This is a genomic window from Enterococcus sp. AZ191 (assembly GCF_051713845.1).
In the GTDB taxonomy this organism is placed as follows: Bacteria; Bacillota; Bacilli; order Lactobacillales; family Enterococcaceae; genus Enterococcus_B; species Enterococcus_B durans.
In genome coordinates, this window is sequence record NZ_JBIOQS010000001.1 from 1,824,215 (window position 1) to 1,939,557 (window position 115,343).

At 38.1% G+C, this 115,343-nt stretch carries 92 protein-coding genes, 4 pseudogenes and 1 other annotated feature (1 of these 97 cut by a window edge); of the genes and pseudogenes, 14 read left to right on the plus strand and 82 right to left on the minus strand.

The window, feature by feature from the left end; genetic code table 11:
- Nucleotides 1-1,237 carry the 3' portion of an ABC transporter ATP-binding protein gene (locus tag IGI47_RS08825; RefSeq protein WP_438783967.1) on the plus strand. It extends 554 nt beyond the left edge of the window, so the window shows 1,237 of its 1,791 coding nt (coding positions 555-1,791); its start codon lies beyond the left edge, outside the window; its stop codon occupies nt 1,235-1,237.
- A gap of 150 nt (nt 1,238-1,387) precedes the next feature.
- Here IGI47_RS08825 and IGI47_RS08830 read toward each other — a convergent pair whose 3' ends face one another.
- Genes IGI47_RS08830 through IGI47_RS08840 form a run of 3 tightly spaced genes read right to left on the minus strand, consistent with a single transcriptional unit; the run spans nt 1,388 to nt 2,901 of the window.
- On the minus strand, nt 1,388-2,113 hold the full coding sequence (locus tag IGI47_RS08830; protein WP_438783968.1) for a WD40/YVTN/BNR-like repeat-containing protein: 726 nt from the start codon (nt 2,111-2,113) through the stop codon (nt 1,388-1,390).
- A gap of 29 nt (nt 2,114-2,142) precedes the next feature.
- Nucleotides 2,143-2,382: a hypothetical protein gene (locus IGI47_RS08835; RefSeq protein ID WP_311930994.1), complete on the minus strand. Its 240-nt coding sequence runs from the start codon at nt 2,380-2,382 to the stop codon at nt 2,143-2,145.
- Between the two features lie 12 nt (nt 2,383-2,394).
- On the minus strand, nt 2,395-2,901 hold the full coding sequence (locus tag IGI47_RS08840) for a hypothetical protein (protein WP_438783970.1): 507 nt from the start codon (nt 2,899-2,901) through the stop codon (nt 2,395-2,397).
- Nucleotides 2,902-2,933: 32 nt separating this feature from the next.
- On the opposite strand from IGI47_RS08840, the pseudogene IGI47_RS08845 reads away from it, so the two are divergent.
- Nucleotides 2,934-3,056 (plus strand): annotated as a pseudogene (locus tag IGI47_RS08845) (DUF3788 family protein); the annotation flags it as partial.
- Nucleotides 3,057-3,115: 59 nt separating this feature from the next.
- On the opposite strand, the gene IGI47_RS08850 reads toward IGI47_RS08845, so the two are convergent.
- Complete coding sequence (locus IGI47_RS08850; protein WP_438783971.1) at nt 3,116-5,926, minus strand: bacterial Ig-like domain-containing protein; 2,811 nt, start codon at nt 5,924-5,926, stop codon at nt 3,116-3,118.
- A gap of 184 nt (nt 5,927-6,110) precedes the next feature.
- Here IGI47_RS08850 and IGI47_RS08855 point away from each other — a divergent pair, with 184 nt between their 5' ends.
- Complete coding sequence (locus tag IGI47_RS08855) at nt 6,111-7,541, plus strand: helix-turn-helix domain-containing protein (RefSeq protein WP_438783972.1); 1,431 nt, start codon at nt 6,111-6,113, stop codon at nt 7,539-7,541.
- 371 nt (nt 7,542-7,912) lie between these two features.
- Here IGI47_RS08855 and IGI47_RS08860 read toward each other — a convergent pair whose 3' ends face one another.
- Nucleotides 7,913-8,182, minus strand: coding sequence for a hypothetical protein (locus IGI47_RS08860; RefSeq protein ID WP_311930990.1), 270 nt, complete (start codon nt 8,180-8,182; stop codon nt 7,913-7,915).
- A 231-nt stretch (nt 8,183-8,413) separates the two neighbouring features.
- On the opposite strand from IGI47_RS08860, the gene IGI47_RS08865 reads away from it, so the two are divergent.
- The gene (locus IGI47_RS08865; protein ID WP_438783973.1) at nt 8,414-9,142 is read left to right on the plus strand and encodes a hypothetical protein; all 729 of its coding nucleotides are present in this window, start codon (nt 8,414-8,416) and stop codon (nt 9,140-9,142) included.
- Nucleotides 9,143-9,164: 22 nt separating this feature from the next.
- Here the strand turns inward: IGI47_RS08865 and IGI47_RS08870 are convergent, their stop codons facing one another.
- The 21 genes from IGI47_RS08870 to pcrA all read right to left on the minus strand — a co-directional run bounded on the left by IGI47_RS08870 (nt 9,165) and on the right by pcrA (nt 36,758).
- Nucleotides 9,165-9,995 carry a helix-turn-helix domain-containing protein gene (locus IGI47_RS08870; RefSeq protein ID WP_438783974.1) on the minus strand — a complete coding sequence of 277 codons (831 nt, stop codon included), beginning with the start codon at nt 9,993-9,995 and terminating at the stop codon, nt 9,165-9,167.
- A 1,150-nt stretch (nt 9,996-11,145) separates the two neighbouring features.
- Entirely contained in the window at nt 11,146-11,274 is a 129-nt protein-coding gene (locus IGI47_RS08875) for a hypothetical protein (RefSeq protein ID WP_005879939.1), read from the minus strand.
- Between the two features lie 216 nt (nt 11,275-11,490).
- Nucleotides 11,491-12,144 carry a CBS and ACT domain-containing protein gene (locus IGI47_RS08880; RefSeq protein ID WP_311930987.1) on the minus strand — a complete coding sequence of 218 codons (654 nt, stop codon included), beginning with the start codon at nt 12,142-12,144 and terminating at the stop codon, nt 11,491-11,493.
- 3 nt (nt 12,145-12,147) lie between these two features.
- The gene (locus tag IGI47_RS08885) at nt 12,148-12,852 is read right to left on the minus strand and encodes an ABC transporter ATP-binding protein (RefSeq protein WP_438783975.1); all 705 of its coding nucleotides are present in this window, start codon (nt 12,850-12,852) and stop codon (nt 12,148-12,150) included.
- Nucleotides 12,852-13,628: an ABC transporter ATP-binding protein gene (locus tag IGI47_RS08890; RefSeq protein ID WP_081134526.1), complete on the minus strand. Its 777-nt coding sequence runs from the start codon at nt 13,626-13,628 to the stop codon at nt 12,852-12,854. Before IGI47_RS08890 ends, IGI47_RS08885 begins: the two co-directional genes overlap by 1 nt.
- Nucleotides 13,609-14,577, minus strand: a complete 969-nt coding sequence (locus tag IGI47_RS08895; protein ID WP_016176515.1) for a branched-chain amino acid ABC transporter permease — start codon at nt 14,575-14,577, stop codon at nt 13,609-13,611. Before IGI47_RS08895 ends, IGI47_RS08890 begins: the two co-directional genes overlap by 20 nt.
- 9 nt (nt 14,578-14,586) lie before the next feature.
- Nucleotides 14,587-15,465 (minus strand): branched-chain amino acid ABC transporter permease, encoded by an 879-nt coding sequence (locus tag IGI47_RS08900; protein WP_016176514.1) that lies wholly within the window; start codon nt 15,463-15,465, stop codon nt 14,587-14,589.
- Nucleotides 15,466-15,628: 163 nt separating this feature from the next.
- Nucleotides 15,629-16,795, minus strand: a complete 1,167-nt coding sequence (locus tag IGI47_RS08905; protein WP_081134527.1) for an ABC transporter substrate-binding protein — start codon at nt 16,793-16,795, stop codon at nt 15,629-15,631.
- A 581-nt stretch (nt 16,796-17,376) separates the two neighbouring features.
- Nucleotides 17,377-17,982, minus strand: coding sequence for a carbohydrate-binding protein (locus tag IGI47_RS08910; RefSeq protein ID WP_438783976.1), 606 nt, complete (start codon nt 17,980-17,982; stop codon nt 17,377-17,379).
- A 514-nt stretch (nt 17,983-18,496) separates the two neighbouring features.
- Nucleotides 18,497-20,548 carry a beta-galactosidase gene (locus IGI47_RS08915; protein WP_438783977.1) on the minus strand — a complete coding sequence of 684 codons (2,052 nt, stop codon included), beginning with the start codon at nt 20,546-20,548 and terminating at the stop codon, nt 18,497-18,499.
- Nucleotides 20,538-22,790, minus strand: coding sequence for an alpha-galactosidase (locus tag IGI47_RS08920; protein ID WP_438783978.1), 2,253 nt, complete (start codon nt 22,788-22,790; stop codon nt 20,538-20,540). The genes IGI47_RS08915 and IGI47_RS08920 overlap by 11 nt, the downstream gene beginning before the upstream one ends.
- 19 nt (nt 22,791-22,809) lie before the next feature.
- Nucleotides 22,810-23,262 (minus strand): hypothetical protein, encoded by a 453-nt coding sequence (locus tag IGI47_RS08925; RefSeq protein WP_438783979.1) that lies wholly within the window; start codon nt 23,260-23,262, stop codon nt 22,810-22,812.
- An 81-nt stretch (nt 23,263-23,343) separates the two neighbouring features.
- Entirely contained in the window at nt 23,344-24,636 is a 1,293-nt protein-coding gene (locus IGI47_RS08930; RefSeq protein WP_438783981.1) for a PTS sugar transporter subunit IIC, read from the minus strand.
- 105 nt (nt 24,637-24,741) lie between these two features.
- Nucleotides 24,742-25,776, minus strand: a complete 1,035-nt coding sequence (locus IGI47_RS08935; RefSeq protein WP_311930976.1) for a LacI family DNA-binding transcriptional regulator — start codon at nt 25,774-25,776, stop codon at nt 24,742-24,744.
- 376 nt (nt 25,777-26,152) lie between these two features.
- Nucleotides 26,153-27,523 carry a 23S rRNA (uracil(1939)-C(5))-methyltransferase RlmD gene (gene rlmD, locus IGI47_RS08940; protein WP_438783982.1) on the minus strand — a complete coding sequence of 457 codons (1,371 nt, stop codon included), beginning with the start codon at nt 27,521-27,523 and terminating at the stop codon, nt 26,153-26,155.
- A gap of 583 nt (nt 27,524-28,106) precedes the next feature.
- Nucleotides 28,107-29,150, minus strand: a complete 1,044-nt coding sequence (locus IGI47_RS08945) for a diacylglycerol kinase (RefSeq protein ID WP_438783983.1) — start codon at nt 29,148-29,150, stop codon at nt 28,107-28,109.
- 9 nt (nt 29,151-29,159) lie between these two features.
- Nucleotides 29,160-30,590 (minus strand): Asp-tRNA(Asn)/Glu-tRNA(Gln) amidotransferase subunit GatB, encoded by a 1,431-nt coding sequence (gene gatB, locus IGI47_RS08950; protein WP_438783985.1) that lies wholly within the window; start codon nt 30,588-30,590, stop codon nt 29,160-29,162.
- Nucleotides 30,590-32,059, minus strand: coding sequence for an Asp-tRNA(Asn)/Glu-tRNA(Gln) amidotransferase subunit GatA (gatA, locus tag IGI47_RS08955; RefSeq protein WP_438783987.1), 1,470 nt, complete (start codon nt 32,057-32,059; stop codon nt 30,590-30,592). Before gatA ends, gatB begins: the two co-directional genes overlap by 1 nt.
- Nucleotides 32,059-32,364, minus strand: a complete 306-nt coding sequence (gene gatC, locus IGI47_RS08960) for an Asp-tRNA(Asn)/Glu-tRNA(Gln) amidotransferase subunit GatC (RefSeq protein WP_005879975.1) — start codon at nt 32,362-32,364, stop codon at nt 32,059-32,061. The genes gatA and gatC overlap by 1 nt, the downstream gene beginning before the upstream one ends.
- Before the next feature lie 105 nt (nt 32,365-32,469).
- Nucleotides 32,470-34,506 (minus strand): NAD-dependent DNA ligase LigA, encoded by a 2,037-nt coding sequence (gene ligA, locus IGI47_RS08965; protein ID WP_438783988.1) that lies wholly within the window; start codon nt 34,504-34,506, stop codon nt 32,470-32,472.
- A gap of 14 nt (nt 34,507-34,520) precedes the next feature.
- Nucleotides 34,521-36,758, minus strand: a complete 2,238-nt coding sequence (gene pcrA, locus IGI47_RS08970; protein ID WP_438783989.1) for a DNA helicase PcrA — start codon at nt 36,756-36,758, stop codon at nt 34,521-34,523.
- 195 nt (nt 36,759-36,953) lie between these two features.
- Here pcrA and IGI47_RS08975 point away from each other — a divergent pair, with 195 nt between their 5' ends.
- Nucleotides 36,954-38,513, plus strand: coding sequence for a ClC family H(+)/Cl(-) exchange transporter (locus IGI47_RS08975; protein ID WP_438783991.1), 1,560 nt, complete (start codon nt 36,954-36,956; stop codon nt 38,511-38,513).
- 207 nt (nt 38,514-38,720) lie between these two features.
- Here IGI47_RS08975 and IGI47_RS08980 read toward each other — a convergent pair whose 3' ends face one another.
- The 7 genes from IGI47_RS08980 to IGI47_RS09010 all read right to left on the minus strand — a co-directional run bounded on the left by IGI47_RS08980 (nt 38,721) and on the right by IGI47_RS09010 (nt 45,782).
- Complete coding sequence (locus tag IGI47_RS08980) at nt 38,721-39,320, minus strand: hypothetical protein (RefSeq protein ID WP_438783993.1); 600 nt, start codon at nt 39,318-39,320, stop codon at nt 38,721-38,723.
- A 13-nt stretch (nt 39,321-39,333) separates the two neighbouring features.
- Nucleotides 39,334-39,858 carry a hypothetical protein gene (locus IGI47_RS08985; protein ID WP_438784459.1) on the minus strand — a complete coding sequence of 175 codons (525 nt, stop codon included), beginning with the start codon at nt 39,856-39,858 and terminating at the stop codon, nt 39,334-39,336.
- Between the two features lie 528 nt (nt 39,859-40,386).
- Complete coding sequence (locus tag IGI47_RS08990; protein WP_438783994.1) at nt 40,387-42,318, minus strand: PTS fructose transporter subunit IIABC; 1,932 nt, start codon at nt 42,316-42,318, stop codon at nt 40,387-40,389.
- A gap of 17 nt (nt 42,319-42,335) precedes the next feature.
- Nucleotides 42,336-43,250, minus strand: coding sequence for a 1-phosphofructokinase (gene pfkB / locus IGI47_RS08995; RefSeq protein WP_438783995.1), 915 nt, complete (start codon nt 43,248-43,250; stop codon nt 42,336-42,338).
- Nucleotides 43,247-43,999, minus strand: coding sequence for a DeoR/GlpR family DNA-binding transcription regulator (locus IGI47_RS09000; protein ID WP_438783997.1), 753 nt, complete (start codon nt 43,997-43,999; stop codon nt 43,247-43,249). The genes pfkB and IGI47_RS09000 overlap by 4 nt, the downstream gene beginning before the upstream one ends.
- A gap of 264 nt (nt 44,000-44,263) precedes the next feature.
- On the minus strand, nt 44,264-44,446 hold the full coding sequence (locus tag IGI47_RS09005) for a hypothetical protein (protein WP_311930964.1): 183 nt from the start codon (nt 44,444-44,446) through the stop codon (nt 44,264-44,266).
- Between the two features lie 10 nt (nt 44,447-44,456).
- On the minus strand, nt 44,457-45,782 hold the full coding sequence (locus IGI47_RS09010) for a hypothetical protein (protein ID WP_438783998.1): 1,326 nt from the start codon (nt 45,780-45,782) through the stop codon (nt 44,457-44,459).
- Between the two features lie 140 nt (nt 45,783-45,922).
- On the opposite strand from IGI47_RS09010, the gene IGI47_RS09015 reads away from it, so the two are divergent.
- Complete coding sequence (locus tag IGI47_RS09015; protein ID WP_005879995.1) at nt 45,923-46,072, plus strand: SPJ_0845 family protein; 150 nt, start codon at nt 45,923-45,925, stop codon at nt 46,070-46,072.
- A 73-nt stretch (nt 46,073-46,145) separates the two neighbouring features.
- On the opposite strand, the gene yihA is transcribed toward IGI47_RS09015, so the two are convergent.
- From yihA to IGI47_RS09050, 7 genes are all read right to left on the minus strand, one after another.
- Nucleotides 46,146-46,733 carry a ribosome biogenesis GTP-binding protein YihA/YsxC gene (yihA, locus tag IGI47_RS09020; RefSeq protein ID WP_438783999.1) on the minus strand — a complete coding sequence of 196 codons (588 nt, stop codon included), beginning with the start codon at nt 46,731-46,733 and terminating at the stop codon, nt 46,146-46,148.
- A 169-nt stretch (nt 46,734-46,902) separates the two neighbouring features.
- Complete coding sequence (gene clpX, locus IGI47_RS09025; protein ID WP_005879999.1) at nt 46,903-48,153, minus strand: ATP-dependent Clp protease ATP-binding subunit ClpX; 1,251 nt, start codon at nt 48,151-48,153, stop codon at nt 46,903-46,905.
- 186 nt (nt 48,154-48,339) lie between these two features.
- The gene (gene tig / locus IGI47_RS09030; protein WP_005880001.1) at nt 48,340-49,626 is read right to left on the minus strand and encodes a trigger factor; all 1,287 of its coding nucleotides are present in this window, start codon (nt 49,624-49,626) and stop codon (nt 48,340-48,342) included.
- Between the two features lie 139 nt (nt 49,627-49,765).
- Entirely contained in the window at nt 49,766-50,713 is a 948-nt protein-coding gene (locus IGI47_RS09035; protein ID WP_438784000.1) for a hypothetical protein, read from the minus strand.
- 91 nt (nt 50,714-50,804) lie between these two features.
- A complete protein-coding gene (locus IGI47_RS09040; RefSeq protein ID WP_438784001.1) occupies nt 50,805-51,467 on the minus strand; it encodes an RDD family protein in 663 nt (220 codons plus the stop codon).
- A gap of 2 nt (nt 51,468-51,469) precedes the next feature.
- Nucleotides 51,470-52,498 carry a signal peptide peptidase SppA gene (gene sppA / locus IGI47_RS09045; protein WP_438784002.1) on the minus strand — a complete coding sequence of 343 codons (1,029 nt, stop codon included), beginning with the start codon at nt 52,496-52,498 and terminating at the stop codon, nt 51,470-51,472.
- A 12-nt stretch (nt 52,499-52,510) separates the two neighbouring features.
- Entirely contained in the window at nt 52,511-52,801 is a 291-nt protein-coding gene (locus IGI47_RS09050) for a hypothetical protein (protein ID WP_311930958.1), read from the minus strand.
- 395 nt (nt 52,802-53,196) lie between these two features.
- Here IGI47_RS09050 and glmS point away from each other — a divergent pair, with 395 nt between their 5' ends.
- Nucleotides 53,197-55,005 (plus strand): glutamine--fructose-6-phosphate transaminase (isomerizing), encoded by a 1,809-nt coding sequence (gene glmS, locus IGI47_RS09055; protein WP_438784003.1) that lies wholly within the window; start codon nt 53,197-53,199, stop codon nt 55,003-55,005.
- A gap of 181 nt (nt 55,006-55,186) precedes the next feature.
- Here the strand turns inward: glmS and IGI47_RS09060 are convergent, their stop codons facing one another.
- The 5 genes from IGI47_RS09060 to nifJ form a co-directional block, all read right to left on the minus strand.
- On the minus strand, nt 55,187-56,884 hold the full coding sequence (locus IGI47_RS09060; protein ID WP_438784004.1) for a fibronectin type III domain-containing protein: 1,698 nt from the start codon (nt 56,882-56,884) through the stop codon (nt 55,187-55,189).
- 430 nt (nt 56,885-57,314) lie between these two features.
- On the minus strand, nt 57,315-58,670 hold the full coding sequence (gene glmM, locus IGI47_RS09065; RefSeq protein ID WP_438784005.1) for a phosphoglucosamine mutase: 1,356 nt from the start codon (nt 58,668-58,670) through the stop codon (nt 57,315-57,317).
- 23 nt (nt 58,671-58,693) lie between these two features.
- Nucleotides 58,694-59,848, minus strand: a complete 1,155-nt coding sequence (locus IGI47_RS09070; protein ID WP_438784006.1) for a CdaR family protein — start codon at nt 59,846-59,848, stop codon at nt 58,694-58,696.
- Nucleotides 59,845-60,732, minus strand: a complete 888-nt coding sequence (gene cdaA / locus IGI47_RS09075; protein ID WP_311930953.1) for a diadenylate cyclase CdaA — start codon at nt 60,730-60,732, stop codon at nt 59,845-59,847. Before cdaA ends, IGI47_RS09070 begins: the two co-directional genes overlap by 4 nt.
- A 584-nt stretch (nt 60,733-61,316) precedes the next feature.
- Nucleotides 61,317-64,982 carry a pyruvate:ferredoxin (flavodoxin) oxidoreductase gene (gene nifJ / locus IGI47_RS09080; protein ID WP_438784007.1) on the minus strand — a complete coding sequence of 1,222 codons (3,666 nt, stop codon included), beginning with the start codon at nt 64,980-64,982 and terminating at the stop codon, nt 61,317-61,319.
- A gap of 185 nt (nt 64,983-65,167) precedes the next feature.
- Here nifJ and IGI47_RS09085 point away from each other — a divergent pair, with 185 nt between their 5' ends.
- Nucleotides 65,168-65,692 (plus strand): thioredoxin domain-containing protein, encoded by a 525-nt coding sequence (locus tag IGI47_RS09085; RefSeq protein ID WP_438784008.1) that lies wholly within the window; start codon nt 65,168-65,170, stop codon nt 65,690-65,692.
- Between the two features lie 286 nt (nt 65,693-65,978).
- Here the strand turns inward: IGI47_RS09085 and IGI47_RS09090 are convergent, their stop codons facing one another.
- The 8 genes from IGI47_RS09090 to uvrB all read right to left on the minus strand — a co-directional run bounded on the left by IGI47_RS09090 (nt 65,979) and on the right by uvrB (nt 78,201).
- Nucleotides 65,979-67,673: a hypothetical protein gene (locus IGI47_RS09090; RefSeq protein WP_438784009.1), complete on the minus strand. Its 1,695-nt coding sequence runs from the start codon at nt 67,671-67,673 to the stop codon at nt 65,979-65,981.
- A gap of 246 nt (nt 67,674-67,919) precedes the next feature.
- Nucleotides 67,920-68,855 (minus strand): DNA-binding protein WhiA, encoded by a 936-nt coding sequence (gene whiA / locus IGI47_RS09095; protein ID WP_005880027.1) that lies wholly within the window; start codon nt 68,853-68,855, stop codon nt 67,920-67,922.
- A gap of 42 nt (nt 68,856-68,897) precedes the next feature.
- Nucleotides 68,898-69,896 (minus strand): gluconeogenesis factor YvcK family protein, encoded by a 999-nt coding sequence (locus IGI47_RS09100; RefSeq protein WP_081135531.1) that lies wholly within the window; start codon nt 69,894-69,896, stop codon nt 68,898-68,900.
- Nucleotides 69,893-70,777 carry an RNase adapter RapZ gene (gene rapZ / locus IGI47_RS09105; RefSeq protein WP_104661891.1) on the minus strand — a complete coding sequence of 295 codons (885 nt, stop codon included), beginning with the start codon at nt 70,775-70,777 and terminating at the stop codon, nt 69,893-69,895. The genes IGI47_RS09100 and rapZ overlap by 4 nt, the downstream gene beginning before the upstream one ends.
- Before the next feature lie 340 nt (nt 70,778-71,117).
- On the minus strand, nt 71,118-71,840 hold the full coding sequence (locus IGI47_RS09110) for an amino acid racemase (protein ID WP_438784010.1): 723 nt from the start codon (nt 71,838-71,840) through the stop codon (nt 71,118-71,120).
- Between the two features lie 3 nt (nt 71,841-71,843).
- Nucleotides 71,844-73,106, minus strand: a complete 1,263-nt coding sequence (locus IGI47_RS09115; protein WP_005880035.1) for a D-aspartate ligase — start codon at nt 73,104-73,106, stop codon at nt 71,844-71,846.
- 274 nt (nt 73,107-73,380) lie between these two features.
- Entirely contained in the window at nt 73,381-76,197 is a 2,817-nt protein-coding gene (uvrA, locus tag IGI47_RS09120) for an excinuclease ABC subunit UvrA (RefSeq protein WP_438784011.1), read from the minus strand.
- A 9-nt stretch (nt 76,198-76,206) separates the two neighbouring features.
- Complete coding sequence (gene uvrB, locus IGI47_RS09125) at nt 76,207-78,201, minus strand: excinuclease ABC subunit UvrB (protein WP_311930945.1); 1,995 nt, start codon at nt 78,199-78,201, stop codon at nt 76,207-76,209.
- Nucleotides 78,202-78,492: 291 nt separating this feature from the next.
- On the opposite strand from uvrB, the gene IGI47_RS09130 reads away from it, so the two are divergent.
- Both IGI47_RS09130 and IGI47_RS09135 read left to right on the plus strand, forming a co-directional pair.
- Nucleotides 78,493-79,989 (plus strand): amino acid ABC transporter substrate-binding protein/permease, encoded by a 1,497-nt coding sequence (locus IGI47_RS09130; RefSeq protein WP_438784013.1) that lies wholly within the window; start codon nt 78,493-78,495, stop codon nt 79,987-79,989.
- A 1-nt stretch (nt 79,990) separates the two neighbouring features.
- Nucleotides 79,991-80,728, plus strand: coding sequence for an amino acid ABC transporter ATP-binding protein (locus tag IGI47_RS09135; protein ID WP_005880043.1), 738 nt, complete (start codon nt 79,991-79,993; stop codon nt 80,726-80,728).
- Nucleotides 80,729-80,974: 246 nt separating this feature from the next.
- On the opposite strand, the gene dnaJ is transcribed toward IGI47_RS09135, so the two are convergent.
- The 12 genes and pseudogenes from dnaJ to IGI47_RS09195 all read right to left on the minus strand — a co-directional run bounded on the left by dnaJ (nt 80,975) and on the right by IGI47_RS09195 (nt 91,226).
- On the minus strand, nt 80,975-82,144 hold the full coding sequence (gene dnaJ, locus IGI47_RS09140) for a molecular chaperone DnaJ (RefSeq protein ID WP_438784014.1): 1,170 nt from the start codon (nt 82,142-82,144) through the stop codon (nt 80,975-80,977).
- A 359-nt stretch (nt 82,145-82,503) separates the two neighbouring features.
- On the minus strand, nt 82,504-84,336 hold the full coding sequence (gene dnaK, locus IGI47_RS09145) for a molecular chaperone DnaK (RefSeq protein WP_311930942.1): 1,833 nt from the start codon (nt 84,334-84,336) through the stop codon (nt 82,504-82,506).
- A gap of 50 nt (nt 84,337-84,386) precedes the next feature.
- The gene (gene grpE, locus IGI47_RS09150) at nt 84,387-84,950 is read right to left on the minus strand and encodes a nucleotide exchange factor GrpE (protein ID WP_005880049.1); all 564 of its coding nucleotides are present in this window, start codon (nt 84,948-84,950) and stop codon (nt 84,387-84,389) included.
- Between the two features lie 87 nt (nt 84,951-85,037).
- Nucleotides 85,038-86,081 carry a heat-inducible transcriptional repressor HrcA gene (gene hrcA / locus IGI47_RS09155; protein WP_311930941.1) on the minus strand — a complete coding sequence of 348 codons (1,044 nt, stop codon included), beginning with the start codon at nt 86,079-86,081 and terminating at the stop codon, nt 85,038-85,040.
- A 250-nt stretch (nt 86,082-86,331) separates the two neighbouring features.
- Complete coding sequence (gene hemW, locus IGI47_RS09160) at nt 86,332-87,504, minus strand: radical SAM family heme chaperone HemW (RefSeq protein WP_438784015.1); 1,173 nt, start codon at nt 87,502-87,504, stop codon at nt 86,332-86,334.
- Nucleotides 87,505-87,957: 453 nt separating this feature from the next.
- Nucleotides 87,958-88,470 (minus strand): annotated as a pseudogene (locus tag IGI47_RS09165) (tyrosine-type recombinase/integrase); the annotation flags it as partial.
- Nucleotides 88,471-88,574: 104 nt separating this feature from the next.
- Nucleotides 88,575-89,048 carry a hypothetical protein gene (locus tag IGI47_RS09170; protein WP_311930939.1) on the minus strand — a complete coding sequence of 158 codons (474 nt, stop codon included), beginning with the start codon at nt 89,046-89,048 and terminating at the stop codon, nt 88,575-88,577.
- Nucleotides 89,049-89,063: 15 nt separating this feature from the next.
- The gene (locus tag IGI47_RS09175; RefSeq protein ID WP_438784017.1) at nt 89,064-89,678 is read right to left on the minus strand and encodes a hypothetical protein; all 615 of its coding nucleotides are present in this window, start codon (nt 89,676-89,678) and stop codon (nt 89,064-89,066) included.
- Nucleotides 89,679-89,790: 112 nt separating this feature from the next.
- Nucleotides 89,791-89,970 carry a hypothetical protein gene (locus IGI47_RS09180; RefSeq protein ID WP_438784018.1) on the minus strand — a complete coding sequence of 60 codons (180 nt, stop codon included), beginning with the start codon at nt 89,968-89,970 and terminating at the stop codon, nt 89,791-89,793.
- A 186-nt stretch (nt 89,971-90,156) separates the two neighbouring features.
- On the minus strand, nt 90,157-90,435 hold the full coding sequence (locus IGI47_RS09185) for a hypothetical protein (RefSeq protein ID WP_311930935.1): 279 nt from the start codon (nt 90,433-90,435) through the stop codon (nt 90,157-90,159).
- A 183-nt stretch (nt 90,436-90,618) separates the two neighbouring features.
- On the minus strand, nt 90,619-90,807 hold the full coding sequence (locus IGI47_RS09190; RefSeq protein ID WP_311930934.1) for a hypothetical protein: 189 nt from the start codon (nt 90,805-90,807) through the stop codon (nt 90,619-90,621).
- Nucleotides 90,808-90,830: 23 nt separating this feature from the next.
- The gene (locus tag IGI47_RS09195; protein WP_438784019.1) at nt 90,831-91,226 is read right to left on the minus strand and encodes a hypothetical protein; all 396 of its coding nucleotides are present in this window, start codon (nt 91,224-91,226) and stop codon (nt 90,831-90,833) included.
- A gap of 291 nt (nt 91,227-91,517) precedes the next feature.
- Between IGI47_RS09195 and IGI47_RS09200 the strand changes: the two genes are divergently transcribed.
- On the plus strand, nt 91,518-91,979 hold the full coding sequence (locus IGI47_RS09200) for a helix-turn-helix transcriptional regulator (protein WP_438784020.1): 462 nt from the start codon (nt 91,518-91,520) through the stop codon (nt 91,977-91,979).
- A gap of 183 nt (nt 91,980-92,162) precedes the next feature.
- Here the strand turns inward: IGI47_RS09200 and IGI47_RS09205 are convergent, their stop codons facing one another.
- From IGI47_RS09205 to IGI47_RS09220, 4 genes are all read right to left on the minus strand, one after another.
- Entirely contained in the window at nt 92,163-94,157 is a 1,995-nt protein-coding gene (locus IGI47_RS09205; RefSeq protein WP_438784022.1) for a hypothetical protein, read from the minus strand.
- 117 nt (nt 94,158-94,274) lie between these two features.
- Nucleotides 94,275-94,568: a hypothetical protein gene (locus IGI47_RS09210; RefSeq protein ID WP_311930929.1), complete on the minus strand. Its 294-nt coding sequence runs from the start codon at nt 94,566-94,568 to the stop codon at nt 94,275-94,277.
- Nucleotides 94,569-94,576: 8 nt separating this feature from the next.
- Entirely contained in the window at nt 94,577-95,221 is a 645-nt protein-coding gene (locus IGI47_RS09215; RefSeq protein ID WP_438784023.1) for a hypothetical protein, read from the minus strand.
- 26 nt (nt 95,222-95,247) lie between these two features.
- Nucleotides 95,248-95,766 (minus strand): hypothetical protein, encoded by a 519-nt coding sequence (locus IGI47_RS09220; protein WP_311930927.1) that lies wholly within the window; start codon nt 95,764-95,766, stop codon nt 95,248-95,250.
- A gap of 167 nt (nt 95,767-95,933) precedes the next feature.
- On the opposite strand from IGI47_RS09220, the gene IGI47_RS09225 reads away from it, so the two are divergent.
- From IGI47_RS09225 to IGI47_RS09235, 3 genes and pseudogenes are all read left to right on the plus strand, one after another.
- Nucleotides 95,934-96,284 carry a hypothetical protein gene (locus IGI47_RS09225; protein ID WP_438784024.1) on the plus strand — a complete coding sequence of 117 codons (351 nt, stop codon included), beginning with the start codon at nt 95,934-95,936 and terminating at the stop codon, nt 96,282-96,284.
- Entirely contained in the window at nt 96,281-97,459 is a 1,179-nt protein-coding gene (locus IGI47_RS09230) for a helix-turn-helix domain-containing protein (RefSeq protein ID WP_438784025.1), read from the plus strand. Before IGI47_RS09225 ends, IGI47_RS09230 begins: the two co-directional genes overlap by 4 nt.
- A gap of 74 nt (nt 97,460-97,533) precedes the next feature.
- Nucleotides 97,534-97,773, plus strand: a binding site (T-box leader).
- 193 nt (nt 97,774-97,966) lie between these two features.
- Nucleotides 97,967-98,401, plus strand: a pseudogene (locus IGI47_RS09235) (helix-turn-helix domain-containing protein); the annotation flags it as partial.
- 218 nt (nt 98,402-98,619) lie between these two features.
- Here IGI47_RS09235 and IGI47_RS09240 read toward each other — a convergent pair.
- The 13 genes and pseudogenes from IGI47_RS09240 to rseP form a co-directional block, all read right to left on the minus strand.
- On the minus strand, nt 98,620-99,405 hold the full coding sequence (locus IGI47_RS09240; RefSeq protein WP_311930925.1) for a glucose-1-dehydrogenase: 786 nt from the start codon (nt 99,403-99,405) through the stop codon (nt 98,620-98,622).
- Between the two features lie 300 nt (nt 99,406-99,705).
- The gene (ribF, locus tag IGI47_RS09245; protein ID WP_311930924.1) at nt 99,706-100,641 is read right to left on the minus strand and encodes a riboflavin biosynthesis protein RibF; all 936 of its coding nucleotides are present in this window, start codon (nt 100,639-100,641) and stop codon (nt 99,706-99,708) included.
- 4 nt (nt 100,642-100,645) lie between these two features.
- On the minus strand, nt 100,646-101,569 hold the full coding sequence (truB, locus tag IGI47_RS09250) for a tRNA pseudouridine(55) synthase TruB (RefSeq protein ID WP_311930923.1): 924 nt from the start codon (nt 101,567-101,569) through the stop codon (nt 100,646-100,648).
- Between the two features lie 548 nt (nt 101,570-102,117).
- Nucleotides 102,118-102,465, minus strand: a complete 348-nt coding sequence (gene rbfA, locus IGI47_RS09255; RefSeq protein ID WP_005875913.1) for a 30S ribosome-binding factor RbfA — start codon at nt 102,463-102,465, stop codon at nt 102,118-102,120.
- 22 nt (nt 102,466-102,487) lie between these two features.
- Complete coding sequence (gene infB, locus IGI47_RS09260; RefSeq protein WP_123863010.1) at nt 102,488-104,767, minus strand: translation initiation factor IF-2; 2,280 nt, start codon at nt 104,765-104,767, stop codon at nt 102,488-102,490.
- A gap of 12 nt (nt 104,768-104,779) precedes the next feature.
- Nucleotides 104,780-105,091 carry a YlxQ-related RNA-binding protein gene (locus IGI47_RS09265; RefSeq protein WP_005875918.1) on the minus strand — a complete coding sequence of 104 codons (312 nt, stop codon included), beginning with the start codon at nt 105,089-105,091 and terminating at the stop codon, nt 104,780-104,782.
- Nucleotides 105,088-105,381: an RNase P modulator RnpM gene (gene rnpM / locus IGI47_RS09270; protein ID WP_005875920.1), complete on the minus strand. Its 294-nt coding sequence runs from the start codon at nt 105,379-105,381 to the stop codon at nt 105,088-105,090. Before rnpM ends, IGI47_RS09265 begins: the two co-directional genes overlap by 4 nt.
- A gap of 23 nt (nt 105,382-105,404) precedes the next feature.
- Entirely contained in the window at nt 105,405-106,604 is a 1,200-nt protein-coding gene (nusA, locus tag IGI47_RS09275) for a transcription termination factor NusA (protein WP_005875922.1), read from the minus strand.
- Between the two features lie 21 nt (nt 106,605-106,625).
- Nucleotides 106,626-107,099, minus strand: a complete 474-nt coding sequence (rimP, locus tag IGI47_RS09280) for a ribosome maturation factor RimP (protein ID WP_438784028.1) — start codon at nt 107,097-107,099, stop codon at nt 106,626-106,628.
- A gap of 143 nt (nt 107,100-107,242) precedes the next feature.
- Entirely contained in the window at nt 107,243-111,595 is a 4,353-nt protein-coding gene (locus IGI47_RS09285; RefSeq protein WP_438784029.1) for a PolC-type DNA polymerase III, read from the minus strand.
- A gap of 275 nt (nt 111,596-111,870) precedes the next feature.
- A pseudogene (locus IGI47_RS09290) lies at nt 111,871-111,990 on the minus strand (DUF3788 family protein); the annotation flags it as partial.
- A 142-nt stretch (nt 111,991-112,132) separates the two neighbouring features.
- Nucleotides 112,133-113,836 carry a proline--tRNA ligase gene (locus tag IGI47_RS09295; RefSeq protein WP_438784030.1) on the minus strand — a complete coding sequence of 568 codons (1,704 nt, stop codon included), beginning with the start codon at nt 113,834-113,836 and terminating at the stop codon, nt 112,133-112,135.
- Between the two features lie 67 nt (nt 113,837-113,903).
- Entirely contained in the window at nt 113,904-115,172 is a 1,269-nt protein-coding gene (rseP, locus tag IGI47_RS09300; RefSeq protein ID WP_311930917.1) for an RIP metalloprotease RseP, read from the minus strand.
- Nucleotides 115,173-115,343: the final 171 nt, after the last annotated feature.

Sequence of the window (115,343 nt, forward strand, 5' to 3'; positions counted from 1 at the left end):
ATTGATTATTGGGAGTGCCTACGTAACCCACCGATTTGCAAATAAAAACAAACAGATCTCAGATAAAAATCAAGCAGAACTTGGCTCTTTGAACAATAAAATGGAAGAGTATCTTGCAGGAAATCTAGTGATCAAAACCTTTAATCAGCAGGATCAGGCCATCGAGTCGATACGCAAGATCAATCAAACGCACTATCAAGCCTTTAAAAAAGCACAATTTATGAACTTTGCGATTTATCCAGTCATTCGTCTAATGAATCAACTTGCTTTTATCGTTAGTGCCATTCTTGGAGGAAGTCTGGTTTTATCTGGTGGCATCACCCTCGGCCTACTGCAAGCATATCTCCAATACATCAATCAGATTTCAGAACCGATCTCCACTGCTTCTTACGTTATCAATGCCATCCAATCTGCGATGGCTGCGATCGAACGGATATTTGAGACCATGGATGAACCAAATGAGCTACCTGATAGTCAAGAACAACACCTCTCCCTCTCTTCACCTAAAGGAGCCATCGAATTTAAAGAGGTGCGCTTTGGCTATACTCCAGATAAACAATTGATGGATAATGTAACTATTTCGGTCAAACCTAAACAGACGATTGCGATCGTTGGCCCTACTGGAGCAGGAAAAACGACACTCGTGAACCTATTGATGCGTTTTTACGAATTAACAAAGGGGAAAATCGAGTTTGACCAGATTGATATCACCAAGTTATCAAGGAATGAGTTACGAAAGTATTTTGGGATGGTCTTACAGAATACTTGGTTGTTTGAAGGAACTGTTGCCGAGAATATCGCCTACGGGAAACGCCAAGCGACAAGAGCGCAGATCGTCCATGCAGCTGAAGTAGCGCAATGTGACCATTTCATTCGAACCTTACCAAACGGTTATGACACAATCATCTCAAGTGAAAACGGCACTCTCTCACAAGGTCAGCAGCAGCTTCTGACTATCGCTCGTGTCGTATTAGCTGATCCTGCTGTCGTAATCTTGGATGAAGCTACTTCTAGTGTAGATACACGAACAGAAGCATTGATCCAGCAAGCAATGAATGCCTTGACAGAAAACCGTACTAGCTTTGTGATCGCACATCGACTGTCTACCATTGAAAATGCGGATTTGATCCTCGTCATGGAAAACGGTGATATCGTGGAACAAGGCACTCATACGGAACTATTGAGCAAACCCACGCTCTATGCTAGCTTATATAACAGCCAATTTCAAACAACGTAAAGTAAACGGTAAAAACCGTTCATGGTTCTAAAAAAAATCGTTCTTACTTCAATCAAAAAAGCAAAAACATCAATGGACAGATCCCTTCTTTTTGGATCTGTTCATTGATGTTTTTGCTTTCTTTAATGGTGCGCCTCACCATTTAGTTCACTAATCATTGATATCTACTTGGGATAATTGCTGTTCAAATTGCCACGTCTCGCCATTATCGGTCGAGGTAAACAGACAAGCAAACATTTTCCCAATATCGATCGAATTTGCCTTCAGAAGATAAAATTTTGCTTCTAACTTATTTGCGCTGACTTGGGTCACCTCGTTCGGCGATTGGAACAAGTCCAGTCCTCCTGTTTGATAATCCGCAGGAATGGTCACAATAGATTCTTTGAACGACCTTCCGCCATTTGCTGTATAGTAGAGTTTTTCTCTGGTAGAAACAAAGCCGAGAGAAGTTGTTACAAAACTAACATTTTGGATTGGTTGATCGATCACTGTGCCCCCTGTTGATGTCCAAGACTTTCCTTTATCGTTTGTTGTATAGAGCTCTAAACTTTCTGCAGACATCCCATTGTCAGTAGGCAACATGACGATTCCTTGATCATCGTTCAAAAAAGTCGCTTTTCTATACCTCACACGTTCTCCATGATTCGTAATTAGATTTTTTCCCCAAGTCTTCCCAGCGTCAGTCGAAGTCAGCATATATACATCTTGCTGATCAGGTGAATAGAGAAACCAAGAAAAAACAGGAGATAGGTCAAATGTTTTATCCATCCAGTAACCAACTGGAATAGTTCCAGAAGTCAGTGTATAGTCTCCGAAGCGGACCCAGTCAAGCGCGAGAGGTACAAATCGCCACTGTTTGCCTTGATCTGTTGTCATATATAATTTTTTCGTCTCCTGATCAATCTTCAAGTCATTCGTTTAACTTGCCACCAATTGAACTTCTTTTTTTCTTTCAAGAGATTCCCATCATCGGACCGTTCTGAAGAATGTGTCACTGCGACTTTAGCGATCGTTGATCCATGTATCCCACTGATTGGACCTTCGGATGCGTAGAAAAAAGCCCCGCCTAGACCTAACAGCAACAACCCTGCTCCTAGTGCAAAATGCCGACTGAACACAGTTCTTATTTCAGGAACAGTTTCCATCGTTTCATCCGTTTATATAAAAATAGCGTACCGATCCATGCCATACCACTTGTAAATCCCCAAAAACAATGACACATCATCAATCGTTTTGGAAAGAAAAAAACAGTCCTTTTTTGCTACAGCCGTTTTCAGTTCATTCTTTTCAAACAAAAAAATAGAAGGAAGATCTTGCATAGGGGCTTTGGCACAAAAATGATTTTCTACTCGTTTTTCGATCCACTGGTCAAAGTGTCGTGAAATATAGTGATATCTTCCCCATAAAAAAGAAAACAATAAGAACAAAATCACCATGACAAAAAAACCACATGCTTTGGAAAATCCATAGAGATTCGTTACACGATCGATCGAAGAATAAGAAATCCCTCTATTTAGTAGATACTGATAGACGACTCCCGCAAGTCCATAAAAAAAGAACAGTGCTCCGATAAAATAAAACCCCAACATTACACTCATTTTTCTCGTTTGCTTCTTGATAATCATCATTATTTTTTGTTTGGTGGAAAGTAATTCAATAATCAATAGTTCATTGTCCATAAAAGAGGCTGGGATAGAAGTGTTTAACTCCGAGAAATAAGAAGAAATTAACGAAAATTGCTTTTCAAATTTTTATGAATTTCGGCTTATTTAAGAAGGAGTTGCTTCTGCTCCCACCGTTTATTCGTTTTAAAGTATGAGACAAAAGTGTTTCTTACTTTTGTCCCACGCTCTAGTCTATTAAAAATCTATTTACCGTTTATTTACTTTTTTGTCTTTTTTTATAAATCAGTGTCAACGCTACAGCCAATATGCCAATCCCTAAAGCTGTTGCAAAAGAATGACGTTCACCTGTTTTAGGAAGGCTTTTTCCTTCATTAGCAGTAGAACTTGCTGGCTTAGTTGTAGCTTTTGGCGTTGTGGTCTGCTGATTGTTCGTGTTGTCTGTTGGCGTTTGACTATTTTGATTAGGCGGTTTAGGTTTACTATTGGTTTCTTTCTTGACGACATGGATAAATACTGAAACAGATTTTCTACCATTTTTGTAAGTGACTGGATAAATCCCAACTTTCGACGTGTCGACTGATCCGTCAACCATGTTCATCTCAAAAGGGACACTTTTTCCTTCTTTGTCTGTTGCCGAAAGAAAATTATCGAGCGGATCCCACGAATCTCCTACGCTGAGTGTCGAATCCTTCGCATGGATCGTTTCTTTGTTTTCTTTGACCGTTACTGTTGTCTGGTGTTCAGCTTTTCCATTTCTGAACACTACTTTATAAGTTCCGATTTTCTTACTATCTACTACTCCACTCACCATATCTTTTATAAAGAACAACGGACTCCCTGCCTTGTCTGTCGCTGAAATAAATTGATCCGCCGGGTTCCAAGTATCCCCTACATAAATCGTCAAATCTTTTACTACGATCGTTTCTTTATTTTCCTTAACAATAACCTCTGCAAGCTGGCTCGCACTTCCATTCGTATAAGTTACCTGATAGTTGCCAGGGATTTTAACATTTACATCGCCAGTGACCATAGTAGGATCAAATGCAAGACTATTCCCATCCTTGTCTGTTGCCGAAACAAAATTTACAGCCGGATCCCACTTATCTCCTACATACAATACTGAATTTCTGATGACGATACTTTCCAGATTTTCTTTCACTGTGACAGTGCTTACTTGACTTGCGCTTCCATTCGTATAAGTGATCGGTGTTATGCCCGCCACAGAAGTATCTACTGTTCCAGTGACCATGCTAGGATCAAAATCCACCGCATTGCCGTCTTTATCAGTCGCAGAAATAAAGTTGTCTGCTGGGTCCCATAAGTCATTAACATAGAGAGTCGCATCTTTTACAGAAATCGATTCTAGGTTGAGCGTTTTTTGCCAAACATAGGTGTCCGCCATCGTACCAGTATAAGTAGCCATCAATTGATCCGAGGTCAGGACATGGTCTCCTTTTGGTATCGCTACTGTCCCTGCTCCGACATTTTGCCAATAGCCTGTATTGGGTTCAACTGTAGGAATAGCCGGAAGATTGGCATCAGGCAGAAATTGAAAATTAGGTCCAAGGGTCAGGGTCGATAATTGTGACATTCCCGAAAATGACTGGTTCATTTCCTCTAATGATCCTGTAGATACTGCGGAAATATCTAGTACTTTTAGTTTTGAACAATTTGTGAACATATAATTCATAAACTTGATTTTTGGTGTGGCAAAATTAGACACATCTACCGCTGCAAGAGCACTACATCCATAAAACATATAGCTCATAGTCGTGACATTACGCGTATCAAAATTAGACACATCCACATCTGTCAGGTTGTGACAGCCATAAAACATGTAGCGCATTGAAGTCACTTGACTCGTGCCAAATCCTCCCACAGGTAAAGATGTGAGCGTTGCACAGTTATAAAACATATAATGCATATAAAGAACCTTTGACGTATCAAAATTCTGAAGTGACAATTCCTTTAGACCTGAACACCCATAAAACATAAATGACATATCCGTTACTTGTTGTGTATCAAGTCCTGACACATCCAGTTGGGTCAGCTTACTACAACTGCGGAACATATGGCTCATGTCATCGACATTTCTCGTATCAAAATTGGAGATATCCAGTGTAGTGAGCTCTGAGCAGTTGTAAAACATGTAGCTCATATTCGTCATTCCGCTCGTATCAAAGGAAGATACATTTAGTGAAGTGAGCGAATGGCAGTCATAAAAAATACTGCCCATCTGTGTCACATTGCTTGTGTTGAAAGTCGATAGATCCAGTGAGACAAGCTGTGAACAGCCATAGAACATATAGCTCATATTTGTCACATTCGTCGTGTCAAACCCAGATACATCCAGATTGGTCAATTTAGAACACCAGTAAAAGAAATACCTCATATCCCCTACATGACTCGTATCTAAATACTCTAGATTCTCGATCATCGTCACTTTGTTCATATCAAAAAACAGGCCAAGAGAGTGGGCATTTGCCAGCGTAGGTGCCGTAAAAATAATCTTAGTGATCGAAGAGCGATAAATATACCACGGTGTTCTGACACTCATTGTAGCTTCACCTAATTCGCCACCGTCTATGTATAATACCCCTTGCGCATCAATACGCCAAGGACTCGTTCCATATGTACCGCTTGCTAAATCTGTATCCTTTGCTATGTCAGTTAATTCCGTCGCTTTTTCTTTTTGCTCGTTTATTGCCGTTTTTTCTTTCTCATTCATCAGTACATTTTCGGGTGGGGATGATTCGGTAACCTGTTCCGCAATAGGGACATCTATCGTCTCATCAACAGGGGATTCTTCGCTAGGCTCAACTGGTTCCAATGGCGTCGTGGTTGCTTCCTCAGGTATTTTTTCAGGTAGTTGTTCTTCATTATTTTCTGGAGATGAAATAACTGTATCATCTATCTTCCCATCATCTTTCTTCTCTTCATCTTGTGGAACGCTCATTTCTTGTTCAGCAACTTCTTCTGCGTAATGATTCGCCGCTGTAGAAATAAAAGTGTTGCCAGCAAGCATTAAAGCAAGCGAGACTTTAAAAAATTTCTGTCTGAACATTGGTCTTTTCCTCCTCATCCATAATCATGCACTTTAATTTTACTGTTTATTTGCGACAAAAGATTTCTCTTTTTTTCTTTCAAAGAAAAAAAAAGGACAAAATTTCATCTAAAAAATAAAAAGATAAATAAAAAAATACGTATATACTAAAAAATATAGTGATTACATGATCTAGGAGGTCCCTATGGATAATTTATTTTTTAGACTACAGGAGAACAAACAATTCCAACGTCAGATACTGATCCTTCAATATTTAAATAAGAAAGACCACCCTTCTACATCGAAGGAACTAAGCAACGTAACAAAAACATCGTCACCGACTTTACGCTCTGATATTGAAGCTTTACGACAGATTCTCCCAAAAGAAATGGCGATCACATTTCAAAAAAGAATAGGTTACCAACTTATGGTACCTCGTTCTCCAAAAATCGAGACCATCATTTTAGATCTAGCAAAACACACGCCTGTCTTTCAATTGATCGATCAGTATTTCCGTGGACGGATACGCTCACTACAATCAGTAGCTGCCACCCTTTACTCATCGCAATCACGCATTCGAAAAATCATCAAACAAATGAACAAAGAACTACAAATCTATCACTTGCAATGGCGGACATCATCAATGAAAATCCAAGGAAGTGAGGCAGATATCCGTTGCTTTCTTTTTGATTTTTATCAAAGTTTCAATATTGATTTTATGGCAGAAGGCACTCCTGTTGATTCAAATTTTATGAAATCTGTTCAAACACTTATCGGCCTACCGATCGATCCACTAAAAGCACAGCTCTGGCTGATTATTTTAACGAAACGGTTATCTCATAAATATCCCATTGTACTTGACCTTGCATTAAAAGAAGACATTATTTTTCGAGAAAGCTTCACTCAGTTCAAGAAAAGAGTCAGGTACCTATTCAAAGCAACTTTCAGAACTCAGACGATTCCTTACGAGGAGTTGATTTGGCTGTACATAGTCTTTCTAAATTGTGTCGTCTATTCAAGCGAAGCTGACCAATTCTGCTACCCTGAAGACCGTGAACACTACGATACATATCATCAGTTTATTCTACCAATGATTCCATCTGTTGAAAATACTGATGAACTATATGCTTTTTCCGTTAATCTAAGGCTTTTGTCTCATGTTTCTAGCCATTATCAAAAAAACCCTTTAAAAGTCTCCTTTGATTTGCCGTTACATTTAAAAAAACTTTATGAAGACTGGTATATCTATTTAAAAACACCCAGTGTACAGGATTTTTTCCCCATTCTTCATCCCGAACATGTTGCTTTGTCCTTTACTATGTTCCATTATTCTTTACTAAAGGCAGTTGACACGACTCGGATCAAAGTGCTCTTTTCTTTTCATGGTAATGCCGGCCTCTCCTCTTACTTGCTGAAATTAGTGGAACAGATCATTCCTCGATCCATCCAGCCATTATTTGCAACAGGCACACATACTTATAGAAAGGTACTTCCCTCTGACGTGTCATTGATCGTCTGCAATCATCGTTGGGGTGATTGGAACAATTGCCATGTTTTTACACTTTCTTCTCTGCCACAAGAAAAAGAGTGGTTGGACCTTCACCAACTACTTTTAAATCTGAGTGCGTTCAACTAAAAAAGGGTGTGGGACAAATCTAAAAATCAGTTTTCCTACAGACTCTCGAATAAACGTCGTCCAAAAGTCAGTTTTTTCGGGAATTTCAAAAAAAGAGGCTGGAACAAAAGTAAGAAACACTTTTGTCTCATTCTTTAAAAAACGAATAAACGGTGGGAGCAGAAGCAACTCCTTCGGAAATAAACACTTCTGTCCCAACCTCTCCAAATTGTTCTAAGTTTTCTCTTTACCAACATCATTTGACAAAAAGCCCTAAAATGTAGAAAAGGATTCTACTAGAGAGGTCAAGTCTATTACCTCTTTCTGGCAGAATCCTTTTCTGGGGTACGTGCAGTGTGGCGAAGCATTTTTTCAGTTGAATAAAAAGTTTCTTACTTGGGATTGTGGAAGTTGGTACTATTTCTGTTCCTTAATGATGAAATTGTCGTAACGACAAATCCCACGATTATAACTAAAAGAACCCCTGTCAAAAGCAACCTCATTTCTGGTAACTTAATAATGCCAAGAAGAACTATGATAAATGCCAAAGAGTAGAAAATTCCTCTTACAATAAAATCACGCTTAAACTGTTTTCGAGAACTACCTTCTGGAGTAGTACCGAATAATACTTCTCTTATTAAATCTAATACAAGTTGAATCATTTTGACACCTCCATTGATTAATTATACTTCAATTTTTAAGTTATCTACATTCTTGTATGGCAAATCGTCAATAAAGAGAATTCCAACACATAGCATATAGATTTGATAGGACATTTTACAATAATTATGACGAAAAAATATCCAGAGATTCCGGAAAAATTACTTTCACCTTCATAATTGACAACAAGAGGTGACTTGATTTGTTATCTCAAAAAATAAGAGGTGATATTTATGTTTAAAACGAAATTTTTTGCACTAACATCTGTCGCTGTCCTTGGATTGTCAATAATAGTGCCACTTACTGAAGTTGTACACGCATCCGAAAGATCAACTGTCCCTGAAACTTCAATTGTAGCAGTGAATTCAGCTGTTCCAGACGTAGATGAATCACGAATTGATTCCCTAGATACAGTTGACTTAGAGAACTTTGGAGTTGTGGACATTAGTCAACTTTCCCCCGATCAACTTGACAACTTTAAGCAAGCAGCACGATATGAATCAGAAAAGGTTCCATTGCAAACAAAGGCCGAGAAGGAAGCTTATTATCAAGCATTGCTTTCCCTATATGATATTAACTCAGAGAATCATGGAGACTTTAACAAAGTGACCCAAGAGTTGATTTCACAATTAAACTCCATCAGCCTTACGCGATCTGGACATGGATGGATTTCCGTACCTTTTGCGGCCTCTGCTTTCAATTTAGCTATTAACTTAGTAACAGGTGGAGTTGCAAGTGCTGGTGTAAAAGCATTAATCAAGAAATACGGTACTCAAAAGGCTTTGGATTTGCTTAAGCGGAAAATCATCGGTGCCGTAGCGGTTTGGGGAGTTAAACAGATAACAGGTATTAACACAATCATCAAGGTAGTCGCAACAGCCTTAGATCCTGGTACAGCTATTGCAAAAGCAATTGACGCTCGAGACAAGATTCCAAACAATGGCTATCTTGAATTCACGTAACAATAATATGGCGACTATTAATTTAGTCGTCTTTTAGTTTGCTTTCAATATATGTTACATAGTTTTCTTTACCTAGTATCTCCAGGGATAAAAGAAGCTCGTATTTTTTTTGATTATTGTGAACTTCTGGTGATGAAAGAAAAGAGAATACTTTATAAGCAAGATGGGCATCAGTGCTACAATGCTCATCCGCAAAAAAACCAAGCTGTTTAAGAAAAAGATAAAATAATCTCTTGGATCCTCTTTCAAAAAATAGCTGGGTGCCGTTGATTAGAAAGGACAACATATCTTTATTAAAGTATAGATTATCAACATATACTTTCATTCTTTTTACAGATCGATTGAAGTGAGTTTGAATATAGTCATTATCATAGATAAACAGGGTATTTATAAAAATTGTTAATTCAAATCTACCCCAGTTAGCAATCGAATCTAAGTACCTTGTTAAGGTTAGCTTAGCAGAGTGACAATCTATATCTAAGCTTATATCCATTCTCTTCATGATGATTAAATACATGGCTCTTAATATTTCATAGTAATAATTGTCAGTTTCGTATGCCTTTTCCTGTAAATATTTTTCAAAATCCGGAGAATAATTCTTTTTCAAATTTTTAAAAAATAGTTTTGAAATTTTTCTTTTTTCGCTAACATCTTCATCATCTAACATGAACTGATATTCCTCAAGAGTTACGTTCATACGGTCGAGATACTGTACAAGAGTATTATAAGAAATTTTTGCCCCTTTGTTTTCAAATGAAGACAATGTACTTCTTTGAGAGATACCTCTAGCTAATTGATCTTGTGATAAGCCACGTTCTAACCGTAATTTTTTAATTAAATTATTATGATCCATAAAAGCCTCCGTAGATATTTTGTAGATATTTTATTCCTTTTTATGACGAAATACCAGACATAAAAAAGAAAAAATATTTAGTAAGTAATATATTGGTTTTACAAATATAAAAGGAGGAAGAATTATGAAACTAAAATTTTTCATGCCTAATGTTACCGACATTGGTGATATTTGGGAATTAATTCCACCACAGTAGAACCTTTTAAAGAACCACTCACAGACAACATAACATATACTTTTAATCCAAGAAACTGAAAAAGATGAAAACAAAATCTTTTATCGCTTCAACACTAGTTTGTACTTCTCTTTTAGGTTGTTTAGGCTTTAGCAAGTGAACTAACAAATACGGAACTTGCTTCTAACTGAAATTGATTTAAATTCTGATAAAGTAACAGTATCAGAAAACATGACTAAAGACCAATTGCTACAATCAATTTCAAATGAATAAGGTGTGACTGCATGTTTTTATTATCAAACAACTGAAAGTGGTAGGATTTAGAGCAATCAAAGAAATTATCTATGCTGGATTCATGCACTCAATATATGGATTTTCAGGAACTCTACAATATGGACTTCCAGATCCTAACTAACCGCATTCAGTACACGTTAAATGACACGCTGTATAGCCCTACAACAACAAGCGTTTCAAGTATGACAAATATAAGTCTAAGTGGTGTGAGTTCAGTTACCCTTAATGCAACCGTAACTAGAAACTTTATTAAAAATGTGTTTGTGACTAAAGACGTGAGCTTTTAAATAAATTGACACTCATTTTAACACTTAACATTACTTCTTCCCTTTAAAACATAAAAAAGCACTAAGGAACCTATAGTGACCCCAAAAGTTAGACTTTTATGAAGCTGGGACAGAAGTGTTTAACTCCGAGAAATAAGAAGAAATTCACGAAAATTGCTGTTCAAATTTTTGTGAATTTCGGCTTATTTAAGAAGGAGTTGCTTCTGCTCCCACACTCTTTCAAAACGTACAAAAAAAGAGTGAGATAAAAGAAAACACACTTTATCTCATCCTCTTGCACAAATCGTTCCAACATAACTAGTTGTTTCAAAAAATAAGTAAAAATATCCAAGAACATTGAAAATCACATGAATCTTTTCATACTCTTGACATTCAACCACTCTCTTCTTTAAACCTACTTGTTATATATTTTTGGCCCTTTACGCATATTACTGCGATCATTTTTTGGTTCTTGCATTTTTTTTGAACGACCCCCGCCTTGTTTCTTTTTGATCAATTCAAGCATTTTTTCTTTTGTATCCACTGGTTTTACACCTCTTTTGATTATCCTATTGATTTTCATTATTTTTCGCTAACCATTACAGGAAGACTGATATAGTATACCAATATTACTTCCTCTTTAGTAGTCTTCAAGAAGAAAATTAGCTATTTCTCTAAAATATACCCTACTTTAACGAAAAGATCCCTAAAAATTAGATTTTTCATCTAACCTTTAGAGATCCTTAGACTTTCGACATACCTATTTTTTTACGTTTGTCAGCATTGCTTCTAATACAGTATAGCCCTCTGCTTCCAAAAATTCTTTCAACTCTTTAACCTCTTGTGTAGAGATTTGGAATTCGATGATCGTTTCTGTTTCATTACGATTCACTACAACTGTTGCAATGTTATAGCCATGGGATGAAAGCACTTGGCAGACTTCAGCTAATACGCCTCGTTGGTCTTTTTCAATTCGAAGCTGGATTCTTGTGCCTCCATCTGTATAACCGGTGATTTTCAAAAAAGCGTCAAATATATCATTATTTGTGATGATTCCTACCAAGTTTTCTCTCATGTCTACGACTGGTAAGACCCCAACATTCTTCTTTCTCATCAGATAGATCGCATCTTCTAATAAATCATTCGGTGCAATAGTTTGTACGTCACGGATCATTACATCATTGACTGTTGTTTTATTTAATAGGTAATTTATTTCAAACACACTCAGACTGGTTGCTTGTGAAGGCATTGCGGCTTGGATCGTCCCTTCAGTAATCAAGCCAATTAAACTATTATTTTCAACGACAGGTAACCGATGGATCTCGTACTTTTTCATCAAATCAACTGCATCAAATATTTTTGTTTGAGGAGCTACCACGACCAACTCTTTCGTCATAAAATCTTTTACGCTCATCCTTTATCCTCCCAAATATGCTTTTTTCACTTCTTCACTCGCTAGTAATTCCGCACCAGTTCCTTGTAAAACAATTTTCCCCGTTTCAATTACATACCCGCGATCTGCAATTGACAAAGCCATTTTTGCATTTTGTTCAATCAATAAAACGGTGGTTCCTTGTTGTTGGATTTCCTGGATGATATTGAAGATCTCTTTAATGAAAATCGGTGCCAACCCCATTGATGGCTCATCAAGTAACAATAGACGTGGTTTAGACATCAATGCACGCCCCATCGCAAGCATTTGCTGTTCTCCCCCCGACAAAGTGGAAGCATCCTGAATTTTACGTTCCTTTAGAATCGGAAAACGTTCGTAGATTTCAGAAAAACTTTTTTTGATTCCTTCATTATCTTTTCGTAAAAAGGCACCCATTTCTAAATTTTCTTGAACAGACAATCCTGGAAACACATGACGCCCTTCTGGTACTTGCGAGATGCCGTGGGTCACGATTTCTTGTGGAGAGACCTTTTGGATTGGCTTTCCTTCAAATTCGATCGTTCCAGCTGAAGGCTTAACGAGCCCTGAGATCGTCCGTAAAGCAGTCGTCTTTCCTGCTCCATTTGCGCCGATCAATGTCACGATTTCCCCTTCATTGACTTCTAAACTGATTCCTCTCACTGCTTGGATCACACCATAATGGACGGATAGATCATTTACTTTCAACATTATAGGTCACCTCCAAGATATGCTTCGATCACTCGTTGATTACTCCTAATTTCTTCAGGAAGTCCTTCAGCAATGATCTGTCCGTATTCGAGTACATAGATTCGTTCACAAACTTCCATGACTAAACTCATATCATGTTCGATCAGCAAAATCGTGATATGGAATTCTTCTTGGATTTTTCGAATCAATTTTGTCAATTCAGCAGTTTCTTGTGGATTCATCCCCGCTGCTGGTTCATCTAAAAAGAGGATTTGCGGATCCGTCGCTAATGCACGGACAATCTCTAATCGTCGTTGTTCCCCATAAGGAAGGTTACTCGCTAAAGTTTCAGTTTTTTCAGCCAGATCGAATATTTCTAACAGTTGGCGTGCTTTGCTTTCCATCTTTTCTTCCTGTTTATAAAATGATGGTAAGCGGAAGATACTGCTAAGGAATCCCTCTTTATTTTTTGCATTCATCGCAATTAATACATTGTCCATAACTGTCAGTTCTTTGAAAAGTCGGATATTCTGAAATGTTCGGCTGAGGCCCAATGTAGCAATCTTATAAGGGGCTAATTTATTCAATAGTTCCGACTTTCCATCTTTTTCTAAACGAATTTCTCCTTCACTTGGTTCATATACACCAGTCAGTAAATTGAACAGCGTCGTTTTCCCTGCACCATTAGGACCAATCAGCCCGACCAATTCATTTTTTTCTAAGGAAAGATTCACATTTGAGACCGCAGATAAGCCACCAAAATTTTTAGTAAGATGATCAACCTTTAGTAACGTCATTTACTGATCCTCCTTTTTTTCTAAAAATTTTTTTAGCAGACAATTCCCAAGTTCCTAACAAGCCACCTGGTTTGAAAATCATGATGATGATCAACGCCAAAGAATAAATGATCATTCGCAAAGAACCAAAATCCTGTAGATACATATTCAATACACCTAGAACAATTGCGGCTACGATTGAACCTGTCACACTGCCTATTCCACCAAATACCACGATGATCAAGATATCGATGGACTTTTGAAACGCAAAGTTTTTTGGCGCAATCGATCCAATATAGCTTGCAGATAATGCACCTGCGATACTTGCAGTTGCCGCACCAATCACAAAAGCGATAACTTTGTATTTTGTTGTGTTGACTCCCATAGATTCTGCAGCAATCTCATCATCACGAATTCCCATTGTTACCCGACCAGCACCACTATGGATATAGTTAACCGTGATCAACGTTGTAACGATCACAAATCCATAGACTAAAGGCCAGTTGACGAAAGACGGAATCCCGAATAGTCCAGAAGGTCCGTTTGTTATACTTTCCATATTAACGATCGCAATACGAATGATTTCTGCAACCCCTAAAGTCGCAATCGCTAAATAATCTCCCTTTAGTCGTAATGTTGGAATCCCTACAACAAGTGCAACCACTGAAGATAATAAAATTCCTACGACTATTCCTGTAAAGAAGCCACCCATTGTTGGATTGTTCATCGCAAATAGCGAACCACAATAGGCGCCGATCGCCATAAATCCTGCGTGGCCTAATGAGAACTGACCAGAAAAGCCAATAACCAAATTCAAGCCAACGGCTAAAATAATATTGATGCCGATCGTTACGATAATATTATCGATAAATAAATTGACTAACCCACTGCTGTAAGCGGCGTACAGTACGCCATATATAGCCAGCAACAAAACTAGCCAAAAAATATTGAGTTTCAATCGTTTTTTCATGGCGTTCACCTACACTTTCTCTTTAACATTTTTCCCTAGTATTCCTGCAGGGAGAACCAGTAAAATCAAAATCAGTACAGCATACACAACAGCATCTTTATACATTGATAAGCCAAGTGCATTCGCAATCGTTTCGATCATCCCAATTAAAAAGCCACCTAGAGCCGCTCCTGGAATACTACCGATTCCACCTAATACTGCTGCGACAAATGCTTTCAACCCTGGCACAGTTCCCATCGTCGGATCGATCGAATTGTAATAAAGACCGATCAAGACACCAGCTGCAGCGGCTAAAGCTGATCCTAATGCAAAAGTAAAGGAAATCGTACGGTTGACATTGATCCCCATCAGTTGGGCTGCATCACTATCGACACTAACTGCCCGCATTGCTTTCCCCATCTTTGTCTTCTTGATGATCAACTGTAATAAAATCATCAAGATCAAGGCAATTGCTAAGATCAACAATTGGATATTACTGATCGTGATGAATCCTAAATGATATTCGACTCTTTTGATTACTTGAGGAAACGCCCGATTATTCGAACCGAAGAAATAGATCATGATATTTTGAAGAAAATACGAGACACCAATCGCTGTAATCAATGCAGCGATCCTCGTTGATTTTCTCAAAGGACGATAAGCTAAAAATTCGACTACCACCCCTAATATTGCCGCTCCGATCATTGAAATGATCATTGCGATAAAAAAGTTCAAGTGTAATTGGTTAATTAAGTAAAAACCAATGAAACTTCCAATCATATATACTTCACCATGAGCAAAGTTGATCAAGCCAATAATGCCATAAACCATTGTATAGCCTAGTGCCAATAAGGCGTAAATACTTCCTAGAAAAAGGCCATTTACTAACTGTTGAAGAATGACTTCCATATACTCACTTCCAATATCATTTATTTAAAAAGTAAACAACTCATGCTTTCGTACCAGATCCATATAAAACAAAAAAATCATGGAACGATTTTTATCCCCTACCCGTTGCTTTTTTCAAAAAAGAAAGGGCAAGACAACCTTCATTGTCTCTGCCCTTCTTCCATTATTCTGGGTTTACTGCATCAGCTGAACTTTCTTTTCCGTTCGTCAAGCCAAGAACAACAGCAGATTTTTCAGGGTTATGATTTTTATCAATAGAGATCGACCCTGTTACGCCTTTAAAGTCTTTCAAATTCGCTAGACCTTTTTGGATAGAAGCGGAATCAGTTCCTTCTTTTTCTGCTGCTTGTTTAACCATATAAACAGCATCATATGCTAATGCGGCAAATTGAGAAGGTGCCGTATTGTATTTCTTTTGGAAAGCATCAACAAAGGCTGGGACTTTGTCACTTGCAGGAGCACTTGTTGAAAAGTGAGCTGTGTAATAAATGTTCGATGCATTCGCTGCACCTGCAGTTTCGACGAATTTTTCATCTCCAAAGCCGTCTGCACCGACAATCGCTTGTTTGATACCCATTTCACGTGCTTGTTTAACTATCAAGCCTGCTTCTGTATAATATGCTGGAATATAAAGAACATCGAAATCTTTATCTTTGATATTTGTCAAAATTGCTTGGAAGTCTTTATCACCTGCTACAAAGTTTTCTTCATCAACGATTTGGCCTTTGTATTCATCTTTGAATGCTTTTGAAAGTCCTTTTGCATAATCACTTGAACTATCACTTAGAATAACTGCTTTTTTCGAATTTAGTTTATTGCTAGCATATTGTGCTAAGATCGTTCCTTGGAAACTATCTTGGAAACAAGAACGGAAAGCATATTTTTGAACTTTATCCCCATCAACTGTGATCGAATCATCCGTACCTGACGGTGTGATCATTGGAACGCCTGCTTTTGTTAGATTAGCCAATGAAGATTTAGAGGCACCAGAAGTCGCAGGTCCGATCTGGGCTACTACTTTCTCATTCGTTGCCAAGTTAGCTGAAACAGAAGCTGCTTCATCATTATCTGATTTATTGTCTTTATCGACGATTTCAATCTTCTTGCCGTCAATCCCTCCATCTTTATTGATTTCATCAACAGCCAGTTTGATACCGTCTGATTCTACATCTCCATATGCTGCTACGGCTCCAGATAATTCCAGATTCACACCTAACTTAAAGGTCTTCGCATCCGCGCTGTTCCCCTCTTTTTTTACGGAAGTCCCGCTTCCACAGCCGGCAAGTGCCAATGCAGCCGCTGCTACTAAAAATATCATTCTTTTTTTCATTTTTGTGTCCCCCCTAATTAAGTTAAAACTGAATATGTATTAAAATATACTCAAAAAGAAAACAGTTGTCAATGAATTTTCTGAAAATTTTGAGAATTCAATTTATTCTGTATATTACATCGCCTTGTTAACCATAAAAAAGAATCAACCAGAGTATCCATCAGAATTGATTCTTTTTCGAGATTTTAATGGGGTTTTTTCATGTTTATTTAATTCTAATAAGAATGACTAATGTAGCTTCATTTCCTATTAGCTTTAAGAGAATGTTGCTCTTACTTTTCTAAAAGACAGCAACGAAAGGACTATTTATTAGTTATTTTTATTTCTTTATTGCTTAACTTTTTTTATTCAACTCAGTTAGTTACGCTTTGACATTGACAAGTCAACATTTTGACATTTTTTCCCCATTGATGCCAAAGCTATACGCCCCATCGATCATACTGTTCACATGCTGAATTAGCAGTAAATATTATATACGCGATGATCCCTTCAACACTAATCCCCATTTTTATCCAACGCAAGCGTTACCACTTTTTTCATTTTTTTAGAAAGATCAGTCTTAGTTTTTTAGTTGAAGGATTCTATTTAGGTAGCATAGAGGCATCCACTTTTATTTGTTGGATTTTCTTCGCTTCAGGTCCACTAAGATACCACAGTGTGACAATGTCTCCTTCATTCAATTCTCTATCAGCTTTTCCATAAACATTCATTGAACCTATAAAGGAAAGAATACAATAATAATTGACTTGCTTATTCACTGAAAAATAGTATTTATTATTGATTTCAACTCTATAACTGTCATTTAATTGAGTACTATTTCTCGGAATACTAAAATACACTTCTGTTCGGTTATCTTTATTCACAGCCACCGATAACTTGCCATCAAACGAAATATTGGTTTCTTCACTTGCATCAATGAACAATCCCTTCGCATCTTCTGGATTCCATTGTGCGTTGCCAGTATTTTCATGTGTCTGTACTACTTTATATTCCTTACCCTTGTAGCTAACGATTTCATTCAAATTGTATAACTCTGGATTTTCAATTGTACCCACTTTCCATTCTCTGACGCTTGTAGCTACCTCTTGAATGTTATCTTCTTGCATGACCGTCTGAGCTGACCCCTGGATCGCCCCACCGAAAATACAAAGTGCAATTCCTAAAACTAATAAATTTTTCTTTTTCATCATTCTCCTCCGTTTTTTTGGTTTTTATTACAATTTGATTATAATATGATTTGAAAATACTTTTCCTACACTTTTTACAAAAATAATTAAAAAACGTTATTTTATAATTAGAATAAGAAGTATAATAATGCTATTTCGAAAGTAATACGTATACTAAATACTGCTCAAACCGTTACTAATTTTGATATCTGGTAAATTATACCTATATGATAGTATATGTATGATATTTGTTGTTTTTAATTTACTTTGTTATTATTTATTGCTTACACCAAAAGAATAAGAGGTCTAGACAAAACTAAAAATTAGCTTTGTCTAGACCTCTTGTTTTTCTTATCACTCCAATAAATGATAAAAATGAAAAGGACTAAAATATTTTTTCATCTATTATTAAATAAACTGTAACTAAAAGTTACTATCCTACAGTTTATTTTAGTTTAGAGGAGAGTTATATTCGTAAACTAACTCCCCTACAATATAGATGAAAACTTCACCAGTGAGAGAGTTATCCTTGAAACTACTCCTCCAAATAAACCACTCGTACTTCATAAGGTGCTAATGAAAGCTGCAGTGGCACTGCCTGGTTGGTTTCCAAATCAACCACGTTACGAACCAGTGTCAGTTGTTGCTCTTGCTCAGAAAAATTCATGATAAAATAATAGTCTCGCTCAGCACTTGTTCTCCCTTGAATTGACACTTCTGGATTAGACTTTGCAATAGCACCTTCTGTAAGATTAAATTCACTAGCCAACTGTCCATAAAAATGTTTGAAAAAATCATGACTGGTACGAGCAGCTAAATAATAAGCTGTACCTCTGCCAAAACAATTCTTCGTTATTGCAGGTGTACCATGATAAAACTCTGACTGATAGACTCCCAACACTTGCGCTGATTTTGCTTCGATAACTGCTGAATAATCCTTCGTCTCAAAAAAATTATCTTCATAGCTGATTTGATTATGTTCCTTTGGATAAAGAGTGTCTAACTCTAATACTTCTATCCCCCAAAGCTCCTTTAGCGGCTGTGGCACTCCACCAAGATATAACAGATCATTTTCATTGACCATACCAGTAAAGTAACTAGAAACTAGCGTACCACCAGTTGCCACATATTTGTTGAGTTTTTCCATTGTTGCACTTGTCATCATATAAAGCATTGGAGCGACGATCAATGAATATTCGGAAAAATCTTGGTCAGGAGTTAAGATATCAACAGGAATGTCTTGTTCCCAGAAATAGCGATAATGTTCTTGCAATGTCTGAGGGTAGCGTCTAGTTGGTCGTCCAAAGCCGCCACCGCGTTTCAATGCCCAATTGCTTTCCCAGTCAAAGAGAAGCGCAACCTTCTTTTTTCTTGTCGTTCCCTGAATTTCTCCAATTTTTTCCAAACGTGCTCCGTAATCAGCAACCTCTTTAAAAACACGGTTCTTCACAGAATTATCATGTCCCACCACGGCTCCATGGAATTTTTCTGAATTTCCACGAGATTGGCGCCATTGAAAATACAGCGTACTATCAGAGCCGTGAGCAAGTTGTTGCATTCCACTCAGTTGGTGAACACCAGGCTTCTTCGCTTTATTGAATTGATGCCAATTGACAAAGCTTGGCGTGCATTCCATGACTAAGAAAGGTTGTTTCTTCAATGACCAATATTGATCATGAACATAAGCCGATTTCATTGCTGTAGCAGCTAATGTCTCAAAATCGTTATTCCAATCAGGATAACTATCCCAGCTTACGATGTCTACATACCGAGCAAATTTACTGTAATCAAGACCTTCTAATGGAATAAAATCTTGTGTAGCATGTCCTTCTGCCATAAAATTAGTTGTTATCGGGATATCCGGAGTCTGCTCACGGATTGGCTCACATTCATGCAAATAAAAATCAATGGTCATATCGGTAACAAATCGCTTCCAATCGAGGTCCATTCCATGTACTTTATGTTCACCTAATGGCGAAGGTGGTAAGACTTGTGACCAATCCGAATAGTTATTACCCCAAAAACTCATCCACCATTCATGGTTCAACGTTGCTAAGTCACCATATTTTTTTTGCAACCATTTGCGCCAATTTTCCTGACAATAGCCACAAAAACATTCTCCAGAATATTCATTAGAGATGTGCCACATTGCTAGCGCAGGATGTGATCCATAGCGTTTTGCCAACTGTTCATTGATCTGATGCACCTTTTTCCGATAGATTAGTGAAGAGTAGCAATGATTGTGGCGAAACCCATGCGTATGTTTTTGCCCTTGAGCATTGGTTCGATTCACTTCAGAATATTTTTGGCTCAACCATTGTGGTCGCCCACCACTTGGTGTTGCCAAAATGACCTTACCGCCAATCGCTCGAATTTGATCAAAAATTTCATCCAACCACTCAAACCGATAGACACCTTCTTCTGGCTCTAGAGCACTCCAAGCAAAAACACCTAAAGTCACAGTATTAATATGTGCTTGCTGCATGTAGTCCAAATCATTTTTTAAAATTTTAGGATAGTCCAACCATTGATCTGGATTATAATCTCCACCATGCATAAAGTGTTGATCAAAAAATTTATTCATCATCCGTCTGCTCCTTTTTTTCAGCTAATTGTAGATGATACACATAGGATTGGAAATCACCGGTTACTTGAGCAGTCCCAGGATTGACCCCATTAAACTGATATGGCTTGCGTAACCCAATCTGTTTCAAAATTTGGCCAGAAACCTTTTCATCATTCGCCTGATATACTTGAGTTGGGTCGATGAATGTGAGCGGTAAAAAAGCTTCAGCTGTTGGATTTGCTTGTGCTAAAACTCTAAAAAAGCCAATCAATGCTTGCTCTTGTTGCGGATCATAAACTGCCCAAGCAACTTCATTCCCTTGTCCTATCGGCTGTACTTGATAAAAAATACCAAATGTCAATAATTGTCGATATTGTTTATAAAAAGCAATCTGTGTCTGAATCGCTTGCTTTTCTTCAGATGTTAGATTGAATAGATCCAATTCATATCCTAAAGGTCCAAACATTGCAACGTTTTGTCGAAATGTTAGTGATGTGATTCGCCCAACTTGATGATTAGGAGTAGCAGAAACATGATTGCTAAAGGAAGAAATCGGATATCCCAGCAGAGTTCCAGTCTGAATCGACAAACGTTCCACGGCGTCACTATCATCACTCGGCCAAATCTGAGGACTATAAAATAGGATTCCCAAGTCATACCTTCCACCGCCACCTGCACAACCTTCAATCAAAATCGTAGGAAACTCAGCCAATATTTTTTGATACAGTGCATACACTCCCAAGATATAGCGATGATAAAATTCAGTCTGAGCAATCCCTTGTTCAGCTAAATATGGCGAATATGCTTCGGTGATATTCCGATTCATATCCCATTTGATATAGTCTAATTTTGTTTCAGCAATAATTTTTTTCATTGCGTGAAAAATCCCATCAACAACTGCCGGATTAGCAAAATCCAACACATATTGACCACGCCCCACTGAAATTCGTTCATAAGGATGCTTGACTACCCACTCTGGATGTGCTTGATATAACTGACTATCAGGTGAGACCATCTCTGGTTCAAACCAGATTCCCAACTGCATCCCAATGTCATGGATTTTTTCAGCAAATCGACCAATGCCTTGAGGAAATTTCAGCGGATCAGCTATCCAATCTCCTAAAGAACTACGATCATCGTTTCTTTTTCCAAACCAGCCATCGTCTAGAACAAAACATTCCATTCCTAGAGAATGGCTTTCTTTTGCTAAGGCCAGTAATTTTTCTTCATCAAAATCAAAATAAGTTGCTTCCCAATTATTGAAGACGATTGGTCGGTCACGCTTTTGCCAGTAGGGTGAAATCACATGTTTTTCGACAAATCGAGCAGATTCTTGGCTCAAACCATTCAGTCCATTTTCGGTAAACGTAAAGAGACATTCAGGAGCTTCAAAACACGCTCCTTGGTCAAGAGTCCAAGTGAATTGCTCAGGATGAATCCCCAACATCAAACGAACATTGTCCCATTCATCCATTTCTACTTGCGCCAAAAAATTTCCTGAATAGATCAGATTAGCACCATAAACTCGCCCCACATCATTGGTAGCACATTTCTCTTTCAATGCCACAAAAGGATTATGTTGGTGGCTAGAAGCCCCTTTTAACGAGCCAACACTGATTGTCCCTTGAGTAAGGGGTGTGGACTTGATATGTCGTTCTTTTAACCAAGCACCGGATAAATGGAGCAACTCAAAATCTTGATTTCTCAACTCAAGCACACCACTTAGTAAGCGTTCTAATTTTCGTGTCTTGGCGTCTAAATTAATTATTTTTTGCTTTCTAGTAATCGTGCCTAGCCCGTTGAAAATAGTATAGGTGATGTGCATTTTCAAATTCCGTTCCGTATCGGCTAATTCGAAAACAATGCTTTGGCTTTCATCAGTCTTCGCAAAACTAGCTGGCTGGGCGAGATCACGTTCTTTCCCTTGAAAACAATGAGCTTTCATAAATTTAAAATCCACATATAAAGGTGTCGCTTCCTCAAAGATAGATACCGCACCTTCCCGAAAATCAGAGGTTCCATAGACTGGCAGTTCCTGAAAACGGTCTGCCAATGTAAACAAATTGTCCGTTTCAAAAAATTTCACTGTACCCGCTGATTTATTTTCTTTCTTGACTAGATAACTTTGATCAAAGAAAGCAAGTTTTCCTAGCGATGGACCAAAGTATACATGTCCTAGTTGCTGATTCGGTAAAATTGACATCACATAACTAATTTTTTCATTATATAAATGAAATAAGGTGTCGTTAATAATTTCTATCATTGTTCTTCCTCAAATTTTCCTAATTTCTTGTTTCTACTTTTTGGCACAATTCTTCGAGATAACGCATTCTTTTCTTGACGCCACGATTGAAAAAGAATTTGTAAAAAAGCGCGACTAGCATAAAACTGTATGCAGTCCGTTGCTGAGCGAAATGGCTTTGCTCCGAGTACGTGACCTGCAGCTTGCCATTTTTCTGACTCGTCACTTGGTAACGCTGATCAATGACGCCTTCTTCATGAACAGTGTTTATCCAAAGTTCATCGGCTGTGATTTTTTTGACAGTCATCACTGCTGGAACCAACTGTGGCGCTGATTTAGTTTGGATCATGGTTTCAATTTGACACCCTTCGCCAAAGGATGTGGTCAAGTGTTTTGCCAAAAAGAATTTTTCTTGTTCACCAAGTAGAATACTGAAAAAAGTAGAAGATGTTGTATCCATTTGGTAACTACAAGTCAATGTATCAGTTCTCATGTTAAGTCCTTTCTGAATTTGCTTTGCAACGTTATTTTCACCCATGTTAACTTTAGCTTCATTGCTCAACAATAAGACTGTTTACTCATGTGATGCAATTTCATCTTTTTCGTCTTTCAAATAACCACGGTCCATCACAATTAAGAACGGCACCCAAATCAGTGTCATTACTACCACGGTTACTAATTGTAAAATCGCGCCGGCAATCGATCCAGTCCCAAGCCAACCAGATAAGAAAACAGGTGTTGTCCATACAACAGTTGCTCCGATAGGACGTGGAACCAATCCGCTAGCAATCGCAAAATAAGAAATAACGGTACTGACTAATGGTGCTAAAATCCACGGCACAAAAGCAATTGGATTCAAAACAATGGGTAGTCCAAAAGTCATTGGTTCAGAAACATTGAACACAGATGGTGCGACAACTGTCCTCATCAGTTTTTTCATCCGAATAGAGCGTGCGATAAAGAAAGCCATCGTAATCGAAATTCCCAGTTGCATACCTTGATTCACAAAAACACCCATAAAAGTCGTATTGATGATGTGTGGTAGCTGTTCAGCTCCAGCCTTGTACGCTTCATAGTTTTCAATTGCCAAAGCATTCATAATTGGATCGATTACGGCGTTGACAACAAGAGTGCCATGGATCCCAAACCACCAGAAAAATTGAGTGAACAATACAGCAAGTAAAACAGCCGGCAAGGTACCGCCTAAGCCCATCAATGGTTTTTGTAAAATTTCATAGACAAAGTCAACCGCATTTCCCCAAGAAGTAAAGGTAAATAAATAGCGAATCAAGTTAAAAAGAAACAGAGGTGCGGCGCCAGGAATGATTGCCATAAAAGATTCGGCAATCATAGGTGGTACAGAGTCCGGCATCTTGATGGTTAACCCTGCGGCACTGATTTTACAGTAGATCTGGGTTGCAATGATGGCCGTGATAATACCAACAAACATTCCTTCTGCCCCCAATTTGGACAAAGGAATCACAGTCCCCATTTCATCCGAAGAGCCATAAGGCAAAAGCATCAAAAAGGAAGATAGAGAGATTGCTCCGGTAAATAATTTGGGCTGTCCGTATTTACCAGCAAGTTGATACCCAATACCAAAAACGACAAAAATTGCTGTGATACTCATCGTTGCATTCCCAATTGGTCCAAAAAAGTCATTTAAGAAAGTCATGAAGCCTTCTGGGAGTTTCTCAGAGAGTCCAAAAGTAGCGGGAAGATTTTGAATAATAATCATAATTGATGCAAACATCGTTGCAGGAAAAGCAACCATAAACCCATCTCGAAGACTTAATAAATACTTATTATTGGCAATTATCTGAGCAAATGGCACCATCTTTTCGGCTAATTTATCAATAAACTTCATACTTGTTCTCCTTTATTTTTTAATTGTAAACGTTCACTGGAAACAGTATATCTGTTTAGTTAATGTTTACACAACCCCCTAAATAAAAAAAGATCAGTCATTTGACTAATCTTTTCTCTCTCCAATGGATTCTCTAATAATCAACTCACTACCACAAATAACTCTAACTGGCATAGTACGAATACCAAGAATCTTATTTTTAGCCAATTCCACGCTCATTTGTCCCATCTCCGCTGCTTTCATTTTTACCGAGGATAGGGCTGGCGTCATAAACTGTGCCATCTCAATATCATCAAAGCTGACTACAGAGATATCTTTAGGTATCGACAACCCTTCTTCAGTGAGCGCCTTATACACACCAACTGCCATGGGGTCACTAGCCACAATGATTGCTGTTGGTCGCGGGTTCATCCGTGCGATTTTTTTCCCAAAATTTAAACCAGTTTCGGGAGACCACTTTCCTTGCAACACATGGATATACTTATCTAGTTTATTCAGAAGCATCCATTTCTTGTAATTTTCCGCCCGAATTTCTTGCTCGTCATAAACAACTTCACCAGAGATCGTCACTCGACTAGCTACCCCACCGATAAAAGCAATATTTTCGTGTCCTTTAGCTTGCAAAATATTCAAAATTTGATGTGTCTTTTGTGGGAAATCAGTTTGGATAGAATCATACAATAGTTCTTCACTGTAATTATCTACCAAAATGAGCTTATCATTGTGCTGACTGATTTCCACTAAGGCCTCAGCTGTCATTTCGCCAATGATAATTACCGCACCATACTTAGCCAATTGGCCCAAGTCTTTGTTTGATTCACGCATTGAAAAGACGCGAATCGTTTTTAGTCGCCATTTTGCAGCTTCTTTTTCGATACCGGTACGAATCATCCTAAAGTAAGGATCATTTCCTTCTGATGCACTATCATGACGAGTGATGATAGCAATCGTATTTTTATCTCCAACTTCACGTGAACTTACTTGATCTTTCTCCTTAGAATAGTTCAACTGATTCGCAATCTCAATGACCCGTCTTCTGGTGTTCTCATTGATACTAAACGTCTCATCATTATTTAAGATTCTGGAAACACTTGCTACGGAGACTCCCGCTAGCTTTGCAATATCTCTCATACTTGCCATACTCGCACCTCGTCCGTTTACTGTTTACTAAACTTACTTTTAAGCATAGGCAATATCCCGTAGACTGTCAACTATAATTTTTCAAATAAAAAAATGCCACTCGATCGATGTGGAGAAAGACTAAGCACACAATAACATCCTATCCTCAACGCCACTTAAATTTAGTAAGTACAAAGCTATTTATCGAAGCGTCGAATTATTGCTCACTTAAGCAGTGTTTCGATTTTTTGCTCTAAACATAAGGCTTTTTTCTATTGATTTTCTTGTATATAACATACCAATCAATCCTCTCTAGCACACTAAAAATCAACAATTTCCATCTAAAATTAAAAAAAGCAGTCCAGATCTTACTCTGAATTGCTTCACTGTATTCGTATTAAGCTTTACGTGTTAGTAAGGCAACTAATTCCACGTGATACGTTTGTGGGAATAGATCGACTGGTTGGATCTTCTCAACTTGGTAGCCTGCATCAGCAAATAGTTTTGCGTCTCTTGCAAAGGTTGCTGGGTTGCACGAAATATAAACGATTTTTTCTGGTTCCATCGCAATTGCTGATTCGATAAAACGGCCATCTAATCCTTTTCTTGGTGGGTCAACAACAATGACAGACGGAGTAATCCCTTTGTCTTGCCATTTTTTCATGACAGTTTCTGCCTTACCGACTTCATAATGTGCGTTTTCAACTTTATTTGTCAACGCATTGAACTGAGCGTCTTCGATTGCTTCATGGATCATTTCCATACCATAGACTTTTTTTACACGGTCTGCTAAAGATAAACCGATCGTACCGATTCCTGAGTAAGCGTCCACGACTACATCTTGTTCATTCAAGTCTGCAAAATCAATAGCATTCTGGTACAATTTCTCAGTCTGCTCTGTATTTACTTGATAAAATGATTTTGAAGAGATACGGTACGTTTTTCCTAGAAGCTGGTCTTCAATATAACTTCTACCATATAAAACCTTTTCTTTATCCCCCAAAATAACATTCGTTTTCTCTTCATTGATATTTTGGATCACTGAAACAACTTCTGGTAATTCTTCATGGATCATCTCTGCAATTTCTTTTCCTTTAAAGAATTTTTCTTTGCGTGTCACAAGTACAACCATCATCTCATGAGAATAATGTCCTCTTCGGATGATGATATGACGGATTTGACCTTCATTTTTTGCTTCATTATAGCCACGGACTTGGAAACGTTGCAATATTTCTCGCACAGCAATGATTGCTTGATCGATTGCAGGGTCTTGGATGTAAAAATCATCGATTTCAATAAGTTCATGGCTATTCTTTTTATAGAAACCTGTTGCTAAACGTCCATCGATTCTTCTTACTGGGATTTGGGCTTTATTTCGATAAGCGACTGGATTTTCCATACCAATTGTCGGTAAAATCTCTACTTCTGGCATTTTGGCAATTTTAGTCATTACATTTTGGATTTGCTTTTGTTTGAATTGAAGTTGTTGTTCATATTTTAAATGCGCTAACGGAGCAATTCCAGTGCGCAACAATCGGTTATCTTCTAAAGGTTGACGATCAGAAGATTCTTTTAGCCAATTCATTACCTTTGCATAACCGAATTTATTTCCAGTTTTTACTACAAGGATCTCCACTTGTTCGCCAGGAAGTGCGTTTTCAATAAAAAGTGGATACCCATCCACTTTGGCTACACCTAATCCTTCGTAACTTAAATCAATGATATCAACGGTATAACGTTCATTTTTTTTAACAGTTTGTTCTTTCATGATTAACTCCTTTATGAGGTTGTAACAGTGCTTGTACAGCTTTTAATTAAGAAGACACAGTATAAAATAGCTTTCATACGCTGTCTTTATCTTCTGTTCAAGGCATTAGTCTCTGAAACATGCGTTCAGATCGTGACAAAAATCTTTAGTTCTAAGTAGAAAAAATAAGCGTGGGACAAAAGTAAGAAACACTTTTGTCTCATTCTTTAAAAACGAATAAATGGTGGGAGCAGAAACGACTCCTTCGGAAATAAGCTGAAATTCACAAAAATTTGAAAAGCAATTTCCGTTGATTTCTTCTTATTTCTCGTAGTTAAACACTTCTGTCCCAGCCTCATTGTTGATTCGCTTCTCGACAACGAAATCGTATTTTCTACCTTATTGATATTAACATACCACAGTTTTGTTGATTTTTCACAAAAAAGAGGTATTATCCCATGTATTCGTGTATTTCATCATACTTAAGTAAGATCAATCGTACTTTTTCAGAAATAAGCCGGATCATCCCGAAAATATCGCAACCTATTTTCGGGATGATCCGGCTTATTTTATCAAACTGATTACTTCTTTTCCCTCTTTTGAACTATTTTTCATTATCCGCGATTTTACCATCGCCGTCAATGTCTTCATCAGTTAAGCGTTCCACTTCTTTGACGAATTCTTTTCCTACTTCATCTAATACTTCTTCATCCGTTCCAGTGATTGCTTCATCTGGGATCTGATCAGTATTTGCGTAAAATTCGATATGTTGGTGTAGATTCTGGAAGTGCATTGGCGCATTACCGCCGTATTCGCCATCTAAGTTGATCATAACAGGACGATTGACGTCATCTTCGGTTTCCACAAACAGACTGCTAGTCTTTGTGTAAATGACACGTGGATCGTCTACATGGCGTCCACCGTTCAACATCAACGCAGCAATATGCACGATCTCAAAGATGTTGGCTGTTTTGACGATGATCAATGAAAATTTACCATCATCTAATTTGGCATCTGGAGCAATTTTTTCAAAACCACCTACAGAGTTCGTTAAACCAAGGAAGAACATCGAGGCATTGCCAATATATTCTCCTTCGTCATACTTCAAGCGCATCTTGATTGGTTTGACTCTCGGCAGCATTTCTGCGCCTTTGGCAAGGTAAGCAAGATAGCCGAAGATACTTTTCAGTTCTGAAGGAACTTCATAGGTTAGTTCTGTCAGATAACCTCCGGCAGCAATATTGATAAAATAGCTATCATCTGTATGACCGATATCCATTTTAACCGTTTGATTCTTTTTGATTACCTCAGCCGCTGCTTTGATGTTGTCACGCGGAATTTTTAATGCCCGTGCGTAGTCATTTGTTGTACCAGCAGGAATAATGGCCATTTTTGGTCGTTGCTCCAGTGATGCAATACCATTTACAACTTCATTGATCGTTCCGTCGCCGCCTGCTGCTACGATCAGGTCAAAACCTGTCTTTGCTGCTCTTGTCGCTTCATTTTTCGCTGAGTTTTCTTCTGGTGTCGTGGCATATGCACTTGCTTCATAGCCAGACTCCTCCAAAGCTTGGAGGATATCGGCTAGATTTTTTTTCAATAGTTCTTTTCCAGAGGTGGGATTATAAATCACTCGAGCTTTTTTCATCATTTACCTCTAGCGTTTTGCTAATTCTTCTTTAAGCAATTTATTGACAATACCAGGATTAGCTTGTCCTTTCGTTGCTTTCATAATTTGTCCAACTAAAAATCCAACTGCGCGGTCTTTTCCATTTTTAAAGTCATCAACGGATTGTTGATTGTTGTCTAAAATTTCATTGATGATCGGCAAAAGTTTTGCTGGATCAGATAGTTGTACCCAACCATTTTTCTCAACTACTTCTTGTGCATCTCCACCACCCGTGATCAACTCGCGGAAGACTTTTTTCGCGATTTTTGAACTGATTGTGCCATCAGCGATCAAGCGGATCATCCCTGAAAGATTTTCAGGTGTTAATTTTGTTTGGGCCAATTCAAGTTTTTCACTATTCAAATATGCAGAAACTTCTCCCATCAACCAGTTAGAAGCTTGTTTTGCATCTGCGCCATTTGCTAATGTTTCTTCAAAGAAATCTGACATTTCTTTTGATAAAGTCAAGACCATCGCATCATATTCAGGTAATCCTAATTCTTGGATATATCGTTGGCGACGAGAAGCTGGCATTTCTGGTAGGCTTGCTTTCACTTTTTGGATCCATTCATCATCGATCACGAATTTTGGAATATCAGGTTCTGGGAAGTAACGGTAGTCACTTGATCCTTCTTTGACACGCATCAAAATCGTTTTGTTTGTTGTTTCATCAAAACGGCGTGTTTCTTGTTGGATCTCGCCGCCTGATAATAAGACTTTTGCTTGACGTTTTTCTTCAAATGCTAGTCCTTTTTTGACAAAAGAAAGAGAGTTCAAGTTTTTCAATTCTGCTTTTGTGCCAAATTCTTCTTGACCATATGGGCGTAAAGAAATATTGGCATCACAACGCATTGACCCTTCTTCCATCTTCACATCACTGACTTCAGTGAATTGGATGATTGAACGTAGTGCTTCTAAATAAGCATAAGCTTCTTCAGGTGAGCGCATGTCTGCTTCAGAAACGATCTCGATCAGTGGCGTTCCTTGACGGTTCAGGTCAACATAGGAGTACCCCCCGATTCCATGCATGTTTTTTCCTGCATCTTCTTCTAAATGGACACGTTCAATACGGATTTTCTTTTTCTTTCCTTCTACTTCGATTTCGATCCAGCCATCATGTCCAATTGGTTGATCAAATTGAGAAATTTGGTACGCTTTGGGATTGTCTGGATAGAAATAGTTTTTACGGTCAAAATGAGTATCTTTTGAGATTTCACAGTTTAATGCAAGAGCTGCTTTCATCCCAAATTCTAACGCAGCTTTATTCATGACTGGCAATACCCCAGGATACCCCCAGTCGATCACATTTGTATTACTGTTTGGTTCAGCGCCGAAGTGAGCTGGTGCCGGAGAGAAGATTTTTGAGTTTGTCTTCAACTCAACGTGGACTTCAAGCCCGATGACTGTTTCAAAATTCATTAGTCTTTCCCTCCTAAGATTGCTGGTTTTTGATTTTTGAATTCTGTTGCTTGTTCAAAAGCATATGCTGCTTGATACATTGTTTTTTCATCAAAATAGTTCCCGATAATCTGTAAACCAACTGGCATGTTTTCAGATAGTCCTGCAGGAACTGACATTCCTGGAAGACCTACCAAATTGACTGGGATCGTCAAGATATCACTCATATACATCGTGATTGGATCATTGATATTTTCACCGATTCCGAAAGCTACGGTTGGTGAAGCAGGGCCGATGATCAAGTCATAGTCAGCAAAAACTTTCTCGAAATCTTGTTTGATCAACGTGCGGACTTGTCCAGCTTTCTTGAAATAAGCGTCATAATAACCTGCACTCAATGAGAATGTTCCTAACATGATACGGCGTTTAACTTCTTCACCGAATCCTTCTGTACGTGAGTTTACATATACGTCTTCAAGATTTTTTACATTTTCAGAACGATAGCCATAGCGGATACCGTCAAAACGTTGCAAGTTCGAGCTTGCTTCTGATGAAGCGATGATATAATACACAGCTACACCATATTTTGAATGGGGTAAGCTGACTTCTTCAACCGTTGCACCTAGGGAACGGAACGTATCCGCTGCTTTAAGGATTGCTTCTTTCACACCAGGAGCAACACCTTCACCAAGATATTCTTTAGGTAATGCGATCTTCATCCCTTTGATGTCACCTGTCAATCCTTCTGCGAAGTTAGGCACAGACACACCTGATGAAGTACCATCTTTTTCGTCATACCCACTGATAGCTGTCAAAGCTAACGCATTATCTTTGACTGTACGGGTCATTGGTCCGATTTGGTCAAGAGAAGATGCGAAGGCAATCAAACCAAAACGGGAAACACGTCCATATGTTGGTTTCATCCCGACGATCCCGTTAAACGATGCAGGTTGGCGAATACTTCCGCCAGTGTCACTACCTAAAGAAACTGGGATTTGACCAGCTGCTACAGCCGCAGCTGAGCCACCTGATGATCCACCAGGAACTTTTGTGTGATCCCATGCATTTTTCGTTTTCTTGAAGTAAGACGTTTCTGTACTACCGCCCATAGCAAATTCATCCATGTTCAATTTGCCGACTGGGATCATGTCTGCTTGGTAAACTTTATCCATTACTGTAGCATCATAGATTGGATCGAAATTGAATAAGATTTTTGAAGCAGCCGTAGTCAAAAGGTCTTTTGTAACGATATTGTCTTTGATACCGATCGGAATACCTGCTAATACGTTACTTTCATCGATTCCTTTTTCATCAAGCGCTTTGGCAATCGCCATTGCTTTTTCTTCATTCAAAGTAATGAACGCGTCGATTTCTGGTTCTGTTTCTTTGATACGATCAAATGTTGCTTTTGTTAGATCTTGTGCAGTGATTTCTTTAGAGACAAGCATTGCATGCAATTCTTCTAAAGAGTGATCATACAATTTTTTCATTATGCGCCAGCCTCCCCATTCTCAATAATTGCTGGCACTTTAATAAAGCCATCTTCTTTTTCTGGTACATTTCTCATTAATTCGTCGCGATTCCAACCTGAATTTGCTCGGTCTTGACGCATAACGTTTACAGTTTCAACCACATTTGATGTAAATGGAACACCTTCAGTATCTACTTCTTCCAGCAATTCCACCATATCAATGATCTTTCCTAATTGGTCGGTAAAACTTGCAAGTTCTTCATCTGCGAACGCAAGTTTTGCTAATTTGGCAACGTGTTTCACTTGTTCTTCACTGATCGCCATACTACCCCTTCTTTCTACACGAGTTAAAAACTTTGCTCTCTATTTTAACATAAGAGTTTGTTATCTGAAATTGTTTCTTGAAATTTATCTGAAAAAAGTTGGACTTCACTCTGGATTTGTCCGACTTTCAGCTAACGCCTCTGCCATTTCTTCTTCTGTCCAAACGGCGATCCCTAATTCTTGTGCTTTCGCCAGTTTGCTTCCAGCCTCTTCACCAGCAACGACGATATCTGTTTTTTTCGAAACACTTCCGGTTACTTTTCCGCCTAGATTCTCGATCGTCTCTTTTGCTTCTTCTCGAGTGAATCGCGTCAGTTTACCAGTTAACACAACTGTTTTGTCTTTAAATGGTGAATCAATCGTTGCGATTTGTGCTGGACGAATCCCTTTGTAGTCAAAATTGACTCCCGCTTGTTTCAGTTCAGCTAATAGATCATGGACCTCTTCATTACTAAAGTAGGTAACTACGCTGTCTGCGATGATATCACCAATCGTATCTAAAGAAATGATCGTTTCAAAATCGCTTTTGCTCAAGCTCTCCAGATCACCGAAATGTTCTGCTAAGATTTTCGCAGCTTTTCCGCCTACATGACGGATTCCTAGTCCAAAGATCAAGCGTTCCACTGAATTTTCTTTACTGTTGTCGATTGCAGTTAAAATATTACTTGCGGATTTTTCTTTGATTTTATCCAAAGTCAATAATTGTTCTTCAGTCAAGTTATAGAGGTCAGCTACATCAGACACCAATTTTTTGTCGTACATTTGTGCTAAAACTCTTGGTCCTAGTCCATCAATATTCATTGCATTACGAGAGACAAAATGATTGAGTCCTTCTTTTATTTGAGCCGGACATTTCGGATTGATACACCGCAAAGCGACTTCTTCATCTAAATGTACGAGCTCACTTTGACAGACTGGACAATGTGATGGTAAGGGATACTCTTCACTGTCATCTGGTCGCTTCTCAAATACTACCTGAGCGACTTCTGGAATAATATCGCCAGCTTTGTAGATTTGAACGGCATCGTTCAAGCGGATGTCCTTCATTTTGATATAATCGCCATTGTGCAGACTTGCTCGACTGACTGTCGTACCAGCCACACGGACAGGAGTCATGATCGCAGTTGGTGTGACAACGCCGGTGCGCCCTACTGTCCAATCGATTGCTTCGATTTTGGTTTCTACCTCTTCAGGTGGAAATTTATACGCTACGGCCCAACGCGGTGCTTTTACAGTAAATCCTAATTGATCTTGCAAAGCAAAATCGTTGACTTTGATGACGATACCATCGATCTCATAAGGGAGATCTACCCGTTTGTCATGGTATTCTTCGATAAATGACCATACATTATCAATCGAATGGCACAAGCGTTTTTCCTGATTGATGTGGAAGCCGATCTTGTTTAATTCTTCTAGCGCTTCATACTGAGTCTTTGCTTTCATTGGACCAAAATCTGCTACTGTGTACAAAAAGGTATCCAGATTTCTTTTAGCTGTTATTTTAGAATCAAGCTGTCGCAAAGAACCTGCAGCTGCATTACGTGGATTTGCAAAGATATCTTGCCCTTCAACTTCCCTTGATTTGTTCAATTGAACAAATGACTTTTTCGGCATAAAGCATTCGCCACGCACTTCGATACTGATTTGATTTTTTAGTTTCAAAGGTACGGATCGCACTGTCTTCAGATTTTCAGTGATGTTCTCGCCGACAGTTCCATCTCCTCGTGTAGCACCTCTGACAAACACACCATTTTCATAGCGCAATGAAACAGACAGCCCATCGATCTTCAATTCACAACAATAATCAACTGGATGCCCAATCGCTTTTTGGACACGCTGATCAAAAGCAAAGAGTTCTTCTTTACTAAATACATCGTTCAAACTATACAATGGAATATCGTGAGTGACTTTTTCGAATCCTGTAAGGACCTTCCCTCCTACGCGTTGCGTAGGAGAATCTGATGTGATCAAATCGGGATACTGTTCTTCAATTGCCACTAATTGCGCATATGCTTTGTCATACACGTAATCTTCGACTGTTGGTTTATCTTCGACATAATACTGTTTAGACCACTGACTTAATTGGGTTCTCAACTCCTCCGCTCTTTTAGCGGCTTCGTCTATCGTCATTTCGTGTTCCATTTTCTTTCCTCCACTCAAGCTTTTTCAATTGGTGCAAAAGCAGCTAATAATCGTTTGACTCCTTGACTAGGAAATGCCACGTCTAGTTCTAGATCTTTTGCTGTACCGCTCACTCTTACGACTGTGCCAGCTCCCCATTTTTTATGTTTGACCTTGTCTCCTGCTTTCCAATCATTGCTTTCCCCGCCTGCAGTTGCTTTTGATGACACGACTGTTGTAGCAGGTTGCTTGTAGATTGGCGTAGCTGCTTTTGATGCAAAAGGTGTGCTTTTTTTCGGTGTAGGCCGCATTCCTTGAATGTCCAACAACTCTTGGTCGATTTCTTCGACAAAACGAGAAGGGCGGTTATACTGTGTTCTACCATATAAAGTTCTTGAGAAGGCATTTGTCAGGTACAGTGATTCTTCTGCCCTAGTGATTCCAACATACGCAAGTCTGCGCTCTTCTTCAAGTTCGCTTTCTTCCATTAGTGCTCTTGATAAGGGGAAAACCCCTTCTTCTAGACCAATCAAAAAGACTACTGGAAATTCTAGGCCTTTAGCTGCATGTAGTGTCATCAAGGTAACTTGGGTAGTTTCTTCTTCTAAGTTATCGATATCTGACACTAAGGCTAGATCATTTAAGAAGACGGTCAGCTTTTCATCTGGCGCGTCAGCATCTTCTTCATTTTGTTTTTCAAACTGTTTATCAAACTCTTGTGTAACGGTTAAGAATTCTTCCAAGTTTTCTAATCTTGCTTGCGATTCTAACGTATTTTGGATCTTTAAGTCTTCTAGATAGCCGCTACGCTCTAGGATTTCTTTCGTCAATTCAGTTACTGTCAGATAAGGCAACATTTGTGTCACTTCACTGATCATTTCACCGAATGCGCCCAATTGCTGTCCTGCTTTACCGCTAATATTGGCTAAATCAACATTTTGAGCCGCTTCTAGCAGTGGCCACTGGTGCATCGTCGCAAAATTTCTTAGTTTCTCGATCGAACCTGGTCCGATTCCTCGTTTAGGCGAATTCACGATTCGTTCAAAACTGATGGAATCTTGCGGATTAGCGATCACATTCAAATACGCCAAAATATCTTTGATTTCTTTTCGGTCATAGAACTTATGCCCTCCGACCATCTTATAAGGGATATTGGCTTTGAGAAGCGTTTCTTCCATCACACGGGATTGGGCATTCGTTCGATATAAAATTGCAAAATCACCATAATCTCGTTGATTTTCTCTTATTTCTTCTTGCATACGGTCAACGATGAATCGTGTTTCATCTCTTTCGTTATCTGCACGATAGTAAGTGATTTTATTTCCTTCACGATTTTCTGTCCAAAGATTCTTTGGTTTACGGTTACTGTTGTTTTCGATGACTTGATTCGCTGCACTTAAAATATTCTTTGTAGAGCGATAGTTTTGTTCTAACAAAATAACACTCGCATCTGGATAGTCTTTCTCAAAATCCAAGATGTTTTGCATATCTGCTCCACGCCAACCGTAGATACTTTGATCCGCATCACCTACAACACATAAGTTTCGGAATCTTTTCGCTAGTAGATTCACTAATGTATATTGGGCATGGTTCGTATCTTGGTATTCATCGACATGGATATAATGGAATTTATTTTGGTAATAAGTCAATGAATCTGGGTGTTCTTCAAACAACCGGATCGTATTCATGATCAAATCATCAAAGTCCATACATTGATTGTATTGTAGTTCTTTTTGGTAAGCCACATAACACTTTGCTGCGATTTCTTCATAATAACTTCCTTGCATTTTTGCAAAGTCTTGTGGCGTTTGCAGACTATTTTTGGCTTGTGATACAGTCCCAAGGATACTTCTTGGATCATACTTTTTAGGATCGATATTCAATTCTTTTAAAATACGTTTCATCAGTGAAAGCTGTTCTGACGAATCAATGATCGTAAAATTACGATTGTAACCGATAAAATCGACATCTCTTCTTAAAATACGCACACACATTGAGTGAAAAGTCGAGACCCAGACATCTTCTCCTCCGTGTTCTAAAATTTTATTGACCCGTTCTTTCATCTCTTTGGCTGCTTTGTTGGTAAAAGTAATCGCAAGGATGTTCCATGGATTTACTTCTTTTTCTTCAATTAAATACGCAATCCGATGGGTCAACACTCGCGTTTTTCCACTTCCTGCGCCAGCCATCAATAGTAATGGCCCTTCCGTGTGAAGAACCGCTTCTTTTTGACGAGGGTTCATCCCGTTCAATAATTCCGTCTTGGATGACATTAACAACATCCTTTCTTTTATCAATCTTCTAAATTATAGCATTTTCCAGCTCTTCCTTAAAGAAAATGTTCGCACCTATATATGCTGAAAATTAGACTTGTCTTGCATAAATAGATGAAAAGAAATTTTTTTCTTTCATTTAATCTTGTAAAATCATTCATTTCGCGATAAATTAAGTTGAAGCGAGGCGTTAAGATGGGAAAAAAAGCAACAATAAAAAAAATTGATAAAACACAACTTTATTTTATTTTAAAAGGGATTGTAGTGGGGTTGTTTACTGGTATCGTCGTCAGTCTTTTTCGGTTGGCCATTGAAAAATTAGGCATACTCACGCAACACTTCTATGAATTGACACAAAGAGAACCGATTTACTTGATCCTTGGTGCAGTCGTAAGCATCATTGTTACATTACTGGTAGGGTTATTGATCAAAAGTGATCCGGATATCAAAGGTAGCGGGATTCCTCAAGTCGAAGGTCAATTGCAAGGTGAACTAACGATTTCCTGGTTTTCTGTTTTATGGAAGAAATTTGTTGGCGGGATACTTTCTGTTGGTTCTGGTTTGTTCTTAGGTAGAGAAGGCCCTTCTATACAGTTAGGTGCAGTGGTCGGTCAAGGAACAAGTCAACTCTTCCACAGTGTCTCCTCCGAACAGAAGATTCTGATTTCTAGTGGTGCAAGTGCGGGGCTTGCAGCTGCATTCAATGCACCGATTGCCGGTCTGCTATTCGTTTTAGAAGAAATCCACCATTCTTTTTCTCCATTAGTCTGGTTGACTTCATTTGCATCAGCGGTAACGGCAAATTTTGTTTCTCTTTATTTTTTTGGACTAAAACCAGTTTTATCTCTAGGAGAATTACCTTCTTTGCCTTTAAAATACTATGGTTCTCTGATTGTTTTAGGAATCTTTTTAGGCGTATTGGGTTTTGTCTATCAACGGGTACTACTCAGCTTGCCCCGTATGTATGAAAAAGTACCTTTGCCTTCTTATTGGCATGGACTCGTTCCATTCTTACTTATTTTACCGATTGGCTATTTTTGGCCGACGATCTTAGGTGGCGGAAATCAAATCATTATCTCATTAGGTCATTCATCTTTACCTTTGATGATGATTTTTGGACTGTTTATCCTTCGATTTGTTTTTTCAATGGTCTCTTACGGTGCCAGTCTGCCTGGAGGAATATTTTTACCGATTCTTACTTTAGGCGCTTTATTAGGGAGTATTTACGGAACTATCTTGGTGCACACATTTGGAATGGACCCTATTTATATCAAAGATTTCATCGTTATTGCAATGGCTGGCTATTTTGCAGCGATCGGTAAAGCTCCGTTGACTGCCGTTATTTTGGTAACCGAGATGGTTGGCTCCTTGAATCATCTGATGCCCCTTGGATTAGTGGCTCTAGTCGCTTATATCATCAATGACCTATTAGGCGGAAATCCGATCTATGAATCGTTGCTTGAACGATTGCTTGCTCATAAACATCCTCCAGTCCTAATGGGGAAAACAACCTTTGAGTTTCCTATTACAGCAGAAAGCTTACTAGACGGCTTGATGGTTCGTGATTTCAATTGGCCGCAGGACATGTTGCTTGTTTCGATCATTCGAGGAAAAAACGAACTATTGACCCACGGAGATACGATCATGCAAATGGGAGATATTTTAGTCATTTTGACAGATGAATCACATCTTTCTTCAGTCAAAAAAGAAATTGCTAAGCGTTCGTATCACCCTGCGCTGAAACAATCTTTTTAAAATAAGTCATCAGGATAGAATCGATCAGTTTGAAAAGAGCAGAAGATCTTGACAATTGCTTCTTAAACTTTTCAAGCTCCCGGTTTATTTTTCGAAAAACATAGTTGAAAAAAAGGTCAAGACAAAAGTCGTTTAGGTTTGAGAAATTGGAGAGAAAGATTGGGACAGAAGTGTTTCTTACTTTTGTCCCACGTTTTTTATGCTTCTTTAAGGTTCCATCCACGAAAAGGCATCCAATTGTAACGTCATCGTAAAGACTGGAGAACTTTTCGACACCGAATTCGAAGTCAATGTGCCACCATATCCAAAAGTCGTTGCAGACGAATAATTAGTCAATCCATCTGTGGTCAATTTTCCTTCCTTATTTGCTAAAGTAAATAAGTGGATGGGGCTACCAAAATTGATCAGTGTGCCGTTTGAAATCAGGGTCTCATCTGTTGTTGCTGCGGGTGATCTCAGAGTCAAAGCAGAGATATCAGCAATCGACTCGTTATTTGTTTGAACAAAATTGGTGATCGAAACATCTATCGGACGACTGGAATTATTCGTAATATTATAAGTTGGCGATTGGATCTTTTTTTGACCATTGACATTATAGAAAATCGTCGCAGTATCCACCGCCACATTGAGCCAATCTTCACTGCTTTCGTTGATTTCTTCCATCCGTTCACGGTCTATTCCTAATGATCCATTCACTTGGATATCCGCATGTTCTTTCTCGTTGATTTCTTCCGCTTGAGTGACTACCGGCACAGTGCCTCCGATAAAACTGCCTACTAATAATAAACGAATCAACAGTCTTTTCATCCACTTATCCTCCCTATTCGATTGTTAAATTGACTCCTGCGGCAACTTGTCCCTTTTTTTCTTTCGTAATCGGATCATAGAGACTAAACAATGCAACAGATGGATATTCCCCTTTTTTCAACTTTTGTCCCAAAGTCACTTCTTTTACTTCATAACCAGGTTCAATTGCTCCAGTAGTATAAATAAGTCGGTCGGTTGCTTTCTCCCGAATCTCCACATTGATAGGGTAACTATTTTTGCTTGGGTTTTTGATCTTCAAATTTCCTTTTAACGTTTGTTCACAGAATTTTGCTTCTGGCGAAATAACCAAATTGAATTTGCTTTTATCCAGTGCCGATTGCGCAAGTTTTGTCATTTCTTTATCGGATATTTTTTGCGCATCTTTTTGTTCAGGTAAAAACTCACCGCTTACAACAGCCACTTTTTCTGTTTTTCCCTGAACATGATGCTGAGAAATGAACCAAGTAACAGCCAGTAGAATTGTGACGAACAAAATACCGACAACGTACTTCTTGCGATTATTTTCCAACCTTTCCATCATGATTGTCCTCCTCACTATACAATGAACAACGTGGCAATCTCATACTTTCCAACATATTTGAATTTAGACGTACTTATATACTAAAGATAATTATATTTTCCACGAAAATGAATCGTCATTTTCTAATTGAGTTCATCTTTACTGGTTGCTTTCAATGTAAAGATTTCTCTTCTCAATCACTCTCATCAAATTATAACATTTATTCATTTTTCGAACTAAAAGGAACGGTTTCATTTTCTCCACTAAGTTTTATGTTCTTGTTTATTACGAAAAAATATCAAGATTCCAAATAGCATTTTCGGCTATATTTATAGACATACTACGTATTCACGAAGATTTTCTCAGCAATATAGATAATTTTAAATTTTTCAAAATTGAGAAATTCATCATTATTGGCCAACGCTCTTTATTAATTTTTGATTACAAATAAATGGTACTATACACATTTAAAGCCGTCAAAGATTTGCACAAAAAAACTACTTGATTTCCTCAATAAAGGAGACCAAGTAGTTACTAGAACTGATCTTAAGCTTTTGCTAATTCGGGTGTTTTTCTCAATAGACCATAGATCACACCGGAAACAACTGCACCGATAGCAATAAATACAAGATACATGATTGGTTGACTTACTAGGAAAACAACGAAGATACCTCCATGTGGTGCAAGTAATTTAATTCCCAATGCACCAACTAAGCCACCAGTTAGGGCTGAACCAATAATGAAACTTGGAATAGCACGAATAGGGTCAGCGGCTGCAAAAGGTATAGAACCTTCTGTAACAAAGGATAGCCCCATGATGATGTTTGTCAAACCAGCATCTTGATCTGTTTTGCTAAATTTATTTTTGAATAGACGTGTTGCTACGAAAATAGCTAATGGTGGAACCATACCACCTGCCATCACAGATGCCATGACTACACTTCCGCCAGTTGCAACAGTTGTAGCTAAAGTCGCTGTACCAAATACATACGCTGCTTTATTGATTGGTCCACCAAGATCGGCTGCCATCATTCCAGCTAGCAAAGCACCAAGTAGTGCGGCATTTGAACCACTCATGCCAGTCAAAAAGCTATTCAATGCATCATTGATCGCCTTCATAGGGACATTGACCAGCAACATCAAGAATCCGGTAATCAATAAACCAAAGACTGGGTAAAATAGGATCGTTTTAATCCCATCCAATGATTTTGGCAAATTCTTGAACACCTTACGTAAGAACACGATCACATAACCTGCGATGAAACCACCGATCAACGCACCTAAGAATCCTGCACCACCAGTATTTGCTAAAGCACCAGCTGCAAACCCAACAACCAATCCTGGACGATCACCAATACTTGAAGCAATGAATCCCGCTAAGACTGGTAACATGAAGCCAAATGCAGCTTGTCCAATTTGGTTGAACCAACTAGCTAATTGGTTATAATTCCCTAAGTTTGCTAATTGGTCTTGAGGAACACCCATGAATTGGTCGATCATAAATGAAAGAGCAATTGCGATCCCGCCTCCAATAACAAATGGTAACATGTGAGAAACACCATTCATCAGATCTTTATAGATTCTTTGACCGATTGTTCCATCGGCATTTCCTTCATCTGAAGCACCATCTTTTCCTTCTCCATGGAAAACTGGGGCAGTATCGTTGGTTGCCAATTGGATCAATTCTTCTGGCTTACGGATACCATCACTGACTGGTCGATTGACTAATTTTTTCCCATCGAAACGATCTATTTCAACTTTTTTATCTGCAGCGACGATAACTCCATCTGCTCGGGCAATATCCTCTGCTGTCAAACGATTCTTGATTCCTTCAGAACCATTTGTTTCAACTTTGATGTCAACGCCCATTTCTTTTGCTTTCTTCTTAAGAGAATCTTCTGCCATATACGTATGGGCGATTCCCGTTGGACACGCAGTTACCGCAACGACATATTTCTTTTTAGGATCTAAACTTTTTTCTGTTGCTTGTTCATCTTTTTCGGCTTTTTCTTCTGCTTGTTTTTGTTCTTCTGCTGTTTGGAATAATTCTTGAACAGCTTCTGGTGTCTTCGCCTGCTTTAATTTGCCGACAAAATCTGGGTCGATCAAGAGACGAGACAATGCTGCTAGCGCTTGTAAATGAGTATCATTTGCTCCTTCTGGTGCAGCAATCATGAAAAACAAATACGTTGGTTGACCATCTAATGATTCATAGTCAACACCTTTGTTGCTTTTTGCAAATAAAACAGTTGCTTCTTTGACAGCTGCATTTTTTGCGTGAGGCATTGCAATACCATCACCTAAACCAGTTGATGTTTGTGCTTCACGTGCTAAAATACCGTCTTTGTAGGTTTTAATATCTGAAATACGACCTGCTTCATACATTTTTTGGACCATTTCATCAATTGCGCCTTTTTTATCAGTCGCTTGTAGGTCCATGATCATTGCATCTTTGATCATCAAATCTTTAATATTCATGATAAGCCTCCTAGAAATCAATCAATTTTTTTAATTTCAACCTCTGGTATTAATTCATCGATCAATGCCTTTGTTGCTAAGTCATCAGAGAATGCTGTAGCACTTCCGCATGCTACTCCCCATTTGAATGCTTCAACTGGATCTTGATCTTTGCTGTAAGATCCAATAAAACCAGCAATCATTGAATCTCCTGCTCCTACCGAGTTTTTCAACGGACGTACTAAAACATTCGACTGATACGCACCATCTTTTGTGAAGAGTAAAGCACCATCACCGGCCATAGAGATCAATACGTTTTGAGCACCTTCTTCAAGTAATTTTTTTCCATATGGAAGGATATCCTCGATACTCTTAAATTCTGTGTGATATAGTTCAGCTAATTCATGATTGTTCGGCTTGATTAGTAATGGTCTTTTTGCTAAAGCATCTTTAAGATCATCACCTGTTGTATCAATCACAAATTCTGCTTCTTTTCCACGGATAACCTCAATTAATTCTTGGTAAAATCCGTTTCTTAAACTTGCTGGTGTGCTACCTGACAAAACAACGATATCGCCTTTTTTTACGTTATTCATCGCTTGTTTTAAATCTTCAATTTCTTTTTCAGAAAGAACTGGTCCTAACCCATTGATTTCCGTTTCAGTATCCGATTTCAATTTGATATTGATTCGTGTATCAGATTGGACGTTGGTAAAGGCTGTATTGATTTGCTCTTCCTTTAACCATTCAGAAATAAAATGACCGGTAAATCCACCTAAAAATCCAAGAGCGGTCGATTCTGTGTCCATCCTTTTCAGGATCCTTGATACGTTGATACCTTTCCCACCAGGTAGTTTGAAGTCTTCTTTCATTCGATTCAAATCACCTAGTTTCAATCCATCAACTTTTACAATAAAGTCAATTGACGGGTTCAATGTTACTGTGTAAATCATTGTATAGCCTCCTTAATTGTTGTCCGTTCACGATATTGTTCCGCATATTCTGATGGACAACACTCGGTTACGATCGTAGCTGCTTCTAAAGGTGCGACAAAAGTGAAACTTAATTGATTGAATTTCGATTGATCGACTAAGACAAAACTTTCTTCCGAATGTGCGATTGCTAGACGTTTTACCGCGGCTTCTTCTGGGTCAGGCGTCGTAAAACCACGCTCAACATGGACACCATTCATCCCCATGAACGCTTTATTGAAATGAAAGTCTTTTAATTGCTCGATCACGCTAGAGCCTAATACTGCATTCGTTGATAACTTGATCATGCCTCCTAGAATGATCGTAGGAAGTTGTAAGTCAACTAGACTTGCAGCATGTTTGACTGAATTGGTGACAATAGTAATTTTTTTCCCCTGTAGATAAGGAATCATTTCCAATGTCGTTGAACCAGCATCCAAGTAGATTACGTCTTCGTCATTGATCAATTCTGCCGCGATTTGGGCAATTTTATGTTTTTCGTGAACGTTTTTGAGCGTTTTTTCGCTCATTGCTTGTTCAAAGCCTAAAAGCTGTCCTTTTTTTGCACCACCATGGATACGTTCAAGAAGCCCATCATTTTCTAAGTCCTTTAAATCGCGTCTGATTGTTGATTCGGAAGCATTTAGAAGATTTACTAGATCCTGTGACTTCACGATCTTATGTTGATCCAATAAATGAAGTATTTTCTGTCTCCGTTCCTCTGTAAGCATTTCCACGATCACCTCATGACAAATAGTAGCATATTATTTTTATAAATTCAATACAAAACATTCAAAAACACTCAAAAATATTCTCTTGCAACCATAAACGAATCATTTCATTCAAAATTCACCCTATATATCAAAAAAGCGATAAATGACAGAAGCTTGAATACGTCCACGTAAGTTCGAATACCACAAGTTTTTGTGTGCTTCGACGTTCTGTTATTTATCACTTATTTAACTATCACTATCGGTCAACCATCTGGTTATTGATTAGACTTTTTCTTTTTGTTTACTTATTTTAATTTTATGAAGGGTATAATAATAAAAGCCCAGTCCGCTAAGCATGACTAAAAATCCCAAAATTGAACGTATCGGTATTCTTGGAATCAAAAAAATGAGTAAAGCAAGTAATGCTGTAGGTAGCATGATGCGATAGTATAAACGTTTGTCCATTTTTTCCACCTCAACTTTTTTGTGCTGTCGCTAACTGTTCTAACTTCGGATAATCTAAGATCTCTACTCTCAAATGATGGATATCTTTCTTTACGTCAAAAGCCAATCTACCTCTTCGTTTTCTAAATCTTTTGAACTTGATATCGGATAATTCCTCACGTATCTCATCCAGGGGCACATTTTTTAAAATATCACTTGGGACATAAAGTCGTAAAATCAATAGATATTCTTGATACTTTTCATCCTCTACCGCTACTTCCAAGTACTCTCGGATATAATAACAATAAGCTTGAATACCGTTATCTAGTGTAATGCTCGGATCGATTACTTTGTAAGACATCATTTGCGCACGTTGCTCATCCACCCAAGGAAAGTAAGCTTGAGTATTCAATGCACCTTTTATCCTCTTTTCTCTATATTCATCTTTTTCAAAATCATAGCTTCTAGTAACAAAAAAGGTAGCTTTCTTCTTGGGGGCAGGCTGCATCATTCTATTTTGATATTGAACAGATTGAACACTTTTGTCTGTATAGGCATATTCTATAAAAGGAGTTTTTAATAACCCTATGCCATTGTCCCACGCTAAATGATCAAATCCCAACTGATCGCGATAGTAAGCTTGAAATTGCTGATTGACTTCAGCTTTCCAATTGAAGGGGTCGCGATATAGCTGTACAGCAACTACCTGATTCTCATACTCTTTGACCCATTCCACTTGTTGCACATCCAAGAAGATTTGTTTGGGAATCACACGATAATAGTAGGAACTGTAATACATTTCCCAGCAAGAAGTAAAACACAACCCTTGGTAAGATAGGTCATATCCAGAAAATTGATTACAGTCAACGATAATTTCTCCATCTGCCCGTTTGATTTTTGGTAATAGACGAATTTCTTCTTTCGTTTCAATGAGCAAACGTTCATCTATATCTGTGGTATTGTTGTACACGAATTCATCGTAAGATCTTATATACGCAAAAACACCATGCTGAAACATCTTTGTTCTGATATAATCTCGTATGACAGCAGCATGCTTATCCATCAGTTGCTTTTGAAAAATATTTTTCATCACTATTTCTTGTCCGTCAAAATGAATGCTGAATTCATTTCCGTCATTTCCTATGATGAACCAGCCAAAATCCAGTGGCCCCTCCTGAAATAACACTTGTTGGAATCTCTTCAATTCGAATGGTCTCATTCCTTGATGAGAAGATTGGAAATAGGACGGCGTAATCAACAATCGAATAAACGCAAGCCAATCCTCAATTTGATTTTTCTTCTCAAATTGATTCAATTCGGTCAGTTGGATCGTCATTAATAATTTATTCTCTTCCATACCTTTCTCACCTCTTTCAAATTATTTTATAATTAAATTATAACCAAATATAAGAAAAAACTAAAATTTAAAGTCTTGACTGCATTTACAAATATTCCATGGTAGAATGAAGCTATAAATTCTCAAACGAGGTGGACAAAATGGGCTTAAAATTTGAACGCACCGATAATCTTGATAAATTATTCGAATCATTTGCGGTTGATCCAGAAAAAACAGTTGCTTCTAAGGAAGAAATCGATCGCTTCTTAAAACCAAAAGATGATTTAAAAAAAGACAAGAAAAAGAAATAAAAAAAGACTTGTAGTAAATTTGAATTTCTCCAATCTTTGGAGTGTCAAATCACTACAAGTCTTTTTAACTTTTTTATTCTGCAATTACCGCTTCAATAGCCTGCCACGCTTCTTCTTTTCCTTGCTTCGTTACAGAAGAAAACAAAATAAATTGATCGTTATGATCAAAATCAAGTACTTTCTTTATTTCACTTTCGTGTTTATTCCATTTTCCTCTAGGGATTTTATCTGCTTTTGTAGCTACTACGATAACTGGAATATCATAATACTTCAAAAATTCGTACATTTGGATATCTTCTTGTGAAGGTCTGTGGCGTAAATCAACTAACGAGACAACCGCACGCAATTGCTGCCTAGTTGTGATATAGGTTTCGATCATCTCCCCCCATTTCGCACGTTCTGTTTTTGATACTTTCGCATACCCATAACCTGGAACGTCAACAAAGTGCAACGCATTTTCAATCAAGTAAAAATTCAGTGTTTGTGTCTTACCAGGCTTGCCTGAAGTACGTGCCAAATTTTTGCGATCGATCAATGTATTGATAAATGATGACTTCCCCACATTTGATCTTCCAGCCAAAGCGATTTCAGGTAAATCTGTTTCTGGATATTGTTTTGGTGCGACCGCACTGATCACGATATCCGCTTGATGTACTTTCATAACTCTTCTCTCCTTAAACACTACTAACCATCAGTCAAACTGGTTGTATCATTCGATGTTTGACCAACAGCTTTTTAAACTGCCTTTTTGCTTTTTCTATTTGCTCCTTCGATACTAAAGAAAGAGCTGCCGCAAAAGCGATAAACGACTTTCGCAACAGCCTAAAGTTTTAGCCAGCTTTTTTCTCAGAATCTTTGTAGACAATCGTTGGCTCACCAGTAAGTTCAGCAGCTTCTTTTGTGATGATCACTTTTTCGATTGCTTCATTTGATGGAATATCAAACATCACATCCATCATGATTTCTTCGATGATCGAACGCAAGCCGCGCGCACCGGTATTTCTGTCGATTGCTTTTTTCGCAATTGCTTCTAGTGCATCTGGTTCAAATTCCAACTCAGTATCATCTAAGGATAGCAATTTTTGATATTGTTTGACTAATGCATTTTTTGGTTCAGTCAAGATGCGAACAAGATCGGCAGCGGTTAATTTTTCCAAAGCCGCCATTACTGGTAAGCGTCCGATGAATTCAGGAATCAACCCAAACTTAAGCAAATCTTCTGGAATGATGTGTTGCATTACACTTTCATCCTCTGACAATTTCTGATTATTCGTACCAAATCCGATCGTTTTTTCACCCATACGGTTTTTGACGATTGTTTCGATACCATCGAAAGCACCACCTACGATGAATAATACATTCGTAGTATCAATCTGGATAAATTCTTGATGAGGATGTTTACGTCCTCCTTGAGGCGGAACGCTCGCTACTGTACCTTCAAGAATTTTTAGTAAAGCTTGTTGTACTCCTTCACCCGAAACATCACGAGTGATTGAGACATTTTCACTTTTACGCGCGATTTTATCGATTTCATCAATGTAGATGATCCCTTTTTCCGCACGCTCAACGTTATAATCAGCTGATTGCAATAACTTCAACAAGATATTTTCTACATCTTCTCCGACATATCCCGCTTCTGTTAGACTTGTAGCATCCGCAATCGCAAAAGGAACATTCAATGTCTTCGCTAACGTTTGTGCTAAAAATGTTTTCCCTGATCCAGTAGGACCGATCAAACAGATATTACTCTTTTGTAGTTCTACTTCATCAGCATCATCTTGCGCTTGTTGGTTGACGCGTTTGTAATGATTGTACACAGCTACAGCTAATGATCGTTTTGCACGATCCTGACCAATCACGTAACTATTTAAAACATCTAAAATTTCTGCTGGTTTCGGTACTTCTGTAAACTCACGTACAGCTTCTTCATAAAATTCTTCATCAATGATTTCTTTACATAGGTCGATACATTCATTACAGATGTAGACCCCTGGACCTGCTACGATTTTTTTTACTTCTTCTTGTGTCTTTCCGCAAAAAGAACAACGTACGGTCTCGTTACCACTTGGATTATCATACATGGTCTTCACCCCTTAACTCACACTTGAACATGCAAGAAACTATCACAGACTTTACAGTCTTTTACTATCATAACATAATTTAAATAAAAGCAAAAGTACAAAACAATCTACATAATCCCCAAGAAAGGGAAAAAGAGACAGGCTATGATCATAGCCTGTCTGCTTTCGATTTTCATCTAGCAAAAATTATTCTGCTTCAGTTGCTGTACCAGTGATCAAATCGATTGCTTTTTTCATTGTTACATCGTGTTCTAACATATCATCTGTCAATACACGTTTGATTTGGTCGATCGGCATGTTGTAAGAATCAGCCAATTCTTGGATTTCTGCATTGATTTCTTCTTCAGTTGCTTCTAAGTTTTCAGCTTTAGCGATTGCTTCGATCACAAGGTTTGTTTTTGTACGAGTTTCCGCTTCGCCTTCAAATTGTTTATGCAAGTCTTCTTCAGTAGAACCAGTTAATTGATAGTACATTTCTGGTGAGATTCCTTGACGTTGCATATTGTTCAAGAATTCGTCCATTGAACGGTGTACTTCATCGTGGACCATTACGTGTGGAAGGTCAACGATTTCTGCATTTTCAACAGCTAAACGGATAGCAGCTTCGTCTTTTGCATCATCTGCTGCTTTTTCTTTTGCTTCAGTTAATTCTTTAAGGTATTTTTCTTTTAGTTCAGCCAATGTAGATACTTCATCATCCACATCTTTTGCGAATTCATCGTCTAATTCAGGAACTTCTTTTGATTTTACTTCATGAACAGTCACTTTGAAGACTGCTTCTTTTCCAGCTAGATCTTCTGCTTGATAATCTTCTGGGAATGTCACAGTTACATCTAGGCTTTCTCCTGATTTTTTACCAACAAGTTGTTCTTCAAATCCAGGAATGAATGAGCCAGAGCCTAATTCAAGTGAGTAGTTTTCACCTTTTCCACCGTCAAAAGCTTCGCCATCAACGAAACCTTCAAAATCGATCACTACTGTATCGCCATCTTCTGCTGCAGCGTCTTCTTTGATCACTAATTCAGCTTGTGCTTCTTGTTCGCGTTTGATACGTTCTTCAAGGTCTGCTTCTGTTACTTCACGGTCTTGTTTTTCAACGACTAAGTCTTTATATTGACCTAATTTCACTTCAGGTTTCACTGTTACTTCAGCAGTGATCACCCAGTCTTGGCCTTTTTCCATACTTTCAACATCGATTTGAGGTTGAGATACAGGGTCGATTCCAGCTTCTTTAACAGCAGCTTCATAAGCTTCTGGTAAAACAGCATTCAATGCATCTTCATAAAGTGCTTCTTCACCATACATACGATTAAATACTTGACGAGAAACTTTTCCTTTACGGAATCCTGGTACATTCAAGTTTCCTTTAACTTTATTAAACGCAGTTGTTAGTCCTTTTTGGATTTCATCTTGCGCAATCGTAAATTTTAAAACACCATCATTTGTGCCTTTTTTTTCAAATGTTGCAGTCATTTAATTCCCTCCGAGTTTAGAAATTCATTTTATACATCAAAAACGTTTCATGCATACCTTTAAATAGTACACTAACCCTCTCAAATTGTAAACATATTGAGTGACTAGAATCCCCGTTTTTCATGACTTTTTTATCTTTTTAGTATCTGATCCCCTCTTGTAAGATCATCATTTCTTTCAAAATATCCGCTCTTTTATTCATGAATTCTGCTATTTCTACTTCTGTGTAGTCCGCAGGTAGGTCGTTGCGGTATACTGCTACAGTTAAGTCGAACCAGCTGTTGGGATCATTGATATATGTATCATAGATCGGATAAACGAGCGCAGATTGCATAGCAAACTCTTCTTTCAAAACTGTACTTAAAAATGCATCTTGGTTCTCAAATTCTTCTGCTAATCGACGAAGTTCTTGATAAGCAGGTTGGTTTTCCGGCGTAGGCAGTGACTTAGGAATGAATTGGACTAATGTTTCGTCGATTGTCAAATACGAAATAGGATGACACTCTTTCACTTGGGTCAGTGATTCGAGCATCTTCGCTCTCGCCAATAACTGGACTTCAGGCATAATGATCAATTTTGTTACTACCTGAACAAATTCATGGTAGGGTAACTCTTCGATTTTTTGGATCATCAATAACTGTTCAGTCGGTGCCATTGTGGGTAATAGCTCTGCCAAACGGTGGATTTCTCGAATATTTTGCCGTTCCACTTGGCTAGAAAATTGCTCCGCTTGTTGGACTTTATTGATAATAGATTGTTCAAATTCTTCTGGGAAAGTACAACTTGCAATCAATTTGCGGACATACAAAAAATCATTGTTTGCGATCAATAAATCAAAATAAAATCCAGCAAATTCTTCACTTGCCAGATATTCACTTTCATGAAGCACTGCTTGACTCAACGCTTCTTGTTTTTCATCAAGTTCAAATAGACAAAAGACTAGCAGACTATTTGCCTCAAAGTTAGGTTCTAGGTCATATGCCCGTAATAATAGTTCTTTCGCCTGTGTGTACCGATGGTCTGCTAAGGCTTGTTGCGCAATACGCATCAGATTTTCATATTTATCTGGAAAATCAATTTGGTCCACTTCTTCCTCCTCCTTTCAGTTCATCGCTTTCAATAGTAGCAAATAAAAAAAATCATGACAATATTTTTTGTATTATCACGATTTTTTTATGTTATGCATGCACTTCTTGGTTGAAAGCCTTGATCAAATTGATCGTTACAACACTCGTATTTGAGAAGTAATCACCAATATGCTGTTTTCTCTTGCTAAAGATAACTGGCAGATAACCTATAAACAACAATGGAAATTTTAGTATGAATCGGCATGCACCTTCTCTAACCAAAACAGTCGACCAACTTAATTCTGTCTCGTCAAAACCAACTACACGAATACCAAAAATCATTTTGCCGATCGTTTGTCCATGGTTCAGTTTCGTCAATAAAACAAAATAAGCTAAATAAATAACCAATGCCGCTCCACCATAGAAACTTAGGTAAGAATTTGCATAATCGATCCAACCAAGATTCAAAGCGATACCTAATGTCAATCGAGTAATTGAACCTATACATAACAAATCAATCAAAAAGGCACCAAGCCTTACCCAAAACCCAGCATAAAAATACTTTGGGAAATCATTGACTTTTGGAACTTCTGGTCGTTCTTTTGTATACCGTTGCCAATTTTTCTGTTTCGTCTCAATTTCACTTTCCGTCAAAGGACGTTCTTTAAAAGATTGGAGAATTTTTTGAGAGAAATTAGGATCAGGTCCAACAGCTGGACGGTCATGATGTTCTTGCTCAGATTTTGTTTGATCCTCTTCTAAATGTTCAGACATTCTTACTCACCTCCGTAATAATACATTGCTTTTGGAGATTCCGCTGTCCCAAGATTTTCAAGAAGTGTCAATATCTGGTTGGTTTCTGAAGCTTTTAATCCTTGGAACTGAGCTAATTTAGAACCTAGCCACGTATTAGCAAAACCAGTAGAACTAGCGGAATATTCAACTAACTGTGCATTTTCTAGTTTTTGTTCTTTACGCATTGCTTTTAGTGCGTCCTCTGGATAAGCAATCTCATCGACTAACCCAATTTCTTTCGCTTGTGCCCCATCATAGATACGGCCGTCAGCAATCTGTTTCACTTCAGCTTCTGTTTTGTGTCTTCCTTCGCTGACTACCTTCACAAACCGATTATAAGCACTATCGATGTACGCTTGAAGTACTTTTTGGTCTTCTTTCGTTGTTGGTCTAGTACTTGACCCCATATCTTTTAGCGCACCACTCTTCACAGTTGTATCTTTTACTCCGAGCTTTTCCAATAATCCTGAATAATTCAAACCAGACATGATTACTCCAATCGATCCAGTAACCGTTTCGTCTGTTGCAAAGATTTTGTCTGCTTGCGCAGAGATGTAATAGCCACCACTGGCTGCTGTATTTTTCATACTCACATACATCGGGATTTTTCGCTCTGTATGAATATCTTTCAATGTCTTAGCAATTTCGGCGCTTTCATAAACGCCTCCTCCTGGAGAATTCACTTCTAAAAAGATTCCCTTTACACTCTTGTCTTCTTGAATTGCTTTTAATTGTTCCATAAAGTTTTCATGATTGTATCCTTCTGATGCAAACAGTCCCGATGAACCACCACTGGCTATCGTGCCATCAACAGTCAATTTCACGATTTTTTCTGTACTATCCCCATCTTCAAGCACAGTTGGAGTCAATTCATCATTTCCATAAAGCAAACTATTCAAGCCAGTCATTTGTGTTTCTTCTTTCTCTTTCGTAGTTAAACTTGACGAGACTAATGAGATGACCAACAACCCAGTAGCAATCAAAACGGCGATCCAACGCTTTTTATTCATACGACTTCTCTCCTAATATAAATTTTTGATGACGATCACTTTTTCTTTTTTCTCTTCAGCATTCATTTTCTCTGCTTTTTCTTCTAATGCATAACCAATGAATTTTTCTTTTGTCAATTCATCTTCTACTGCAAAACGTTGTGCATCCTCCACCGCTAACGCGTCAGGAGAGATTTCTTGGATACTATCCCAACCTGTATCCAAAAAGATTTTCGTTTCATCAGTGATCTCACTTATTTTTTCAAGTTCGGCTAAACGTTGTTTTAACTGACCCAATGTCATGATTTCTATTTGCGCTTCCATTTTTATCCTCCTTTTGTTTCTTAAATATTATTGTACCGAACTATTCAAAAAGATGATAGCTAAAATTAGGAATTTTACCAGTTGCTCCAACCATATATATACCAATTATATTTTTTTGCTTATCCATTGACAAAACCAACATAAAAAAGTTATTATTTTAGATGTTTCCAGAAAAAAATATTAAAAGGTGGTACGAATAGACCATTAACGGAATAGCGCCTGATCTGTAGCGACAGATGACGAGGAAGAGGTTTATCGAAATTTCGGCGGGTGACCTCAGGGAATGCACTCTATAGGATATTCAAAAAAACTATCTGTGAAGATAGAACAAAGAAATATCCATGCAGCTGGAAACTTTCTTAATGAGATTATTATAGAAAGTAGGATGTTTTTTTATGTGTGGAATTGTTGGAATGATAGGTTTAGAAAATGTAACTCCTGGTTTGATCAACGGACTTGAAAAATTAGAATACCGCGGCTACGACTCAGCTGGTATCTTTATTGCAAATGATGAAGCAGATTACTTGATCAAGGCGCAGGGCAGAATCCAAAATCTAAAGGATAAACTAACAGATGAAATGATCGGCTCCATCGGTATCGGTCATACAAGATGGGCAACTCATGGTGAACCGACTGAAAAAAATGCACATCCGCATACTTCACAAACAGGTCGTTTCGTTCTTGTCCATAACGGTGTGATCGAAAATTTTGAAGAAGTAAAAACAAATTATTTAGCAAACGATACTTTTGTTGGAGAAACAGATACAGAGATTGTTGCTCATTTGATCGAATTTTTTGCAGATCAAGGATGGCCTACAAAAGTTGCGTTCACTAAAGCATTACAATTGATCAAAGGTTCTTATGCTTTTGCATTGATAGACAGAACTCTTCCTAACACGATCTTCGTAGCAAAAAATAAAAGCCCTTTATTGATTGGCTTAGGGGATGGATTCAATGTAGTTGCTAGCGACGCAATGGCAATGCTTTCTTATACTAGAGAGTTTGTCGAAATCGAAGATGGTGAAGTAGTCATCGTAACAAAAGACAATATATCTATCCAAACAATTGACGGTATTTCTGTGGATCGCCCTTCTTTCGAGGCACAGATCGATGCAACAGACATCGAAAAAGGCACATATCCTTACTATATGCTGAAAGAAATCGATGAACAGCCCATCGTGATGAGAAAAATCATCCAAGCATATACGAACCAACAGCATCAAATTATGATGGATGAAAAAATGTTAGCTACCGCGAAAGAAAGTGATCGGATTTTCATCGTAGCTTGCGGAACGAGCTATCATGCGGGCCTAGCAGGTAAGCCAATACTCGAAAAATTGACGAATATTCCTGTAGAAGTCCACTTAGCTAGTGAATTTGGTTATTCGATGCCTTTACTTTCGGAAAAACCATTTTTTGTTTTCTTAAGCCAAAGTGGTGAAACAGCCGACAGTCGTCAGGTTTTAGTTAAAATCAATGAACTAGGACACCCTACACTGACGATCACAAACGTTCCAGGTTCAACTTTATCAAGAGAAGCTTCTTTCACTCTTCTATTACATGCGGGACCTGAAATCGCTGTTGCATCAACCAAAGCCTATACAGCACAAATTGCTGTACTTGCACTGTTAGCGAAGGCCATTGGTGAAACAAAACAATTAAAAAATGCACAAACATTCGATATTAGCCATGAACTTGGTATTGTAGCAAATGCCATGGAAGAGATCATCACACAAAAAGATGAACTGCATCAACTTGCTACAGAGTATTTGACAGATACTCGAAATGCGTTTTATATCGGACGCGGAGCTGATTACGCTGTTTCACTGGAAGCTGCTTTGAAATTAAAGGAAATCAGCTATATCCAAGCGGAAGGATTTGCAGCCGGTGAATTAAAACACGGAACGATCGCTTTGATCGAAGAAGGAACACCAGTGATTGGGATCATTAGTGAGGCGGTTACTGGATCACATACAAGAGGCAATTTGAGAGAAGTAGAAAGCCGTGGAGCGAAAACATTAGTGATTGCGGCAAAGGGACTTGAAATGGAACAAGACCAACTCGTTCTTCCTGTAGTCCATCCATTATTGACACCATTGGCTACAGTTATCCCTACTCAATTAATTGCCTATTATGCCACACTTCTAAGAGGATTAGACGTTGATAAACCACGTAATCTCGCAAAATCAGTAACAGTAGAATGACAAAAAACAGTCGAGGCAGAAGTATTTCACTCCGAACATCAGGACGGATTCACAGAAATCACTTTTCGAAATTTTGTGAATCGTGACTTATTTTTCCCAACAACATGCTTCTGCCTTACTGTTTATACGTATACAGATTCTGAGATAAAAAGTATTACTTACTTTTGTCCCAGAATCTTTTTTATTTTCTCCGTTTCCTTATATAAAACAAACACAAACTAATTGCTGTTATACCCACGCCACTCATCTTTATAAGTGAATTCTTTTGTGTGCCAGTTAATGGTAGAGTTTTAACACTATCTTTGGTCAATATTTTACTGATTTTTTGTATTACCTCTGCAGTTAGATCAAGCGAATGATCTACGGGGCGATTCTTCCCTTGATTTATCATCCCCGTTTGTTCTTTCTCCATTTTGTTACCAGAAGCATCTACTGTTGAGTTGCCTATATTCTCTTTTTGCGGAGGTCGAGGCACGCTTAGAGAAGGTTTTTCTTCTTTCGGCTTTTCTTCTACTATTGGAGGAAGGGTTGTTCCTTTGGTCGTGATGAGCAATGCTTTAGATGCCACCGATACATTTCCAGCACGATCACAGGCGGTTATTGTATAATAATATTTTGTTTTTTCAGATAAATTCGTATCTGTATAGGATAAGGTATCGCCTGGAAGACTACCAACCAAAATACTATTTCGATACACTTGGTAACTTCTAATGCCACTCTCATCACTGGAAGCTCCCCAAAGTAAGGTCACTTTATTTTCTTTCACGACTGTCGCCCTTACATTCATCGGTGTCGTAGGCGGCTTGTGATCAACGATTTTCTTCGTTCTTACATTGATTCTATTACTTGCTTCCGACTGGTTCCCTGCTGCATCAAAAGACCGTACCTCATATGTATATTCAGTGTCTTCCGTCAACCCAGTATCTGTAAACTGTTCTCCTTGAACCTCTTGGACCAACTGTTTATCCCGATAAACACGATAGCCGGCTACACCGATGTTATCTGTGGATGCCTCCCACGACAAACTCACCTTATCTGTTCTCACATTCTCCACTTTTAGATTCAGAGGTATCGTAGGCGCTTCGTCATCCACTGCTGGTACACTCGTTCGTGCAAAGACTTCATTACTTGCTTCCGACTGGTTCCCTGCTGCATCAAAAGACCGTACCTCATATGTATATTCAGTGTCTTCCGTCAACCCAGTATCTGTAAACTGTTCTCCTTGAACCTCTTGGACCAACTGTTTATCCCGATAAACACGATAGTCGGCTACACCGATGTTATCTGTGGATGCCTCCCACGACAAACTCACCTTATCAGAAGTAACACTTTCCACCAGTAATTTTTGTGGAATCGATGGACTCTCCAGATCCAACCAAGCGGCTTGAACATTATCAAATTTAGCTTCGCCATTGCCACTCGAAGCAAAGCGAATGACATAAGTATTCTCATCTGTTGGTGTTGTAAAAATAAATTCATGTTGTTTCCAAGCGATGTCATAATGCTTTTCTTCCTTCAGTGGATGGTATCCTTGGTCATGATTCAACGTGCCAAACTCGACAATCGCTGGAAAATCAGGATCACCAATCACGTAATACGCAAATCGATACGTAGAATTTGGTTTTAACTGAACATATTGGAGGATATTTTCACCATTCGTTGCTTTTACATATTGATTGCCGTTACTATCCACTACCAGAGATGGGTTGTTTTCTCCAGGACTTGAAACGATCCAATCCTTCAATCCTTCATTGAATTCTCCATTCTTGATGATCACCTCTTTAACTGATCCTTGCGGAGAAATGGCAACTGCTACAAAAGGTTTTATAAAAAGAAGTAGTATTGCAAATAAAGGCAGGTATTTCCTTATAGATTTCATCTTATCACTTTCCTTTCCTGAGAGTATTATCGCTGTTAGTTTAATACATCTAGTTTTTTTTGAAACACTATTTTTCTTATATAAAGAAAATAAAGTTGTCACATAACAGTTGTCTGCATTAGAGCACAGTACTTTGGAAATTATCCTATCCAACTAACTTTTCTATAACCTGGAAAGATGATCTAAAGAAATCGTGAAGGAGTTAACTTGTATGATTGGTTTTTGTGCCTCCTGGTGATTTTAAGAAAGAGCGGTCTTTTCAGTCCATCTCCTTTTTTTGTACTACTCGTCCAACAAAAAAAGCAATCAACCTCAAAATTTGTTTTCCAAATTTAAAGATTGATTGCTTTTTTATTTAAAGCGATTCATTGACACCTTGGATAAAGTCATTGGTGTCGACTTATCACAAGAAAAATCACGTAACCAAATGTTAGTCTAATCCAATTTCTTCTCTTACAACTGCTGCGATTTTATCCACGTAATAATCAACTTTTTCATGTGTTGGTGCTTCAGCCATTACACGTAATAACGGTTCTGTTCCAGAAGGACGAACTAAAATTCTTCCTTCATCACCCATTTCTGCTTCTGCCTCTTCGATAACTGCTTTGATTGCAGGTACTTCCATCGCACCATTTTTGTTGCTGACACGGATATTTACTAATTTTTGAGGATAGATCGTTACTTCTGCCGCAAGTTCAGATAGTTTTTTACCTGTTTGCTTCATGATATTCAATAATTGGATTCCAGATAACATACCGTCTCCAGTAGTATTGAAATCTAAGAAAATCATGTGCCCAGATTGTTCCCCACCAAAATTGTAGTCATTCTTGCGCATTTCTTCTACTACATAGCGATCTCCCACTTGCGTGATCACATCTTTTAAGCCGACACTTTCCACTGCTTTATGGAATCCTAAATTACTCATGACCGTAGTAACGATCGTATCTTTCTTCAAACGATTCTTTTCAGAAAGATATTTCGCACAGATAAACATGATTTTATCGCCATCAACGATATTTCCTAATTCATCAACTGCAATGATACGGTCACCATCACCATCGAAAGCTAAACCAGCATCTGCACCTTTTTCCACAACCATTTCTGCCAATTTTTCTGGATGTGTCGAACCAACTCCATCATTGATGTTCAACCCATTTGGATTTGTTCCCATCGTATAGAAATCTGTTTCCAAATCTGCAAACAAGCGATTAACAGATGTTGAAGTCGCACCATTTGCAGCATCGACACAAATAGTCAATCCAGAAAGATCTCCATTGATCGTTTGTACTAGGAATTGAGAATATTTCAACAGACCTTCTGGAAATTCTTCTACTGTACCAAGCCCTTCAGCAGAAGGTCGTGGTAATTCGTCTACTTCTGAATCTAATAAAGCCTCAATCTCTAATTCTTGATCATCTACTAATTTAAATCCATCTGCACCGAAAAATTTGATTCCATTATCTTGCGCTGGATTATGAGAAGCAGAAATCATTACTCCGGCACTGGCTTTTTGTAATCTTGTTAAATAAGCGACTCCTGGAGTTGAAATCACGCCAAGTTGGAATACTTCAATACCAACAGATAATAATCCGGATATCAATGCTTCCTCTAACATCTGGCCTGAAATTCTTGTGTCACGTCCGACCAATACACGCGGGCGTTTCCCTTCTGTCTCATGCTGACTCAAGACATAACCGCCACATCTACCTAATTTAAACGCTAATTCTGGTGTCAGTTCTTTGTTTGCCTCGCCACGGACACCATCTGTTCCAAAATATTTACCCATAATTGTAAATTTGCTCCTTTAACTTAATTTTCCGATGAATTCGTTTGACTCATTTGAGTACTGCTACTTGTTGATTCACTCGAAACGCTACTTTCAGAGCCTTGACTAGACTCCGATTGTTGTGATGAAGACGATGTCGTCGAATTCGTCGTTGAAAAACTTGTATTTGTCTTGTTCTCTTTTTCAGCACCTTGACTTCGATTGCTTGAAGAACTGCTATCAGATGAAGCTAAAATCGGTGTGATTTCAACACTCACTGACTTTGGCGAAATACTTAACCCTCGTTCAACCGGGATATCGATGTTTCTTGTTGTCCGATGAGTGATACCTGAGACATCGATTGGTACCGGAATACTGTCGCCAATCAATGCAAGCTGTTCATTCGAACCAGTGACCACTGCATCTAGTTCTGAAAATTTAAAATCGTAACTCTTAACACCTGAACCTGGTGTGCCTTGTTGTGTTCCATATAGACGCACCGATTTTTTCGGTTTGATTGCATCCGCGGTCACTTTTACCTGAACAGGATCTGACACGATACTCAATGCCTCCCCTGCCTGGTTCAACGCTTGAACAGGGACTTCACTATTGATACCTTCATCTTTAATCATGGAAGGATCAACAACAGCTACTACTTGGTGGATCTCAGATAGTGTTTTATCTCCTGTCGTGATCGTCACTTCATCTGGATCAACATTTGTTTTATCCAATTCATAACCAGATGGTGTAGATCCAGAAGGCACAACAGTTTCTACATCAAACGTTTTCGTCACTTTCTTTTCAATTGTAACGGTGATCGTTTCAGGTTGCAACCTCGATGTAACAGCGCTGCTTAGGTTACGTACTTTCAACGATACTTCATGTGTACCTTCACCAACATTCGTTAGATCAGCAGTAACTCTAAACGTACGTGTATCTGCATTTGACTCTGCATTCAATTGCACACGGTTAGCACTACTAAGCTTTACAGTAGCTGTATTCTCATAGCCGTGGATATAGTATTTATCCGTATCATATAATAGTTGAATCGGCACATTCGAAACAGTTTGGCTATACGACTCGTTTCCAGATAGCGTACTCTGAACTGTCTGTCCGTTGGCATTAAAGTAAAGAACGATACTGAACAGTAATGCAACGAAGCCATACAATAGACTGGTACGTCTCTCTTTTGAGATCATTTCCGATCCCCTCCCTTAGTCATTGCGTCCAAGAAAGATTGAATCCCATTTTTTTTGTTTTTTGTTTTTTCCTCAACAATCAACTGTTTTCGTAATATTGTGAGGTATTCTTCTTGTGATAATCCAGGAATCAATTGATTATCTAATGTGATACTGACGTCTCCTGTTTCTTCAGAGACAACGATTGTTATAGCATCGCTGACCTCACTGATACCGACAGCAGCTCGGTGACGGGTTCCGAATTCTTTCGGAATCAACATACTTTCAGATAAAGGCAGATACGCACTTGCTACTGCGATCTTCCCATTCTTAACAATGACCGCTCCATCATGTAACGGTGTATTCGGGATGAAAATATTGATAAGAAGTTCTCCAGTAATATCTGCATCAAGCGCTATCCCTGTTTCAATATATTCATCTAAACCCGTATGGCGTTCAATTGTGATCAAGGCGCCAATCTTACGTTTAGACATATATTGAATTGCTTTGTCGAAGGATAAAATCATTTTTTCATCTTCTTGCTGCTCGCTTTTTGATTGTTTGAAGAGCGAACTTCGACCAAGATGTTCCAAGCCACGTCGTATTTCTGGCTGGAAAATAACGATTGCCGCGATCACACCATAAGTGATGACTTGATTCATCAACCATGATAGAGTATGCAGACCAATCAACTCAGCCACGATCCGAATGACAATGAAAATAGCCACTCCTTTTAGCAATTGGATTGCTTTCGTCCCTCTTAGTAGTTGGATCAGTTTATAGACCAAATACCATACTACCAAAATATCCAGTATGTTCACCAAAAAATTCAGAGAAAACAAGTCACCGGAAAACATTTGTTGCCAATAATCTAAGTTAAAAAGTTCTCCGATTTGAAATGACATAAAAAGCCTCTCTTCTCTTTTGAGATTTCTTCTTAAGTATATCATATGTTTGTATATCTGAGGCTTTTATGCCTGAATTTTTCCATTTTCACGACAATTTTTTCAAGAAAATTACATAGTTTTATTTTTTCAAAAAGACAAGAGGTCGAGATAAAAGTCGTTTAGATTTGAGAAATTGAAAAGAGGATGGGACAGAAGTGTTTAACTTCGAGAAATAAGAAGGAGTTGCTTCTGCTCCCACCGTTTATTGTTTTTTAAAAAATGAGACAAAAGTATTTCTTACTTTTGTCCCACGTTCGTTTTTTTGAAATTTCCGAAAAGCTTGACTTTTGGACGCCGTTTATTCGGAATGAGAGTCTGTAGCAAACCTGATTTTTAAATTTGTCCCATATTCTCTAGATCCGAATAATCAGTGGAAACAGAAACCAGCTTTTCGAAAATGAAGTTCAGTTATCCTAAATCAAAAAATAACTTTCGTAAATCATTTCTTAGCTCTTAGATCTCCATTCTCCCCATCAAACTTACCATTTATAAAAATATTTAAATCCATTTTTCTGAAACAAGAAACTAAAATAGGAAAATGCCTATTTTCTACGTGCGGCACGTTCTGCTCTTCTTGCCGCTCTTCTTACTTCGGCTTCTGGATCACTTTTTTTCTCTCTTTTTTCTCTCACAGGCTTTCCGAGCGTTTCCTTTTCTTCAGCAGGTTCAATTTTTGCTTTGATTTTATCTAATTGGCCTGCTAATGAAGCATAGTTGTAGAAGCGTGTCTTCGCATCGTGAACTGTTTTTTCAAATAATTTTTCTGCTAATTGCGGATGCGCATTTTCCAATGATGAAAAACGTACTTGCTTACGCATAAAATCAGGCATTGTTGAAAAATCAGGTTTTTTGTAATCTAAAGTCATTGGTACTTTGTTCTTTTCGATCAATTCTGGATTGTATCGATATAGTGACCAATATCCAGAAGAAACAGCCTCTTTTGCTTCTTTGATCGATTCTTTCATTCCACCAAATAGGCCGTGTGTGATACATGGTGTGTAGGCGATGATCAATGAAGGCCCAGGGAATTTTTCTGCCTCTTCGAACGCTTTGATTGTTTGCATTTGATTTGCTCCGGAAGCGATTTGGGCAACGTAGACATTGCCATACGTCATCGCCATCATTCCTAAATCCTTTTTCGAAGCATATTTCCCGCTCGCAGCAAATTTTGCGATGGCTGATGCAGGTGTGGCTTTAGACACTTGTCCTCCTGTATTAGAATAAACTTCATTATCCAACACGAGAATATTGACATCTGCACCACTTGCTAATACATGATCAATCCCACCGAAACCAATGTCATAGGCCCAACCATCGCCACCAATCATCCATTGGCTATTTTTCACAAAAATGTTTTTTTCTTTTAGAATTTCCCGTAATTCTGGAACGTCCACAACCTCTGATTCGATCGCTGCTTGAAGTTTTGCAGCTCTTTGCTGTGTGCCTTCGCTCTCGAATAAATGATCTAACCATTCCTCCATCAATGCCCGCAACTCTTGTGAAACTTTCGGCAACAATTCGCTCATTGCTTTCGCTAAAGCTTCGCGACGTGTTTGGGCCGCTAGCAACATACCATAGCCAAACTCAGCATTGTCTTCTAGTAAAGAATTTGACCATGCAGGGCCTTGACCACATTCATTCGTTGTATATGGAGAAGCTGGTGAAGCTCCACCCCAGATTGAAGAACACCCTGTTGCATTCGCGATCATCATCCGATCCCCAAACATTTGTGTCAATAATTTGACGTAAGGTGTTTCTCCACAGCCTGAACAAGCTCCTGAAAATTCAAGCAATGGTTTATTGAATTGCGTAGATAATACTGAATTTTTACCCTTTACTGGATTTTCTTTTTGTTTCAAGGTCATAGCAAATGCCCAGTTGACAACTTGTTCTTTTTGTTCTTCATAAGGTTTCATCACTAATGCTTTTCCTTTTGCTGGACAAGCTTCTACGCATAATCCACAACCTGTACAGTCTTCTACTGAAACTTGAATACGGTATTTTAGTCCATCTGGCCCTCTCATATCCCGTACGATAAATCCTTCAGGCGCCTCAGTCATTTCCTCATCATCTGCCAAAAATGGGCGAATGGCTGCATGGGGACAAACAAAAGCACATTCATTACACATTGTGCAACGATCACTGATCCACTCAGGCACTTCTAATGCAACACCACGTTTTTCAACTTTCGCCGTCCCTAAAGGCATTTCACCAGTTGTCATCTGATTTTCGACCAAAGTCCCAACGGATAAACTATTTCCTTCTTGTGCATTGATTGGTTCAAGCACTTCTTGAACATATTGTGATTGATCCTGATTTGTTTTCACTGGAATCTCTAATGTTCGCCATTGTTCAGGCACTTCCACTTTGTGAAGCAATTCCACTGTACGATCGATTGCCTGCACGTTTTTTTCAACGATCTTCATTGATTTATGTCCATAGCTTTTTAGTGCTTCTTCTTTTAAGAGTGGCATCACTTCCTCAAACGGAATGATGTTCGCTAATTTGAAAAAGGCTGTTTCCATCGCCGTGTTGATTCGACGACCTAAACCTACTTCTTGTGCTAGTTGCATCGCATTGATCGTATAAAACTGTATGTCATTTTCTGCCAAATATTTTTTTAAGCGGATAGGCAGATGGTTCTCCAACTGTTTTTCTGTCCATAACGTATTAAGTAAGAACGTCCCGCCTTTTTTCAAACCTTTTACTAAATCATAACTGTGTAGATACGCTGGGGTATGACACGCAACAAAGTCCGCATGTTCAACCAAATACGTCGAGCGAATAGGTGTGTCACCAAAACGCAAGTGCGAAACTGTTAGCCCACCAGATTTCTTAGAGTCATAGTAAAAGTATCCTTGTGCATATTTATCTGTATGGTCACCAATAATCTTGATTGCTGATTTATTCGCACCTACTGTACCATCTGAACCAAATCCCCAGAATTTTGCCTGATACGTGTTGGGATTCGTTAAATCTAACGTAGGTCTTTTTTCAAGTGATTGATAGGTTACATCATCAACGATCCCGATCGTGAAGCGTTTCTTCATATCTCTTTTTTCTTTTTGCAGTTCATCATAAACGCTGATGATCTGATCTGGTGTCACGTCTTTTGATCCCAGACCATAGCGACCACCAATCACTTTAGGTCGGATATCCGCATCATAAAGTGCGCTTTGCACATCTAACAAGAGCGGTTCACCACCAGCTCCTGGTTCCTTGCTTCGATCTAACACAGCAATAGCTTTCGTTGACTCCGGTAATTTTTCCAATAGATTATCAATAGGGAATGGGCGATACAAGTGGATATTCAAAAAGCCAACTTTACGACCATTTTTATTCAAATAATCGACTGTTTGTTCAACCGTCTGTGCTACTGAACCCATCGAAACGATCACTTCTTCTGCCTCAGGATCACCATGGTAAGTCACGAGGTCATATGCTGTTCCACGTAATTCATTGATTTTTTGCATATATTTTTGAACAATACTTGGCAATCGATCATAATAAGCATTGATTGTTTCTCTTTGTTGAAAGTGGATATCTGGATTTTGGTTGGTTCCACTGACCGTTGGATGATTTGGGTTCATCCCTCTTTCTCGAAATGAGGCGAGTTTTTCCTGATTGATCAATGGTGCCAATTCTTCATATTCCAATACTTCAATTTTTTGGATCTCATGACTTGTTCGGAAACCATCAAAGAAATTCACAAAGGGCAGTTCCGCCTCAAGAGAAGCGAGGTGAGCTACTGGAGCTAGATCCATTACTTCTTGCACACTACTTTCTGAAAGCATAGCAAAACCTGTTTGACGTACGGCCATGACATCTCCATGGTCCCCAAAAATGTTCAATGCATTTGTCGTGACTGCTCGACTAGCTACGTGAAAAACGCTAGGAAGCAACTCACCTGCGATTTTGTACATATTAGGGATCATTAAAAGTAACCCTTGTGAAGCTGTGTAGGTAGTTGTTAAAGCACCAGTTTTCAAGGAACCATGAACGACACCTGCGGCTCCTGCTTCTGATTGCATCTCTACTACTTTGACCGGCTGCCCAAATATATTTTTCTTCCCACTTGCTGACCATTGATCGACTAGCTCAGCCATTGTGGAGCTAGGTGTAATTGGATAAATGGCTGCTAATTCCGTAAACGCATAAGAGATATATGCGGCGGCGGTATTCCCATCCATTGTTTTCATCTTTCGCATTTTTTCATCATCCTTGTTCAAATTCTCTTAAATATCTGTTCCATTATAACGTAAAAAAATCAGAAAACCTACTTAATTTGCAAATCTGCTCACGAACTTTCCTCTCGAATGTAGACGTAACACTGAACAAAATACTATTATTTTTTCAAAAAAATGATTACAATAAATGAAAGAGGTGTTGAGAAATGGATATATCTGTGATTAAAGCTGAAAAAACAACTACAGCAAACGGTATCATGTATGGTGAAGATCAAGCACCAAAAAAAATGATCGAATTTATCAATCTAGCTTGTCCATATTGCCGTCAATGGTTCAATGACTCGTTTGACTTTCTTGAAGAAGCAGTTGAAGCGGGGAAAATCCAGCGTGTCATCAAACTTTTTGACAAAGAAAAAGAAAGTTTGCAACGGGGAAACGTCATGCATCATCACGTGACTGCTACCGATGGAAAAAAAGCATTGACTGAAATCAAAAAGATTTTCGATACGCAAGATGAATGGAAACATTTAGGCTTATCTGAAGTTGCAGATTATGCAAAAAATCAGTTAGATTTGACAGAACAAAAAGATTTTGATGCATCACAGGCAATCATCAATGAGGCGTCCGAGGCAAATATCCGCTTTGTGCCTACGGTCATTTTAGGTGAAGCCATTTTTGATGAATCGATCACCCTTGAAAAATTAACAGACTTGATTGAAGCTTCGATTTAATGCCCATAAAAAAATAGTTGGTCGAAAATCCAGGATATTTCTGATTTTCAGATCAACTATTTTTTATCTTCTTTTAAATTGAGCGTGGGACAAAAGTAAGAAAACACTGTTGTCTCATTCTTTAAAAACGAATAAACGGCGGGAGCAGAAGCAACTCCTTCTTAAATAAACCGAAATCCACAACAATTTGAACAGCAATTTTCGTTAATTTCTTCTTATTTCTTGGAGTTAAACACTTCTGTCCCAGCCTCTAAGTATAAGCAGCAATTCTTCTTGTAACAAAAGATTATTTTTCTATGCTAAAGGAATGGTCTCTTGAAGCAGAAGCTTCTCTTGCGTCTTTCGTTTCATGTAAACTTTTATGAAAGGCTCCCCATTTCAACTTATTTAGAGGCTCTTTTTTAACTGTCTGCTTTTTATCCCACTGTTCTCTTTTCTCTTTCACTTCCTGTGCTCTGCTTGCCATCCGACAAATGGTTATTTTACTCACATTAAAACGAGCAGCAGTTAGCTCTAAGCTTTTCGATGTATCTAAATAGTTTAAAATTGCTTTTTGTTTTTCTTCTGAATACCATTCTTTTTTAAAGACCACATTTCTTTCACGGCTCATTCTTGCACTTATTTGACGGGCTGTATTTTCTGGAATTCCTGTGAGACTTACGACTTCTTTAATCTTATTCCCCCTATTAAATAACTGTACCGCTCTTTTTTTCTTAGCGATTGTTGCTGAGCTGTTTGTTAATCGTTTAATATTAGGGTACCTTGCTAACGATGTATGTCCTATAATGTATGTGATCGCTTTTAACGACAGATTGAATTTTTTTCTTACTGCTTCTCTTGTTATCCCGTTGTTTAAATCTGTAAGAATGGCCTCTTTTCTAATTTTTAGTACAGTTCTACGGTTAATCGAAAATTGCTTTGCAATGGTGTTGATTTCTATTTTATTTTGACACAACTGAATGATACCATTTTTTGTTTTTTCATCCACCTCAAAGTATTTTAGATTCTTTACTTTTGAAGGTGCTTGCCGCTTACTCACGATCTTTGTCGCTATTGCTTTTTTCTCTATGATGCGCTGACTGGTATTTATTTTTTTATGAAGATGTGCATATGTTTTACCTTCTAGAACTTTTTGTGCGATATACTGATTTCTGACTTTTTTGACCTTCTCACAATCAATGAATAATTCCGCTCCAATAACTTCAATTGTTTTTCCTTTTGCAAGCTTCGTAAGGATTGCCAAATTCTGAATCTTCGTGACAGTAGTCGTACTAAGATTTAATTGCTTCGCTACTTTTTTATGTGAGGGACATTTTTTTAAGGCCGTTCGAACCTGTTGATGTTGCTCATTTAATTCCTTTAGATAAGTTGGCTCAAACATTTTTTGCTCATGAACTGTCAATGGCTGTTCTTCACCGATTTTTTTGACCAAATGTTCAATTTGGATCGTCCAAATCTCTTCTAGACTCAAGCTGAAGTCAAAGGCAACTTCTTCAAGCGTTTGTCCCGTGGAAATTTGCATGAGCATAGCTGTATGCCAAATCTCCTTTACTACTTTTTCAGCTATACCAAACTTCTGTCCCAACGATCGAAGGGACTCTCCTTCTTCGATTTTATTGACTAAATATGTATTGCGATACTGGATAATCTCTTCTAGGGCAATAGGTATTTTTTCTGCAAGATTATTTGGTGATACTCCTCGTTGTAATTGTTGTATCATATAATCGTTTAGGATCTTGACGATTTCTGTCGGAAATTTATTTAAATTCTCGGCGATCATTTCCATCGTTTTTTTTACTTTTAATTGCTCACAGATGTGGTCAACTAATAGTTGTTTGGTTTTTTCACTTGACATTAGATGCATTTTTTTTGAAATTACAGTGATACTTGTTCCTTGTGCAATTTGGTCAATTACTTGTTGCTTGATCCTTTCATCATCTTCTTTCATTTTTTTCTTACCAGATTCTGTTTTTTCATCCATTGTCTGCCCCACCTTCTTCATCTTCTAACAAATGATTCTATGTACTAAGCTTACTAAAAATTCTCAAAAAATAAGAAACTGTTTTTACTGAAACCCAAAAAAAGAGGCCGGGCATTTGATTGTCCTGACTCTCTAAAAAATTGTATAAGAAAAATTCAAAAGCTGTCTTATTTTCGATATCCACACACAGATGAAAATAGGGCAATTTCGAGTTTATTTGTCGTAAAAAAGGGCAAAGTCTGATAATCAACTTGCTTCTTCTTTCAATTTTTCCGCAAATTCATTGATTTTACGAATCCGGTGGTTGATTCCCGATTTAGAGATTGCTCCTGACGGGATCATTTCTCCTAGTTCTTTCAAACTAACTTCTGGATGTTGTAATCTTAATTCGGCTATTTCTTGCAATTTTTCTGGTAATGCATGTAACCCCACTCTAGCTTCTATCAACTCGATGTTTTCAATTTGTTTTGACGCTGCATCAATTGTTTTATTAAGGTTAGCAGTTTCACAATTTACAAGCCGATTGACAGAATTTCTCATATCCCGAACGATACGTACATCTTCAAATCGCAACATCGAATTCGTTGCACCGATCAACGTCAAAAAGTCTGCGATTTTTTCTGCACCTTTTAAATAAGAAATATAGCCGTTACGTCTTTCCAATGTCCGAGCATGGAGACCGTAGTAATTCAGCATATCGCAAATATCCTGATTGTGTTGTTCATAAATTGAAAAGATTTCTAAATGATAACGACTAGTTTCTGGATTATTGACAGAACCAGAAGCCATAAATGCACCACGTAAATAGGAACGCATCTTTTGAGAATTCCCCATGATTTCATCCGAGACATGCCCATTAAACATCATGCCATCCATAATATCTAAATCCATCAATACGTTTTTTGTACCTTGCTTCAATCGCACGATATATACATTATTCTTTTTTAATTTCATTTTTTTCCGAACAAGTAATTCACTTCGAACATTATAATGATCTTTCAAAAGAGAATAGATACGTCTAGCGATTGCTGCATTTTCTGTCTGGACGTTCAAAATAAATTGTTGGTTCACGATGCCTAAAGAACCATTCATCCTTAGCAAGGCTGCTAATTCTGCTTTCGCATGTTCTCTGTGAACCTCTAACCCAGTCAGTTCTTTTTTCACATCTGCCGCAAAAGACATTCTATTCCCTCCTTTCTCTTTTCACTCATTTGTCTTAAAAATTTACAGTTTTGATCCAAATACTAAGCGGAAAAGTTCTTCCACTACTTTTTCACCATCATGGAACACTCCGCCATTTTTCAATTCTAAGAAATCCGTAGAAACGACACGGCACCCTTCATTTCTAAGTCCATTAAAATCATGTGCAACTTGCACAAGATATTCATCATAGATTTCCGGGTCCATATATCCTTCAGGAACCTTTTCCGTATTTACCAAGACAGTGTCGATAAACGGTTGCTTTAAATGCTCATGAAGCACACGGATATGATCCGCATCGCTAAAGTGTTCGGTTTCTCCTTTTTGGGTCATGATGTTACAGATATAAACGACTTCAGCCTCTGTCTGCACGATTGCCTCACCAATTTCAGGGATGACTAGATTTGGCAGAATGCTAGTGAATAAACTACCTGGACCTAAGACGACCATATCTGCTTCCATGATCGCGGAAACTACTTTTCGAGCAGCTTTTGCTTCTTTATCATCTGTTGTATTTCGTACATAAACATGATCGATCGTTTTCCGATCGATGGCGATCTTTGATTCTCCGATTGCCGTTGTTCCATCTTTGAAAACAGCATGTAATGTCAGTGGTGTTTCAGAAGAAGGATAAATGTGACCATCAACATGCATCATTCTAGCTAATAGTTGAATTGCCTCATATGTACTTCCTCTCATTTCAGCCACTGCTGCAATAATCAGGTTTCCAATTGTATGGTTTGCTAAAAACTGATCTTCTTTTTTAAACCGATACTGAAAAATATCCTCATAAAATTGGGGCATGTCAGATAGAGAAACCAAGACATTTCTCAAATCACCTGGCGGAGCCATTGCAATTGATTCTCTGATTTCACCACTACTCCCGCCATCATCCGCCACAGTTACAATTGCGGTAATATCCGCACCTTGATTGCGCAAACTTTTCAATATGACAGGTAATCCTGTTCCACCGCCAACAACAACGATTTTAGGCTTGCGGATGCGATATGTCTTCATTTTCACGACCGATTCACCGTCTCTTTCCGCTTATCCTTATCACGATGAGTTACATTCACTTTGTAAGTTTGACCTAGTGCTTTTGCTAGACGTTCTGTCAAGGCCACTGATCGATGCTGACCACCGGTACATCCAATTGCAACAGTAAGACTGCTTTTTCCTTCTTTGATGTATCCTGGCAATACGGTCTCTAGCAGATCCAAGAATTTACTATAGAACGACTGTGTTTCATCAAATGACATCACATAGTCATAGACAGGTTTGTCTTTTCCTGTTAACGGTCTTAACTCTGGGATATAATGTGGGTTTGGCAAGAAACGAACATCCATAACGATGTCTGAATCGATTGGCAACCCATATTTGAAGCCAAAAGAAACAAATTCGATGCGAAATCCTTGATCTCCCTTTGATTTGAAAGAATGATTGATTTGTTCACGAAGTTGACGAGGAGTCAGCGTCGTCGTGTCAATGACTAACGATGCCTGTGTCTTCAAATCATTTAATATCGCACGCTCTTTGCGGATACCTTCTGTCACTAAACCATCCATAGCCATAGGGTGGGTCCTTCTTGTTTCTTTGTAGCGGGCAACTAGTTCCTCATCTGAAGCATCTAAAAATAAAATCGATGTATCGATAAAATTAGTATTTTCAATTTCAACTAACATATTTTGGATTTCTTCAAAAAACGAACGCGAGCGCAAATCGACGCCCAGTGCCATTTTTGTCACTTTTCCTGATTCTTTGATCAATTCCCAAAATTTCGGGATCAGTCTTGGTGGCATGTTATCGATACAAAAATACCCCATATCTTCAAAACTTTGGATTGCTACCGTCTTACCTGCTCCACTCATTCCCGTAATAATCACTAATTGTAAATTATCAGCCATCGTGTAACGGCCTCCTCTCGTACATTATCTTTAAAATTATATCACTCCGGGCGTATCATTTCCACTTAAATCCGTATTTTTATTAAAAATGAACCAATCCCTGAAGCAATCATTGTGAATTTCGGCTTATTTAAGAAGGAGTTGCTTCTGCTCCCACCGTTTATTCGTTTTTAAAGAATGAGACAAAAGTGTTTCTTACTTTTGTCCCATGCTCACTTATTTTTCTCAAAAAATAAGCCAGATCATTCGAAAATAAGTTTGAGTATTTTCGAAATTATCTAGCTTATCCTTTTGAATAATCATACGTATGCTATTCCATCTACCTGTCTTTTGTAGTAGATCAAACAGATTCAGGTAACTTTTTTCGATTTTCTAATGCAAGTTCAATCGTCCGATCTGCAATCAACGATTGCGCATCAATCACTGGATAAGGATTGTTTGATGCGAATTCTTGCATTAAAGATAACTCTGTGCATCCTAAAATAACTTTTTCGCAATTCAAACGTCCCACTACTTCATCTAAAATCTCAAAATATAAGCCTTTGTTCAACCGATCAGACTCTTTGATTTCATGATAAATCAAATAATTGATTTTTTCTTGAAGCAATTGATCAGGAATCACGACTTCAAACCCTAAATTTCTTACTTCAGCTTCATAAATACCAGCCTTCATACTGCCTTCAGTTCCTAAAATAGCAACTTTTCCAGATGTCTGTTGCCGAACAAGTTCATTGGCAGCTTCTCTTGGCATATGCAGGATTGGGATCGGAGTCGCGGCTTGTAATTCATCAAAAAAGTAATGTGCCGTATTACATGTTAAAACAATAAAATTTGGTTCTAACAAATTTTGCTTTTTGATATCATCCAGCAAATAAGGCATTGGATCTTCCTTTTTATCGTCTAAGATGAACGCTGTACGATCGGGCACTGTTGCATGATTGAACAGAACATAGTTCAAATAGTCCTGATCTTTTGTCGCCTTTATTCGATGATTGATCAAGCGGATAAAGCTCTCCGTTGCCATCGTACCCATTCCACCTAAAATACTGAAAAAGTTTTCCATGAATTAGCCTTCTTTCACATGAAAGTATTTTTTGAATCGAGGAATGTAGTTTCTGAACATATATTTCATCAACAACCAACGTTTAAAAGATCGATCTTTCTCATAAAAAACAGTTGTTCCATAACGATTTTCTTTAATCATTTGTGTGGCGATCTTTTTATCTTCGTTTTCTTTCGCATACTCTAAAAAGATTTTTTTAGGTACACCCATCCACAATTTTGCTTTGTCAGATTGATTCGTACCATACGTTGTTTCGGTAAAAGGTTCACCGAATACGCGGTCTTCTGTTACAAATTTTGCTAGATTCAATCCATTTAAAGTAACAAAGAAACTACTTCTTCCTTGACGAAGATTGATTTCAAACAATTTGTATTCTCCATCTCTTGAATCATATTTCATATCAAAATTCGCAAAACCTGTATACTTGATTTCTTCTAAGAAACGTTTGATCGTTTGATAGATTTTTTCATTGTAATCAGGCATGATCACCACATAGTTTCCAATAGAAGCTGGTGTAGGATCTTCCAGTAACGGATGACCTAAACACATCATACGTACTTGGTGATTTTCGTCTACATATGCATTCAAAACGCGCATGTTGCTATCATCGCCAGGAATGAAATCTTGTACGATCATTTCACTCGTATAACCTGCTTCATAGATCCGCCCTAAAATCAAATCAAACTCTTCACGATCGTTGATAATAAATGCTTTTTTACGGCCTTCAAAGCGAACCGATAAATATTCTACACTGTTTGCAGGTTTTAATGCGACAGGAAATTCAAATGGAATTTCTTGTTCTAATCGGCCACTTGCTAACATCTCTTTTCTTACGATTAATGTTTTTGGGTAAGGTAGTTTATACTCCTCACATACTTCATAAAAACTTACCTTGTTGATCAAACGTTCAAATAACGAGTAATCAATGTAAGGACAGATAAAGTATTCTGAAAGTTCTTCTTTGTGTTGAGAAATCAATTCAGCATATCCATCTCCACAAGCAATCAAAAGATATTTCTTGGTATCATCTGAATACTTTTCTTTTGCCAATCGCACGATTGTTTCGATAAACACTGGATCTTTATCAAATCCTGGAATCACCTCTACATTGACGATCTTACTGTACCGAGTGGGTGCCAATTGATTTGAGGCATACGCCTGACAAACTTTTCCATACGCTTCATGGAAGGAACGTGCCATGCCATAAACATTCATATCACTGCCTAATAAAATAGGGATAAATTCTTCTTTTTCAATACTCTTCATTTTTATCTCTCACTTACTCATAATCTCTAGTTTTCTTTTCTAACTACACAAGGAATATCATACCATAAAGAAAAAAGCAATCAAAGGAAACTCCTCCGATTGCTCAATTCTTTTTTGAACGGATTGAACTTATAGGAAGTTTTTATCTATACTAATCAGTGTAGAAAGAACTACCATGTAACGTATTCTAGAATATAGCCGTTAATAACACAAGAGTTAATCCGCTCTTTTAATTCTTTTTTAACTATCATATAACATTTCTATTTTTTGTTCTTTAATCCATTGCTTTTTTTAGGTAGCGACCTGTATAACTTTCTTTGACTTTGATCAATTCCTCAGGCGTGCCAGTAGCTAAAATCGTGCCACCGCCTTCTCCACCTTCTGGTCCTAGATCAATGATGTGATCTGCTGTTTTGATGACGTCGAGATTGTGTTCGATGACAAGCACTGTATTGCCCGCATCGACTAAACGTTGCAGTACATCGAGTAACCGTGCAATATCATCTGTGTGCAGTCCTGTTGTAGGTTCATCTAAGATATAAAAGTTTTTGCCATTAGAAATCTTGTGCAATTCACTTGCTAACTTCATCCGTTGTGCTTCCCCACCGGATAGCGTTGTCGCAGGTTGCCCCATCGTCACGTAACCTAAACCAACATCTACGATAGTTTGTAGTTTACGACGTATCTTAGGGATTGGTTCGAAAAATTCCACAGCATCTTCTACTGTCATCTCTAAGATATCTGCAATGCTTTTCCCTTTATAATGGACTTCCAGTGTTTCAGAATTGTATCGTTTTCCATGACATACCTCACAAGGGACATATACATCTGGTAAGAAATGCATTTCGATCTTGATGATCCCATCTCCACGACAAGCCTCACAACGTCCACCTTTGACGTTGAAACTAAAACGCCCTTTTTTGTATCCGCGCATTTTTGCTTCATTGGTTTTAGCAAATAGATCTCTGATATCATCGAAGACACTTGTATACGTTGCTGGATTACTTCGTGGCGTTCTACCAATTGGACTTTGATCGATATCGATGATTTTCTCAATGCTATCATATCCTGTGATCGACTTGAACTTCCCAGGTTTTGCAGAGTTACGATTGATTTTTTGTGCAAGTGCTCGTTTCAAGATACTGTTCACTAACGTACTTTTTCCTGAACCAGATACTCCTGTAATGGCCACAAATTCGCCTAAAGGAAATTCAACTGAGACATTTTTCAAATTATTTTCCGTCGCCCCAGTGATTTTTATCGCCTTGCCATTTCCTTTACGTCGCGTTTTTGGAACCGAGATTCTTTTTTTACCTGATAGATATTGTCCTGTTAATGAATGTTCATCCGCAGCCACTTCCGCTGGCGTACCAGCCGCTACGATCTCGCCACCTTGATGCCCTGCACCAGGCCCTACATCAATCAGATAATCAGCAGCGCGCATCGTATCTTCATCATGTTCGACTACCACCAATGTATTTCCCAAATCACGCATTTTTTTCAAAGAACCGATCAAACGATCATTGTCCCGTTGATGGAGACCAATCGATGGTTCATCTAAGATATATAACACACCGGAAAGATTTGACCCGATTTGAGTAGCTAGACGAATGCGTTGTGCTTCGCCTCCTGATAACGTGCCAGAAGCACGGCTCAACGTTAAATAATCCAAGCCAACATTTTCTAGAAATGACAAACGGTCATTGACTTCTTTCAATATTGGGCGAGCAATGATCTTTTCCTGTTCTGAAAGTGTCAAAGTAGAAAAGAAGTTCACTGCTTTTTGAATAGACAATTCATTTGTTTGACCAATATTCGTTCCATTGATCTGTACAGACAAAGCTTGCGGATTCAAGCGATATCCTTTACATGTTTGACATGTAAGTTCTGTCATATATTGTCTCATTTGTTCTCTTGTAAAATCACTATTCGTGTCATGGTATCTTCTTTTGATGTTTTTCAAAACACCTTCAAAGGTCGTTTCAACATCTCGAACACCGCCAAAGTCGTTTTCGTAATGGAAATGAAAGATCTCATCTGTACCATTCAAAATGATTTCTTGATGCTCTGTTGGCAACTCTTCGAATGGCGTATCCATATCAATGCCATAACTCTCACACGCTTGCGCCAACATTTGCGGATAATATTGTGAACTGATTGGGTTCCAAGGGATAATCGCTCCTTGGCTTAGTGTTTTCGTCCAATCCGGTATCACAAGATCTTGGTCCACTTCCAGTTTGACTCCTAACCCATCACAGTCAGGACACGCTCCAAATGGTGCATTGAAGGAAAACAATCTTGGTTCCAATTCTCCCACCGTAAATCCGCAATAAGGACATGAATAATGCTCGCTGAACAGCATTTCATCTTCACCGATCACATCAACTAGAACATACCCATCTGCTAAACGTAATGCTGCTTCGATCGAGTCAAATAATCTTGAGCGAATGCCCTCTTTGATGACGATCCGATCGATAACGATAGCAATATCGTGCTTTTTATTTTTTTCAAGTTCTGGCACTTCGCTTAGATCATAAATCCCACCATCCACACGCACCCGAACGTACCCTTCTTTTTGGATACGTTCAAACACTTTTTTATGTTGTCCTTTTTTCTTCACAATGATCGGCGCCAAAACCTGGATCTTTGTTCGCTCTGGCAATTCCAATACTTGATCCGCCATTTGGTCCACTGATTGACTCGTGATTTCGATATGATCATTCGGACAGATTGGATGACCGACACGAGCAAAAAGTAGGCGCAGATAGTCATTGATTTCTGTCACTGTTCCTACAGTTGATCGTGGATTTTTACTTGTCGTTTTTTGATCGATCGAAATTGCTGGACTCAGACCATCGATACTGTCGACATCTGGTTTATCCATCTGACCTAAAAACTGCCGTGCGTAAGCAGAAAGACTTTCAACATACCTTCTTTGTCCTTCTGCATAGAGTGTGTCGAAAGCTAGAGAACTTTTCCCTGAACCCGATAGTCCAGTCACCACCACGAACTTGTCTCTAGGGATCGTTACGTTCACATTTTTTAAATTGTGTGCTCTTGCACCATGAATAATAATTTTATCGTTAGCCATGTCATCCTCCTACTCTGAAGCTTTTAATTCAAGAATCATATCCCGTACATTAGCAGCGGTCTCAAAATCTAAAGCTTTGGCAGCATCTTTCATCTCTTTTTCTAATTTCATTAATAATGTAGCTTTTTCCTCTCGGGACATTTCTTCGTAGGATACTTGGACTGTTTCTTTCGCATCACCTTCAGATTCTTTCGTGATGGAAATCAAATCACGAATTTCTTTGATGATCGTCTTAGGTACGATACCATGTTCTTTGTTGTAAGCCTCTTGGACTGTACGACGTCGTGCAGTTTCATCCATCGCTAACCGCATAGAGTCAGTTATTCTGTCTGCGTACATGATTACTTTACCTTCTGAGTTTCTTGCAGCACGCCCAATAGTTTGGACCAATGATCGCTCACTACGCAAGAATCCTTCTTTATCCGCATCCAAAATAGCCACTAGAGACACTTCAGGCACATCAAGTCCTTCACGAAGTAAATTGATTCCGACTAAAACATCAAATTCTCCTAGACGCAAGTCACGAATGATTTCTGTCCGTTCAAGTGTTTTGATATCACTATGAAGATATTTGACTTTGATTCCTAATTCTTTGAAATAATCCGTTAGATCCTCTGACATTTTTTTCGTTAACGTTGTCACAAAGACCCGCTGATCTTTTTCCACTCTTTCATTGATTTCTCCGACAAGATCATCGATTTGTCCCATGATCGGCCGTACTTCAATGATTGGATCAAGCAAGCCAGTTGGGCGAATAATCTGTTGAACCACCGTATCAGTCTGTTCATACTCATATGGTCCCGGTGTAGCAGAAACATAAACGATCTGATTTACATGTTTTTCAAACTCTTCTAGTCGTAAAGGTCGATTGTCCAGCGCAGATGGTAAACGGAACCCATAATCTACCAGCATTTGTTTTCTGGCACGGTCGCCATTATACATTCCTCGGATTTGTGGCATCGTAACATGTGATTCATCCACTACGATCAACGAATCTTCCGGGAAAAAGTCAAGTAGCGTATAAGGCGGTTCTCCTTCTTTACGTCCGTCCATATGACGTGAATAATTCTCGATCCCTGAGGTATACCCCATCTCCAACATCATTTCAATATCGTAATTTGTTCGCTGTTCCAACCGCTGTGCTTCAAGCAGTTTGTTTTCATTACGCAGAACGGCTAGTCGTTGCTCAAGTTCAGCTTTTATATTCGCCACTGCATGTTCCATATGTTCATCATTCGTTACAAAGTGAGTGGCTGGGAAGATAGCTACATGTTCCGTCTCGCCAAGTACTTCTCCTGTTAAGGCATTGACTTCTCTGATCCTCTCAACTTCATCACCAAAAAATTCTACTCGCAACGCCCGCTCATCACGGGAAGCTGGGAAAATTTCCACGACGTCACCGCGCACTCGAAAACGACCGCGCTGAAAATCAATATCATTTCGTTCAAATTGTATGCCTACCAAACTCCGAATCAATTGATTACGATCTAGTTCTGCGCCTTGTCTGATCGATACCACTTGTTTTTGGTATTCAAAGGGTGACCCCAATCCAAAAATACAAGAAACGGAGGCAATCACGATCACGTCGTTTCTTTCTAATAAAGAACTCGTCGCTGAATGTCGTAATTTATCGATCTCGTCGTTTACACTTGAATCTTTTTCAATATACGTATCGCTTGATGGCACATAAGCTTCTGGTTGATAATAATCATAATAAGAAACAAAGTATTCCACCGCATTATTCGGAAAGAACTCCTTAAACTCTCCATACAATTGACCAGCTAATGTCTTGTTATGGGCAATGATCAAGGTTGGCTTATTTACTTTCTCGATCAAATTCGAAATCGTATAAGTTTTCCCTGTTCCTGTTGCGCCTAATAGTATCTGTGCTTTTTTACCCTTTATCACGCCATCAACTAACTGAGTGATTGCTTCTGGCTGATCCCCAGCTGGCTGATATTTCGACACTAGTTCAAAGTGGCGGGAGGTATCTCTTTCTATCATTTTTCATCCTCCTTTTCATTCTCTCCCTTTCATTTTACGACCCGCAAAAAGAAAAGGAAAGCAAAGGCATTCCCTGTTTAGAAATTATACCACACCGAACATACTTTCGCCACTTAAATGCGCCACGAAAGAATGTCAGTTTTTTATTGTGAATGTCATATTTCCTGACACGAGTTGTCAGAAAAAGAGATTTTTTTCATTTTTTTATGCACAAAATCTTGTCTAGTTTATCTATTTTCGCCTATAATATAAAAACATGAAATAGCTATCGAAAAACTTAGGAGGTTGATTATGAAAAAAAGGCATTTTCTTTACTCAATTATTTTCATAATGATAGGACTTGTTACATTTGCCACTGGCTACGGTGTACAAGCTGACAATACAAAAACTACGGAATCAAGCACAAACGAGACGATGCAAAAAATAGAGCCTAAAAAAGACACTTACATCATTGCAAGTGATTCGGCTTTTGCACCATTCGAATTTCAGAACGCTGATGGTGAATATGAAGGAATTGACGTCAAACTCATGGAATCTATCTCAAAACTCCAAGACATCAATATCCGCATGGATTATCGCGGTTTCGCTGCTGCTCTACAAGCTCTAGACTCCGGTCAAGCCGACGGTATGATTTCAGGAATGACCGTAACAGATGAACGAAAACAAAGTTATGATTTTTCTGATCCTTATTTCAACAGCGGTATCCAAATCGCTGTCAAAAAAGGCGATACTTCAATCAAATCATATAAAGACCTAAAAAATAAAACTGTTGGCGCCAAGGTAGGAACTGAAAGTGCGGACTTTTTAGATGCTAATCAGAGTAAATATGGCTACAAAATCAAATATTTCGATGCAGCCGATCAATTGTATGACGGCTTGAAAGTTGGCGCCATCGATGCTATGATGGATGACTATCCAGTAATCGGTTATGCCATAAAACAAGGACAAGCACTTGAAACACCCATCAAAAGAGAATCAGGCGGTGTTTATGCATTTGCTGTCAAAAAAGGCCAAAACCAAGAACTTCTTCAAATGTTCAACGAAGGTTTAAAAGAATTAAAACGAACTGGCGAATACGATAAAATCATCAATAAATACATTTCAGATGACAGCAGTTCAGAAAAAACAAAAGCAAACGAATCAACAATCGTTGGTTTGATCCAAAATAATTACAAATCCTTACTTAAAGGTTTATGGAAAACAATTCTTTTAACGCTGATCTCATTTGCTTTAGCATTAATCGTGGGAATCATTTTCGGCTTATTCAGTGTAGCACCGATCCGTGTATTACGTACACTTGCTACCATCTATGTCGATATTATCCGTGGTATCCCAATGATGGTACTAGCATTCTTCATTTTCTTTGGACTGCCAGGTATTCTTGGATTTACCATCCCTGATTTTATTGCCGGGATCATCACATTGACCTTGAATGCTAGCGCGTATATCGCTGAGATTGTCCGCGGTGGGATCAAAGCTGTACCAGTAGGTCAAATGGAAGCATCTCGCAGTCTAGGTTTGCCATACAACCGTACAATGCAAAAAATCATTTTGCCACAAGCAATCAAGATCATGTTACCGTCATTCGTCAACCAATTTGTTATCTCATTAAAAGATACAACCATTATTTCAGCAATTGGCGTTGTCGAATTATTGCAAACTGGTAAAATTATCGTTGCCCGTACGACGCAAAGTACGTATGTGTACTTGATCATCGCAATCATGTATTTGATCTTGATCACTGCCCTAACTAAATTAGCAAAAGTTTTAGAAAAGAAGGTGAAATAACATGGCAGAAAAAATCTTGGTAGAACATCTTGTAAAAAAATACGGTGACAATACTGTTTTGAACGACATCAACGTTTCAATCAATGAAGGCGATGTTGTTTGTATCATCGGCCCTTCTGGTTCAGGAAAAAGTACTTTTCTTCGTTGTTTGAATCGTCTAGAAGAACCTTCAGATGGCGATATCATCATTGACGGCGCACATTTGATGGATAAAAATACAGACATCAATCTTGTGAGACAGCATATTGGAATGGTATTCCAACATTTCAACCTGTTCCCTCACCTTTCAGTTTTAGAAAATATCATTTTAGCTCCAATGGATCTTAAAAAAGAAACAAGAGAAGCCGCAGAGAAAAAAGCAATCAAATTGCTTCAAACTGTTGGTCTCGAAGATAAGAAAGATATGTATCCAGAAATGCTTTCCGGCGGACAAAAACAACGTGTCGCTATCGCACGCGCATTGGCGATGAATCCTGACATCATGTTATTCGATGAACCAACTTCTGCTCTTGATCCAGAAATGGTTGGCGATGTATTGAATGTTATGAAAAAGTTAGCCAAACAAGGAATGACCATGGTCATCGTCACCCATGAAATGGGCTTTGCTAAAGAAGTCGCTAACCGCGTCATGTTCATCGATGATGGAAACTTTCTAGAAGATGGCACACCACAACAAATCTTTGAACATCCACAAAATGAACGAACAAAAGATTTCTTAGATAAAGTATTGAACATCTGATCTCATCAGATATTGAAATGAACACCATTCATAAAGAACTATAGGTACACAAAAAAACGGATCGAGGCTGGGCAAAAGTAAGAAACACTTCTGTCCCAGCCTCGATTCGCTTTTTCATGTGCAAATACAAAATATCATTCAGTATAAAAAGACCGAGTAAACAACAGCAATGCGATCCAACAGTTGTTACTCGGTCTTCATTTTTTAATTTGACTAAAACAATCGCCTTCAAGCTATCAAAAACGACTATTTACGCTTTTTTCCACCAAACGCATCCTTGACCTTATCAAAGAAGCCATCTTCTTGTTGTTCTTCAACCTTCATTCCACCAGCTTCAGCAAATGCACGCAAGGCTTCACGTTGTTGCTCATTAAGATTCTTAGGCGTGATCAGTTTCACTTTGACATGTTGGTCACCCGTAGCCCCACCACGAAGCTTAGGCGCACCCTTGCCACGTAGACGGAAGTTTGTCCCAGTTTGAGTTCCCGCAGGAATTTTCAATTTCACATCCCCATGGACAGTTGGCACTTGTACCTCGTCACCTAACGCAGCTTGAACAAAACTCAAAGGTAATTCATAATAGATTTCTGAACCATCACGATCAAAGATATCACTTTCTTCTACACGGAAAATAACATAAAGATCACCGAAAGGCCCACCATTTTCACCAGCCTCACCTTGGCCAGCTAAACGCATTTGTTGCCCTTCTTCTACACCAGCTGGTACATTTACCTTCACTGAGTGAGCTTTCTTTTCATGACCAGAGCCATGACAAGTTGGACAAGGATCTTTGATTTCTTTCCCAGTACCATGACAGACATCACATGTTTGACGACTCATCACTCGTCCAAGTGGTGTCTGACGTTCTACATTGATCGTACCTGAGCCATGACATTTGTGACAAGTCGTTGGTTGTGTTCCTGGTTTTGCACCATTCCCATTACATGTATGACAGACTTCTTCACGGTTGTATTTGATTTCTTTTTCAACACCAAAAATCGCTTCTTCAAAAGAAAGGTCTACAGTATATTGTAAATCCGCTCCTTGACGAGGGGCATTAGGATCAACCGTTCGGCCGCCTCCTCCAAAGAATGAGTCAAAGATGTCTTCAAATCCACCAAAGCCACCGCCAGAGAATCCACCAAAGCCGCCGCCAAAGCCACCACCGGCTCCGCCAGCTCCACAATTAGGATCGGTACCAGCATGACCATATTGATCATAGGCAGCACGCTTTTGCGGGTCACTTAAAATCTCATAAGCTTCTGATACTTCTTTGAATTTTTCTTCTGCATCAGGTTCTTTATTGATATCTGGATGGTATTTCTTTGATAGCTTACGATAAGCTTTTTTGATTTCGTCTTCAGAAGCTCCTTTTGTGAGCCCTAAGACTTCATAATAATCACGTTTTGTTGCCATAGGCTTTCCTCCTATTGGTTCTCATCATTTCCACGTCGCTTGTTATCATATCATATTTTTACTAAAACAAAAACTGCAACTTTGAAGTATTTTCAAAAGAAAAAGCCAAAGTAGCAACTTTGGCTTTAAACATGCGCGGTCTTAAAGAAACAGAGCCATAAAACCATTATCGGCTGACTATTTCAAACTTTTATGGCTCTATCGTTTTCTTAGCGACCTCTGCTTACTAAAGTGTCCAAAGGCCTTCCTCTAATGAAGACAATCTTGAATACACGAAGAAATCTCAGCTCTATCCTCAGCCCTATTCAAGACTTGTTTTCCATATAAATAGCCTATTTACAAACAACTCGACGAGTCAATTATTTTTTGTCGTCGCCATCGACTTCTTCAAAGTCAGCATCTACAACGTCGTCAGCTCCATCTTGCGCTGCTTCTGGATTTTCTTGTGCTTGTTGTTGTGCAGCTTGTTCGTAAAGTTTTACAGTAAGGTTTTGTACGATTTCATTCAATGCGTCACGTTTTGTTTTCATTTCTTCGATATTGTTTGCTTCTACAGCTGCTTTTAATTCATCACGAGCTGCTTCTGCTTTTTTCACTTCTTCTTCGTCAACTTTACCTTCTAATTCTTTCAATGTTTTGTCAACAGAGAATAGTAATGCATCTACATCGTTACGAAGATCTACTTCTTCTTTACGAGCTTTATCTGCTTCTGCATTTGATTCAGCATCTTTGACCATACGTTCAATTTCTTCATCTGTTAAACCTGAAGAAGATTTAATTGTAATTTTTTGTTCTTTTTGCGTACCTAAATCTTTAGCTGACACGTTAACGATCCCGTTTTTGTCGATATCAAAAGTTACTTCGATTTGAGGGATCCCACGTGGTGCAGCAGGAATATCTGTCAATTGGAATCTACCCAGTGTTTTATTGTCAGCAGCCATCGGACGTTCCCCTTGTAATACATGGATATCTACTGCTGGTTGATTATCTGCAGCTGTTGAGAATACTTGTGATTTACTTGTAGGGATCGTTGTATTACGATCGATCAATTTTGTAAATACACCACCCATTGTTTCGATACCTAACGATAATGGAGTGACATCAAGTAAAACAACATCTTTCACATCACCAGTGATAACTCCACCTTGGATTGCAGCACCCATAGCAACTACTTCATCTGGGTTCACTGATTTATTTGGTTCTTTACCTGTTTCTTTTCGAACTGCTTCTACAACAGCAGGAATACGCGTTGAACCACCGACTAAGATCACTTCATCGATTTCTGATTGAGACAAACCAGCATCTTTCAACGCTTGACGTACTGGAACTTTTGTACGTTCAACTAAATCAGCTGTTAATTCATCAAATTTTGCACGAGTCAATGTCATTTCTAAGTGTAAAGGTCCAGCTTCTCCAGCAGTAATAAATGGCAAGCTGATTTGTGTGCTAGAAACACCTGATAAATCTTTTTTCGCTTTTTCTGCAGCATCTTTCAAACGTTGCAACGCCATTTTATCTTGTGCTAAGTCAATACCATTTTCTTTCTTGAATTCTGCAACCATGTAGTCGATAATCTTGTTATCGAAGTCATCCCCACCTAAATGGTTGTCCCCAGCAGTTGACAATACATCAAATACACCATCTCCTAATTCAAGGATAGATACGTCAAATGTACCACCACCAAGGTCAAATACTAAGATTTTTTCGTCGCGGTCTGTTTTGTCTAAACCATAAGCAAGTGCTGCAGCTGTTGGTTCGTTAACGATACGTTCCACTTCTAACCCAGCGATTTTCCCAGCATCTTTTGTTGCTTGACGTTGCGCATCATTGAAGTAAGCAGGAACTGTAATAACAGCTTTTTCAACTTTTTCGCCTAAGTAATCTTCAGCAAAACCTTTGATATATTGAAGGATCATTGCAGAGATTTCTTGAGGTGTATAAGATTTACCTTCAGCTTCTACTTTGAAGCCAGCTTCACCGATATGGCGTTTGATTGATGAAATCGTATTTGGGTTTGTAACTGCTTGACGTTTTGCTACTTCCCCTACTTGGATTTCACCATTTTTAAATGATACAACAGAAGGAGTTGTACGATTACCTTCTGGATTTGCGATGATTTTTGCTTCGTTTCCTTCTAATACAGCAACAGCAGAGTTTGTTGTACCTAAGTCAATTCCGATAATTTTACTCATAATTAACGTCTCCTTATCTTTACTAAACTTTTTTATTCAATCATGACTTTTTACTGCGCGACGATGACCATTGTCGGTCTCAACACGCGATCATGTAATTTATAGCCTTCTTGAAGAACTTCTACGATCGTATCCGCAGGAACATCTTCCGATGCAGGTACTGTTTGTACCGCTTGATGGAGGTTTGGATCGAATGCTTCACCCTTTGCAGGGATTTTTTCAATACCTTCTTCTCTAAGTGCATGTCTCAAACTTTCCAAAACCATTTCCACACCTTTTTTCAGGCTAGCGCCTTGGTCATCGGAAACTTCAGTTGATAATGCACGTTCTAAATTATCGATAGAAGGTAATAATTTTTTTGCTAAATCTTGCGAACGATATTTTTGCAACTGTTCACGTTCGTTCTTCCCACGATTTGCCATATTCGCGATTTCTGCACGAGCACGCAAATATTTATCTTCCATTTCTTCAAGTTCAGCTTTCAAATTCTCGATTTCAAATTCTTCGGCTTCAATTTCAGAAACACCGGAATCTTCGACAGCTTCCATATCAATTTCCGGGTCGGGATGAGTATCCGTAACTTCTTGATCTAATTCTTCTTGGTTTTCTTTCACGATACAGTCTTCCTTTCATTATTCAGTCAGCTGTTTGATTAATTCAACCTTACCTGGAGAATCTAATCCTTACAATCCGTTTTAACACTAAGAACCTGATAAATCAAGTGAGCGGTAATAGTCGGCAAGTTTCACCGCTAATTCCTGACGATAGACATCCACCAAACCAAACATCTTAGAATACGGCATGCTAGTTGGTCCTAACAATGCTATTGTACCTCGACCATGCCCGGCAATCTCGTAACTTGCTTGGATCATACTCATATTCTGCAAAAGATCGTTTCCTAGTTCAGTACCAATCTTGATATGGATATCACTATCCATCGGCACGATCATCTGCATCAATTCATAAGTATCAGTCATAAAGGAAAACATCGACTTGAATTGATCAAGATCCTGGTGTGGTTCATAATCTAGTAGATTCATTTGTCCACTTACATAAACTTTATCTTCAAACGCATGACCGAGTACCGTATCAAAAAGATTAGACATCCCTTCAGTTGTTTGGAAGTACTTATGCAAGATCATTGGAATTTCTGTTCGCAATTTGTGATAGACTGTCACTAGAGGATCTCCCACTAGACGATCATTGACAATGCGAACCATTTTTTCTAGGTCTTGACTTCCTAAATTCTCTGGAAGTGTAAATACTTGGCTTTCCACATTGCCTTTGTCCGTCACGACGATTGCAATAATCTGTCGGCTGTTCAAAGGAATGATTCGAAATCCAGTTAATCGGCGGTCTTTGATTTCTGGCCCTAACGAGAAAGTCGTATAACTAGTCAGCTGGGATAAAATTTCAGCAGATTGCTTGATGATCTCGTTGATTTCATGAAACTCTTTGCTTAAAGACTGCCGAATCTGTTGCAAATCATCGTTTGGCACACGAGCCGGCTTTAGCAAATGGTCCACGTAATAACGATAGCCAAGTACTGAAGGTATCCTTCCTGAAGACGAGTGAGTCTTAAGCAAAAAGCCTTCATCTTCTAGTGCTTTCATATCATTGCGAATTGTTGCCGAGCTTGCCTCGACTCCTTCTTCCATTAACGTTTTGGAACCAACGGGCACGCCACTACTCGTATAGCTTTGGATGATCAGACGTAAAATCTCACTTTGTCTTTGTGTTAACATCTTCCTCACCTCTTGTTAGCACTCTTATCTTCTAAGTGCTAACCCACTTACTAATATAGCAAGAAGCCCTACCTGTGTCAAGAAAAACAACTCTATTATTAGCACTCTCTTAAACCGAGTGCTAATAATAGAGCTAACCAGTAAGACTATTGATCTATCAGTATTTCATCAGCTTTTCAAACCTTTTTAAAAATACTTTTTACTTTCTTTTTTTTGCTTTTTATAAAAATTTAACGTTTTAAAAATGGTTTCAAATTTCATCTCCTAATAAAAAACGTTCAAATACATTGTTTCCTAAAAATATTCCTTTAGGTGTAAGATAGATTCTCTCATCATCATTAACAAGCAAACCCTCATTTTCTAACTCAATCAGCACAGTCGAATACAATGATTCTATTGAACATTGGTAACGCGTCCGGAAGTGTTTTTTTGAAATCCCCATTTTTTTCCGCAATCCCAAAAACATTTCTTCTTCTATCTGATTTTTCTTAGACAGTTCCTCTTTTTCTAAAATAGGCAACTCCCCTTGTCTCAATGGACGTAGATAATGTTGGATCGGTCCCTTATTTCGATAACGATTATTCCCAAGATAGCCACTAGCACCTGCACCAAAACCAAAATAGTGGTCATTGTTCCAATACATCAAGTTATGCTGAGACTCATGCCCATTCAAACCAAAATTACTGATTTCATATTGGTGACGCCCATGTTTCTCCATTGCCTCGATCGTTTCTTCAAACATCCTTGTCTCTGTTTCTTGATCTGGCAACTCCAGTCTCCCTTGTCGTACCCAATTCATAAACATTGTTTTATTTTCTAAAATTAATGAGTACAATGAATAATGAGGTAAATCAAGCGTTAAAGCCTGCTCTAATGTCTGACGATATCCTTCAAGTGTTTGACCTGGAAGAGCATAAATCAGATCAATACTTACATTATTAAAATTCTCCGCTTCCAAAAAGGACATCGTTTGATAAACATCTTCAGCTGTATGTTTTCGACCAATTTTTTTCAATAATTTATTGTCAAAAGTCTGCACTCCCATTGATAAACGATTAACCCCATAATTTTTCATCACCTGCAGCTTCTCACGCGTAAGGTCACCAGGATTGGCTTCCACAGTAAACTCTTTCCCCTCTTTAAATGGTAAGATTTCCCGTGCACCCGCCAACAAGCGATCCAACTGATTAGCTGACAGTGATGTTGGTGTGCCACCACCAACATATAACGTCTCTAAATCAGCCACCGGATATTTCTCAATCATGATTCTCATTTCTTCAAAAAGCATCTCAACATATTCATCGACCGGCTGCCCCTCTAGAAAGACTTTATTAAAATCACAGTAATAACAAATGTGCTCGCAAAACGGGATATGGATATACGCAGAAACCTTACGCTCTGCGGAATTTATTGTTTCATTCATTAATTTTCTTTCTCCTTACGTCGAAAAGTCGTACCGATTTTCGACCTTCTTTAAACGGTGTTCAAGTACTAGCTCCTTGAAATAAGCCATAAATTTCTAAAACATGAAAAGCTGTTTGAGAAATTTCTTTCTTATTGTCATCGGAGCTACCTAGCACTCTCACGACCTCTTATCAAACGGTGTTCAAGCGATTGCTCCTGCGGAATTAAGTTCAAAAAATACAAAAATATGGAAAGCTATTTTCGATTTTTCGCTCTTAATTCTTGGAGCAGATCATCGCTTTCACGACCTCTCATTAAACGGTGTTCGCAAAGCTGACCTTAGGCATTAAGTCAAAATCTGCAAAAATATGGAAAGCTATTTTCTCAGATTCTTCCTTAATTGCTCAGGTCATAGCGCTTTGCTTACGACCTCTCATATACGCATACTAACTGTAATCGGTAAACAAATCCACTAAAAAATCCAAGAAACGACTTCTTGGATCACTTTTTCTTTGGTGGCATTCGTTACCTGATTATAAATTTCCAGTGTTGTTTTCATATTGGCATGGCCGACACGATCCATGATTGCTTTGATTGGGACACCAGCTTCAGCCAATAGAGAAATATGTGTGTAACGAAAAGTATGCGTAGTTACATGCTTATTAAACTCTGGATATTTTTCTCTTAAGATATCTTTGACACAGCGAACTGGCTTTTTATTATTTCCACGTCCATTCATAAACTCATTAAAGGAATGATACACAACTGGCGTACCATTTTGTGTTTGGAAAATCGTGGTGGAAAAAAGAAATTGTTCAGAAGCCTTCACTTTTTTGTGATAAGAAGTCTGGTTCTTTCGCTGATACGTCTTTATAAAAGTCCCTTTTTCTCGTTGCCTCATCTCCTTTTGTCTCGCTTCATTTATGTGAATTCGATTTCGAATAATTGCAAGAGAACAACCATCCAAATCGATTTCTCGAAATGAACAAGACAGAACAGAAAGAGGGTTTCTTCTTTCTGTTCTGTCCAAATTATTCTAAGATTTCTCTTTACCAACATCATTTGACAATGAGCCTATTTTTATAACTACTATTGATTTATTTCATTTTTCTGTTCAAATGCAGAAATATAATCCATAAAATAAATATCTTTTTTTGTAACATTCTCATGCGTAATACCAGATAATATACGAACATCAGAAGATAAGAGTAAGCTGTTTGTTTCGACTATCCCCACTGATTTGTCAATAAAGACATATATTTGCTCATCTTCAAACAACGAATCTGTCCTATTATTAATATTTAATGCTTGTTGGTAATATTTCTTACTCTTTTCATTGTTTATCACAATAAAAAGCTTTATTGATACATTTCTTGTCGGATTATAATAGATCGAATTCACGACATTTATTGTTAATAATTCAATACGCTTTTTTAGAAAAAAATCAATCGACTTTTCCTCTATATCAACGATTTGCTTCAAAATATCCATTGTTTTTTTTCGTTCATCCACATATATAAAAGAATCTTCATACTTGGTTGATAACTCAGAAAAATTTAACAATTTTTTCTCCTTTCACTAGTTAATGATTACTATTCCATTATTGATTATACCTGAACGCCATCCATATATAAGATAATAGGCTTGTAAGTTTGACACAGAAACTCTCACTCTAGTTTCTCTCGTTGGTATAGACATTGTACCTACATAAGTTGTTCCAACTAGACTAGCAGTTGTATTTCTAAAGTAATTATTTATGTTCAAATATGTTGCTGGACCAATTAAATTTAAATTCGTTGCTTTGATATTATTTGCACGCCAAGAACTAATAGATTCTGTTCCCGACCAAGCAAGATACAGCTGACAAGTGGTACCACTCATACGAATGATATTTGCCCCAATAATAGTGGGGCCTCTCAATAGTTGATCCGCACTTCTAGGTTTCAAAATCTCACTATCTATTTTTTTTAAACGTTGTTGATTCATTTCTATTAAGGTCTCTTCAATTGGCACATCTGAAGGCAAATCCTCTAAATCCAATATCGTTGTATCTATGAAAATATTTTCTTGATTGTCTGCTCGTACAACCACAATCGAGAAACAAGATAGAAACAATGTAAACAAGACTACAATTAGTGAGTAGATAAATCCCTTTTTATAATAACCAAAGTTATCCTCAAATGCATAATTCATTATTAAGCCCTCCTAATAAACTTTAAATTATTCGGGATCCCAAATTGATTATAAACAAAAAAAGAAAGCGATTTCTGCTTTTTGTAAAATAAAATCGGAATACTTTTCTTCTTTAAGAGTAATGAATCGACAAGTCTTCATAATCAAAATAGCTTTCACTATTCTGAGGTTCATCTAGAGTCAACTCATTTGCTGAAACAATCATACTGCTACTTGTTGCTACTACAGACAAAACAAAAGTCACTGCGATTATGCTGATCCATGCCTTCAATCCTTGATGTTTCTTTTTCATTATGTATCCTCCAAAATTTATATTTGTCTTATAAAGACATGGTCACTATAAATTAATCACAACGTTATTAATCACTCGCATCATAAAAAGTTTTTTTAGAAGCATAATTGTCATTATTTCATAACTAATAAAAAACGGTAAGATTTTTTATATGAATTCAGATTCGGTAATGAAGTGCTCAAAGTATCAACCATTTACTGCGGTGGCAATAATCAAAGCTACTTTAGTAACGATTCCCTCTACAAGTGGGCCAAGAAATAATAAATCTAAAATCGGGTGTCCAAAGTGATAACAAGTAAAATAATTACCATTAGGCATAAGACCTAAATGCCTCATAAAATTTTCCGCTTTTTGTTCCAGAACAATATCCGTATACATTTTTAATTCCCCCAACAATAAATTGTATTGATAGCTATACCTGCTGTAATTGTCTATTGATGCAAGGGCATTGACCAAGATTTGCATTGCATTTTCTCCTTGCAACGCATCCCAAACGCCCTTTTCAAAGGATAACGAACTTATAATAATACAAGTAATATATTTTATAAAATTACGAGTCATACAATGAGACAAAAATGTTCCTTACTTTTGTCCCACGCTCATGTAGACTTTTTCATACAAAATAAACAACTTCAAATTTAGAAGAGTTCAATCTCCGTTAGCATTCGTATTTTTGTAAAGTTTCATTTCATAAATTTCTTTTTGTAAATCTTTAATTTCTGTCTGTTGATTTGATACCTTGATGGATAAAGATATTCCGACAAAAGACAATAAAAGTATCGCAATAAAATCATAATGTAAAACAATGAACCTGAAAAACTCTCTAAATATACTCATCTATCTATACTCCATTCCTTTTTTCATCTATCGTACATGTAATCATTAAAACCTAGTGCTGCGGGTAAGCCAAAAGTAGCAATAATTCCTGTCATGATCCAACCACCATTGGGCTTATAACTTTTTTTACTAAGTATCCCTCGAGACACACACTGTTTAGCTGCATATCTTCCAGCATTATACATTCCCGAAACAATTGCTATTGCACCCCCAACAATACCAATGATTGATTCTATTGCAATCCTTCCTTGTGGCTTAGTACTTAAAAATTCTAAATAACCATCCATTAACTTATCCTGATTATGTAGAGTTACAGTTTTCCCGTAAAAATAGTCTTTGAAATATTCTACAGTTGTATTGTTTCCATTCTTTTCTAAATATTCTACTGCTTTGTTATAATTTTCGTTATTTTCATCCAAAACATAAGTTTCGTCATTCGAACCAGATGGATTACTAACAGGTGGGACTGGAAATTTTTCCTTCCGCTAAAGTTGAAACTGTTGGAGTCAAACTTCCTGTAATAGTAATTAATGAAAAAAGACCAGCTATAAATTTTACTTTTTTTGAAATCATTTCTGAACACTCCTTTAATTATATTTACAAAACAATCGTACTATGCAAATATATAAGTAGCCATCAAATTGGCTTTACATAGCACTTTACATAGTACTTTACTTATCGTTTTATAAATTTTTTGCAAGGAGGATTAAATGATTAACGTATCTTACAAAATAAAAAGTGAACGCCTTAAAAATAATTTCACTCAGGAGGATTTGGCAGAAAAGATTTTTGTTTCTAGGCAAACTATTTCTAGCTGGGAAAATGGTCGTTCCCTTCCAAACTATGAAAACCTTGTTCTGTTATCAAAGCTTTTCAATATCCCCATTGATCACTTTTATTCAGCTCCTGATTTAGAAAAAAATAGAGATATGCACTCTGATGGCGGAAAACACAAGTCAACAAAATCTGAACTATGGAACTTAGGCTTAATAATTTTATTGGTAATATCCGTTTTCATTCCTTATTCAGCTCCTGTCTCTCTTTGTGTTCTTTTTACATGGAAAGAAAAAGTTACCCCAAAATTTTTTACAACAGCACTCTTTTTTATCATTTTTGTTACCACTCTGGAAGTTTTAGTAACCATCTTTGTACTGACTCATTTTTTACTTTAATCTCTTGAATACTAGCTACAGAAGAACGTGGGACAAAAGTAAGAAACACTTTTGTCTCATTGTTTAAAAACGAATAAACGGTGGGAGCAGAAGCAACTCCTTCGGAAATAAGGAGTTGCTTCTGTCCCAGCCTCTTTTTTCTCCAATTTTTCACACCTAAACGACTTTTGTCTCGACCTCTCTTTATTGTGCTTCAAATTTGAAGATCATCGTGAAGTTACAGTGTGCAGATTTCTTATAGGAACCATAATAATCTCCTGAAAAGATGAAGTTACCTTTTTCTTGCACATGTAAAGTTCCTAACGTTTGTTTTAGTGTAGTATCAACTGCAAATGATTGGTCGAGAAATCCTTCCGATGTGATTAATTTTAACTCTACCCCTGCTTTTTTTTCTTCCGGCGAAGATGCCTGATCTAGCAAGGGAATAGTGGAAGCTGGATCAACTTTGATTTGAGAGATTTGGACATCCACAGGTACACTAGAATGGTTGACGATTTCATATTTGGGTGAATTAACGGTCCCTTGTTGGATATCCGTAGAACCGAAAATCACTTTTTGCGGAAGTGAAATATCGATCAATTCTTTGGCGTCCAATACATTGATCTGAATCGTCTGCCTCAATTGCCCTATCGCTAATGTTGCGGCGTATGTGCCAAATTTATTTTGGACATTCTGTGTGATTACTTTGATGTCTGATTTTTCTTTTCCTGAGGATATATCCCACGCTTTTGCTTTACTTTTTTTTAGTATAGTTTCATCAATCGTCGTTCCATCGACTTCATTAGAATAAAGTGTAAAATTTTGTGTACTTAGGACATATTGTTTATCGTATATACTATGATCGTCATAAACAAATACACCCACTCTTACTTGGCTTTTATTGCCATTTCGATCTGCTATTTCTACGGTTGTACTGGTTAAGCCCACTTTAGAGGTATCAGGAAGTACAAGATATTTGCAAGAAAGTTTTGTCACATCTTCATTATCTTTTAGATTTGTCACTGTCGTCAGTGGGTCAGTTGGCAAAGATCCATTTATCGGAACCATTTGTAAAACACCGTCTGCACTTGGGGCAGTTATATCAGGTTTGACATTCAAGCTTGCTTTCACCTTTACTGTGTTTTTTGATGCATCTGTAGCAAGAATGGTGACTTCTTGCGTACCACTTTGATACCTATCTGGTTGCTTTTCAAACGAGTATGCGATCACACCATCGGGATCATTATCCGTAGCAGAAACAATGAAGTCACTTGGATCGATTTTTTCGCCATATTCAATTGTTGCACTCTTTGTTACTACGTTTGGCGGAGTCGTATCCACACCCTCGATCGTACTAGTGAATTTTGCTTGATTTTTTGACTGGTCTTCCAGAATCAATTGGATTGGCTGTGTTCCTTTTTTTAACTGTTTAAAATCAAAAGATGATAGAATATCCACCGTTTGCCAATCATTATCATATGGTTCATAGTCGAAAAGATCGACAAGATTAGGCAATGTTCCGATTTCCATCGTCAGCGGATCTTTCAATCTTCCAGTAGGTGGGGTCGTGTCGACTACGGTAAAGGGAATGACTACTGCCTTCGTATATTTAGTATCTGAAAAGACAAACTTCCCCTGAGTAGCTCCTAATTTACTATCATCTAGTTTTTCCTGCATGTAACTCGTTACGGAGCCTGTGTTTCCAGAATAATCTACAAATGTCAGTGGATCTATCTTTTTAGGATCATAGAGATTCAATTCAATTCGATTGGTAGATTTTGGTGTAACAGTAAACTGTATTTGTTCCACAGTAACGTCTATAGAATCAGTAAATGTACCAGTTGAACCAATTTGATCGTTCACGCTCCACCATGTGCCAAGTACTTTTTCTTGTACTCGGAAGCTCCATTCCAAATGGTATTCGATCGTGACCAATACGTGATCGTTGTTTCCTTTTCCACGTTTCATTTGAATATTATGATTGGAATAGCTAACTGCGAGTGTATCAGTATCATTGGAAGTGATTTTTGTAATTATTCGTTTAGCAGAACCTGTATAATTGTATTCATTCCGTTCATTATACTGATAGCTTTGCTCAAAATCAGGTGAAAAATCTGTTCCTATCGTATAACCTTCTGTCGCAGCAACAGGGGTTTGAGAAAAATAATCCTTCATCATCTGCCACTGGGACTCAGTCACATCTTGTGCCACTTCTCTCGCAGTACTTCCTGAATCACTTGCATAACTATCTGTAGAAAAGGAACAGCAAAAAAACAACACGAAAAAGAGAGTTAGTCCTAGTTTTTTTTGTTTGATTCATTGATTGTTCCTCCTTATCCAACAAATATCAATTACGATCATCACTAACAATATGCCTAAAATAGAAAGGACAGTAGTACTTCCTGTAGCTTCGAATAGTTTTGGAAATGTATTTCTGGGAATGAACTCTGAAACTATTGGTTCATTTTCTGCTACAGAAGGATTGCCGATGATCCCTTCAACAGGGATATCTTTATAGGACTCTACTGATTCTGCATAGCTAAAGGAAGGGTGCAAAAAGAGAAAAATAAGTAAGCTCGTCACTGAAAAAATTCCTTTTTGCTTTTTCATTATTGCTCCTATTTTGCTTCAAATTTCAAAACCATATCATACTGCGGTTGGATCGCTGTTTGACTAAATTGAAATCCCTTTGCTATATTTCCTGTCAATTGAAAAACAAGTTTTTCTCCTTGTGTGGTGATTGCACCTAAATCTGCAGGAAACTGGGCTGGATTATTCGCGTCAGTTGTGTGTAGAGGAACAACTATATTACTTGTCACATTTTTCAAATCCAGGGCAAGCTGATCACTGATTTTTTCAGCATCCGACTTTCCTGTGGCGGGTTTTGCACGATCCTTGAAATCCATAATTGCTATTTCAACACTTTTGGATGAAAGATTTTTGATCTCATAATTTGGTGAGATGATACCTGAGCTAATATCCGTCTGTCCAAATAAGATTTTTGTAGGAATTTCTACATCTATCCAAGCTTTATCTGTGGGTCCTGGATTTGGTAGAGATGGATCAACTGGTTTCGTTGGATCAAATTCTTGGAATGTTCCTTCTGCTGGTAAGGTCGCAGAATCTTGTTTTTTGATTTCTTGTGTCTGCATATTAGGAGCATTTTGACCATTCTCATACGCATAACCTTTTGTTCCACTCAAAATTGCAAAACTACTGAACAGTAGTACGCCGGTAACTTTTATTAAATTTACTTTTTTCACTTTATTTTCCTCCATTTATTCTAAAACTACTGATTGATTGCAAGCTGGCCCACGATAACTGTTTCGCCGACTTTCTGTTTTAGATTTGTAAGTTCATAGTAAATAACATGATGGTTCACTTTATAAACACCCTGTGGTATGGCCTTTTTCAATTCACCATTCTCGACAAACTGTTTCGGTTTGATCATTCCTGAATCATAGATAATCGCTTCTTGGTTTTCGATTGTTGTTTGTACGCGAATTGCATAATGGTTACTGTTTGGGTTTAATATCGTGACTTTCCCCACCTTGTCTGCTTTCTCAAAAAACATATCCGATTCCATTTTTAAGCGAAATTGACTCTTGTCTGCTTGCCCTTGCAAATAAGCCGAAAATTCTTTATCAGACATATTTTTGACATATTTAGATTCTGCCCCGTTTGTTTGATTTGCTACAACGACTGGTCTTGTGTAATGTGTTAAATAATAGTAGTAGCATGCCACCCCAATAAAGCAGCTACACAATAGAATCAAGACTATTCGTTTGACTTTTCTGAATTTTTCCAACTTTTTCTACCTTTCCTCTATTTTTTCGCTCCCTCTGTTGTTATAATCATGTTGGATTTACCTGTATAATTATTTGTCCAACGATGATAAAAATAACTATAAAACAATATTTATTGTCGCGCGAGTTCATTTTCAAACTATCGTTAGATGATAATAGGAGGAAAGTTATGAAAAAATTGTTGGAAAATAAATTATTGAAACATTATTTAATCATTAGTTACTTACTACCCCGAAGATGGGAAAAAATCAGAGATATTGCAAAAACAACAGGATTATCTGAAATTACGATTCGTCAAAATATCAGTGAAATCAACCAGTATATTCTGCCTGCAAAAATAAATAGTAGCCAACAGCGAGGAATACGTCTGTTTCTGCCACCACAGCAAAACGGCTTCTTTATTTTTTCGAAATTGTATAAACAATCATTGCGTTTTACATTATTGGAAGAAATCTTTATCAATCATTATCCTAATCTCACCTCACTGGCTGACAAGCTTTTTTTAGTACCTCAACATTGAAGAGGAAAATTGCTGAACTTAATCAACTACTTGCTCCCTATAGTTTATCAATTGACTCGAGTCAACTAAACATCGTCGGCGATGAACGAAAAATCTGCTGGTTTTTCTTTTGCTTTTTCACTGAAAAATATGGTGTTTCTGATGAATTTATACGTGATGATGCACTGGACTTATTCGATGAGATCTACAGAGAGTTTTTTTCTTACTATCCAGAATTGTTTGTTCCTCAACGACAAGTATATGCGTATCGCAATAAATTTCGGATCATGCTCTTTATTTGCTTTTCACGGATTCGCAAAGGTCATCTATTTACTAGCCAAACAAAGCAAACAGTCAGAAAAGATTTCCAATTGTCCCATCAAGTATGCAGTAAAATATATGAAAAATATAAGATAGCTGTAACTCCTCAAATCACTTACCAACTATTTTATGTCTTTTTCAATAAAAATTTTGCTTGGTCGATTGAAGAACTGCGGATAAAATCTCAAAAAAATAATCAAATCAATCAAATTAGATCTGCTCTCTTAGATTTATTGAATACCATCGAACAGCAAGAAAAGCTGAGAGTGGAGAATAAAAATGACCTATTGCTTTATTTATATAATGCAACCACCTATGTCTGGGGGCCTGCGACGATTTTATACAATCCCAATGAAGAATTCTTTCGTCAATTAAATAATTACTATACTAGCTTTACACAAAGAATCTACATAATGATCAAAGAGTCCCTTACGAAGGAACCGTTGGCTATCTATCTCGATTCTTCTGTTATCAATAAATTTTTATTCATGTTGGTTACTTCTTGGATCAGTTTATCTGAACAGTTGGAAACGATCGCACCTAAAGTGAAGACAGGCTTATTCTTTAATACAAGCTATGAACATAGCCTTTTTCTAAAAAATGATCTCCAATTCCATCTAGGGTTTCGCTTAGATATCCATTCTTTGAATCACCTTACACTGTCTGAAGTATGTCATTCTGCGAATAATTACGATTTGCTGGTTACTGATCTTCCATCTTTGAGTCTAACAGAGTGCGAAGTCGTTTCTATCCACTCTAATCCTACTCCTGAAGACTTTAAAAATATTTTGCATTCTTACAATCGCATCGTAAACAATCATTGGAACCATGATTTTCTAAAACTTCAAAAACACAATAGCATTTATAAATATTAGAGGAACATATTTTTAAAATTTTCAGATTTTTTCTGTATAAGCTTGATACTGCATAATAATACAGTTATAATGACAAAAAATCATTGATAGAGAGAGTAACTGATGGATGGAGATTAAGAGAGCGATCGGGTGGTGTGAAATCGTATTTCCTCTATAAGTGAAAGTAGCTCTGGAGATGCGCAGGTGACGTAAGAAGTTTGTGACGGTGATCCCCGTTATCGGATAATGCGCTTCATTTTTATTGAGTCGATGAGAGATTGTTTGATTTTTCAAACAAAAAAACGGTGGTACCGCAATTGACTATTGTCCGTTGGAATAATTATTATTCCAGCGGGCTTTTTTGTATTTACCACCCAAAGAAAGGAAGATGGATATGTATCTTAGCAAGGATGATCGAGTCTCATCAAAAATCACACTGCTCATTTTTAACTAAAAAGACAAGGTTTTTTTATGATGGAAAAATTATCTATAAAGAATTTATTATTAGTTGCTTCACTTATTTTTGGTATGTTTTTTGGCGCAGGAAAACTTGCGGAACAGCTGAGTGTGACAACGCGTTCTATTCGAAATTATTTACAAGAAGGAAAACTACACGGAACTAATGCAGGTGGTAAATGGCGTTTTACCGAACAAGATCTATATGATTCTTTATATGGCGTCGAAGAGAACAACCAGGACCAAGAAAACAAGCGGATTTTTGAAGCTCCTGTCACATTAAAATTTTCACTTATCACTACTGACTTTTATGCAATGCAAAAGTTTAAAGATACTGTTTTTACTTATCATCTAGATGTCTATGCCAATAAAAAAGAGCGTCTACTTCACTATCAACACCTCAAACAGAACCACTATGAACTAACCATTGGAGGCAACTTCAATTATGTGATGAACTTTAGTCATTGGATCTACAAATTACTCCAAAAACAATCGTCGATTACCTTGAAAAAAATGGCAAGTTCTTACCAAGAAAAAATATTGCAAAAAACAATTGCTGACACAGATCTAGTTCCTTATACTTTGGTCAGCAATTGCTTTTGATCCCCCCTCATGTGAGCAAATCATTCAAATCATCAACATAGATTAAACACAACTTTATCTAGAAGAATTTTTTAGGACCTCAGCTATTTATTTCAAGATTGATTTTCCATATCCTATTATTCTTAGCCTTTCCCGCCTTGGAAAGAAGGGTATAAGGTCATACCACCATCCACAAATAAGGTGATCCCTGTAACATAACTAGATTCTTCAGAAGCTAACCAAGCAGCCGCAGCGGCAATTTCTTTCGGTTGGCCAACTCGTGCCATCGGTATCATGTTTTCAAGTATTTCTTTTTGCTTTGGATCCTCAAATTTTTCCGCATTGATTGGCGTTTTTATGGCTCCCGGACCAATGCTGTTGATTCGAATATGCTCTGGGGCATACTCCATAGCGACAGTTTCCGTAAACAATTTGACTCCACCTTTTGATGCAGCATAGTGGGCAAAAGTTGGCCACGGAATTTGTTCATGGACGGAAGACATATTGATGATATTTCCTTTTCGATTTTCACCTTTAAAATAATTCAACGCTGCTTTTGTCCCTAAGAATACGCCTGTTAGATTCACTTTGATAACTTTTTCCCAATCTTCTAAGCTTAGTTCATGAGTTGCAGATTGATTTTCCATGCCTGCATTGTTTACCCAAATATCCAGTTGTCCGAATTTATTGAGAGCTGTTTCTAATAGGCGATTGATTCCTTCTTCTGTGCTGACATCTGCCTGAACAGCAACTGCCTCTCCTCCAGCTTCTTTGATTGCAGCAACAGCTTCATCTGCTCCTTTTTTGTCTGAATTGTAATTAACAACGACCTTCATTTTTTCTTTACCAAAACGTTCTGAAATGGCTGTTCCGATTCCTTTTGAACCACCAGTTACTACGGCTACCTTATTTTCAAGATCTTTATACATCTATATTTCCACCTTTCTTGATCTTTTATGATCAACTTATTTAAAGTGTACTATACGACCTACCATTTCAAGCAAACAATACGCTTACGAATAGTTGCACCAATAACATGCTGTATGTCAAAAAAAGGTATGAAACAAAAGAAATAAATACTTTCGTCTCACACCCTAAACACGAATAAATAGCAGAAGGAGTTTTTCCTTGGAAAAATAAGTCAACAATCCACAAAAGAATGAAAAGTAATTTTTGAGACTCATTTCCTCATAATGAACCATTTCTGTCCTAGTTTCTCTTCCTAAAATTTAGTTAAAATAGTCCGCCGTTGCTTGTTCATCTGCTTGTAATTGGTCGATCAAAGCTTCCGCACTCGAAAATTTCACTTGATCTCTCAGGAAATGATTCCAACGGATAGTGACATGTTCCCCATAAATATCTTGTGCAAAATCTAAAATATACAGTTCAACAGTCAATTCACGACCCTCGCCAAAGGTATCATTATGCCCAATCGAGCCCATTGCTCTATACCAAGTATCGCCAACTTTGATTTCAGTGACATAAACTCCTTCTTTAGGAAGATGAACGGTACTCTTGACCTTCACGTTAGCTGTAGGAAATCCTAACAAACGACCACGAGCATCCCCATGTACGACTACACCTTCTACTTCATAAACTGATCCTAAGAGCTTAGTGACTTCTTCTAATTTGCCATTATCTAATAAGTGACGTATGCGTGTGGAGCTTATTTTTTCTCCTTCATTTTCTTCCTTCGGGATCGTCACAACTTCAAATCGCTTTTTAGCGTACTGTGGCAAGTGTGCAACATCTGCAATCTCTCTTGGACCATACGTATAATCGAAACCTGAAACAGCGTACTTTGCATGTAGTCCCACGATATATTGATCGACAAAATCTTGTGGAGCTAAATGTGCAAACGAAGAAGTAAAATCAATTTCATAGAGATAATCAACACCTAACGCTGCCATTTTTTCTTCTTTCTGTGCTAATGTCGTCAAATATTTAACCTGACTGGGATTGATTTTTTTAAAAACGATTGAAGGATGCTGATTGAAAGTCATCAATGCCAACTTTAATCCTTCTTTTTCCGCAATTTTTTTGCCTGTTTGTATTACTTTTTGATGTCCTTTATGCACACCATCAAAAAAGCCTAATACTAATACAACATCCTCTTTAGGGATTTGGTCCATTTGATAGGGATGTCTGATTTTAATTATTTTCATGTTTTTATACCTCGTTTCTCAACACTTTACTTGGTTTTAATTTGTTTTTTTCTTTAGGGTTCGGTTGGTAAATGCTCACGACTTGGTCACGATAGAAAAGAGCAATTTCCTCTGTGGGCATACGATCCAATTGAAAGACGTTGTATTCAAGACGCATCCCATTTTTAACCTTCTGCCATACATCATCACTGATATCTACCCGTTTGAAGCGAGCAACCCCAACTTCCAATGGCAGCAGATGCGCTTCTATCGTTCCACTTTCCTTGTAATCTGCTACTTGTTGTAATGTAATTGCCTGTTCTTTTTTCATTCCGGCACTAGCCGTACGAGTCAAATCTGACATATGTGCAGGATAGCCTAGTTTTTTGCCTGTATCAACAGCTAATGTTCTGACGTAGGTACCCTTGCCGCATTCTACTTCGAAACGCCAAGACAATAGCCCATCTTTTTCGTTCCAATGAATATCACTTGTTCGCTCAAAACGATAGATTTGGGCTTTGCGCACTGGTCTTTCTACTGCTTCGTTATTTCTGGCATATTCGTAAAGTCGTTTGCCATTCACTTTTACTGCAGAATACATCGGAGGAATCTGTGTGATTTCGCCAACAAAACTCTCCATCACAGCATCTATTTGCTCGTCTTCTAAAGGTATACCCACACGTTTGCTCTCTACTTTTTCTCCGGAACGATCTTCAGTAGTTGTACTAAAGCCTAGGGTGATTTCTCCTTCGTATGTTTTACCTGAATCTGTTAAATATTCGATGACTTTCGTCGCTTTTCCAATACAAATCGGTAAAACACCATCTACATCAGGGTCCAATGTTCCGCCATGCCCGATTTTTTTCGTATGTAAAATTTTTCGTAATTTAAATACACAGTCATGACTGGTCATGCCACGTTCTTTCCATAAAGGTAATAAACCATCCATAATTTTTCTCCTTTTCATTTGAGGTATCAACTGTACAATTATAACACATCAAATGTATTTGCTAACGACTTTGAATCGCTTCTCTACGGTTTTTGTTCTTTAGCAATAGAACTGTAATAAATCTTCATCATCATGTAAATAGCTACTATGGTATGCTTTAATCAAAGGAGGGAACACTATGGAAAATTTTTTCTTTGTACCTTTTGATTGGCTATATGGATGGTTATCAGGCAAATAATCTTTCCCCTAGACTTTAGCGTTGATGAAATGATCCAGTCAGGTCGGAACAGAAGTGCCGAGTTGCTCTTCTATTCGAAAAAGATGCTTCTGTTCCCACCGTTTATTCGTTTTTAAGGAATGAGACAAAAGTGTTTCTTACTTTTGTCCCACACTCCCTTTTTTTAATAAAATACGTAGCTTGTTAGTTATTTACTCTTCTCCAAAATAAGATAGCCAAAAATATAGAAAAAAAACCGTTATTCACAAAGTATCTAAACTTGGTGAATAACGGTTTTAATATTGAACAGACTTGCCTTTACGAGTAGGATCTAGTCTTTATTCAGGTTTCGTAATAATTGGTCGATATGGTTGCCGTAGACAACTGATTCATCAAGTTCAAAAGTCAGTTCAGGTGTCTTATAAATACTCAAGTTATGCCCTAATTCACGGCGAATCAAGCCACTAGCTTTTTCTAAGCCTTCTTTTGCTTTTTTCTTATCCGATGCTAAATCAGATAAGATACTATAATAAATCGTTGCTTGTTGCAGATCTCCAGTTACATGAACATCGGTAATCGTAACATTTTCAACACGAGGATCACGTACTTTTTTACGTAATATATCATTTACTTCTTTTAAAATTTCTTGACCGACTCGGCGGTCACGATAGTTTGCCATATTGAGCGGCCTCCCTATTCATTTAGTCGTTTTTGATTTCTTCCATAATGAATCCTTCAATGACGTCATCTACTTTGATATCGTTGAATTTTTCGATCATTGCGCCACATTCATAGCCCATTTTCACTTCTTTTACATCATCTTTGAAGCGTTTCAAGCTGGCAAGTTGGCCTTCATAGATAACAATTCCATCACGAATGACACGTACACCGCTATCTCTACGGATATAGCCTTCTGTTACGTATGCTCCTGCAATCGTTCCGACCTTCGAAACTTTGAATGTTTCACGAACGATCATTTGGCCTGTGATTTTTTCTTCAAATTCTGGATCAAGCATGCCTTTCATCGCTGTTTCGATTTCTTCGATTGCTTTGTAGATGATGCGGTGCAAACGAATGTCTACTTCTTCTGCATCTGCTTGACTCTTCGCTTGTGGTGTAGGACGGACGTTGAAACCAATGATGATCGCATTACTTGCAGCAGCAAGTGTGACATCACTTTCATTGATCGCACCAACTGCAGAATGGACGATTTTTACACGTACGCCTTCTACATCGATTTTATTCAATGACGCAGCTAATGCTTCGGCAGAACCTTGTACATCAGCCTTGATGATCACATTGACATCTTTTAATTCTCCCTCTTTCAAGCTTTCGAATAAAGTATCCAATGTGACACGGCTTGTAGCAGCACGATGTTCCAATAACGCACGTTTTGCACGTTCTTCACCGGCAGCACGAGCTGTTTTTTCATCTTCAAATACAACGAAATGATCACCAGCTTGTGGTACATCATTTAATCCAGTGATTTCAACTGGTGTTGCTGGACCAGCAGATTTTTCACGGCGGCCTAGATCATTGTTCATCACACGTACACGTCCATAGGTATTCCCTACAACGATCGGATCACCGACATTCAATGTTCCTTGTTGGACAAGTAATGTAGTTACAGGTCCTTTTCCTTTGTCAAGACGGGCTTCAATAACTGTACCGATTGCTCGTTGTGTAGGATCAGCTTTAAGATCTTCAACTTCAGCAACCAATAAGATCATTTCTAATAATTCATCGATATTTTGGCCAAATTTAGCCGAAATCTCAACAAAGATCGTTTCTCCGCCCCATGCTTCTGGAATCAATTCATATTCACTTAATTCTTGCATGACGTGTTGTGGGTTCGCACCTGGTTTATCTATTTTATTCACAGCAACGATGATTGGCACACCAGCTGCTTTTGCATGGTTGATGGCTTCCACTGTTTGTGGCATCACACCATCATCAGCTGCGACTACTAAAATCGTGATATCTGTGATACTTGCTCCACGCGCACGCATACTTGTAAACGCCGCATGTCCTGGTGTATCTAAGAATGTGATTGGTTTGCCATCGATATCGATTTGATAGGCACCGATATGCTGCGTGATCCCACCAGCTTCTCCACTTGTTACACGTGAATGACGTAAGGTATCAAGTAACGTAGTTTTCCCGTGGTCAACGTGTCCCATGATAGTTACAACTGGAGGACGAGATACTAGATTTTCAGGATTTACTTCTTCCGCTTCAAAGAATTTATCGATATCTGCTATATCTACTTGAACTTTTTCTTGAGGTTCCATCCCATAATCTGTTGCTAATAATTCGATCGTATCCTTATCTAAGGATTGGTTTTGATTGACCATTACACCAAGCAAGAATAATTTCTTGATGATCTCAGCTGGTTCACGATGGATTTTTTTAGCGATATCTGCCACATTCATTCCTTCAGTATATTCTAATACTTCTGGTAACTCACGGAATTTACGTGGTGGTACAGCTGGTTTATTTGATGTCTGTTGTTTGCCTTTTTTTCCTTTTTTATTAAAACGATTGCGGTTGTTATTGTTGAATTTTCCGCGATTGTTGTTTGTATTTCTGTTTTGGCTTTGATTTCCGCCTTGGCGATTTTGGTTAGTAGCGCCTCCACTATTATTTCGGTTTTGAGTTGTTGATTGGTTTTTTCCTTGATTCACTTGACCGCTCCCTTGACCGCGATCTTGATAGTTGCGGTTATTTTTTTGTTGTTTTGGTTTTGTTTCGTTTTTAGGCTGATCGTTCGGCTGCTTTTTGACTGGTTTTTGGCTTTCTTGCTGTGCTGTATGCTTATTTCCTTGTGGTTTAAATGCTTGTTGCAGTTTTTTTTCATCACTACTTGTGATGACTCCCATATGATTTTTCACATCAATACCGAGCTTCTGTGCTTTTTCCACAAGGTCTTTACTAGACTTATTCATTTCTTTTGCTAGTTCATAAATTCGTTTATTGCTCATGCAATCACCTTCCTAACCTTCAATTAGCTCCTTGGTTTTCTTCGCAAATCCGTTATCCAGGATCCCAAATACTTTGCGAGGTCTTCCGATCATCTGCGTGATTTCCGCTTCAGAAAATAGCTCAAAGCAAGGAACTTCATAGTATGAACTCTTATCTTTAATCTTTTTCTTTGTGTTTTCACTTGCATCATTCGCGACAAAAACGATTTTGGCTTTGTTTCTGCGGATATCTGCAATCGTTAGCTCTTCGCCCGTGACTAGTTTGCCAGCGCGCATCGCTAATCCAATGAGATTCATGGCTTTTTGCCGATTGACTTCTCTCATTTACCAAATAGCTCTTTTCGTGCTTTTTGGTGTGTTACATACTCCAATAATTCTTGATAAAATTCATCAGTCAAACTTGTTTCAAGTGCTCGATCGAGAATTTTTTTATCCCAAGCTTGTTGTACTTCATCTGGCTCAAGTGAGACATACGCGCCTCGTCCTGGCATTTTCCCAGTTGGATCGATTGATACTTCTCCTTCTTTCGAACGAGTAATACGAATCATCTCTTTTTTTGGTTTCATTTCACCTGAAACGACAGATTTGCGTAAAGGTATTTTCCTTTGTTTCATCTCTTTGCCTCCTAAGCTATCTGTTAAGCATCTTGGTCTGTTTCTTCGATAGTTTTTTCATCGTTGAATGCGATTGTTTCATATTCATCGTCTGTCAAATCAGATTGGATGATTGCTTCATCGTGTGCTTCTGCCACTGATTCATCGCTTGCATCTTCAGTTTTATTTGCTTGTTCTTCATAATATGCAGCCATGTCTGACTCTGACTTGATGTCGATCTTATGGTTCGTTAGTTTTGCAGCTAATCGTGCATTTTGACCACGTTTACCGATTGCCAATGATAATTGATAATCAGGAACAACGACTGTACAAGCTTTTGGATTTTGTTCATCAAAGATGACATCCATGACTTGCGCTGGGTTCAATGCATTTGCGATAAATACTGCTGGATCTTCGTCCCATTCAACGATATCCATATTTTCACCTTTTAATTCATTGACGATTGCTTGGACACGTTGCCCTTTCGGACCAACACAAGTTCCTACTGCATCGATATTTTCATCATTTGAGCGTACAGCAACTTTAGAACGGTCACCCGCTTCTCTTGCGACACTGACGATCTCAACGATACCATCGTATACTTCTGGTACTTCTTGTTCAAACAAACGTTTTAAAAGATCTGGATGGCTACGACTAACAAAAACTTGAGGACCTTTTGAGGTATTTTCTACTCGAGAAACATACACTTTGATCCGATCATGCGGTTGATAAAATTCATTCGGCATTTGATCTTGTTTAGATAACACTGCTTCGATTTTTCCAAGATTCACGTAAATGTAACGTTTATCTTGACGTTCAACAATTCCTTGCATGATATCTTTTTCATATGCACTGAATTCATTATAGATAATTGTTCTTTCTGCTTCTCTCACACGTTGCAAGATTACTTGTTTCGCTGTTTGCGCAGCAATGCGGCCAAAATCTTTTGGTGTAACTTCAAAGCGGATCGTGTCGCCAATTTCATATGCTGGATTGATCAAAAGTGCATCTTTCAATGATACTTCCAACTGTGAATCCATGACTTCTTCTGTCACTTCTTTCACTGCATAGACGTGGATTTTCCCTTTCTTCTGGTCAAATTCTACTTCTACGTTTTGTGCTTGACCATAATGGCGTTTATATGCAGAAACTAAGGCTGCTTCTAAAGCGTCAATTACGATTTCTTTTGAAATTCCTTTTTCAGCTTCTAATGCATCTAACGCGTTCAACATTTCTTTACTCATTATTCTGTTTCCTCTCCGTGATTAAAATTGGATTGCTAAGCGAGCTTTGGCAATGTTTTTTCGGTCAAGAATCAATTCTTTTTCCCGTGTTTTTATGCGTATTTTCAATGTAAGCTGGTCAGCATCAAATGACTGAAGAAATCCTTCAAAATGCTTTTCTCCATCCACTGGTTGGTAGAAAGACACATGGATGTATTCACCTAGTGCTTTTTCATAATCTGTTTCTTTTTTTAGCGGACGTTCTGCTCCTGGAGATGACACCTCTAGGAAATATGCTTGTGGGATTAGATCGGGATCTATTGCATCGAGTTTTTCACTTAATTTTTCACTGACATAGACACATTCTTCAATATCGATTCCACCATCTTTATCAATAAATACTCGCAAGAACCAACTTTTTCCTTCTTTCACAAATTCTACTTCTACAAGTTCAAAATTTTGTTCCTCTAAAATCGGAGTCACCATTTCTGTGACTGTTTCAACGACGCTACTCAAGAATTTCGCCTCCTTAAAAATTGAATCCGTAATTCCATTAAAAAGAGTGAGCGAAAAATCCGCTCACTCACAGTTAGTATCATTACCTATAAATAACTATACCATAATTTCTTTGAAATGACAAGCAAGCTCGCTGTTGCCTACTATAACATATCAAATAGCGACAATTGATTTTCGTCAGGAAGGTCTTTTAATACGCCATTATCATTCATATACTCAATCAAAGTCTTGGATACTTTTCCTCGTGTAGCCAGATCTTCTTTTGATAAGAACGGACCATCTTTCCTTGCTTCGACAATCTGTTTTGCCACGTTGGTACCCAAACTTGGTACAGCACGAAATGGCGCAATCAATGTATCTCCTTCGATTACAAAATTGACCGCATCTGATTTATACAAATCGATCATCCCGAATTTAAAGCCGCGTTCTAACATTTCATTTGCCAATTCAAGTACTGTCAATTGATTTTTTTCTTTCACAGAGGCATCCATTCCTTTGTCTGTGATCTCTTTCATGGCTTGTTTGACTGCATCTTTTCCTTTGCACATAGAAACAAGATCAAAATCATCAGCACGAACAGAGAAGTAAGCACAATAATACAGGATAGGGAAATATACTTTAAAATATGCTACACGTAATGCCATCAGTACATATGCAGCCGCATGGGCTTTCGGGAACATGTACTTGATTTTTGAACAAGAATCGATATACCAATCTGGTACATTATTTTCTTTCATCGCATTTAAATATGTCTCACGAAGTTCATCTGGGATTTTATTCCACAGTCCCTTACGCACTGTTTCCATGATTTTAAATGCCATCCCACTGTCTAATCCGGCATGGATCAGATAGACCATGATGTCATCCCGACAACCAATTACTTCCGCTAGTGTCGCATCCCCACGTTTGATCAATTCTTCCGCATTTCCAAGCCAAACGTCTGTCCCATGAGAGAGTCCAGAGATTTGCAGTAATTCAGCGAAAGTAGTTGGATGGGTTTCTTCCAACATCCCACGAACAAAACGAGTCCCGAATTCGGGAATCCCTAGTGTACCTGTTTTAGAGTTGATTTGTTCTTGCGTCACGTTCAAGACTTCCGGCCCGGCAAATATCCGCATCACTTCTGGATCATCTGTAGGGATCGTTTGTGGATCGATCCCAGATAGATCTTGGAGCATCCGAATAACAGTCGGGTCATCATGTCCAAGAATATCAAGTTTCAATACATTATCATGGATCGAGTGGAAATCAAAGTGGGTCGTTTTCCATTCAGAATTTTGATCATCTGCTGGAAATTGGATGGGGGTGAAATCATAAACATCCATGTAATCAGGAATAACGATGATCCCCCCTGGATGCTGGCCAGTCGTTCGTTTGACTCCAGTGGCTCCTTTGGCTAAGCGATCGACTTCTGCACTTCGAAATTGCAGATTATGGTCTCTTTCGTAGCCCTTAACAAATCCATAAGCCGTTTTATCTGCCACCGTACCAATTGTTCCAGCACGATAAACATATTCTTCTCCAAATAATACTTTCGTATAATTATGGGCTTCTGCTTGATAGTCTCCCGAAAAATTCAAATCGATATCGGGTACTTTATCACCATGAAATCCTAAGAACGTTTCAAAAGGAATATCATGTCCATCTTTGTTCAATCGAGCACCACATTTTGGACATTTTTTCTCAGGCATATCGAAACCTGAACCATATGTCCCATCCTCATAGAATTCAGAATACTGACATTCTGGACAATAATAATGCGGGGCTAAAGGATTAACTTCGGTAATCCCAGTCATCGTCGCAACAAAACTTGAACCTACCGAACCACGCGAACCAACTAAATAGCCATCTTCATTACTTTTGTGTACGAGTTTTTGAGCAATCAGATAGATAACGGAGAACCCATTCCCGTTAATCGAATTCAATTCCTTTTCCAAACGTTTTTGAATGATCTCTGGTAAAGGATCACCATATAGTTGTTTGGCTTTGGTATAACTCAATTCAGAGATTTCTTCTTCAGAACCAGGGATTTTCGGTGTGTAAAGTTCATCTTTCACAGGAATGACTTCTTCACAGCTATCTGCGATTTTATTTGTATTTTCTACAACGATCTCTTTTGCAAGAGATTCACCTAAGAAATTAAAAGCTGTCAACATCTCATCTGTTGTTCGAAAATGGACATCAGGTAGACTGTGACGGTTCAATGGATTGGCTCCTCCCATTGAATTGATCAAGATTTTACGATAAATCGCATCTTCTTCATTTAAGTAATGGACATTCCCTGTTGCCACCACTATTTTGTCTAATGACTTTCCTATTTCAACTAAGTTTTGAATAATTTCCTCTAGATCACGTTCATTTTTTACTAATTCTTGTTCTAGCAAAGGTGCATAGACTGCTTTTGGCATCACTTCGATATAATCATAAAACTTGGCACGATTTCTTGCCTCTTCGACTCCTTTTTGCATCATTGCTTCAAAGATTTCTCCTTTGTCACAGGCAGAGCCAATCAATAGGTTGTCACGTAATTTGTTTAATTGTGACCGTGGGATTCGTGGGACACGTTCAAAATATTCCACGTTAGACATCGAGATCAGTTTGAACAGATCCTTTAACCCGTCTTGGTTTTTAGCAATCAGCGTTGCATGGAAAGGTCTTGCTCGTTTATAGGAGTCTCCTTCCCCGATATGTGCATTCAGTTGGTCGTGGTAAAACATGTCATGGTTTTCCATCGCTTCTTTGATAAAGATCCATGCAAGATGACCAGTAGCTTCTGCATCATAAATCGCCCGGTGATGTTGTTCCAGACTGACACCAAATTTCTTAGACAGTACACCCAACCCGAAACGTTTGAATTGAGGATAGAGATAGCGAGCTAACTCTAACGTATCGATTACGGGATTAGGTGCTTCTGGTATTCCATATTTTGCATAGCTCGTATTTAAAAATCCCATATCGAACGCCGCATTATGTGCTACAAGAATGGTGTCTTTTGAGAATTCAAGAAACAGTCGTAAAACTTCTTCTTCCGATTTTGAACCACGAACCATTTCATCGGTAATCCCTGTCAAATCAACAGTTGTTCGTGAAAGCGGATGGCCTGGATCGATGAATTCATCAAAACTAGCAATCACATTTCCTTTGTACATCTTAACCGCAGCTAGTTCGATGATCGTATCGTAAACAGCTGATAGCCCCGTTGTTTCCACGTCAAATACTACATAGGTTCCTTCACTTAAGGATTCATGCACATCATTGTAGGCGATCGGCACGCCATCATCCACAACATTTGCTTCTACCCCATACAAAATTTTCACGCCAGCTTTTTTCCCTGCGCTATGTGCTTCAGGAAATGCCTGTGCGCCGCCATGATCAGTGATAGCAATGGCGCGATGTCCCCACTTTCCAGCTTGTGCAACGATATCAGAGATACTATTTGTAGCATCCATCGTACTCATGTTGCTGTGGACATGTAGCTCCACTCGTTTTTCTCCTTCTGGTGCATAATCTTTTCTTGGAGCATGTTTCACTTCTACGATATCTTGCGCATTCATCACTAAGTCACGGACAAAGGTATCTTCTTGTATGCTTCCTCTGACCTTCAACCAACTACCCGTGCTGATTGCCTCAAATATTTGTTCATCTTTTTCATTGTTTGAGAATTTTTTGACGATGAAGGATGAAGTATAATCAGTGATTTTCAATGTCAATATTTTCCGTTTTGAACGAAGCTCGCGGATTTCTTTATCAAATACATATCCTTCTAATGTTACACGGCGCTCTTCTTCTACAATATTTACCATTGGTGTAGTTGGTTCATCCGTAGGAATATTTCTTCCCAACTGGATAGGTCCTTCTAAAACAGGCAACTGCTCTTTCTTTTCTTTTTTCTTTTGTTCATGGACGATCAAGCTTTCTGCCGCTTGCTTCATAAAGGCTTCTGCTTGTTCTTGTTTCCGTTCTTCAAACAGTTTTAACACACGTTCTGCTTGTTGCTCGTCTACTTCTGGCTCGATCCTAAATTTAGGAAATCCGTAGCTGACAAATAAAGACTCTACTAATGGCAAATATTGTTGCTTCAAATAGCTGAGTGCGCCAGTACTATCGACAGGCAAGATGATTTTATGTTCCTTTAGTATTGGAACTTGTGTTTTTAAGACTTGTTGTGCAAGAGGTGTATCACATTGTTGGCTTTCCAATGCTTGTGCCCAATAATCTTGTAACAACTGTTCGTCAAATTGTTGATTTTCTGCTTTTATATTTAGTTTCACTTGTGCAATATCATGAAAGGCCAATGTCACATGTTGCACTAACGAACGATAAAGCATGATCGGTAAAATTTGAGAAAAGTGTAGCGTAAATTCCCATAAGCGTGATTTACGATGAACGACTACTCGTTCCACTTCGCCAGAAGAAATCAGAGGATGCTGTTTATCCGCTTCTTCCAGTTGGATCTGTTCCAGTAGTTTTTCAAATAACTCTCGTTTTTCTGACAAAACCATACGCCCTTTCTGATGAGAAACAATTAAAAAGCTTTTTTGTTCTCTTCTTTTTTCAGTACTATCTAGTATACTCGTTTTTTATTGATTTTACATTAAAAAATAAGGGTGACAAAAGTGGGGTGCCTAAAAGAACAAGAAAAAATCCATGAAAACTGCTTTTTCAAATTTTTGAGAATTTTGACTTCTTCTAAAAAACTACTTCTGTTCCGCCGTTTACTCAGGTTTTGAGAATATGGGACAAATCTAAAAATCAGGTTTGCTACAGACTCTCGAATAAACAGAGGGAGCAGAAGCAACTCCTTCGGAAATAAGCCGAAAATCACAAAAATTTGAAAAGCAATTTTCGTTCATTTCTTCTTATTTCTCGGAGTTAAACACTTCTGTCCCAGCCTCTCTCAAATAAACGGCGTCCAAAAGTCAAGTTTTTCGGAAATTGGAAAAAAAAACGAGCAATACAAAAAACGTATTGTTCGTTTTTTCTCCAATTTCTCAAGCCTAAATGACTTTTATCTCAATCTCTTCGTTTATCATTTATTGATTTAATAAGATTGGTAGGGTATTGGCTAATTCTTCCTTACGGACTTCAACCATTTCACCTGTTTTCTTGATTTTCACTTCTACGATCCCATCAACTGCTTTTTTACCGATCGTGATTCTGATTGGACAACCGATCAAATCGGAATCTGCGAATTTCACCCCTGCACGTTCGTTGCGGTCATCGACCAATACTTGGTAACCGGCTTCTGTCATCGCTTGCTCCACTTCGTTTGTCAAGTTTGTTTGATTTTCGTCTTTCAGATTCATTTGAACGACATGCAGATCGAATGGTGTAATCCCTTTTGGCCAATTGATGCCATTTTCATCAGAATTTTGTTCAACGATTGCAGAAAGTAAACGGCTGACGCCGATTCCATAGCAACCCATGATCACAAATTTTTCACGACCATTCTCATCTAAAACAGTTGCCCCCATTGACTCACTGTAGCGCGTGCCTAACTTGAAGATGTGTCCGATCTCGATTCCACGAGTAAAGGCCAACACACCATTATTGTCTGGGGATGGATCACCTTCTTGCACAAAACGCAGATCTTCATACGAAAGGACTGTAAAATCTCTTTCTGGATTGACATTGATATAATGATAACCTGTTTCATTAGCACCAGTAATGGCATTTGCAAGGTCTTGGACATGTCGGTCAGCATAGATCTTCACATCTTCTGATACGCCCACTGGACCAACAGAACCAAAATCAGCACCTAAAAATTTCGTTGCATCTTCTTCTGTTGCTTCTTCTAAGAAGTCAACGCCTAAGAAGTTCTTCAATTTGACATCATTCACTTCATGATCTCCACGAACTAGCACAAGTACAGGTTCTTCATCCGCCATGAACAAAACAGATTTGATGATTTTTTGTGGTTCTGTCTCAAAGAAAGCTGCTACTTCTTCAATTGTTTTAACATCAGGTGTAGCTTTCTTTTCCAGTTCAAGTTGCGTTTCATGTGATTTTTTAGAAACATAATAGCTCGTCGCCATTTCTAAGTTTGCTGCATAATCACTTTCAGTTGAATAACAGATCGTATCTTCACCAATTTCTGATATTGCCATGAACTCTTTTGAATCTTTCCCGCCCATTGCACCACCGTCACCGATGATTGCTCGGAATTCAAGTCCACAGCGTTTAAAGATTTCAGTATAAGCTTTTTCGTAGTCTTTGTATGCTTCATCTAGACTTTCTTCAGAAGCATGGAATGAATAAGCATCTTTCATGATGAATTCCCGACCACGTAATAAACCGAAACGAGGGCGTTTTTCATCTCGGTATTTTGTTTGGATCTGATAAAGATTCAATGGTAATTTTTTATATGAATTGATTTCATTACGAATCAAATCAGTAAATGTTTCTTCATGTGTTGGGCCTAAGATCATTTTACGATCATTACGATCATTCAGACGATACAAGTTTGGGCCATATGTTTCATAACGACCAGATTCTTCCCACAATTCTGCTGGTAAAATCGCCGGCATCAACATTTCAACTGCACCGATCTTTTCAAATTCTTCTCGCATGATCGCTTTTAGTTTTTCTAACACACGATTTGCTAGTGGTAAATAAGAGTAGATTCCTGCAGATACTTGACGAATGTATCCAGCTCTCAATAAAATTTGATGACTTAATACTTCTGCATCATTTGGAACCTCTCTTAACGTAGGAATCAACATTTTTGATTGTCTCATTCTATATACTCCTCTATTCCTCAATAATAATCTATCGTTTGTAATTATACCCTATTTGTCAACTTTTCTAGAAAAAGAATCGTTGAATATCATTCCAAGTGACCAATACCATCAATAGCATCAATAACCCAAATCCTGCCAAAGTGATAAAGCCTTCTTTTTCTTGACTGAGAGGTTTTCCTCTCACACCTTCAAAGATATTCAAGACGATTTTCCCACCATCTAATGCAGGAATCGGCAGTAAATTAACGATTCCTAGATTCATGGAAAGCAGGGCCATCAAGCTAATGACAGTCATCACACCTTGATTAGCAGCTTCAGAAGAAAGCTGGAACATCATAACGGGTCCACCTAATTTATCTAGGCTAAAGCCTGTGAACAATGAGCCTAACGCTTTGAATATCTCCATTGAACTACTGAATGCTCGATGGACTCCACCAACTATTTTATCCAAAAAGCCAGTCTTCATTGGTGCTTGAATCCCTAGTTGGCCGACTTCTTTCCCATTGGCTTCAACTGCTTTCGGTGTTACGTCAAGCTGCTGTGTTTTGCCGTCACGTCTTACTTCAACATCTAATTTTTTTCCAGGATTTTCGGTGATCTCTGACGTCAAATCATTCCATGAATGAACAGACTTGCCATCAATCGATACTATTTCATCATTTTCTTTCAACCCAGCAGCTGCGGCTGCGCCATTCGGCAAGACTTTTCCAATTTGGTTAGTATCCGTTACTTGCACGCCACCTTGCATGAACGCAAGGATAATGAACAACAGGATCGCTAAAATAAAATTATTCATAGGCCCAGCGAAATTAGTCAGCATCCGTTGCCATAATTTCGCTGACTGGAATTGAACATCTCTAGGCGCAATTCGGATCTCTGTACCGTCCGCTTCAATAATGGAAGCATCGTGTTCGACGTGATAGGTGACTTCTTGTGTTTCATCCCCATTCACATAACCTGTGATCGTCAAGTCGTCTTCAAGATCGTATGCGATCAATTCTAATGGAATCCCATTGGGCAGTTGCACTTTTTTGCTTACATTGATTTTCTCCACGATACCATCAGAATTTAACAAAAGAGATAACGGCATTCCAGGGGCCATTTCTGTTTCATCGTCTCCGTTTCCTGCCATTCTCACATAACCGCCGATCGGCAATAAACGCAATGTATAGGTAGTTCCGTCCTTTGCTTGGTGTCCATAGATTTTAGGACCCATTCCAATAGCAAACTCACGAACGAGAATTCCTGATCGTTTCGCAAAGAAGAAATGTCCAAACTCATGTACAATGACCAAAATACCGAAGACAATAATAAATGTGATAATTGTTTTCATTTTGCATTCTCCTTTACACGCTTTTCCTTTAACCTTGAAACTTTTGATAAATAAAACACTTTAATTTTACCATATTATCAGCTGTTCACCAATAGTATCAGTGAGTTATAGAGAAAAAATCGGCCTTTGCTTTTAGTTTATTAAAATAACCACTTCGCTCTTATCAACTAA

Bases quoted from the DNA above. Each gene is read 5' to 3' on its own strand.
- IGI47_RS08830 (WP_438783968.1), bottom strand. From the start codon at position 2,113: ATGACAACAGATCAAGGCAAACAGTGGCGATTTGTACCTCTCGCGCTT.
- IGI47_RS08835 (WP_311930994.1), bottom strand. From the start codon at position 2,382: ATGGAAACTGTTCCTGAAATAAGAACTGTGTTCAGTCGGCATTTTGCA.
- IGI47_RS08850 (WP_438783971.1), bottom strand. From the start codon at position 5,926: ATGTTCAGACAGAAATTTTTTAAAGTCTCGCTTGCTTTAATGCTTGCT.
- IGI47_RS08855 (WP_438783972.1), top strand. From the start codon at position 6,111: ATGGATAATTTATTTTTTAGACTACAGGAGAACAAACAATTCCAACGT.
- IGI47_RS08860 (WP_311930990.1), bottom strand. From the start codon at position 8,182: ATGATTCAACTTGTATTAGATTTAATAAGAGAAGTATTATTCGGTACT.
- IGI47_RS08865 (WP_438783973.1), top strand. From the start codon at position 8,414: ATGTTTAAAACGAAATTTTTTGCACTAACATCTGTCGCTGTCCTTGGA.
- IGI47_RS08870 (WP_438783974.1), bottom strand. From the start codon at position 9,995: ATGGATCATAATAATTTAATTAAAAAATTACGGTTAGAACGTGGCTTA.
- IGI47_RS08880 (WP_311930987.1), bottom strand. From the start codon at position 12,144: ATGAGCGTAAAAGATTTTATGACGAAAGAGTTGGTCGTGGTAGCTCCT.
- IGI47_RS08885 (WP_438783975.1), bottom strand. From the start codon at position 12,852: ATGTTGAAAGTAAATGATCTATCCGTCCATTATGGTGTGATCCAAGCA.
- IGI47_RS08890 (WP_081134526.1), bottom strand. From the start codon at position 13,628: ATGACGTTACTAAAGGTTGATCATCTTACTAAAAATTTTGGTGGCTTA.
- IGI47_RS08895 (WP_016176515.1), bottom strand. From the start codon at position 14,577: ATGAAAAAACGATTGAAACTCAATATTTTTTGGCTAGTTTTGTTGCTG.
- IGI47_RS08900 (WP_016176514.1), bottom strand. From the start codon at position 15,465: ATGGAAGTCATTCTTCAACAGTTAGTAAATGGCCTTTTTCTAGGAAGT.
- IGI47_RS08905 (WP_081134527.1), bottom strand. From the start codon at position 16,795: ATGAAAAAAAGAATGATATTTTTAGTAGCAGCGGCTGCATTGGCACTT.
- IGI47_RS08910 (WP_438783976.1), bottom strand. From the start codon at position 17,982: ATGAAAAAGAAAAATTTATTAGTTTTAGGAATTGCACTTTGTATTTTC.
- IGI47_RS08915 (WP_438783977.1), bottom strand. From the start codon at position 20,548: ATGATGAATAAATTTTTTGATCAACACTTTATGCATGGTGGAGATTAT.
- IGI47_RS08920 (WP_438783978.1), bottom strand. From the start codon at position 22,790: ATGATAGAAATTATTAACGACACCTTATTTCATTTATATAATGAAAAA.
- IGI47_RS08925 (WP_438783979.1), bottom strand. From the start codon at position 23,262: ATGAGAACTGATACATTGACTTGTAGTTACCAAATGGATACAACATCT.
- IGI47_RS08930 (WP_438783981.1), bottom strand. From the start codon at position 24,636: ATGAAGTTTATTGATAAATTAGCCGAAAAGATGGTGCCATTTGCTCAG.
- IGI47_RS08935 (WP_311930976.1), bottom strand. From the start codon at position 25,776: ATGGCAAGTATGAGAGATATTGCAAAGCTAGCGGGAGTCTCCGTAGCA.
- rlmD (WP_438783982.1), bottom strand. From the start codon at position 27,523: ATGAAAGAACAAACTGTTAAAAAAAATGAACGTTATACCGTTGATATC.
- IGI47_RS08945 (WP_438783983.1), bottom strand. From the start codon at position 29,150: ATGAAAAAAGCTCGAGTGATTTATAATCCCACCTCTGGAAAAGAACTA.
- gatB (WP_438783985.1), bottom strand. From the start codon at position 30,590: ATGAATTTTGAAACAGTCATCGGGCTTGAAGTCCACGTTGAGTTGAAG.
- gatA (WP_438783987.1), bottom strand. From the start codon at position 32,059: ATGAAAAAATTGTATGATCACTCTTTAGAAGAATTGCATGCAATGCTT.
- gatC (WP_005879975.1), bottom strand. From the start codon at position 32,364: ATGGCGATCAGTGAAGAACAAGTGAAACACGTTGCCAAATTAGCAAAA.
- ligA (WP_438783988.1), bottom strand. From the start codon at position 34,506: ATGGAACACGAAATGACGATAGACGAAGCCGCTAAAAGAGCGGAGGAG.
- pcrA (WP_438783989.1), bottom strand. From the start codon at position 36,758: ATGTCATCCAAGACGGAATTATTGAACGGGATGAACCCTCGTCAAAAA.
- IGI47_RS08975 (WP_438783991.1), top strand. From the start codon at position 36,954: ATGGGAAAAAAAGCAACAATAAAAAAAATTGATAAAACACAACTTTAT.
- IGI47_RS08980 (WP_438783993.1), bottom strand. From the start codon at position 39,320: ATGAAAAGACTGTTGATTCGTTTATTATTAGTAGGCAGTTTTATCGGA.
- IGI47_RS08985 (WP_438784459.1), bottom strand. From the start codon at position 39,858: ATGGAAAGGTTGGAAAATAATCGCAAGAAGTACGTTGTCGGTATTTTG.
- IGI47_RS08990 (WP_438783994.1), bottom strand. From the start codon at position 42,318: ATGAATATTAAAGATTTGATGATCAAAGATGCAATGATCATGGACCTA.
- pfkB (WP_438783995.1), bottom strand. From the start codon at position 43,250: ATGATTTACACAGTAACATTGAACCCGTCAATTGACTTTATTGTAAAA.
- IGI47_RS09000 (WP_438783997.1), bottom strand. From the start codon at position 43,999: ATGCTTACAGAGGAACGGAGACAGAAAATACTTCATTTATTGGATCAA.
- IGI47_RS09005 (WP_311930964.1), bottom strand. From the start codon at position 44,446: ATGGACAAACGTTTATACTATCGCATCATGCTACCTACAGCATTACTT.
- IGI47_RS09010 (WP_438783998.1), bottom strand. From the start codon at position 45,782: ATGGAAGAGAATAAATTATTAATGACGATCCAACTGACCGAATTGAAT.
- IGI47_RS09015 (WP_005879995.1), top strand. From the start codon at position 45,923: ATGGGCTTAAAATTTGAACGCACCGATAATCTTGATAAATTATTCGAA.
- yihA (WP_438783999.1), bottom strand. From the start codon at position 46,733: ATGAAAGTACATCAAGCGGATATCGTGATCAGTGCGGTCGCACCAAAA.
- clpX (WP_005879999.1), bottom strand. From the start codon at position 48,153: ATGTATGATAATCCAAGTGGTAACGAGACCGTACGTTGTTCTTTTTGC.
- tig (WP_005880001.1), bottom strand. From the start codon at position 49,626: ATGACTGCAACATTTGAAAAAAAAGGCACAAATGATGGTGTTTTAAAA.
- IGI47_RS09040 (WP_438784001.1), bottom strand. From the start codon at position 51,467: ATGTCTGAACATTTAGAAGAGGATCAAACAAAATCTGAGCAAGAACAT.
- sppA (WP_438784002.1), bottom strand. From the start codon at position 52,498: ATGAATAAAAAGCGTTGGATCGCCGTTTTGATTGCTACTGGGTTGTTG.
- IGI47_RS09050 (WP_311930958.1), bottom strand. From the start codon at position 52,801: ATGGAAGCGCAAATAGAAATCATGACATTGGGTCAGTTAAAACAACGT.
- glmS (WP_438784003.1), top strand. From the start codon at position 53,197: ATGTGTGGAATTGTTGGAATGATAGGTTTAGAAAATGTAACTCCTGGT.
- IGI47_RS09060 (WP_438784004.1), bottom strand. From the start codon at position 56,884: ATGAAATCTATAAGGAAATACCTGCCTTTATTTGCAATACTACTTCTT.
- glmM (WP_438784005.1), bottom strand. From the start codon at position 58,670: ATGGGTAAATATTTTGGAACAGATGGTGTCCGTGGCGAGGCAAACAAA.
- IGI47_RS09070 (WP_438784006.1), bottom strand. From the start codon at position 59,848: ATGATCTCAAAAGAGAGACGTACCAGTCTATTGTATGGCTTCGTTGCA.
- cdaA (WP_311930953.1), bottom strand. From the start codon at position 60,732: ATGTCATTTCAAATCGGAGAACTTTTTAACTTAGATTATTGGCAACAA.
- nifJ (WP_438784007.1), bottom strand. From the start codon at position 64,982: ATGCGAAAGATGAAAACAATGGATGGGAATACCGCCGCCGCATATATC.
- IGI47_RS09085 (WP_438784008.1), top strand. From the start codon at position 65,168: ATGGATATATCTGTGATTAAAGCTGAAAAAACAACTACAGCAAACGGT.
- IGI47_RS09090 (WP_438784009.1), bottom strand. From the start codon at position 67,673: ATGGATGAAAAAACAGAATCTGGTAAGAAAAAAATGAAAGAAGATGAT.
- whiA (WP_005880027.1), bottom strand. From the start codon at position 68,855: ATGTCTTTTGCGGCAGATGTGAAAAAAGAACTGACTGGGTTAGAGGTT.
- rapZ (WP_104661891.1), bottom strand. From the start codon at position 70,777: ATGGCTGATAATTTACAATTAGTGATTATTACGGGAATGAGTGGAGCA.
- IGI47_RS09110 (WP_438784010.1), bottom strand. From the start codon at position 71,840: ATGGAAAACTTTTTCAGTATTTTAGGTGGAATGGGTACGATGGCAACG.
- IGI47_RS09115 (WP_005880035.1), bottom strand. From the start codon at position 73,106: ATGAAGAGTATTGAAAAAGAAGAATTTATCCCTATTTTATTAGGCAGT.
- uvrA (WP_438784011.1), bottom strand. From the start codon at position 76,197: ATGGCTAACGATAAAATTATTATTCATGGTGCAAGAGCACACAATTTA.
- uvrB (WP_311930945.1), bottom strand. From the start codon at position 78,201: ATGATAGAAAGAGATACCTCCCGCCACTTTGAACTAGTGTCGAAATAT.
- IGI47_RS09130 (WP_438784013.1), top strand. From the start codon at position 78,493: ATGAAAAAAAGGCATTTTCTTTACTCAATTATTTTCATAATGATAGGA.
- IGI47_RS09135 (WP_005880043.1), top strand. From the start codon at position 79,991: ATGGCAGAAAAAATCTTGGTAGAACATCTTGTAAAAAAATACGGTGAC.
- dnaJ (WP_438784014.1), bottom strand. From the start codon at position 82,144: ATGGCAACAAAACGTGATTATTATGAAGTCTTAGGGCTCACAAAAGGA.
- dnaK (WP_311930942.1), bottom strand. From the start codon at position 84,336: ATGAGTAAAATTATCGGAATTGACTTAGGTACAACAAACTCTGCTGTT.
- hrcA (WP_311930941.1), bottom strand. From the start codon at position 86,081: ATGTTAACACAAAGACAAAGTGAGATTTTACGTCTGATCATCCAAAGC.
- hemW (WP_438784015.1), bottom strand. From the start codon at position 87,504: ATGAATGAAACAATAAATTCCGCAGAGCGTAAGGTTTCTGCGTATATC.
- IGI47_RS09175 (WP_438784017.1), bottom strand. From the start codon at position 89,678: ATGAATTATGCATTTGAGGATAACTTTGGTTATTATAAAAAGGGATTT.
- IGI47_RS09180 (WP_438784018.1), bottom strand. From the start codon at position 89,970: ATGAAAAAGAAACATCAAGGATTGAAGGCATGGATCAGCATAATCGCA.
- IGI47_RS09185 (WP_311930935.1), bottom strand. From the start codon at position 90,435: ATGCAAATCTTGGTCAATGCCCTTGCATCAATAGACAATTACAGCAGG.
- IGI47_RS09190 (WP_311930934.1), bottom strand. From the start codon at position 90,807: ATGAGTATATTTAGAGAGTTTTTCAGGTTCATTGTTTTACATTATGAT.
- IGI47_RS09200 (WP_438784020.1), top strand. From the start codon at position 91,518: ATGATTAACGTATCTTACAAAATAAAAAGTGAACGCCTTAAAAATAAT.
- IGI47_RS09210 (WP_311930929.1), bottom strand. From the start codon at position 94,568: ATGAAAAAGCAAAAAGGAATTTTTTCAGTGACGAGCTTACTTATTTTT.
- IGI47_RS09225 (WP_438784024.1), top strand. From the start codon at position 95,934: ATGAAAAAATTGTTGGAAAATAAATTATTGAAACATTATTTAATCATT.
- IGI47_RS09240 (WP_311930925.1), bottom strand. From the start codon at position 99,405: ATGTATAAAGATCTTGAAAATAAGGTAGCCGTAGTAACTGGTGGTTCA.
- ribF (WP_311930924.1), bottom strand. From the start codon at position 100,641: ATGAAAATAATTAAAATCAGACATCCCTATCAAATGGACCAAATCCCT.
- truB (WP_311930923.1), bottom strand. From the start codon at position 101,569: ATGGATGGTTTATTACCTTTATGGAAAGAACGTGGCATGACCAGTCAT.
- rbfA (WP_005875913.1), bottom strand. From the start codon at position 102,465: ATGGCAAACTATCGTGACCGCCGAGTCGGTCAAGAAATTTTAAAAGAA.
- infB (WP_123863010.1), bottom strand. From the start codon at position 104,767: ATGAGCAATAAACGAATTTATGAACTAGCAAAAGAAATGAATAAGTCT.
- IGI47_RS09265 (WP_005875918.1), bottom strand. From the start codon at position 105,091: ATGAGAGAAGTCAATCGGCAAAAAGCCATGAATCTCATTGGATTAGCG.
- rnpM (WP_005875920.1), bottom strand. From the start codon at position 105,381: ATGAAACAAAGGAAAATACCTTTACGCAAATCTGTCGTTTCAGGTGAA.
- nusA (WP_005875922.1), bottom strand. From the start codon at position 106,604: ATGAGTAAAGAAATGTTGAACGCGTTAGATGCATTAGAAGCTGAAAAA.
- IGI47_RS09295 (WP_438784030.1), bottom strand. From the start codon at position 113,836: ATGAGACAATCAAAAATGTTGATTCCTACGTTAAGAGAGGTTCCAAAT.
- rseP (WP_311930917.1), bottom strand. From the start codon at position 115,172: ATGAAAACAATTATCACATTTATTATTGTCTTCGGTATTTTGGTCATT.